A 115343-nucleotide genomic window follows, 5' to 3' on the forward strand; every position below is an offset into this window, starting at 1 on the left:
CGCGTTGAACGCCTCGGCGTCGCGGTAGAACCACGTTTCCGGCACGACCACCGCTTCGATCAACGCCTGCAATTGCTCCGGTATGCCATTCACCACAAGCCAGAACGCTTCAATGCTCGCGCGCGACTCGTCCAGACCATCGGCACCCGCTGCGCGCCACGCGGCAAACCGGTCCGAGACAGCCCGCTCGATCGCTTTCTCGCCGATAGACGTGGGGTCCAGACCCATCGTCCGTTGCAACAGCCCGGCGAACTGCATGACCCGCGCGTGCGGGAGCGGCTCGCGATGGCTTTCATTCATCGCCTGGTGGGTGTGGAACGCCTGCGCCGCCCGACGGGCCTGATCGGAAGTGGAAAGCTGCTTCATGCTTCGCTCTGCGTGAAGAGTTGCGCCTGCACGTGTTCCGGCAACAGGTGTTCAATGCGTACCCATTGAACGAGGCCCTGCGTGTCGCGTGCGAGCGGCCCGAGATAACGCGCGTTCGCCGCCTCGACACCGGCGGGCCTGAATGCGGTGCGATCGAGCGTCAGCGTGCGCGTGGCGCGCTCGAGCAAGATGCCGAGGCGCTTGTGTTCGACGCCCGTCAGGGTCTCGTGCGGGTAATGGACCAGCGCCAGGCGCGTAGACAAACGCTCGTGTGAACGCCGGCCAAGTGCAAGCGCGGCCAGGTCGATGACCGGCACCGGTAAAGATTCGTAATCCAGTACGCCCGCGATCCAGTCCGGCACGCCGGGCATCGCCTTCAGCGGCACGAGCGACAGCATGCGTTCGACCTGCGAACTGTCGATCACATAACGGTCGTTATCGAGCGTGAACTGAACGAAGAGCATGGTCTCAGCAGCCAGACGAAAAATCGGCAAGCGCGCGGGTCATCACGTCGCCACCTTGAAGCGTGACACCCCGGTGCGCAGTCCATTGGCGGTGTGCGTGAGATCGTCGATCGCTTGCGTCGACTGGCGCAGCGACTCGGCCGTCTGCTGCGCGGCTTCGGACAATTGGGCGAGCGCCTGCGTGATCTGGTCAGCGCCGGTCGCCTGCGTCTGCATGCCTTCATTGACCATCACGAAACGCGGTGCGAGCGTCTGCACCTGCTGGATGATCTGCGACAGTTGCCCGCCGACCTGCTGCACGTCCGTCATGCCGCGGCGGACTTCCTCGGAGAACTTGTCCATGCCCATCACGCCCGCCGCAACCGCCGACTGGATCTCCTTCACCATCTGTTCGATATCGAAAGTGGCGACGGCTGTCTGGTCTGCGAGACGGCGGATCTCGGTCGCCACCACCGCGAAACCGCGCCCATATTCGCCGGCCTTTTCCGCCTCGATCGCCGCATTCAGCGACAGCAGGTTGGTCTGGTCGGCGACCTTCGTAATGGTGGCCACCACCTGGTTGATATTGCTCGCGCGCTCGTTGAGGATCGCGAGCTTGCCGTTCACCGACCCGGCCGCTTCCATCACGAGCCGCATGGTGTCTTCCATCCGCGTGAGGCCCACCTGGCCGGTACCGGCCAGCAGCGCCGACTGTTCGGCCACGTTCGACACTTCGTTCATCGTGCGCACGAGGTCGCGCGACGTCGCAAAAATCTCCCGCGACGTGGCCCCGATCTCGGTCGTCGTCGCGGCGGTTTCGCTTGCGGTAGCCTGTTGTTCGCGAGCGGTAGCGGCAATTTCAGCCACCGATGTCGTGACCTGCACCGCCGACTTCTGAGCCTGTCCAACAAGACCGGTGAGCTCATCGGTCATGCGGTTGAAGCCCGCTCCCAGTGCGCCGAACTCGTCTCCGCGCTCCAGCTGAAGCCGCTGCGACAGGTCGCCGGTGCGCATGGCATCGACAACTTCAACCAGCCGCTGCATCGGCACGGCGATCGCCCTGAGCAGCAGGAACCCGGCCCATGCCGCCACCAGAATGGTCACCACAACGACCACTAGCAACGTGATCTCGGCCTGGCGGACGGAATCGCGAATGCTCTTCGACGAGGCCGTCTGCTGGTCGTTGTTGTGCTCGACAAGCGCCCGCACCACGGTCCGGCCGGTTTCCCAGACGGGCGTGAGTTGAGTATTGAAGGCCGCCGCGGCAGCCGCCTTCGACCCCGGCAAATCGGCCAGGATCTGCTCCGCGATCGGAGCATAAAGGGAACGCTGCTGCTTGAAATCGTTGAAGAGACGCCGGTCGGTGTCTTCAAACACCGTGGCCGCGTACTGGTCGAGCAGCTTGTCAAGCGATTCACGGGTTTCCGCGATGCGCTGCGTGTCGCGGCGGATCTGGTCCGGATCGTTATCGATAAAAATAAGCCGCTGGACCACCGTGTAGTTTTCGAACCACGCCGCACGGATCGTCGTTGCGAGATAGACGCCCGGCGACGAATCCTCTTCCTGACTGCGCGCATCACGGTCGATCGCACCGAGCAGGATGTATGAACAGGCGGCCATGACCAGCATCAGCGCGAGAATCACGCCGAAGCTCACAAGAATCCGATTTCGAATGGTTAACTGCTTCACGCATGAACCTTTTCAGTAGGGTTGGGCGCAAGCGCCGGCAGTGGGCGCACCGCACCCCATCTCAAAAAGGGTGCGGCGCAATTTTAAGACGGAAAACGAAACGATTTGCGGATAAATACAGGCTTTTGTCCGCCAGGCGCTAATCGAATGACGTCACCCGCCAAAGTTGTGCACAGAAATTGGGGACCACCCTGTTGACAACCTTCTGACAAACCCCGGAACGCATTGAATGGAAACGGTTTTCAGGCTCTGCTTCAAAGCGCGGGGACCAAGCGGATCGAATCGTTTCCGGCGGCGAAGTTGTGCACACAAACTGTTGAAGGCCCTGTGGACAAGCGTGAGGTTATCTTTTTAAGCCTTTGATAAATAAGCGTAGTTCCGGGTCGATCCGTTTTGAACCACGCGAGAGCGGCTGCTGACGGCACGTTGCCGCCCGCGCAACGACTGGCGAGTTATCCCCAGCAATTGTGGGCAGGCTTGTTGATAAGCCCGGGGCTCGACGCTTAAGTCACTGCACTGATGCAGCACGATTGAAACTCCGTGACTGAAAAGCGCCCTGCACACGCCGATGTTCAGGGAAGACGGAACGCCGGACGCTTCGCCCGCGCGACGGGGATCGCGCCGGTCCGGCGGATCACCTCTTGAATACGCGTGAGCAAATCGTCGGCTTTATATCGATCGTCCTGGCTCAGCCGTTCAGCAACGGTGTCGAATGCCTGGTCGATACGCAGCAGGATCGCTTGCGCCTCAGCGCGTTTCAGGCCCAGGCGCTCGCCGTACGCAATCAGCTGCCCGGGCACGGGGAAAACCTTCGACTTGTTCAGGTTCAACGCCATCCTGCCGTCGAGCAACGGATAGATGCCCGTGCAGACGACATCGTAGATGGGCGACAGCCGACGTGGCCCGGTGGGATCGGCATAGATAATGCCGATGTTCTTCATGTGCGCGTCCCCATCGCGAAGAAAACACGACAGCGCCACACGCTCGAACAGGCGGATAGATTGCGCACGGAAATCGGCGCCGGTGTAGACCTCCACCGCCCGGCCGATCATCTCGTAACTGCCGCGGTATTTGTCGTTGCCGGTCAGCACGCTCATGTCTTCGAAACCGAGCGGCGTGCCGTCGGGCGCACGATCGAAACGCGCCATCACGAACAGCAAGCCGTCATTGGAGAGCCAGAAATCCGGCACGTCGAAGCCCGCCTCGCGCGCCACCGACATGCACAGGAATTCGTTGCGGGCAATCCCCGCATAGTCATCTCCTTCAGCCTTCACGATCACCGTGGTCAGCGGCAAGGCCGCGTGGGCGTCGAGCGTTGCGACGCTGGCGGGAACCTCGGGAGCGAGCGGCACCACCGTCTTCGGCTGCACGCCGGAAATGCCCGAGCCCAGGGCATATTTGCTTACCAGCCGTTCGAACAATTGTCCCGATGGCGAGGACAGCAACTCGTCCAGCCGCTCGCCCTCGCCTTCGGGCACTGTCTGGCCGTGCAGCGCATAGGTGAGCCTGCCGATCTGGTTCCGCCCGGCGAGGAACAGCAGGAACATGTCGCTGGGGGTGCCGAACCGCGCCAGCCGTTCTTCGATGATGTACCGCAGGTAACCTTCCGGTCGATTCATTGCGAATACGTTCATCAGCGCGCCGCTGCTGTAGCTCTTGCGCCGCACAGGCATGGTCAGCGACACAGCCGCGTCCGGCTCGACCTCACCATAATTGAAGACGAACGTGCTCTCCTTCGCCAGCAAGCCGGCCATGCCCTGCGGCGTGTGGACGTCGAGCCGGCGGATTTTGTCGAAGAGCTGTTCCAGGTCGAACGGCGGCGCAGGCTTGAGCGACGACGGCGTGCTCATTCGTCCTCCCTGAAGAAGAAGTCCAGATCTTCGAAGACCACGGTGTCTTTCGGACGCAGCGTGAAGTCGTAGCCAAGCGCGTTGGCGATCCGGCAGAGCTCATGAAGGCCCACGTTCTGCCCGCCTTCCGCATTGGTGATTGTGCGCCGGGACACGCCGGCACGATCAGCCAGCGTCTGCTGACTCATGCGACGCTCGCGCCGCAGCGAGCGGAGTTCCGCTGCCACACGCTCGAAATTGCTGATGGGGTCCGTATATTTGCGCGTCATGATGCGCAATCATAGGCTACTTCTTTCATTTACGCACTATTATGCGCACTTCCGTTCGTGGAATTCTTATTCGGTTTTGCGCATTATTTTGCGCAATTTCATATATTTATGAATAAATGCGCGCCAAGATGCGCAAATTGATCTCCGAAATCAGCTTCCACGATAAAACGCCGCACTAGCCGGCGTGGGCGTCGCCGGCCGGGCCGCGCCACCCTTGCCACTACCGGACGATGCAGCCGCCGGATTCGCCACGCCCGGCTCCATATACGCGGGGGCACCCTTCCCTTTCTCCTTCTGCCCCGGCGGCGGTGCGGACGGCGCAGCACGCATGTCGGCAAGCATTTGCGTGCATGGCAGCGGCTTGTTGTTACTCGGCGCGATCAACGGGATCAGCGCGGCAAACGGGTTGAGCAGACCGAGCCCGACCGCCGCCGCGCCGCGCACCGCCAGCGCGCCGGCACTTACGCCTACATGGGGGTCCTTGAACGTCCCCTTCACGTACAGCGGCGAGCGCAGCGAGAACACCCGGAAACCCTTCGTGTGCGGATGAATGTTCAGATCCATCTCCTCGGTCTTCAGATTGACCGTGCCGTCCATGTTGATCACGGCGTCGTCGGTATCGAGGGCGAACACGCGCGATTCCAGCACACCATTGGTCGCAACAAAATCCGCTGCCGCACAGTTGATCTTGACATCGTGCTTGCCGAAGAGCTTTTCATAGACAGCGTTCGCCACGTTCAGCCCCGCCGCTTCCATGTACAACCGGCTGACCGTGCCTTCGGTGATCAGCGTCTTGACCTCGCCGTTCATGGTTCCGGCGAGTGCGGCGGGCGAATTGCCCGTCGCCGATAACGCCGCGTCCCCGTTCACTTCACCCAGCGCCGACTGCATGGTCTTGACGGTCGGCAGCAACTCCTTGAGCTTCAGATGCCGCGCCGAGGTAGAAAAGCGGCCCTGGAGCGGCTCCTTACTGCCATCGAGGTGAATATCCGACGACAGCGTCCCGCCCGCCACGCCAAATGCCAGCGGTTCAAACGACAGCACGCCATCTGTCATCACCACGTGCGCATGGAGGTCGGTGATCGGAAGCGCCGGGTCCTTGATGATCTTGCGGCCGGTGAACTTCACGTCGGCATCGATCGTCTTCCATCGATCCGTCTTGAACTCCTCGGTCGGCAGCGCCTTCGACGACGGCTGTTTTGCCGTGTCGCCGCGCTTCGCTTTGCTCGCGTTCGAGTCCGCCCCGATGATCGGTGCGAGATCGGAAAACTGCAGCAGGTTCGACACCAGTTCGCCCGACAGCTGGGGCCGCGGCTTGCTTCCCGTGAACGTCAGCGAGCCGTTCAGGTCGCTGCCGCCCACGCGCCCGGTGAAGTTCTCGTACTTGAAGACGTTGCCGTCAGCCCGGAACTGGCCGACGAGCCGCCCTTCCGTTGAATAGGGCGGTGTCGCCGGCAGTGTCACGCCGACGATCGGATACAAATGCTCCAGGCTCACGCCCTGCAGCCACAGCCTCAAGTCGAGCGCGGCGAGATGGGCCGGGTCCGTCACGGTCCCCACAAATGCAATATGCGTGTCTCCGATACGAACATCCGCCTGCACGGGAAACGGGCGCATGGCGTCCTGCAGCGCGAGCACGCTGCCCACCTTGCCGTCGCCGGACACCTCCACGCTGTTGTATTTGCCCTTCGCCGACCAGCCGATGCCATAAGACTGCACGGACGGCTTCGGTCCTTCCTTCGTGGCGATGCTGGTGTTCGCCGGGACGCTTGCCGGGTTTGGCGCGCTCGCATTCACAGCGGCAGCGGCCGACGCCGCGGATGCAGCCGACGCAGCCGCTGCCTCAGATGCCGCCGCTTCGCCGACTTGCTGGTTCAGCTTGGCCGCGCCGCTCTTGCCGACCATCTGGGCCGACGATTTCTGCGATGCCGCTTCCTGCTGCTTCATGACATCGCCGATAGGAATCACCTGGCCGAGCGTATTCACCACCACCTGCATGTCCGCTTTCGTGATCTCGTCCGCATAGGCGATATTGCCTTTGTCGAGCGCGATGTCATGCAGTTGAAGGTTCCAGGTTGACGGTCCGGTCGACTGCTTGAACTTGAACGTCCAGTTATTGCGGTTGTCCTTGAGGCGTTCCAGATCGATCGAGGGATTCACCAGGTTGATCGATGGAATCACAATGTCGTGCGCGAGCAGCGGCAGGATCTCGACCTGGAAATCGATCTCGTCCAGGGTCGCGAAATACTTCTGTTTGGTCCAGTCGGGATTCGCGACCGTGATTTTTTCCGCCGAAAAACGCGGCCATGGAACCCAGCGGCGCCAGCCGGTTTCACCAGGCGGGCGTTGCCAGCCGACCTTCAGGTCGCCGGTAATCTGGAATTGCCGCCCGATTGCCTGCGAGACTTTATCGTCGACCCAGGGACGGGCCCGGTTCCAGTCGAACGTCAGGAACACGATCACCAGCACGGCAATCATGATGATCAGAACTGCAACGATCCACGCGGCTGTTGTTCTGATTTTCCGGCCCGGCGCCATAGCAGCTCCATTAATTTTTCTTGAAAAACCGCACAGCACATCCCGTGCCCGGCGATGATACCGGTCCCGCCGTGCCCGACGCCTGAAAAGCCCGATCGTAACGCGCCCACCCCTGGTAGCTGATACCTGATCCAGGGCTTGCTTAAGCAATGGTGATTTATGATTGCGCTCCGAGATCATTCGCCGAGCATGTCTTCGCCATGTCCACGCCAGCCGACACCCCCCTGATTCGCGCGACAGCGCTCACCCGTCGCGATCCCGTGCGCGACCTGCTCCTGCTGCATCCCACCGCGTTCAGCTTGTCCGGCGGCCAGCGCGCGGTTGTCACGGGGCCGTCGGGCTCGGGCAAGAGCGTGTTCCTGCGTGCGCTTGCGCTGCTCGATCCTGTCGATGACGGTGTGATCCAGTGGCGTGGAAAAACCATCGTGCGCTCGGGTATTCCAGCGTATCGGCGCCGGGTGGCCTACATTGCGCAACGCCCGGCCATGCTCGATGGCAGCGTGGAAGACAACCTGCGCTATCCGTTTTCGCTGAAGGTTTATCGCGACGTGCGCTTTGATCGCGAGCGGGTCGTCATACTGGCCCGCCGGGCAGGCCGCCAAGCCGATTTCCTCGATAAACGCGCGAGCGAACTATCGGGCGGCGAAGCGCAAATTGCCGCGCTGATACGCGTGCTGCAGGTGGACCCCGACGTGCTGCTCCTCGATGAACCGACTGCATCGCTCGATCCGGCTTCCGCGCTGGAAATAGAAGCGCTCGTCGGTGCCTGGTTCGACGATCGACGGGGTGAACGCGCCAGCATCTGGGTGTCGCATGATCCTGCGCAGGCGCTGCGTGTGGGCGAGCGCCAGCTAGTGATGACCGCGGGGACATTGTCATGATCGGCTATCAGAACCTGAGCCTGCTCGACATTGCGATCGCGGCGGCGCTGATCGCGGTGAACGGGGTGTTGTCGGTTGCGCTGAAGCTCGACCTGGAGCGCAAGCTGGCATGGGCAGCGGTGCGCACGGTCGTGCAACTGCTCGCGATCGGGTACGTGCTCGGCTGGGTCTTCCAGTTTTCACGCTGGTACGTCGTATTGCCGTTGATGGCGTTGATGACGCTGATAGCGGGACTGTCGGCATCGAATCGCGGAAGGCGCACATACCTTGGGCAGCGGGTGGACAGCGTCGTGTCGATCTGGGTGAGTTCGTGGCTGGTGGCCGCGGTGGGACTGTTCGTCGTGATCCGGATTCATCCGTGGTACGAGCCGCAATACGCCATCCCTATTCTCGGGATGATCCTCGGCAACACGTTGACGGGCGTGTCGCTGGGCATCGAGCGGATGACGGAGGAACTGACAGCGGGACGCGGCGCGGTGGAGATGTCGCTCGCGCTCGGTGCGACGCGGTGGGAAGCCGCGCAAGGGCCTGCGCGTCAGGCCGTACGCGCAGGCATGATCCCGACATTGAACCAGATGACCGTCGTGGGACTGGTGAGTCTGCCGGGCATGATGACAGGTCAGGTGCTGGCTGGGCAATCGCCGCTGCAGGCAGTTCGGTATCAGATCGTCATCATGTTTTTTATCGCCGCGTCATCGGCCCTCGGAACGGTGGGCGCCGTGTTGCTGACCTACCGGCGGCTGTTCTCGCCGGAACACCGGTTCATGGCGTCGAAGCTGGTGGAGCGGGAAAAGCCGAAGCGCGGGTGAAAAAACCCGGACACAGCCGGCGAACTACGTGCCGCCCGGCCGCCTCGCCAAAGCGTGAATCAGCGACTCCAGGCGGGCGAAGTCGACCGGCTTGGTGAGGTGATCCAAAAACCCGGCATCGCGGCATCGGCGGATGTCTTCGTCCATGCCGTAGCCGGTGATCGCAACCGATGGTTTTCCGGGCTGCAAGCCGGTCCACGCACGGGCGACCTCGAGCCCGCTGCCGTCGGGCAGGCCGATATCGCTGACCAGCAGGTCGAAGGTTTCGCTCCCGGCCAAAGCAAGCGCCTCGGCGACCGTAGTGGCCACGCCGACCTGATGCCCGAGCACCTCCAGCACCTGCGCCATGGCCGACGACGTGTATTCGTTGTCCTCGACAAGCAGCACCTTCAGCGACCGCACGATCTCATCCGGGTCCTTTGCCGCGAGAGGCGACGTTTCGTCCTCGGCCCCTGACTTGACGAGCGGCAGCGTCAGCGTGAACCGCGCGCCTTTGTCGCGCCCATCGCTCTGGGCGGTCAGCGTCCCGCCATGCTTCAACGCAAGCGTACTGGCGATAGCCAGGCCCAGCCCCAACCCGCCGAATGCCCGGGTGATCGAATCATCCGCCTGCTCGAAAGCCGAAAAAATCCGCGGCAACGCTTCCGCGCTGATCCCGATACCGCTGTCGGTTACCGAAATCGCAATGGTCGACGCATCAGGATTCCACATCCGCACCGCGATACGCCCGCCCGCCGGCGTGAACTTCACCGCGTTTTTCATCAGGTTCCACACGATCTGCTGCAAGCGCGCGGCATCGCCGAAAACCAGCGTGGATGTAGCGCCCAAGGTTGTTTCCAGCGTCAGGCCCTTGCCGCGCAGATCGGACTCCGACATATCGAGCGCGCTCGACATCAGCGTCTCCAGCACCACATTCGCGAAGTTCAGCGACAGCTTGCCGCGCGCGATGCTGGTCAGGTCAAGCAGATCGTCGATCAAGCGCGCTTCGAGTTCCACATTGCGCCGGATCAGCTCGAGCGTCGCCTGCGCGTCGGCGGGCAGCGCGTGGCGAATTTCCAGCAAACGTACGGCGGCGACAATAGGCGTCAGCGGCGTGCGCAATTCGTGCGACAGCACCGCCAGGAAGTGATCTTTCGCCCGGTTTGCGGTCTCCGCCTGCTCCTTCGCCACGCGCAAGGCGTCGGCGGCCATGTGCTCTTCGGTGACGTCACGGATGATCTTCGAATAGCCGATCAGGTCGCCGTTATCGGCACGAATCGCCGTCGTGACGCCCGAGGCGAAAAACGAGCGTCCGTCGCGGCGCCACAGCCACCGGTCGTCGCTCGCACTGCCCTCGGCCTGGGCCGTTTCCAGTTCGCGGGCGAATACGCAGGTATCGCGATCTTCCTGGCCATAGAACACCTCGGCGGACTGCCCGACCACGTCGTGGGCCGCGAACCCGAGAATCCGTTCCGACGCCGCATTCCACGTCCGTATGCGGCCTTCCTGATCGAGCGTGATGACGGCGTAGTCCTTGAGCGCATCCACCAGCAAGCGAAAGTGCGTTTCCGTCTCGCGCAGCGCGCGTTCGACCGCAATCCGCTGCTGGCGCTCGGTGCTTTCGGTCAACGCACGCCGCACGACCGCCGGCAGCCGTTGCAAGCGCTGTTTCAGGACGTAGTCGGTGGCGCCCCGCTTGAGCATGTCGACTGCATGCTCTTCGCCCAGCACGCCGGAGACGAAGATGAACGGTGTATGCGGCACACGCTCGCGAGCGATCGCCAGCGCTTCGACGCCGGAGAACACCGGCATCACGAAGTCCGCGAGGATCACATCGAAGCTGGATGCTTCCAGCGCCGCTATGAAACCCTGCTCCGTGTAGACGATTTGCACGTCGACCTTATAGTCGGCGCGTTCCAACTGCGTCAAGGTCAGTTCCGCGTCGAGCGCGTTGTCTTCTACGAGAAGCAGATGCAAGGGCTGCATGGTCAGGGCACTCAGGCGAACCGGCGCACGCGATACTGCCGGGCGGGTCGCATCGGGCAAAACAACGAAAGGACCAGCGGGCCCAGGCCGCGAAGCCGGGCGCCGTGCAGGAGGAAGACGACAGTGTGCACCAGATTCATTCCGGCACGGACTGACGGCGAACTCGCATGGACCCGGGCGGCGGCTCGTTGAGCACAGCCCAGAACACGCCGAGATCGGCAATTGCCTGCACAAATTCATTAAATTCGACCGGCTTCACCACATAGGCGTTCACGCCAAGCGCGTAGCTGCGAATGAGATCCTGCTCCTCGCGCGACGACGTGAGCATGACAACCGGAATCGACTTGAGCGCCTCACTGGTACGGATGGTTTCCAGCACCTCCATGCCATCTATTTTCGGCAGCTTCAAGTCGAGCAGGATGACCGCCGGATTGCCTGGATTGCGTACGCTCCACTCGCCTTCGCTACGCAGGTAATCGATCGCTTCCTGGCCGTCGCGCGCCACAATCACTTCATTGGCAAGCTGACTCTTGCCGAGCGCCACGAGTGTCAGTTCGAGATCGCTGGGATCGTCTTCGACAAGCAAAATGGGTTTCAGCATAGTCCGGGATGGCGGGTTTGACGGGTTTGAAGAAGCGCGATAGCGGGATCAATCAGTCAGGCATGGCACGTTCAACTCGACGATGACGACGGTCCTGGCTTGCGCCGCATGCCGGCAGTGTTTTGGGTATTGGCGGACTCGGCCCTGAACACCTTCGGCAGCGAAAAGTGAAACGCGGCGCCCTCGCCTTCGCGGCCCTCGGCCCAGGTCCGGCCGTCATGCCGCTCGATGATGCGGCGTACGTTCGCCAGGCCAATACCGGTGCCGTCGAACTCTTCCGCGCGATGCAGCCGCTGGAACACGCCGAACAATTTGTTCACATACTTCATATTGAAACCGACACCATTGTCCCGTACGCTGACAATGTATTCATCGGCGGTCGAATTGACCGACAATTCGATTTTCGCCGATTCTCGTGTCCGCGTATATTTCACCGCATTCGAAAACAGATTGCGCAGCGCGATCTGCAGGAACGCCGGATCGCCCGTGACGCTGGGCAGTTCCGGTATAACCCATTCCACCTTTCGGCCCGCTGTCTCGGCGCCAAATTCCTGCGCGACCGATCTCACCAACTGGTTCAGGTCGACGCTCACCGGGCGCAATGCGGCACGGCCCATTTGCGAAAACGTGAGCAGGTCATCGACCAGCACGCCCGCAAAACGCGCCGACTCGAGCATGTTGTCGAGGAACCGCTTGCTGCGCTCGGACAGCTTCTCGCCTTCGCTTTCCCGCAGCAAATCCCCATACCCGGCGATATGCCGCAGCGGGGCGCGCAAGTCGTGCGAAACGGAATACGAAAACGCCTCGAGCTCCTTGTTCGCGCGACGCAGTTCATCCGCGAGTTCCGCCAGTTCTTCCGCCCGGCGCAGCACGATGTTGAGCATGCCCAGCCGGAATTCGCCCGCAATTTCCAGTTCCACCGGGTGCCATCGCAGCGACCGGTTGCGCACGGTTTCGAGCCACGGCGCGAAGTCCTTGCGCGGCGCGACACCGCCGTCCTGGCTCGACACGCGTTTGACCGGTTCGCCCGCCCACGTGATCGTGCGTGTTGTTTCGGGACGGAACCAGATGACGTAGTTGCGAAAAATCTGTGAGATCGGCACGGCCAGGATCCCGCTCGCGGTGTCCGTGTGATGCGACGCACGCGGCCACGCTTGCGACAGCGCGTCGGTCGCGTAGACACCCGACGTGCCCGACGCCAGCCACTGCGCGAGCGCGAGCACGGCCTCCTGATCCGGCGTGGAACCCACCAGCGTGGCCTTGCCGTCCACCACGATCGCGGCCCCGGTCGATCCGGCGAAACACAGCAAATCGTCAGGCGCCGACTCAAGAGCCGCAAGGTAGTCGTCCTGCTCGGCAAGCGTGCCCATGAGCTGCGACATCGTGCGTCGAAGGCTCAGCAGATAGGCCGTCTCGGCACGCTCCTCCTTCGCCTCGATCTGCAGCGACAGCAGTTGCCCCAGATGCTCGATTGCGACACGCACTTCGAACGGCACGAGACGCGCGTCGTGGTCGTGGCAGGAAATCAGGCCCCAGAGCTGCCCGTGCACGACCAGCGACACCGACATCGACGCATGCGTACCCATGTTGCGCATGTAACCGAGATGAATCGGCGAGAAGCTGCGCAGCGCGGCATACGTGAGGTCGGTCGGGCGGCCCGTCACAGGGTTCACAGGCGGCACGAGCCGCGCGGACTTCGCGTCCGCGTTGGCGACAAGCCGCACGCGCTGCTTCACGTATAACGCGCGCGCCTGCCGTGGGAGGTCGGAGGCGGGAAACAACTGGTGCAGGAACGACGTGTAGCCGTCATCGATGTGCTCCGCCAGCACCTCGCTGCGGCCCTCGTCGTCGAATTTGTAGAGCAGCACGCGGCCGAAACCGGTCATTGCGCGCACTTCGCGCACGGCAAGTTCCACGAGGCCGGTCAGGGTCGCCACGTCCTGCAGGCTGCGCGTGAAGGTACGCACGAGCGGATACATCGATGCAAACACGTCTGCTGTCGGATGCCGCGCAACTTCGAGTTCGACGATCAGGTTGCCGTCGTGCCGGTGCATCGTGATGTCGAGTTCAGGACCGTCCGTTGCCATGGCCAGCCGGCCCTGTGCGGTTTCACGCGGACTGAAGAGCGGGTTGTCGATGACGCCGACATAGAGCGGCGCTTCGTCGAGCATGGCAGTGGCAGCAGCATGAGCAATCTTTGCCGCAGCCGCCGCGCCAATCACTACGTCCACCGGCTCGCCCAGCAGTTGTTCCATCGGGATGCCCACGAGCGCCGCAATATTTTCGCTGGCCTGCAGGAGGGTGAAGGTGCTTGAGAGACACAGCAGGTAACCGTGCGGCTGGATGCTGCCCGGAATGTGGATCGGCTCGGCGTCGCACGGCACATTCGCCGCTTCCGCTGCGTCCGCCGTGGGTGCCGCGAGTGCCGTGGGTGCCGAGCTTCCCGGCGCTGCACCGGGTAGCACAGGCGTTGTTCCGCTCGCGCTTGAACGCGGCAGGTCGCCGGGATCGTTCTGTGCGCGCATGGCCGCCGTATCGGGCGACAGCGGCTCGGGCCCGCTGCTCATGCCGTTGCCCCCGAGCCTGCGCGGACGTTGCCGAGCCAGTCGTGCAACCCGTCGAACGTGGCTATTGCGGCGTCCACGGCCACATCGTACTGCCCGGGTGGCACATTCGCGCTCGCGGTCTCACGGAACGTGTTCCACATGCTGCCCGTGCGCAAGCCGTAACCTTCAAAATAAGCGTTTCCATAACCGCTTTGCAGACCGAACAATATCGCGACGTGTGGCGCTATGAATCGTCCTCCGAGTGTGGAACCCTCCATCACGTACATGGAACCGAACAAGCGGCCGATGCTGTCTATCGCAGGTAGCCGTTCAACTTTTGTCACCCTGTTCGCGTGGTCTTTATCGCCGGTCAGGAGCGCCAGGTCCGACGCCAGCAGCAACGCCTTGCGACGTCCGCCGAAGAAGTCGCGCAGAGGCGCGGGCATGGCTGCCGCCACCGCGTCCTCCCACGGCGCAACGTATCCATAAAAACCCTCGAGCAAAGCCACGTAGTCCTCACGCGGCCATTCAGCGCGCATCAGGTCCAGTGCGTTTTCCAGCCGCGTGTGGCACTCGGCGGTTTCGGTTTTCAGACGGGACAGGAGATCGTATTGCATGATCCATCCGATAGAATTTTGCCGCGGGTTTGCCGCGATGTTGATCCGGATGCCGAATGCCGGAATCCGTGCCGGACCCGGCGCACGGCGTGGCGGCAGTTCGTGGTGGCTGCGGCATGGTCCGGCATCTCATCCGGACCGGCGGGGACGTCGAGCGCTGCCGATTCGCTGTCCCGGACTTCACACCGGGTCGGCATCGATTACCGATGCACACGTCGGCACGCCCGCAAAATGGTAGAAACAACTGCAGCGGAATCGATGAACGCCTTTCTCAGCTTGCCTCGCACGCGATGCGTGCACGCTCTCCGATACCGCGCGCCCATTCTACGCAAGAGGCGCTTTGTTGACCACGGGCAGCAACCGGCGCTGTTGCATGACGGCTTGTGTGACTGACGGGCCGGCGCACGCACTGCCCTCGCGCGGCTCATCCCTGTGACGCCGGACGTTGCTGGGTATCGTCGTGGGATGTCTTGCCTTGCTGCATCATTACAATCTCGTCGTACTGATATTTCCCTTCGTTCACTTGATATCGAGCCGCTTCTTCATTGAGGCGGTGATGCGTTGCCGTGTCTTTGCGTACTGGCTCCATGGATCGGTCTTGAGTGCGTCCAGGCGTTCATGCAGATTGCCGATATTCCACTGATCGCCGCTTGTGGTGGCATCGAGTTCATCCCAGCCGATAGGTACCGACACCCCCATGCCCGGCCGCGCACGCAGCGAGAACGCGGCAACCGTGCTCGAGCCGCGGTTATTGCGTAAATAGTCGACGAATATCTTGTCCCGGCGATTCTGCTTGCCCATCTTCGCCGAGAAATACCTGGGCAGCGTGCTCGCCATATGCTGCGCCACCGCCTGCGAGAATCCCTTTACTTCGTCCCAGCCGGCCTGCGGCGTAAGTGGTACGACCACGTGCAAACCTTTGCCGCCGCTTGTCTTGCAGAACGATTCAAGGCCGAGTTCCGTCAGCAATTCACGCGTGAGACGGGCGGCCTCCTGCATCCGGTCCCAGCCGAGGCCGTCGCCCGGATCGAGATCGAAGACCATCCGGTCAGGTTTTTCGAGTCTGGCCGCGAGCGCGTTCCAGGTGTGCATCTCGATCGTGCCCATTTGTGCCGCGCCCACCAGCGCGCCGACGTTTTCTATCGTGATGAGCGCCGGGTGACCGGGGTCGATGCCCGGGTGCTGCTTGACGTTCGGAATGGTCAGCTTTTCGCTGTGCTTCTGGAAGAACAGTTCGCCGGTAATGTCCCCGGGAGCGCGCACCAGCGACACGGGCCGGTCTTTCAGATGCGGCAGCATCCATGGCGCAACGGACTCGTAGTAGAGGGCGAGATCGAGCTTCCTGGTCCCCGCCGATGGATCGATCACACGATCGGGATGACTGATCTTCACACCCGCGACAAGCTCGGTACCAGCGGGAGCGCGCTGGGCTTTTTTAGCGGCGGTCTTCATTGCAGTCTTCACGGAAGCCGGCTTGGATTTATTGGCCGGTTTCTCCGCATCGGCGGTCTTCGCCGTGGTTTTTTTCGTCGCCGCTTGCACCGCGCGAATCGCCTTCGCCGCGCTTTTGGCTGCGGTCTTCTTCGCGGGCTTCCGGTTTTTACCGTTATCTTCGTCTGTATCGTCCAACACGGCCTCCTGCGTCGATTTCGGCACTTCCCTGACAATCTCACGCGCCGGCTTGTCGTCCCTCAGGCTGACAAACGACGCCTGTCGCACGATCCGCTCCGACGTCCATTCAGCGAAATTGCACTCGGCAACGAGTTCCGGCTTGACCCAATGCACCGGCGTCCGGCTACGCTCCTTCGGCGCGCTGGCGAACGGCATTGTCTCGACTTCGCGCGCATCGAGTTGCTTCTTGACGTCGCGCAGGGTCGACGCGTCGAAGCCGCTGCCCACGCGCCCTGCGTATTGCAGTTTGCCGTGTGCGTCATATACCCCGAGCAATAACGCGCCGAACTGCCCCCGGCTGCCCGACGGTTCCGAATACCCGCCGATCACAAACTCCTGCCGGCGCCGGCATTTCAGCTTGATCCACGCGCTGCTGCGTCCCGGCGTATAACCGCTGTCGCGCCGCTTGCCGATAATCCCCTCCAGCGCCATGTCGCAAGCGCTTTTAAGCAGATCGTCGACGTTGAATTCGTTAAGCAGATCGTCGACGTTGAATTCGAAGTCCGCGGAGAAACGCAGCGCGTCGTCATCGACCGGTTCCAGCAGCGCCTTCAAGATCGCTCGCCGCTGCACCAGCGGCACGCTGCGAAGGTCGTAACCGTTGAGGTAAGGGACATCGAAGAAATAGACCGCGATGTCTTGCGGACGATTGGCGTCGAAGGCGTTCTGAAGTTTCTGGAAGTTCGGCAGGTCGTTGTCGTCAAGCACGACCGCCTCGCCGTCGAGCCACGCGGTATCCACATCAAGCCGGCCCAGCGCCTTGACCTGACGACTGAACTTGCCGGTCCAGTCGTGGCCGTTGCGCGTGAAGATCTGCGTGGATTTCTCTTTCGATGCAGCCCGGCGATCGATGCGCACCAGGATCCGATAACCATCGAATTTGATTTCGTACGACCAATCATTGCTCGATGGCGCGGTATCCACGAGGGTCGCGAGTTGGGGTTTCATGGTGGCGGGAAGCCGCGCGCGCACCGCGTCCTGGATCGCGGGATTATGGCTAAGCGTACGCAGCGATTCAGCGCTCCGGTTCGCCACAATATCCGGACGCGGCCGCTCCGGGCTCTTGCCTTGGTCTTTCACGGCCGGCCGCTTCGGCGATGGCGCGGCCTTCGTGGTCCTGCTTGTCCTGGCAGCGGTCTTCCGCTCGGTCCTTTCGCGTACTTCACCGCTCTTCGTGCGTGCGCCCAGCGAATCGCTCATCACGCTGCCGGGCTGCTTGAGCAGCACGTCGTAGTCGGCTTCGTTGCGGGCTTCGTCGTCGCGCTCCTTGATCAGCAGCCATTGCTCTTTATCGCCATTGCCGCGCATGTTGCTGCGCACGAGCGTCCAGCCGCCCCGCAACTTTTCGCCGTGCAGGACAAACTTGAGCTTGCCCTTCGCATAGGTTTCGCGGGCCTCGTCGATATTCCCTGACTGCGGCTCCCACGTCCCGCGATCCCACACGATCACGCTGCCCGCCCCGTAATTTCCCTCGGGAATATCGCCTTCGAACGAACCGTAGTCGATCGGATGATCTTCCACATGCACGGCCAGCCGTTTCACCGACGGATCGAGACTCGGCCCTTTCGGTACCGCCCACGACTTCAGCGTGCCATCGAGTTCGAGACGAAAATCGTAATGAAGACGCCGGGCATCGTGCTCCTGGATGACGAACGAAAGCGCGCTTGCCTGAGCTTTCTTCGACGCGCGCTTCGCCTTCGCCGCCGTCTGGCCGGATGGCTCGGGCGTCTGGTTGAAGCGCCTCATGCGCTGATAGGTTTCCAGTTTATCGGTCATCGGCGGATCGCTTTTCCTGCTGCGTGGGTCGTGTTTTAACGCCCGGCTCAAGGCGTCAAGACAACGTCAAGCGCGTTTGCGGCGCGTTGTCGTCTTGCGCGCGGGTTTGGCCGCCGGCTCCGCGGCTTCGGTTTCAGACGTGTCATCGTCCGTGCTATTGCTGCCTTTGGCGCCGCGTCTCGCGGGCTTGTCCTTCTTCAGACTGCGCTTCAACAACTCGGACAAGTCGAGGATCTCCGCCGACGCCTTGCGCGGCTCACCTTCTTCAATCTCCGACACCTCCTCGGTCTTTCCTGCCTTCACCTTCTTGTTGACGAGCGCCATGATGTCTTCGCGGAACGTATCGTGATAGTCGTGCGGGTTCCATGTCTCGGTCATGTCGTCTATCAAGCGCTGCGCCATCTCCAGTTCTTTCGGCGATACCCCCGCTTTCTTCGAGTTCTCATCGGGGAACTTGAACTCGTCGAACTCGCGCACTTCGTCCGCCCAGCGCAAGGTGTTGAGCGCCAGCGCCGGACCAACCGGAATCAGCGCGGCCAGATGCTGCTTGTTGTGCAGCACGACGTTTGCTATGCCCACTTTCCCCGACGCCTTCAACGCATCGCGCAGCAACGCATACACCTTCTCGCCCTTGCGATCGGGTGCGAGGTAATACGGGGTATCGAGCGAGAGAAAGGAGATTTCGGGCGCTTCGACGAACGCGAGGATATCCACGGTCTGCGTCGATTCCGGATTCGCCGAGCGAATCTCGGCGTCGCTCATCACGACGTATTTGCCCTTCTCATACTCGAAGCCCCGCACAATGTTCTCGCGCGTGACGTCCTTGCCCGTGTTCTTGTTGAATTGCTTGTAGCCGATAGGGTCCATCGAACGCTTGTCGAGCAGGTTAAAGCCGACCTTCTCCGACTGCGTCGCCGGATAAAGCTGCACGGGGACGTGGACCAGCCCGAAGCTGATCGCGCCTTTCCAGATCATGTGTGGCATGGCGAATGACCTTTGCCGGAGAGCCGCTCTGACGGCGTGACGGGATAAACGGCTAACAACGCTCAACAAACGATTAACAAACGATCAACACGCGCAGATGAGCGCGTGGCCGTTATCACGCTGCAGAAAACGTGCCAGATGGGACAAGCGCGCGCCGGCCTGGGCGGCGCGGCGGACTACCACCGCCCCGCCCTCGAACGCCGGTGCGAAACGTAAAACTCGCCGGACGAGACGCTACTTGCGGCTCGCGCTGATGGTGAGTTTGGTACCGTCGCTCAGCGTCACGTTCTTTTCGGCGCCGCCGGTGGGCATCGTGAAATGGACTAGCTGGCTGAAGAAGTTATCGGTGGGGCATTGAAGCTTCTTGCCGCTCACGGTGACGGCGGTGGCCGGTCGCGGTGCGTGGCCCTGGAAACTCAACTGGACGTCGGCGTCCCCGCTATTCGCGACCACCGCCGCGAAACGGATCTTCACCTGACGCACCGTCGTGCCGCTTGCGTTGCGGATGGAGTCGACGTCCGGGCATGCGTCCGGGACGTTCTGCGAACCGCCGGCAGGCTTGCTTTGCCACGAGAAGTCATCCGTCTGGCCCGAGCGGATCGTGCGCGTTTCCTGCGCACTGCCCCAGTTCTTCGATGCCATCTTCACCGTGTATTTGATCGGTCCGTCGTAGGCGACTTCCGACAGCACCTTGATGCTGGGCGTCGCATGAGCCGCCGGTTCAACCACGCAAGCCAGCAGCGCCATGACAGCGCTTGCGGCAATCAGACGACCTTGCGCTGACCGGCCAACCTGAACAAAACCCGAACGATCGATCATGCGAAAACCCCTCCGTGTGCAGCCGTCACGCCGGGCATACAGCAACGGCGCCGGGGTGGCCGCGCCGCGCGTGTGGCGCGAACAGTCTAGCGCGACGCGCGACGCGGGCTTCTCATGGGAAACCCGCGGCGCGCGTGCAGCTTGCAATGGATTGGCCGATCGATACGCCGGGAGAATCAGAATCCGGTCAGCACCAGCTTGCCTATCGCGCGTCCTTCTTCCAGCAGCCGGTGCGCTTCACGCAGGTTCGTGGCGTTGATCTTGCCGAGATCGCGGCCAAGCGTCGTCTTGATCGTGCCTGCGTCGATCAGTCGCGCCACTTCGGTGAGCAGTTTGTGTTGTTCGATCATGTCCGGCGTACCGAACATCGAGCGCGTGAACATGAATTCCCAATGGAACGCGGCGCTTTTTGCCTTCAGCAATTCGACGGCAATCGGCCTGCCGTTTTCAACGATCGTGCAAATGCCCCCTTGCGGTGCGATGACGGCAGCAGCGGCCGGGAAATGTTTGTCCGTGTCGTTGAAGATCAGCACGTAGTCCACTTGCTCGAAGCCTGCGTCCTTCAGTTGCTTCGGCATGTCGCCGAAATGATCGACGATATGATCCGCGCCCAGTTCGGTCGCCCACTTCGCCGATTCCGGCCGCGACGCGGTCGCGATCACCTTCAGCTTCGCCACTTTCTTGGCGAGCTGGATGCCGATCGACCCCACGCCGCCGGCGCCGCCCACGATCAAGACGGACTTGCCGGCGTCACGTCCTTCCGCCGACACCCCCAGCCGGTCGAACAGGGCTTCCCATGCGGTGATCGTGGTGAGCGGCAATGCCGCTGCATGCGAGAAATCGAGCGAGGCAGGCTTCACGCCGGCAATACGTTCATCGACCAGATGAAACTCGCTGTTCGAACCCGGCCGGGTAATACTGCCGGCATAAAAGACGGGGTCTCCCACCTTGAACAGCGTCACGTCCGGGCCGACCGCTTCGACCACGCCCGATGCGTCCCAGCCGAGGACACGCGGCGTTTCTTCGACCTTGTCCTTCGGCGCACGGACTTTCGTATCGACGGGATTCACGCCGATCGCTTCAACCTTCACCAGCAGATCACGGCCGGCCGGCGCGGGTTTGTCGATCTCCACGTCCATCAACGATTCCGGGTTCGAGATGGGCAGGTAACGAGTCAGGGCAATCGCTTTCATGAAATAGCTCCTCAAGGGGTGTCAGGCGTCGGTAGGTGTCGGATTGCAATGCATGGACCCGATGTTAAGGGCTTTCAGCTTCGCGTGAAACCGTCATAATTGCTGAAACATTTTATTGATAATCAAGAAAATGACGAAAATAGACACGCAGAGCGAATTGCCCTACAAGACGCAGCTTGACCTGCTGGATGTCGCACTGTTCGTACGGGCGGCGGCATTATCGAATCTGTCGGCGGCGGGACGGGAATTCGGGTTGTCCGCTGCCGTGGCGAGTGCCCGGCTCGCTCAACTCGAGCGGCAGCTTGGCGCGCGGCTTTTGCATCGGACGACACGGCGCATCAGTGTCACGCAGGAAGGAGAAATTTTCGTCGAGCGCGCCCGCGCCCTGCTTGACGCCGCCGATGCCGCCCGCGCCTCGGTCGGACGCGCGTTCGAACACCCCCAGGGGCGTTTGCGCGTGACCATGCCCTCGTCGCTCGGGCGTCAGCATGTCTCGCCGGTCATTCCCGAATTCCTGCGCCGGTATCCGGGCGTGAGCCTGGACTTGCGCCTGACCGACCAGATCGTCGATCTCGTCGATAAAGGCATTGATCTGGCTGTGCGTATTGGAGCATTGAAAGATTCGACGCTCGTCGCGAGAAAACTCGCCAGCAACCGGCGCGTGTTGTGCGCGTCTCCCGCGTATCTCGCTCACCACGGCACGCCGCGCCATCCAGCCGATCTCGCGCAACACGAGTGCGCCGTCCTGTCCGGCCAGCGAGACTGGGCGTTTGTCACACCGGCCGGGATCATCGATGTGCGCGTGTCCGGCCGGCTCGATACGGACAACGGCGAGGTCATTCGCGACATGTTGCTTGCCGGGATGGGTATCGGGCTGAAATCGACGTGGAGCGTGGCGCCGTTCCTGCACAGCGGCGAGCTGGTGACTGTGCTCGACAGTTACCCGCTCGCGGAAACGGTGGCGATCTGGGCGGTGTACCCGAGCCGTGCCTTCGTGCCGCCAAAAACAACGGCGTTCATCGATTTCCTGACGGAGCATTTCGGCGATCCGCCCTACTGGGATGTCGATCCGCAAAGAGTGATGCGCTGAACCATGGGTAAGTTAAGGCGTGCCCTCAACTTACCCTCACCGGCGCCTTCACAAACCCTCGAAACCGCGCCCGGGACGCTCGCACCGGCTCCCCCGCAAGCCCATGATTCGGGAACCTCGCAACAAACCTCCCAATCGCAATACGCGCCTCCAGCCGCGCCAGCGACAACCCTGCGCACTGGTGAATCCCAAAGCCAAACGCAAGATGCCGATTCGGTTCGCGAGCGATATCGAAACGGTCTGCCGCCTCGAACTGCTCCGGGTCGCGATTCGCCGCCCCTATGCACAGCGTCACCGGCGTCCCGCGCGCCACCGGTATCCCGGCAATCTGCGTATCCGCCGTCGCTATCCGGTTGCCAAGCTGGTTCGAGCTTTCGTAGCGCAAACATTCCTCGATCGTACTTTCGATCAACACCGGGTCGGCCAATAACCGCGCCCGCTGCTCCGGCCATTGCGCCAGCAGCACGATGCCGTTGCCGATCAGGTTGGTGGTTGTCTCGTGCCCCGCGTTCAGGATAAAAATGCAGTTGTGCAGCAGTTCGGCTTCGTCGAGACGCTCTCCATCGGCTTCGCATTGAATCAGCCGCGTCAGCACGTCGTGCTGCGGATCGCCAGGATGCGCGCGACGCCGCGCAACCAGCGTCACCAGATAATCGATGAAATCCGCCACCGCGCGATTACCCCGCGCTTCCTGCTCCGCGTTCAGCGCAGGTTCCAGCGCGCCGAGAATCGCCAGCGACCAGTCACGCAATGGCGCGCGTTCGTCGTGCGGCACGTCGAGCAGGTTGCCGATCACTTCAACCGGAATCGCCGAAGCGAAATCATCGATCAAATCGATCTCGCCGCGTGCCGCAGCCTGGTCGAGAAGGCCGTCGACCAGACGCACAAGACCGGGTTCCATTGCCGCGATCGCACGCGCGGTCAGCGCCCCCGCGATCAGTTTGCGCACGCGCGTGTGGCGCGGCGGATCGTTGAACACGAGGCTCGTCGTGTGATGCGCGAACAGCGGAGCATGGACGCCGTACTTCGGGCCGAATTCCACGGTCTTGTCCGAACTGAAGGTTTTCGGATCGCGATACACGGCCTGGACGTCCCGATAGCGCGTGAGAAACAGCGAGCCGTCGGGCATTGTCCTGATCGGCTCCCTCGCGCGCAACGCGTCGTAGACCGGATACGGATCGGCGTAAAACGCGGCGTCGAGCTTGCGCAGATCGAAGTCGAGCGCGCGTTCGGTCGGGGTCATGCAGGTCTCCGTCGTTTTATCGGCAACCATCATAGCGGCGTGGCGCGCACGTCCGCCATCGGTCGGGACCATTACAATGACGGGTCTCGCACTGTTCCCCACGCCATTTTTCTCGCTCCCCACCCGTCATGAACCTCGTCATCCAAAGCCTCGACCCGATCGCCGATACGCACCTGAAACCGCTCACCGCGCTCGCCCGCTCGCAACAGACCGAACGCGCGGACGCCGGCCGGGTGTTGCGTCTGCGCGGCGCCGGGCCGCTGCAGCGGCCCGATATTGACGCGTACTGCGGCGCGCATCGGCTGGATTACGCGTTCATTGACCCGGCGCTGCGCCTGAGCAATTTCGGCCTCCTCGCCATGGACATGGATTCGACGCTGATCACCATCGAGTGTATTGACGAGATCGCCGATTTTTGCGGGTTGAAGGCAGAGGTTGCGGCGATCACTGAAGCGTCCATGCGCGGCGAAATCAAGGATTTCAACGAGAGCCTGACGCAGCGTGTCGCGCTGCTGAAGGGCCTCGATGCAAGCGCGCTGGAACGGGTGTATGAGGAACGGCTGCGCTTGTCGCCGGGCGCGGAGATCATGCTCGCGGGGGCAAAGGCGGCGGGCCTGAAAACCTTGCTGGTATCCGGCGGTTTCACGTTCTTCACCGAGAAACTGAAGGCACGCCTCGGGCTTGATTTCACGCGTGCCAATACGCTTGAAATAGTCGATGGCAAACTGACCGGGAAGGTGACCGGCGAGATCGTCAATGCCGATGTCAAGGCGCGTACGCTGCGTGAAACCTGCGCGGAACTGGGTATTGATCCGCAGCGGTCCATAGCCATGGGCGACGGGTCGAACGACCTGAAGATGATGGCGGAAGCGGGGTTGTCGGTGGCGTTCCGGGCGAAGCCGGTGGTTCGCGAAGCCGCTGGCCTGGCGTTGAACTTCGTGGGACTGGACGGGTTGCTGCGGCTGTTTTGAGCGCGCGCGTATCGCGAGACGAGAGCTAAGCCAAAAACCCAGCCCTTGTCCCGATCGGCGTCTTCAGGCTTCCAATCCCGCCAGCGCCCGCTCCAGATCCGCCCGCAGATCGGCTTCATCTTCCAGACCGATATAAAACCGCACCAGCACGCCCTCATGCGGCCACACCGCAGCGGTGCGCATCGACTTGATGTCATAAGGCATCGCGAGACTGTTCGCACCGCCCCAGCTCCAGCCAATCGCGAAGTTTTCCAGCGCTTCTACGAAGGTATCGATTTGCGCCGGACTGTAGCGTTTGTCTAAGACCACTGAAAACAGCCCGCCCGCCCCCGTGAAATCGCGTTTGAAGAATTCATGGCCCGGGCAATCCGCCAGCGCCGGATGCAGCACTGCCGCAATTTCCGGCCGCGTCTTGAGCCAGTGAGCCAGCGCAAGCGCTGTCCGGTCGTGAGCCTCGAAGCGGATTTGCATGCTCGGCAAACTGCGCAGCACGAGCGAGCAGTCGTCCGAAGACACGCCAATCCCCATGCGCATCCGCGCGCTCTTCAATCGCATATGGACCGCTTTGTCGGCGGTGATCGTCGCGCCCATCAGGATGTCGCTCGCGCCGGACTGATACTTCGTCAACGCCTGTACCGAGATGTCGACGCCATGGTCGAACGGCTTGAATGCGAGACCGGCCGAATACGTGTTGTCGATAGCCGTGAGTATCTTGCGCGCCCGCGCGACCTTCGTGATCGCAGGCACGTCCTGCACTTCCATGGTGACCGAACCCGGCGCTTCGAGCCAGATCAGCTTGGTGTTCGGCCGGATCAGCGCATCGATGCCCGCGCCGATGAGCGGATCGTAATAGGTCACTTCCAGGCCGAAATCCGCCACGAGCCAGTCGGCATGTTCGCGGTTTGGCGAGTACGCGTTGTCGGGAATCATCACGTGATCGCCGGTCTTCACCAAACCGAAATACACGTTCGATATGGCCGATAACCCCGAAGGCTGCAGCAACGCGTGCTTGCCACCCTCGATCACCGCCAGCCGCTGCGCCAGCGCGAGCGACGTGGGCGTGGCGTGCAAGCCATAGCGCCATTGACTGTCGTCGCTCCAGACGAGCGCGCGCATGGTGGCGAGATTCGGAAATACCACGGTCGACGCCCGTGTAACCGGCATCGAGAACGAATCAAAACCGGGGGTGAGCTGATCCTCCGGATGAACGATGCGGGTCTGCAAGCTGCGCGCGCTGGACGAGTTGCTGGAATCGGTCATGAGTGTCCTGCTGGTTCAAGGCTTAAGAAAAAAGCGCCATCGCGTGAAGCCGATGACGCCGTGTTACATCAAACGGCGAGTTCGCGTGGGTTTGGGTGCGCTTGGGTTTTACTCGCCGATGATCACATTGCTGGTCCCGCCCAGCGCGTGGCCTGCGGCCGGCGGAGCGGGCGGAGGTGCGGGTTCCAGCGACGGCGCGGCCGATTGCGGCGCTTTCGGTACGAACGCACCCGCGCCGGATGCCGGGGCAGAAACCGCAGCCGATCCGGACCCGACCGGCTTGAGGTCGAAGGGCAGCGGATTGGAATCGTCGGCGTTCATGCGTTCGCCCGACACGCTGCCGTCAGCTGCAAACTTGCCGACCCAGTTCCCGGTGATATGCGTGCCGTCATTCGACTCTTCGATCTCGAGCGTATCGCCGTCACGGTCCCCCGCGAGCAGGATCACCGTCGACGCTCCGGCAAACCGGTATTCGCCGTGCACACCCGTGCGCTCATCCGTTTTTGCGCCGAGCTTCATCTCGATCTGCTTGTCGCCGAGCGTGCCCACATAGGTCGGAAAATGCGCGTAAGCCGGATTGGGCGTCAGCGGTTTGACCGGTGGAAGCGCGAGCGTTTCGATGGCTTCCGCCGTACCCGGCGACTGCAGGCCCAGATCGCCCGGCGTGGCCGCCGCACGCGCCGCCGACACGGCTCGGGAGCCGTCCGGCGGCATGGCTGAATTACAGCCGGCGAGCAACAGCGCTGCTGCCACCGCCGCCACTTTCATTTGCGTCATCAAATAAATTCCTGTCCTTGCGCGGCTCATACGCGTTCAAAAATGGCCGCAATGCCCTGCCCGCCGCCAATGCACATTGTCACCAGCGCGTACCTTCCGCCCACGCGCTGCAGTTCGTACAACGCCTTGACGGTGATCAACGCGCCGGTTGCGCCAATCGGATGGCCAAGCGAGATACCCGAACCGTTCGGATTGACCTTCGCCGCGTCCAGCGCCAGTTCCTTCGATACCGCGCAAGCCTGCGCCGCGAACGCTTCGTTGGCTTCGATCACATCGAGGTCGCCGACGCTCAGGCCCGTGCGCTCCAACGCCTTTCGCGTGGCCGGAATCGGACCAATGCCCATGTACTTCGGATCGACGCCCGCGTGCGCGTACGAAACCAGCCGCGCGAGCGGCTTCAGGCCACGCGATTCAGCCGCACCGCGCTCCATCAGCACGACGGCCGCGGCCGCATCGTTGATACCCGACGCATTGCCGGCAGTCACCGTCCCGTTTTCCTTGGCAAACACCGGCTTGAGCTTCGCAAAATCCTGGAGCGTCGCGTTCAGGCGAACGTGCTCGTCGGTATCGAAGACAATGTCGCCCTTCTTCGATGCTTGCGTAACGGCAAGAATCTGTTCCTTGAAATAACCCGCTTCAATAGCCCGGGCCGCGCGCCGATGCGATTCGAGCGCAAGTTCGTCCTGCATCTCGCGCGAAATGCCGTATTTGGCTGCGACGTTTTCCGCCGTGACGCCCATGTGGATCGCATCGAAGGGATCGTGCAGCGCGCCGAGCATCATGTCGACGAGACGCGCGTCGCCCATGCGCTGGCCGAAGCGCGCCGACGGCGCGAGATACGGCGCGCGGCTCATGCTTTCCGCGCCCCCGCCGATGGCGACATCGGTGTCCCCAAGCAGAATGGACTGCGCGGCCGAGACAATGGCCTGCAGGCCCGACCCGCATAAGCGGTTGACGGTCAGCGCGGGTGCGTGCTGCGCCACGCCGCCGTTCAATGCGGCGACGCGCGCCAGGTACATGTCCTTGGGTTCGGTCTGGATCACGTTACCGAAGACAACATGGCCGACATCCTCGCCCGGCACGTTCGCTCGCGACAAGGCTTCACGCACCACGCGCGCACCAAGATCCGTCGGGCTGAAGTCTTTCAGCGCACCGCCGAAATCGCCAATTGCGGTCCGCACGCCGCTGACCACCATCACTTCATGTTGCGCCATGAAAGCTCCTTCGTCTCAGTAGTTTTGCGCTCTAATAAACCCGCTGCGCCGAGCGTGAGATCAAAACCAGACGCTCAGACTTCGCCCCACAGGTCGTGGTCATCGGCGCCGGTGATTTTCACCGACACGAAATCGCCCGCCTTATAACGCTTCGACGCCTTCTTTGCCGGCTCGATATACACCACGCCGTCAATCTCCGGCGCATCCGCAGCGGTCCGGCCGACGCCGCCTTCGTTGCTCAGTTCATCGACAAGCACTTTCAGCGTCTTGCCGACCTTGCGTTTCATGCGCTCCGCCGACAGCTCTTCGGCCAGTTCCATGAAACGCGCCCGACGGTCCTCGCGCACTTCATCCGGCAGCGCGCCGTCGAGCTCATTCGCTGTCGCACCTTCAACCGGCGAATAAGCGAAGCATCCGACCCGATCCAGATCCGCGATACGAATAAAGTCGAGCAGCGTCTGGAATTGTTCTTCCGTTTCACCCGGGAAGCCTGCGATGAACGTGCTCCTGATAGTCAGGTCCGGGCACATGGCACGCCACTTCTGCACGCGTTCGAGCACTTTCTCGGCGTTCGCCGGGCGCTTCATGCGCTTGAGCACTTCAGGGTGCGCGTGCTGGAACGGCACATCCAGATACGGCAGCACGTGGCCCTTCAACGGACCTTCGGCCATCATCGGGATGACTTCGTCCACGCTCGGATACGGATACACGTAGTGCAGGCGGACCCACGCGCCGTATTGCACGGCGAGCTCGCCCAATGCGGCGACCAGATCCGTCATGCGCGTCTTCACCGGCTTGCCGTTCCAGAAACCGGTGCGATATTTCACGTCGACGCCATACGCGCTCGTGTCCTGCGAAATCACGAGCAACTCCTTGACGCCGGATTTGAACAGATTCTCGGCTTCGAGCATCACGTCCGCCACCGGGCGCGACACCAGGTCGCCGCGCATGGACGGGATGATGCAGAACGTGCACCGGTGGTTACACCCTTCCGATATCTTCAGATACGCGTAATGCCGCGGCGTCAGCTTGATACCGGCAGGCGGCACGAGATCGATGAACGGATCGTGTGGCTTGGGCAAATGCAGATGCACGTGGCTCATGACTTCGGCGGTCGCGTGCGGCCCGGTCACAGCGAGAACCTTCGGATGCACTTCCTCGATCAAACCCGTTCCGCTTGCGCTTTTCTTCGCACCGAGGCAACCGGTCACGATCACCTTGCCGTTCTCGTGCAACGCCTCACCGATGGCGTCGAGGCTTTCCTGCACGGCTTCATCGATAAAACCGCAGGTGTTGACCACGACGAGATCGGCGCCGTCGTAGGAGCCGGAGATCTCGTAACCTTCCGCGCGCAGCTGGGTGATGATCTGCTCGGAGTCAACAAGAGCTTTTGGGCACCCGAGTGAAACGAACCCTACTTTAGGGGCCGAAGGGGTCGGCACGGCGGGGGAAATGGTCTGCGACATAGGTGAGTCCGGCGTATAGCGGTGATGATGGCGACAAATGGGGACGATGCGGCAAGGCCAAGGGGACCGATGTCCATGAGGACCACAGCCCAGACAGCGTCCCGCGCACGCAACCATTTATTGTACCGCGCCCGCGAAGGCGCAGCCGGTCAAGCGGCAAGGCGTTGCCGGATCGAGCAGACCCAGGACCTCGCGCTAATGTGCCGGTATCAGGTCGTTGAAGCCGGAGCGCGCTCAATCACTTCAAGAATTTCGCGCGAATCATGCAGGCGCCGGATGGCCGCGTGCAGTTCGGCAGCTTGCGGCCAGGTCCGCTTGAGATAGCTGAGCCACATCTTGACGCGTCCGTGCTCATGACGGACTGCGACACGGACTTGCAGTTTTCTCAGGTAATCGGCGAGTTGAGCGAGCACGGCCGGCCATTCCTCGCAGGAGGGCGTCCGGTCCATCAGTCCGCGGATGCGCAAAGCCAGGAACGGATCCGAGACGGCGCCGCGCCCGATCATCACGTCCGCACAGCCGCTGACAGCCCGGCACCGCTCCCAGTCGGCCACTGTCCAGACTTCTCCGTTGGCGACGACCGGCACATCCACGGCGGCGTCGATGCGCGCAATCCATTCCCAGTGGGCCGGCGGCCGGTAGCCATGGTCACGCGTTCTGGCATGCACGACGAGGGAGGCGGCGCCGCCTTCGGCCAGCGCCGTGGCACAGTCGATCGCGAGTGAAGTATCAGAAACGCCAAGCCGCATTTTTGCTGTCACGGCGATGCCGGCAGGCACCGCTGCACGAACGGACGAAATGATCCGGTTCAGTTGTTCGGGGTGCGCCAAAAGCATCGCGCCGCCGCCGTGCCGATTGACGATTTTGGCGGGACAACCGAAGTTCAGATCGAGTCCATGCGGCGACAGGCTGGCCGCCTTGGCCGCATTCAGCGCCATCCATTCAGGATCGCTGCCGAGCAACTGGATCACCATTGGAGTGCCGGCGGCTGTACGGCCTCCGTGAAGGACTTCGGGCGTATCTCTCTCGTAGGCGCTTTGAGGAAGCTCCGAGCCCGTCACCCTGACGAATTCGGACACGCACCCGTCAAATCCGCGTGTGCTGGTCAGCACGTCACGCAATACATAGTCCGCGAGCCCTTCCATGGGCGCAAGAAACAGCCGGCTCATGCGAGAACGGCGCCTAGGCTGCTTGTGCGGATCTTCGCCCGAGCTAAACAAAGCCGACTTTATGAGCGGCGGGCGTGGTCATGTGGGGCATGTTGTGGTCCGGCGATGTGAGTGCCGGGCGGCGCTTGGACACCGGACAGGCATGAAGCTAACGAGCGCAGCGGCACACATGCTGCCGTTAGCGTCACCGCTCGAAAGCAGGACAAAAGACGCTTGAAAAGGCGAAGTATTCGCCTTGGGCGCTGCGCTGCAAACGGATATTGTAGCGTGAGCCACGTCTGCTCGAATGCCGCGCGCCCAGGACGGTGTTTTGAAGCCGCTGCCGGGTCTGTAAGGGTTGCGCTGCGCAAAACCGTGCGCTTGAGCCCTTCTTGCACGCAATTCCCGACTTATGCTCTTCGAGCAGCGCTTACTTGCTGGCTCGGAAAGGTTCTCTGATCAACACCTCGGCTGGAATATGCAAGCCTTCGTGCAAACGCCGAATCATCGCCAGGCTCAATGCCCGTTTGCCGGCCAACACCTCGTACACGCGATTTGCCTCGCCAATGTACGGCTGCATATCCGCAATCGACAGTTGCTCCTGCTCCATCCGGAACTTGATTGCTTCGATCGGATCGGGACGCTCCAGCGCAAAATGCTCATCTTCGTAGCGTCCGACGAGAACCCCGAGCAACTCCAGACGATCGCCTTCCGGCGTATTGGCTTCAGGATCAATGTCGACGAGCGCAGACACTTCCGACAACGCGGCTCGATAATCTTCCTCATTGTGTAGCAGTCGAATATCCATATCTTTACTCCGTTTCCACAGTTTCCGCGTCAACCTTGTCGTATTCAGCGTGCGTTCCGATGAACTTGATGTAGACCGCGCCGATCCTGTATGCGACCGCTACGATCAATCGGTATTCGTTGCCCTTGAGGTTGAACACCACTCGATTACAACCGACGAAGCTCGCAGAAGCATAGCGATTCTTGATGTCCTGCGTGTTCGTCCACTTGGCTTTCGCCACTTCATCGTGCCACGCCAGGGCTTGCTGTTTTGCCGCGGGATGCTTCTGACAGAACGTCAGGATGGTTCGTCTGGCGAGAATTTGCTTGCATCTTTACGTAGTCCCAATTTGGGACTACGTAAAGATGCAAGCGACCGCTACGTTACGTCAGACGCGAAGGCGTCCAGCCAACAGTAAATGCGTTGCTGCATGCACAAAGTGATGGATAAGGAAATGGAGCAATTCCAAGCGGACTTGTTGAAGTCTGTCCGCGATATGAAAGCGGGACGTGCTGGACCCACCACCAAAGTTGCAGCTACAACAGCGTCAATAGCCCGCGCGAAGGTGGGGCTTTCGCAGAGCGCATTCGCCGCTCTGCTTGGTGTATCGACGCGAACACTGCAAGACTGGGAGCAAGGTCGACGGGAACCTACTGGGGCCGCACAGACGCTGCTGCGTGTCGCGGCTCTTCATCCGGACGCATTGCGAGACCTTCAAACGATGTGATGCGGAACGACGGAGCCAAGCCGTTTAAAGCCAAGGCGCCGGCATATCAGCGTTCGTTCGTCTATCCGAACGAAACAAAACTGCCCTTCCGCCCGCTCGAATGCAGCGGCCCAACCCCGACCCGCGCGGCTTTCCAGGCCGTCGCAAGTCCGCCTCAAGCCAAACGCCGCGCCAGCCCCGCTTACTTCTTCTCCGGCGTGCTGGCCGGCGGAGTCGTGGCCGTAGTAGCCGTAGTAGCCGGCGTTGCGCCCGTGACCGGCGTCGGGAACGGGAACGTGTTGAACATCGACTTCGCCTGGGTCTGCATCTGCTCCTGCATCTGCACGAACATGTTCTTCGATTGCTCGATATAGCTCGTCATCATCCCCTGCATCATGGGCGCCTGCATGTTCATGAACTGCGACCACACTTCAGGATTGAGCGGCACCGCATTACCGTCGATCAGCCCCTTCGACTGGTCGGTGAGCTTGTGCTGGATATCGATGAACGCCTGGATATTCTTCTCCAGGTACGTACCCATCATGCCCTGCATTGCGTTGCCGTAGAAGCGGATGATCTGCGAGAGCATGGTCGATGAAAACATCGGCAAGCCGCCGCTTTCTTCTTCCAGAATGATCTGCAGCAGGATGCTGCGCGTCAGGTCCTCGGCGGACTTGGCGTCCATCACCTTGAACTCTTCCTGGTCGAGCACGAGCTGTTTGACGTCGGAAAGCGTGATATAGGTGCTGGTTTCAGTGTCGTAGAGCCGGCGATTCGGATATTTTTTTATGAGTCGTTCGGCGGATTTCTTTGTAGTGGTCATGTAACGCCTTTAAACGCAAAACTCAAACTGTGCCGACGGACTCCGCGTGATTGAAAGCGACGCAAGCCGCCGGTTCGTAGTCGGTGCCGGCGAACCGGCATCCAGTTCCAACGTCCCGCTCCGACGCGAGACGCGCGGCGCGCACAGCCTGATGGCGCGCCGCTTGAAGCCCCCTCACCCCATGTGCAGGCCGCCATTCAGCGAGAAATCGGCACCCGTCGAAAAGCCCGATTCCTCCGATGCCAGCCACGCCACGATCGAGCCGATCTCCTCCGGCCGTCCAAGCCGGCGAACCGGAATGGTCGCGACGATCTTCTCGAGCACGTCCGGGCGGATCGATTTCACCATATCTGTCCCGATGTACCCCGGCGAGATGGTATTGACGGTCACGCCCTTGGTCGCCACTTCCTGCGCCAGCGCCATCGTGAAGCCGTGAATGCCGGCCTTCGCGGTGGAATAGTTGGTCTGGCCGAACTGCCCTTTCTGACCATTCACCGATGAAATGTTGATGACGCGTCCAAAACCACGCTCGACCATCCCGTCGATCACCTGCTTCGTCACGTTGAAGAGACTCGTCAGGTTGGTATCGATAACCGCGGTCCAGTCTTCATGCGTCATCTTCCGAAACACGACGTCGCGCGTGATGCCCGCGTTGTTCACCAGGATGTCGACTTCACCGACTTCAGCCTTGACCTTGTCGAAGGCATTCTTGGTCGACTCCCAGTCGCCCACATTGCCTTCGGACGCGATGAAGTCATAACCCAGCGCCTTTTGCTCCTCGAGCCATTTAACCCGGCGCGGCGAATTCGGTCCACAGCCCGCGACGACCGTGTAGCCGTCCTTATGCAGCCGCTGGCAGATACTGGTACCAATGCCGCCCATGCCGCCCGTCACATACGCTACTCGTTTCGTCATTACTCGCTCCGTTTATCGTTATGCGCGCCTGCAGCCGGGCATGCTGCCACCACCCGTACCGCGGCGCGCGGTGCTCTCGCACACTGTCTCCCTACGGCCGCTCTACCGCGAGCGCCACGCCCATACCGCCGCCGATACACAGCGACGCCAGTCCTTTCTTCGCATCGCGTTTCTGCATTTCATGCAGCAGCGTGACGAGAATCCGGCAGCCGGACGCACCGATCGGATGACCGATCGCGATCGCCCCGCCGTTCACGTTGACCTTCGACGTGTCCCAGCCCATCTGCTGATGCACGGCCAGCGCCTGGGCTGCAAATGCTTCGTTGATTTCCATCAGGTCGAGATCCGACGCGGACCAGCCCGCGCGTTCCAGGCAGCGCTTCGATGCCGGCACCGGCCCCATGCCCATCACCTTCGGATCGACGCCCGCGTTCGCGTACGCCTTGATGCGAGCGATCGGCGTAAGGCCAAGCGCATCGGCTTTTTTCGCCGACATCACGATCACGCCCGCCGCACCGTCGTTAAGACCGGAAGCGTTTGCCGCGGTCACGGTGCCTTCCTTCGAAAACGCCGGCTTCAGGCCGGACAGCGACTCGGCTGTTACGCCATGACGCACGAATTCGTCGGTGGCAAAACGCAGCGGCTCGCCTTTGCGCTGGGGAATCTCGACGGGCACGATTTCGTCGTTGAAACGACCCGACTTCTGCGCCGCTTCCGCCTTGTTTTGCGACAGCGCGGCGAACTCGTCCTGCGCTGCGCGCGTAATGCCGTATTCCTTCGCGACGTTTTCCGCCGTGATGCCCATGTGGATCGAGTTGAACGCGTCCCACAAGCCGTCAACGATCATCGAATCGATCAGCTTCGCGTCGCCCATGCGGAAACCGTCGCGCGAGCCCGGCAGCACATGCGGCGCCGCGCTCATGTTTTCCTGGCCGCCCGCGATCACAATGTCGGCGTCGCCCGCAATAATCGCGTTGGCCGCCAGCATCACGGCCTTCAGGCCCGATCCGCACACCTTGTTGATGGTCATGCCCGGCACCGAGCTGGGCAAACCAGCCTTGATCAGCGACTGACGTGCCGGATTCTGGCCGGAGCCCGCCGTGAGAACCTGGCCGAGGATCACTTCGCTGATCTGCTCGGGCTTGAGGTTCGCACGCTCGAGTAACGCGCGAATCACGATGGCGCCCAGATCGGGCGCGGCGATCTTCGCCAGCGACCCGCCGAATTTGCCGACGGCCGTCCGTGCGGCCGATACGATCACTACGTCTGTCATTTCAGTTTCCTTTGAGAATCGAAAGTGGTAGCCCGGGTTCAGCCGGCTGATTGCCTGACCGGCTGGATGCGTGTTCGCGCTCGCCCCTTGTCCGCCTGCGCCGTCTTCAACCGGTGCAGCCGACGCTCTCAACAGCGCTGGCGTTACGTTGCTTCAGCTTTCTTCGGGTTTCTGCAACTGCAATAAAACGATAAGTAAGCAATACGTCGGATACTGTTGCCCCGTCGCGCCCGAAATGCAATCGGGTCAATCCGCATGACCTGCACTGTTACCCGTCAAACTTGCACTCAAACTGCCGTTCAACCTGTGCACGTCACGCAAAAATTTCACTGGTCCCGCTGCAGGACATAACGTCCCGGCGCCGGCTCGATCACGGGGTAATCATCCGACCCCAGGTTCGCCTTCGGCTTTACCTTCTTGCCGCCGTAACCATCGAGCCATTGTGTCCACGTAGGCCACCAGCTTCCCGGATGCTCGGTCGCGCCTTCAAACCATGTATCGGGATCTTCAGGCAGGGCTTTATCGGCGTTATCGAGAAGCCAGAAATTGCGCTTGTTCTTCGACGGTGGATTGATCACGCCCGCAATATGTCCCGATGCCCCAAGCACGAACGTCTGCGGCCCGGTCAGCAAAGGCGCGGATGCATACGCCGCCGTCCACGGCACGATGTGATCCTCGCGCGATCCATACAAAAACGTCGGCACGTCGATCAGCGATAAATCCACCTTTTCGCCGCACGTCGTCACGTCGCCCGGATTACGCAGGCGATTTTCCAGATACGTGTTGCGCAAATACCAGACGAACATCGGTCCCGGCAGATTGGTGGAATCGCTGTTCCAGTAAAGCAGGTCGAACGCCTGCGGCGTGCGGCCCTTCAGGTAGTTGTCCACCACGTAGTTCCACACCAGGTCGTTCGGGCGCAGATACGAAAACGTATTGGCGAACTCCACGCCGCGCATCAGCGCAGGCGCTTTGCCGTCCTTGCCGCCGATGGTCTGCTCGCGCATCTGCACATGCTGCTCATCGATAAATACATCGAGCACGCCCGTGTCCGAGAAGTCGAGCATGGCGGTCAGCAACGTCATGGAGGCCGCCGGATGTTCGCCACGCGCGGCCAGCACGGCAAGCGCGGTCGCAAGCAGCGTGCCGCCGATGCAAAAACCGAGCGTGTTGATCTGCTCGCGGCCGCCGATCTGCTTGACTACGTCGATAGAGGTAAGCACCCCTTCATCGATGTAATCATCCCAGGTCTTGTGCGCAATCGATGCATCCGCATTACGCCACGAGATCATGAAAACCTGATGGCCGGCGTCGAGAGCATGCGCGACCAGCGAGCCTTCCGGTTGCAGGTCGAGGATATAGAACTTGTTGATGCACGGCGGCACGATCAACAGCGGCCGCTCTCTCACGGTCGCGGTGCGCGGCGTGTACTGGATCAGTTGCAGCAGGTCGTTCTCGAACACGACCGAGCCTTGCGTGGTCGCAATGTTCTTGCCGACCACAAAGCCCGATTCATCGCTTTGCTGGATCTTGCCGCGCTGCATGTCAGCGAGCAGATTCATCATGCCCTTTTGCAAGCTTTCGCCGCGGCTTTCGATCAGCGCCTTCTGCGCATCCGGATTCAACGCGATGTAATTGCTCGGCGATGCCGCGGCCGCCCACTGTTGCACCGCGAATCTGATCCGCTCGCGGGTCTTGTGATCGCCTTCAACGGCTTCAGCGAGCTCCTGCAAATAACGCGCGTTCAGGACATACCAGGCAGCGGCGAACGCAAAACCGGGCGCGGACTGCCACGCAGCACCGCTGAATCGACGGTCTTTCAACGTCGCCAGGTCAATGCTTTGCGCACTTGCCTGCTTGATGAGTTCCATGGCCTCGCGCGAGAAACTGGACTGCAGTTCCTGCAGGCGCTCCGGCGCGATTGCCGCGGTTGGAATCTTCGGCATGGCGGGCATGGCGAACGGCAATGGGCCGCTACCTATGCCGCCCAACCCGCCGCTGCCGGCATGACTACCCGGGAACCCGGGAAAACCGGGGAAACCAGCAAGCGCGGCAAACGGATTAGCCGATGCTGATCCGGGCGATTCCGTCTGTCCCGGATTCGCCTGGGCGGCAAGCTTTTGCCACTGAGCAGGGTCGGCTACCGCACGCCAGGTGTTGAGCCATTGCTCGAACATCTTTTGAACTGCCGCGGGGTCTGTGGCGGGCATGCCGAAGGGTATACCGGACGCGCCGGACACGGCAGGCGCAGCCTGCGCAGCGGACGGACTTGTTGAACCCGGTGACGATGATGATGAAGATCTGGAAGCAGCCATATCCGCGTTTGACCTAAGCGTCCCGAGAGACTGAGTTGCTGATGCAGGCGTGACGTGGAGCCGCGTCGTCGTGATCGTCGCGCCGGGCTGCTAAACGCCCGACCGCAGTGATGTGACCTTGCTACGCCGTTCGCTTTTGTGAAACATTCTTGCTCCACGGTGCAAGGCGTGTCAATGCGTCGCCTTGATTTTGACGCAGTGCGATATTTTTTTCATCATCGTTTTCCCGATGTGACGCGCTGATGAATGTCAAGAATTGTTGCGCAACATAAAGCGCGGCCGTCACTCGGCCGTCGTGTTTTCTTGGCGTAACGGAGCGTGCACTACGGTATCGGCGAAGATCAGGTCAGCAGTGGACTTGAGCAGGATCGGCGCGGGTCTATTCTCCCAGCCAGATCATCGCGGCCATGCGCCCGGTGGTGCGGTCCCGCCGATACGAATAGAACCGGTCCGCCTCAGTCACCGTACAAAACGTGCCGCCGTGGATATTCTCCGGCGCCACGCCGGTCCCCTGGAGGCGCAAACGGGCGAGCGCATAGAGATCGGCGAGATATTTGTGTTTGTCTTCACGCTTGGCGAAAGCGGCAACGGTCGCGTCGCGCAACGCGGGGTCGGCAGTAGCGACAAACGCATCGAGTACGTCCTCGCCAACTTCGAACGCCGCCGGGCCGATAGCCGGACCGAGCCATGCGTGCAGCGTGCTGCTCCTGGCGCCGGCCAGGTGGGCCACGCGCGCGGCCGTCTTTTCCACGATTCCAGCCGCGAGGCCGCGCCAGCCTGCGTGCGCGGCGCCTACCGCGCGGCCGGCGGTATCGCAGAAAAGTACCGGCAGGCAATCCGCGATCATCACCACACACACAACGTCTGCGCGATCCGTCACCGCTGCGTCGGCTTTGACCGCTGAGCCGGCGGAACCCGCGCAGCGGTCAATCATCGCGCCCGCATCCTCGATCTGCGCGCCATGCACCTGCTCGAGCCACGCAACCGGAGCGCCAGCAAGCTCCACTACGCGTCGACGGTTTTCCATCACGGCGTCGGGCACATCGCCTGTGTGCAAACCCAGATTGAGCCCGCCACGGCCGTTCGCACCGCCATACGGCGCGGCACTGACGCCACCATTGCGGGTGGTCGCGAGCGCCTTGACTCGCGGAGAAACAGCACCGGGACCACTCGACCAGCCGAGCCAAAGGCAATCGTCACGGCGAAGCGGCGGGTAAGCGGCAAATTTGGCGGCAAAGTCAGCCTCGGATGGCGTCACCATGCGCGTCACTCCTCGTCGTCATCGTCATATTCGATCGGCTGCGACTCATCCCAGCCGCCACGCACTTCAGCGCCGCCTTCGTCTTCATCGATGAAATCCGCGTCTTCCGGATCGAGATCTGTCGCCTCATCGCGGCCCAGGCCCAGTTCCGCCGCGAGCGCTTCAATATCTTCCGGCACGTCCGCGCGCCAGCTGATCTCACGGCCCGTGGTGGGATGAATCAGCCCGAGCCGCCATGCATGCAGCGCCTGCCGGTTGAAACCATCCGGTAGCGGCTGCACCGAACGCTTGCCGCGTGCGTGACCGTAGATCGGATCGCCCAGCAACGGATGACGGATATGCGCGCAATGCACGCGGATCTGGTGCGTGCGGCCGGTGTCGAGATCGCAGTGCACCGCGGACACGGGCTGGTTGTTCCACATCGCGCGGTCGATGGTGCGGTAATGCGTGCGTGCATATTTCCCCGATGCGCTCTCCACCACCGCCATGCGCGTGCGATCGCGCGGATCGCGGCCAATCGGGGCGTCAATGGTCCCTTCGTCCGGCATCGTCCCCCATACCAGCGCAACGTAGCGGCGCTTCACCGTGCGCGCCTGCAACTGACGGGTCAGGACCGTCTGCGCTTCGAGCGTGCGTGCAACCACCATCAGCCCGGACGTCTCCTTGTCCAGCCGATGCACAATGCCCGCGCGCGGCAAGCCGGCAGCGGCATCGCCGTATCGGTACAGCAGGCCGTTGAGCAGCGTGCCGCTCCAGTTGCCTGCCGCCGGATGCACGACCATGCCCGCCGGCTTGTTGATGACCACGAGCGCATCGTCTTCATAGACGATGTCCAGCGGCACCGGCTCCGGTGTAAACGCGAGCTGTTCGGGCAGCAAATCGGGAATCAGCGTGATGGTGGCGCCCAGCGGCACGGGCTGCCGGATCTTCGCGGGAACACCGTCCACCACCACGCGTTGGGCATCGATCCAGGTCTGCAGGCGGCTGCGCGAGAATTCGGGGAATAACCGCGCCATGACCTTGTCGAGGCGCTCGCCGGCGTACTCATCAGGCACGAGGATCGTGCGCGGCGTTTCGGCGTCGGCGCGGCGCTCGTGCAGGTTGGTGGGCACGGGTTTGCCGTGAATCTCCCCTGCCGCGTCCGGCGCAGCGGCCGGTTCGGTCAAATCGTCCGGACGTGCGTCGTCGGCCGATGCGCTTGGGCTATAATCTTTGCTGCGATCTTTGGTACGACTTGTACTTGAGCGGGTCATTTAGACTGAAAGCTGGGAATTAGCCAGAAAGGCATGAGCTAGAAAATGCAAGCACTGATGCGAGCCGTGAATCAAGCTTTGAGAACCGTTTTGAACCCTGTCCGTCAACTGGTCCGGCTATCGTCGAACTCGTCTGTCAAGGTCATGGCGCTGGCTGCGAGTGCCGTTATCGTAGCGGGCTGTCATGGTTTGCCCGAGAAAACTGACGAAACAGCAACGTGGAATAACGGCAAATTATACTCGGAGGCGCAAGATGCGCTGACCGGCGGCGACTTCGGCAAATGTGCGAAGTATTTCGAGAACCTTGAAGGTCGCGATCCGTTCGGTCATTTTGCGCAACAAGCGCAGATCAATGTCGCGTACTGCAACTGGAAGGACGGTGAAACCGCTTCCGCGGACTCGGCTATCGACCGCTTCATCAAGCTGCATCCGGATCATCCTGACATTGCCTACGCGTATTACCTGAAAGGCATGATCCACTTCAACGACGACCTTGGTCTGTTCGGCCGTTTCTCCGGCCAGGACATGAGCGAGCGCGATCCGAAGTCGCTGCGCGAATCGTACGACGCGTTCAAGGTCGTGGTCGACAAATATCCACAAAGCAAGTATGCGCCGGATGCTGCGCAACGCATGCGCTACATTGTGAACGCGCTGGCTTCACACGAAGTCCACGCTGCCGACTATTACTATCGGCGTGGCGCGTATGTGGCGGCCATAAACCGTGCGCAGCTCGCCATTCGTGAATACCGGAATGCGCCTGCAACCGAAGATGCGTTGCATATCATGATGCTGTCGTACGCCAAACTGGATCAGCCGCAACTGGAAGGCGACACGAAGCGCGTGCTGGCCGCTACGTTCCCCGACAGCCCGTATGTCACCGGCAAGTCGCGTCCGGGTAAGGAAAACAAATCGTGGTGGCAGATCTGGTAAGCAGTTTTTCACGCTGACTGCTGCAACAAAAACCCGGCTTCGCTGTAATGCGGTTCAGTCGAGGTTCATTTAAAAAAGCCGCGCTCACAAGAGCGCGGCTTTTTGCGTTTCTGGCGACTCAAACATTTCCCGCTAGGCGCCCGAGCGTCCATGCGTCGAGCTGCAGGTTGATGGCAGCCTTTGAAACGCCACGCTCATTCGTCTTCTTGAGCCACCGCCGTTTCCGGATCGGAGAAGAAAGCGCGCACCACTTCCAGTTCGCGCGTGCGCTTGAACGGCGGCAGGCTTTGCCAGATACGTCGGCCATAGGGTTTATCGACGAGACGGGTGTCGCAGATCATCAGCACGCCCCGATCCGTTTCCGCGCGAATCAACCGGCCGGCGCCCTGCTTCAGCGTGATCACCGCCTGCGGCAACTGATGCACGGCGAATGGACTCAACCCCTTCTTGGTCAACGCATCCAGCCTGGCCGACAACACCGGGTCATCGGGCGGCGCGAACGGCAGTTTGTCGATAACCACCAGCGACAGCGCATCGCCACGCACATCCACGCCTTCCCAGAAGCTCTGGCTACCCACCAGGATCGCGTTGCCATAGGAACGGAAACGGTCGAGCAATTCGGTGCGGCTGGCGTCGCCCTGTACGAGCAGCGGGTAGTCCCAGCCGCGCTGCTCGATCGTGTCACGCAAACGCATTGCGATCCGGTCGACCGCACGCAACGTCGTGCACAGAAAAAACACACCGCCCTTCGATGCCTCGATAACAGGCAACGCGCCGTCGAACACAGCGTCGGTGAAATTCGGCGACGACGGCTGCGGCAAGTTACGCGGCACGTACAACAGGCCTTGCTCCGGGTAATCGAAGGGACTGGGCAGCGTCATTGAACGACGCGCGTTCAGGCCCATTTGCGCGGCGTAATGCGTGAAATCCCCCCGCACCGACAACGTCGCCGACGTAAAAATCCACGCCCGCGGCACACCGGCACGCTGCTTCGAAAAAATAGGCGCGACGGAAAGCGGCGTCTCGTGCAACTGCACCGTATGCGAGAACACTTCGATCCAACGCACCATCTCGTTCGGATCCCCTTTCGCCGTCGCCTCCGCTTCCTCTGCGACCGCCTTTTCGACGGAAATCGGCGGTGCGGTCCAGCCACCCAGCAAGCCCTGCAATTCGCGCGCACGGCGGACAAGCGCACCAAGCGACTCAGCCCGCTCAGCGTGCTCGCCAAGCGCCTTGGTGAGCGCATCCAGATGCTCTTCCAGCGTATCGAGTGCGTCGAATAGCGGATGGTCGCCGGCGAGCTGACCAAGCGACATACGCACTGAATCTTCTTTAAACGCCAGCCGCACGTCGCGCGCCGCACGTTCCAGCGCCGCGCCGAGTTTCGTCCAGTCGGAGAAATCGCGGGCGTGGCTCAAGCCTTCTGCTACCGCATCGCGGGCGAGTTCGAGAAACTGCGTGGTCGATACCGTCTCGCCGAAAAACAACGTCGCAGTCTCGGGCAACTGATGCGCTTCGTCGAAGATGATGGTGTTTGCCGTTGGCAGCAATTCGGCCATGCCGGTATCGCGCAGCATGACGTCGGCGAAGAACAAATGGTGGTTCACCACCACGATATCCGCCTGCTGCGCTTCGCGCCGCGCCTGCATCACGAAACACTCTTTGTACTGCGGGCATTCCTGACCGAGGCAGTTGTCGCGCGTGGACGTGACCATTGGCCAGACGGGCGAGTTTTCCGGCACGCTCGCGAGCTCGGCCTTGTCGCCGGTGCGCGTGATCTTGGCGAAACGGATGATTTCCTGCAGATGCGCCGTGTCCTGCCGCGTGGGCAAACGGCCGTTATCGGCGGTGCGTTGCAGGTAGTAATGACACAGGTAATTCGCGCGTCCTTTGAGCATGGCGACTGACACCGGCACCGCAAGCGCGTCGCGCACGGTGGGAATGTCACGCTGGAATAGCTGGTCCTGCAAGTGCTTCGTGCCGGTCGAGACGATCACCTTGCCGCCCCACAGCATGGCCGGCACGAGGTAGGCGAAGGTCTTGCCGGTGCCCGTGCCCGCTTCCACGATCAGCGTGTTCTCGCCGCCATCGATTCCCGTCGATGCCGTCGCCACGCCGAGTTCGTCCGCACCCTCTTCATGAACGACCGGCGCATCCGATGGCCCGAGCTTGCGCGCGGGACGGCGTTGCGTGTCGAACATCGCGGGTTCGGGCATGGCGCGCCCGGACGCCTCCATGGCAGCCGCAACAGCGCGCGCCATGTCGACCTGGGAGGCACGCGAGCGATAACCGTCGATTTGCCGCGCCAACAGACCCTCGGCGGCAAAAATCGCGTCGAGTTCAGTGCGGCGCTTCGGTGCGAGCGTGAGCGAAAGCGTCGTGTCGACGACACCCGCCTTCGCGGCCGGCTTCAGCACGGATTCCGCGTTCTCTGTGAGGGCATTGTCAGGCGAATTCAAAGGGGCGTTCCTGCTCGTGTTCCGGCTTATGACGGGTGTCGGTCGCCAGGCTTGTCCTTGCCGGCTGGGCGCCAAGGGAGGCTGACGTGAATTTCTTCCGGGCCACGCGTATGTTACGTCCGCGTCACGTGCGCATCACGTGTTTGAGCGCGTGTCCGGTTCCAACTGCAATTGCAGCAGGATGATCGTGTCCTTGACCTTGAGTTTGCGCTTCTTCAGGCGCCTGATCTCGAAGTCGTTGATGCCGGGAACCTCAGCCATCTTGCCGATAAGACTGTTCAGGCCGTGGTGCTCCGCTTCCAGTTGCCCGATACGTTCGCGGATCGTGCCTGTGTCGACTGCTGCTGCAGGATATGCATGCATACTCGTCTCCCCTGGTCGCGGCGAGCCGCTTCACGTCACTGGCGGCGTCGCCCGAGGTTGCTGTCCGGTCCCGGCTTACTTCGGTTGCTGCTGTTGCTGTTGTTGCTGCTTGAGTTGTTCCTGGTGCGCCTGGTCAGCGGCTTCCTGCTGCGCACGCTGTTGCTGCTTGACGGCTGCTTCCTTCTGCCGGGACTGAACTTCCGTCTGGTGCTCGGCAGCGTCACGTTGCTTGGCCGCAAAGCGTTCCGCCTTGTCCTCGCGGTCCTTTGCGTCCTGCACGCCACGCGCTGCGGCGTCGGCAAGTTTCTTCTGGTAATCCGCCTGCTTGCGGTCGTAATCGGCCTGGTTCGCCGCGCGCTGCGGCGCTTCCGCCGTCCGCTGCGCCTCCGACAATGCGTTCTGGCGCTGCTTCTCGGCGAACGATTCTTCACTCGCCTTCTCGTTCGCCGCGCGCTGCGGTGCTTCGGACGCGTACTGCGCGCTCTTGATCGCGGCTTGCTGGTCCCGCTGCTGTGCGTGCTGCAGACGTTGTTCGTCGTCGAGCGCCAGCTGCTCCTTGCGAATCTGCGCGCCTACTTCGCGCTTGGCGTCGCGCGCCTTGTCCAGGCAGTGATTCACGAAGAAAGTGCTGTAGCAATCGTGCTGCTTGACCGCATAGAGATAGTTATTCTCCGCGGTGCGAACATCCAGTGCCTTCTGACGCGTGGTGAAATCGTTTGCATCGGCAGTAGCTTGCACTGCGCTCGCACCGGTCACACCGCTGGCACCGACCGCACCCGCCACCTGGCTTGCCGGGACGCCCGATGCCGTTTGCGCGGCATTGCCTTGCGCGCCTGCTTCGTCGAGCGGCGTTTGCACAACCGACGTGCCCGGGTTCATGGGCTTCGGTGTCTGCGCCATGGCGGTCGTGCCGGCACTCGCACAGGCCAGCGCGAACAATATTGCCGCGACGGACCGGGCGAGCGGGAAAACCTGCCGCGACACTTCAGGCGGCAGAACAGGCAGCAGAACGGCCGGCCGCACGATGGCGGCAACATCGCCTCCCGATACGGCGGCCGGACCGGTCGAGGCGAACGAATCGACTGGAGCAGTCGGCAAAGCGGGCGAAAGGCGGGAAGTCGGCAACGTGATAGCCAGCGTGATAGACAAGGAGACGGACAAGGTAGTGAAAAAGCAGCCTCTACAATCCTGAAATTCTATCACCGCGCGCCGGAGCCCTCCGGCATTTATGGCAAAATGCCCCGCTTCACCAACCCGGCAAACGTGTTCGCGCGGCTTAACGTGAAATGCGCGGCACGAAAAGCCCTTGATGAGCCAGCAGGCTGACGCAGACCCCCATGACGGAAACCGTAGCACTCAAGATTGTCCAGCGCATTGCCACCGAGTTGAATGTGCAGCCGCGGCAGGTCGCCGCCACGGTGCAACTTCTCGATGAAGGCTCCACAGTTCCATTCATCGCCCGATATAGAAAGGAAGTGACGGGCAATCTCGACGACACGCAATTGCGCAATCTCGAGGAACGGCTCATCTATCTTCGCGAGCTGGAAGACCGGCGCGCAACGATTGTCCAGAGCATCGACGAACAGGGCAAGCTCACGCCCGAGCTGCGCGCGGCCATTGAAGGCGCCGACAGCAAGCAGGTGCTCGAAGATCTGTATCTTCCCTACAAACCGAAGCGCCGCACGCGCGCGCAGATTGCCCGCGAAGCCGGCCTGCAACCGCTTGCGGATGCTCTCCTCGCCGACCCGACACTCGATCCGCAGACAGAAGCGGCGCGTTACGTGGACGCAGAAAAAGGTGTCGCCGACATCAAGGCCGCGCTCGATGGCGCCCGCGACATTCTCTCGGAGCAGTTCGGCGAAACGGCGGAAATTCTCGGTAAGGTCCGCGATTACCTGTTCAAGCAAGGCAGCGTGATTTCGACCGTCGTCGAAGGGAAAGAAACCGAAGAGGGCGAGAAATTCCGCGACTACTACGACTATTCGGAAACCATCCGCACCGTCCCGTCGCACCGGGCGCTTGCGCTATTTCGCGGACGCAACGCCGGCGTATTGATGGTCAAGCTGGGCCTGGGCGAGGAGCTCGACGCGCAAGTGCCGCATCCGGGCGAAGCGCTGATCGCGCGTCACGTGGGCATCGCGAATCAGGGCCGGCCGGCCGATAAATGGCTCTCCGACGTGTGCCGCTGGTGCTGGCGCGTGAAGGTGCAGCCGAACATCGAAAATGATCTGCTGACGAATTTGCGCGAGGAAGCCGAAGCCGAGGCTATTCGCGTGTTTGCACGCAACCTGAAGGACCTTTTGCTCGCCGCTCCGGCAGGTCCGAAAGCCGTAATCGGTCTCGATCCCGGTATGCGTACCGGCGTGAAGGTGGCCGTGGTCGATCGCACCGGCAAGCTGCTCGCCACCGACGTGATCTATCCGCACGAACCCCGTCGCGACTGGGACGGCTCGCTCGCCAAGCTCGCGCGGATCGCCGCGCAGACGCAGGCTGAGCTGATCAGTATCGGCAACGGCACGGCCTCGCGCGAGACCGACAAGCTCGCGAGCGAACTGATCGCGAAACATCCGGAACTGAAGCTGCAGAAGATCGTCGTGTCCGAAGCGGGCGCATCGATTTATTCGGCATCCGAACTGGCATCGAAGGAATTTCCTGACCTCGACGTCACGCTACGCGGCGCGGTGTCGATTGCCCGCCGGCTGCAGGATCCGCTCGCGGAACTCGTCAAGATCGATCCGAAAGCGATCGGCGTCGGCCAGTATCAGCACGACGTCAATCAACGCGACCTCGCCCGCTCGCTCGACGCTGTTGTCGAGGACTGCGTGAACGCGGTCGGCGTGGACGCCAATACCGCGTCGGTTGCGCTGCTTGCGCGCGTGTCGGGATTGAACGCCACGCTGGCGCGCAACATCGTCGATTTCCGCGATGCCAACGGCCCGTTTGCATCGCGTGATCAATTGAAGAAAGTGCCCCGTCTCGGCGATAAAACCTTCGAGCAAGCCGCCGGATTCCTGCGCATCAACAATGGCTCAAATCCGCTCGACCGCTCGTCGGTGCACCCGGAGGCGTATCCGGTCGTTGAACGGATACTGGCCAGGATCAAGAAGCACGCCGCCGACGTAATGGGCAAGCGCGAAGCCCTGGCGGGCTTGTCGCCGGCAGAATTCGTCGACGAGCGGTTCGGTCTGCCGACGGTGCGCGACATCCTCGCGGAGCTGGAAAAACCGGGCCGCGATCCGCGTCCTGAATTCAAGACGGCCACATTCCGCGACGGTGTCGAGAAACTCTCCGATCTCACGCCGGGCATGATCCTGGAAGGCGTGGTCACGAACGTGGCCGCGTTTGGTGCATTCGTTGATATCGGCGTGCATCAGGATGGATTGGTGCATGTATCGGCGATGTCGACGAAATTCATCAAGGACCCGCACGAGGTGGTGAAAGCCGGTCAGGTGGTGAAGGTGAAAGTGCTGGAGACCGACGTGAAGCGCCAGCGGATTGCGCTGACCATGCGTCTGGACGATGACTTCGCCGCCGACGGCGCGCCAGCGCAGCAACAGCAACGCGGCACGCAAGACCGCCGTAGTGGCGCGGGCGGCGGAGGCAGCGCCCGCGATATCCGGGGCAATAGCGGCGGTAATAGCGGCGGCAAACGCGAACCGGAAGCGGCCAGCGCGATGGCGGCGGCGTTTGCCAAGCTGAAAAAATAAACGAGCGATACGGCTCGATAGAAACGAAAACGGCCCGTCAGTTCACGCGACGGGCCGTTTTCTATTTGGCTACCTTAACAAGTGTGTGCCGGTCTGAGACACACGGCCATCAAATCTCGATCTTCGTCCCTAGCTCGACCACCCGATTCGCGGGAATACTGAAGAAGTCAGTCGGCTTCGCAGCATTCTGATGCATCCACGCAAACACCCGTTCGCGCCACACCGACATACCCGGCAACTGCGTCGGCACGACCGTTTCTCGTGCCATAAAAAATGACGTATCCATGATTTCAAACGTCATGTCGTGCGTACGGCCAATGTCGACCAACACCGCCTTCACGTCGGGCGTTTCATTAAAACCGTACTGCGCCTTCACGAGAAAGAGCCCGCCGCCCGCGTCCTTCACTTCCACGCGCGTGGCGTCGTCGACATACGGCACATCGCGCGTGATGAAATTCAGGAAGATGGTCCGTTCATGCAGGACCTTGTTGTGCTTCAGGTTGTGCAACAAGCTGACAGGCACAAGCGTGTCGTTACCGGTCAGGTAGATTGCAGTACCCGACACCCGATGCGGCGGATGCGCGAGCAGTCCCTGCAGGAACGGCATCAACGGAATACCATCGGCGGCGGTCCGCTCCTTCACGATCATGCGGCCCTTGAACCACGTCATCAGCAGGAAAAACAGCACGCCGCCAATACCCAGCGGCAGCCAGCCGCCCTGCTCGATCTTCAGAAGGCTGGCGCCGAAGAAGCCGACATCGACGATAAAAAATACGCTGATGATCGCGCCCACCAGAAACTTGTTCCAGCCCCACAGCTTGGTCATCACGACCGACGCGAGAATGGTGGTGACGAGCATGGTCGCGGTGACGGCAAGCCCGTAGGCGGCCGCGAGATTCTCGGAGCTTTTGAAGCCGATCACGATGCACAGGATGACGAACAACAGCATCCAGTTCACGACCGGAATATAGATCTGCCCGATCGCCAGATCCGACGTATGCAGGATCTTCATGCGTGGCACGTAGCCGAGCTGGATTGCCTGGCTCGTCAGCGAATACGCCCCTGAGATGACGGCCTGGGATGCGATCACTGTAGCTACCGTCGACAGGATCACCAGGGGCAAGAGAGCCCATTGCGGCGCCAGGAGAAAGAACGGACTTTCGGCGGCTTCCGGCGAGTGCATCAGCAACGCACCCTGGCCGAAATAATTGAGCACCAGCGACGGCATGACGAGGCCATACCACGCGTAGCGAATTGGCTTGGCGCCGAAGTGCCCCATATCGGCATACAGCGCTTCTGCGCCGGTCAGCACCAGCACAACCGACCCGAGCACGATATACGCCTGCAGCACGTGGGCCGCCATGAACGAAAAGGCGTAATACGGATTCAACGCTATCAGCACGCGCGGCACTTGCACGATGTGATACACGCCAAGCACGGCCAGCGTCAGGAACCACAGCCCCATGATCGGGCCGAAGAGCTTGCCGACCACCGACGTACCACGACGCTGGATCCAGAACAGCATCACTAGGATGACAATGGTGATCGGGATCACCCATTCGGCAAGCGCCGGAGAAACGATCTCCAGCCCTTCCACCGCCGAGATCACCGACATGGCCGGTGTAATTACGGCGTCGCCGTAGAACATGCATGCGCCGAAAATGCCGAGCATCATCAGCACGCCGCTTGCGCGTCCCGACCCCTTCAACGTGCGTAACGCAAGTGTCATCAACGCGAGTACGCCGCCTTCACCGTTGTTGTCGGCGCGCATCACGAAGAGCACGTATTTGATGGAAACCACGATCATGATCGCCCAGAACAACAGAGAGATGACTCCGAGGATGGAAGCGTCGGTCAGCTCAATACCGTGCGATTTGCTGAAGCCCTCTTTCATTGCGTACAGCGGGCTGGTGCCGATATCGCCGAACACTACGCCGATTGCGGCAAGCGCCAGGGCAGGTAGCGGCTGTTTGCGCTCGTGCGCGTGAGTCGTATTGTTCATAAACGCGGGAAGCCGTCCGAAGCGGAAAAAAACGAACGCCATTCTAACGTTGCGGGCGGCGCCCGACCGGCCTGTTGCGATACCGCGACGACCGGAGCGAAGCGGCAGTTTAGCATTGCGGTAAGGCCCCGAAGGTGCAGGGGCGACGCTTTCCGGCGCTCACCCGGCAATGGGCAAAAAAATACCGTTCGATTGCACCGGATAGGCAAATCGAACGGTATTTTGTTTCAGTTTCGTTGTGCTACGTGAGCGCTAAATGAACGTTACGTGAACGCTGTGTGACCCGCGGGATGACCCGCTGTGTGACCATTTGCCGCCTGCACGGCTTGAACACGCCCGGGACTTGAATCAGCCTCGCTCGTCCTGGACACCGCGCTTGATCCACGCACCGAGGTTATGCGGGCGGACCGTGTCCCACTCTTCGAATGGTTGATGAATCCACGGATTCGTTTCGAGAAACTGCACATAATAATCAGGCTTCACTTTGGAACAGCCCTTGTACCAAAGCACGGCGGAGCGCACAGCCGTGACCGCCGGATAGCGGTCTTTCAGATGCTGCTGCACACGCGAAAGCGTCACGCCGGAGTCAACCAGGTCATCTACAAGCAGCACGTTGCCGGACAGCTCGCCGCGCGTCATGGTGATGTATTGCCCGATATCGAGCGCGCCCTGCTCCGTGCCGGCCGCCTCACGGTATGAGCTCGTTGCCAGGATGGCGAGCGGCAGGTCATAGATGCGGGAAAGCTGGTCACCGACCCGCAGGCCGCCACGTGCGAGGCACAGGATATTGTCGAACTTCCAGCCCGAGTCATGCACGCCGAGCGCGAGCAGTTCGATCAGCCGGTGATATTCATCCCAGCCGACCCACAGATTCCGGTCGTCGTTGCGCGGATCTTTCATCGCGATCATGGTGAAACTCTTTTCAATATGTACAGCTATGTACGTCTGTTGAATATGCAAAAGTGGCCGCTGATTCGCGGCCACTTCGGTCGTTGCTACACGTCCAGGCTACTTAAACCTTGAACGGATGACGCAGCAGGATGGTTTCGTCGCGGTCCGGACCGGTCGACACCATGTCGATAGGCACGCCCGCCACTTCCTGGATCCGCGAGAGATAGTCACGCGCATTGGCCGGCAAGCTGTCCCATTGCGTGATGCCAATGGTGCTTTCCTTCCAGCCGCCGAACGTCTCGTACACCGGCTCGCAACGCGCGACTTCCGACGCACCGCGCGGCAGGATGTCGACATCCTTGCCGTCGAGCTTGTAGCCCACGCAAAGCTTCACTTCGTCCAGACCGTCGAGCACGTCGAGCTTCGTCATGCACAAGCCCGAGATACCGTTGATCTGGATCGAGCGGCGCAGCGCGGCGGCATCAAGCCAGCCGGTGCGGCGCGGACGGCCGGTCACCGAACCGAATTCCTTGCCGACGGTCGCAAGCGTCAGGCCAACCTGCTCCTGGCGATTCACGTTGTCCGCGTCATACAGTTCGCTCGGGAACGGGCCTGCGCCCACGCGCGTGCAATACGCTTTCGTAATGCCAAGGATGTAGTTGAGCTTTTGCGGACCCACGCCCGCGCCAGCCGTTGCCGCGCCCGCCACGCAATTGCTCGACGTGACATACGGGTACGTGCCGTGATCGATGTCGAGCAGCGTGCCTTGCGCACCTTCGAACAGCAGGTTGCGGCCAGCGTGGTTTTCGTCGTAGAGACGGCGTGAAACGTCGGTCACCATGGGCGCGAGGCGCTCGGCGTAGCCGAACATGGTATCGAGCGTTTCCTGGTAATCCACCGCAGCGGCGCCCAGATAACCGGTCAGTACGAAATTGTGGAAATCGAGAGTTTCGCGCAGGCGCTCGGCAAATACGGCCTGGTCGTACAGGTCCTGCACGCGCAAACCGCGACGGCCGACCTTGTCTTCATACGCCGGGCCAATGCCGCGTCCGGTCGTGCCGATCTTCGCCGCGCCGCGCCGCGCTTCGCGCGCCTGGTCAATAGCGATGTGATACGGAAGAATCAGGTTGGCGGCTTCGGAGATGAAAAGACGCTTCTGGACATCGACACCCACCGACTCCAGCTCGCCGATTTCCTTGAAGAGCGCTTCCGGCGACAACACGACGCCGTTGCCGATGTAACAGGCGGTGCCGGCGCGCATGATGCCCGAGGGAATCAGTCGAAGGATGGTTTTCTTGCCGCCGATAATCAGCGTATGGCCGGCATTATGGCCGCCCTGGAAGCGCACGACGCCTTGGGCGTGGTCCGTCAACCAGTCGACGATCTTGCCCTTGCCCTCATCACCCCACTGGGTGCCGACCACGACGACGTTGCGCCCCGGGTTCACATTCACTGCGCTGGCAGACATGTCAATTTGATAGCTGGTTAAAAAAGCATTTTACCTATGTTCGCGGAAGGTTCCGAGTTTTTCCCGGTATTTGCGAACGCGTATTGATTTTGAATCAATCGGATCCGGCAAAAGTTTTGTCTGCGGTTTGCCGCTGTGTGCCCCTAAAAGGCGCTCCGGTAAACCGCAAAACCGCTAGGAACGGGCCTCTACAACCCACTTTCCGTCGCGCTCGACCAGCACGCGGTCGAACGCGAACTCGTCGAGATCATGGTCGTGCCCCGGCAACGCCTGGATCACCACTTCGCCCGCATCGCGCAATTGCGCAACCGCCGCGAGCAGCGGTTCGTCATGCTTCCATGGCGCGAGGACCGCGCTGCCGCGGGCATCGATGGGAGAAATACGGGCGACTTCGCGCAGATCCAGCGAAAAACCCGTCGCCGGGCGCGCACGGCCGTAGGCCTGGCCAACGTCGTCGTAACGGCCGCCACGCGCCACCGCGTTCGGGACGCCGTCAACGTACGCCGAGAACATCACACCGCTGTGGTACGCGTAACCTCGGAGATCGGCGAGATCAATCATCAGTTCCGCACCATTCGCCTGGGCCGCGAGGAACGCGAGGTCGTCCAGTGCGCGGCCGATCACCGGAAGATTCGGCAGCCGGGCCCGCGCTTCGTCGAGCACGGAAGCGTCGCCATACAGCGACGGCAACGCGCGCAACGCGTCCCGGGTCACATCGCCGAGCTTGGCCGTGAGTTCGTTCAGGCGTGGCACGTCCTTCGCCCCGAGCGCGTCGAACAGCGCTTCACCGAGCGCGGCCGCAGCCGGTTCCAGGTCCAGCAATGCCGACAAAACACCCGCGTGACACAGGTCGAGGCGCACTTTATCGAGACCGCTCAGGCGCAGCGAATCCAGCATCAGTTGCTGGATCTCGAGATCCGCTTCCAGTCCGGCATGCCCGTAAATTTCCGCGCCGATCTGGATCTGCTCGCGCGTAGCGTGCAAACCGCGCGGACGGGTATGCAACACGTTGCCCGCGTAGCAAAGGCGCGTCACGCCCTGCCGATTCAGCAGATGCGCGTCGATACGAGAAACCTGCGGCGTAATGTCCGCGCGCAGGCCGAGCGTGCGGCCGGACAGTTGGTCGACGAGCTTGAAGGTGCGCAGGTTCAGGTCGCTGCCGCCGCTGGTGAGCAGCGACTCGAGATACTCGAGCATGGGCGGCATCACGAGTTCGTAGCCATACGAACGAAAGCGGTCGAGCAGCCGACGGCGCAATTCTTCAATCTTGCGAGCCTCGGACGGCAAGACGTCGGCGATATTCTCGGGAAGTAACCAGGTGGACATCAGTGCGTTTCCTACGGAGCGTTTGAGCGCGGCGGTGATAATTGCCGCGGGTCAGCATAAGCTTTGAATCCATGGGCGACCAGGTGCTGCGGGTCAACCCGCATTGAATTTACCGGCCGCGAATCATAGTGCAACAAACGTGTTGCAAGAGTCGTGTTGCGAGCATCACGTCGCAGGCATCACGTCGCAGGCATCACGTCGCGATAATCAGCAGGATCACGCCGAGCACCATGGCGATCAGGCCACCAATACGAATCTGGTGCGGCGGCCGCTGTGCGATCCGGCGGAACGTGTCGCGCCAGGAGTTAGGGAAGACGAACGGAAACATCCCCTCAATAATCAGCATCAACGCAATCGCGAGCAGTAACGATGCAGCCATATCCATTCGATTGAAGGCGTCGCGGCTCGCGCCGCGACGCTTGGGACTCAGCGCTTATGCGCGAGCGCCGGGGTGGTGGCATCGGTTCCGCTCGGCGCAGCACCATTCGGGCTGCGCATGAAGCGGAAGAAATCGCTGCTCGGATCGACAACCATCACGTCACCAGCATTGAAGGTCTTTTTATACGCTTCGAGGCTTTGATAGAACTGGTAGAACTGCGGATCGACGCCGTATGCATCGGCAGCAATGGACGCAGCCCGGCCGTCGCCCTCACCCTTGATGGTCTGCGCTTCCTTGTAGGCATCGGCGAGAATGGCTTCCTGCTGGCGCTCCGCGCTCGCCTTCAGCGCATCGGCATCAGCCGTTCCCTTCGCGCGTTCCTGGGCCGCCGCTTGCTGGCGCGCCGCGATCATGCGTTTGTAGACCGAGTCGGCCACCGCCGGCGGAAAGTCGATGCGCGTCAGTTGCAAATCGACAAGCTCCACGCCGAACGCCGCTGCCGGCTGTTCGATTTCCTTCTGCGCTTCGCTCGCAATAGCCTGCTGCTCACCCAGCACGTCCGTCAGCGAACGCTTCGTGAACGACGACGTCAACGCTGTGCGCGTGAGCGCGGCGAGCCGCTCCTGAGCCGTCTGCGTGTTCTTCTCGTTGCTTTCGAACAGCTTCAGCGGATCGGCCACCCGATACTTGATGACCGTATTCACGATCACCTCGTTCTTGTCCGACGTATTGAAGCGGTCCGAGCCTGCTTCGTCGAGCGTGAGCGTACGCGTGTCGATCAGCGTCAGTGTCTGGAACGGCGGCGGCAGCTTGAAATGGAGGCCGGGCGTGACCAGCGTGGGCGTACCGCCGCCATGCGCGGAGACCACGCCGGCGTGACGTTCGTCGACCACGAACATCATGGACGAGCCGATGAACAGCACGGCGACCACAGCAACTACGAGCGCAATAATTCGATTCATGTTCGCGCTCCTCATTGCGTGTCGTCTTCGCGCGAACGCGAACGGAACGCATCGCGCGAGCGCAATGGGTCATCCGACGACTGCGAGGCTGCGCCCGACGCGGCAGCGGATGCTGCTGCGCTGGCGGAAGTGGCGGACTGGGCAGTCACGGCCGAAGCCGCCGACGCGCTTTCGGCGCGTGCATCCTGCGTGATGGAGCCACCGACAGAGCCACCGGCAGTCCCGCCAATCACGCCGGCAGGCGCGGCGCCGACCGGTTGATTCGCACCCGAAGGCGCCGTCCCCGCTGCGGCACCCGACGCGCCCGGAGGCACTGTCCCTGCAGCGGCTGCGTTCGCGTTCTGGCGGTTTGCGTCGACGAGCTTGTCGAGCGGCAAATACACCACGTTGTTCGAACTCTTGCTGTCGACGAACACCTTCGTCGCACGCGAATAGATCTGCTGCATTGTGTCCAGATACATGCGTTGACGAATCACTGCCGGCGCCTTCGAATATTCTGCGTAGACCTGCTTGAAGCGCTCGGCATTGCCTTGCGCCTGCGAAACGACCCGGTTGCTATAGCCCTTCGCTTCATCGATCATGCGCGCGGCGTCAGTCTTCGCGCGCGGCAACAGCTGATCGGCATAGGCTTTCGCAGTGTCGACCGCGCGCTCGTTGTCCTGGCGCACCTTCGCGGCATCTTCAAACGCCGGCTGAACCTGCGCCGGCACCTGCACGCTCTGGATAGTCACGCCCGTGACCTGCAAACCGGTCTTGTACAAATCGAGCGATGCCTGGATGGTGTCGACGAGCTTCGCGCGCAATGCTTCGCGGTCCTTGAAAAGCAGGTCGTCGGTACTGTGTGTACCGGCAATCTCGCGAATGGCAGCCTGCGCCGATTCCGTCACGTTCTGATCGGGATCGACATTGCGGAAGAGGTAGTCGGTCGCCGACTTGATCTGGTACTGCACGGCAAAGCGCACGTCGACGATATCCGCGTCGTGCGTGAGCAGCGACGCGTCACGCACATTAGCCTGGGTCACACTGTTGTTGCGGCCGACTTCGACCGAACGGATCTGCGACGTATTGACGATCTCATGGGACTCGAACGGATACGGAAGACGCCAGTGGATGCCCGCGTCGGCCGTCTCTTCATACTTTCCGAAGCGCGACACAACGCCCACATTGCCGTCCTGTACGACGAATACGCCGCTGCCCAGATAGATCGCGATCAATACGCCGACAACAATGCCCATGCCGATCCTGGCGCCGCGGCCGTTGTCCGTGCGCGGACCGCCGCCTGCGGGTTTCTTGCCGAACAAGCCCGCAAGCTTCTTGTTGAAGTCGCGCCACATTTCGTCGAGATCCGGCGGGCCTTCACCATCCTTGTCCTTCGATGGGCGCTTTTGTTCCTGCGGACGCTTTTGCTCCTGGCTTTTGCCGTCGCCATTGCCGTCGCCCCGCCCCCAGCGCGGATCGTTGATCGAAAAGACGGCATGCGAAAGCTGCCGGTTACTCCGCTCGTTGTAGTCGTTCACTCGGTGATTCACCATTAGACAGCCGGGTCAATGCAAATCGGAACAGATCAGTGCCCGTGCTCGGGGACCTTGCGGTCGTCACTTTCCTCGGCTGACCGGTGATCTTCCGGTAGCGTGGTTCCGTCGTCGGATGTGCTATCCATGGACTCCGGCACGATTGTGCCGTCCGGAAGTTCCGTGTACTCGTTGTTATCTTTGGGTTCGGAAGCCGCAAATTCGGCGATGGCCGCGCGCAGCGCGTCAAGTCCCTGACCGGTTCGCGCGCTTAAAAAGACGCGCAAAATATTACCATACTCATCCCTTTCAACCGCGTCCCCACGGGCCGCCAACTCAGGCACCGCGTCGATCTTGTTGAAAACGAGAATCTGCGGAATGCCGTCGGCGCCAATACTGCTCAGCACCTTGTTCACCTCGTCGATCTGGTCGAGCCGCACCATGCTCGATGCATCCACCACGTGCAACAGCAAGTCAGCCTGAACGGTTTCTTCAAGCGTCGCACGAAAAGCCGCGACCAATTGGTGAGGCAGGTCGCGAATGAACCCGACCGTATCCGACACCACGGCCTGACCCGCTTCCTCGCTGAGATAAACCCGGCGGGAGGTGGTATCGAGCGTGGCGAACAACTGGTCTGCCGCGTACGCCTGCGCCTTCGTCAACGCATTGAACAACGTCGACTTGCCCGCGTTCGTATAACCGACGAGCGACACCGACGTAGTCCGGTTGCGCTCGCGCTGCCGGCGCTGCGTGCCATGCTGGCGCCGCAACTTCATCAAGCGCGCCTTCAGCGCCTTGATTCGCTCGCCGATCAACCGGCGGTCAGTTTCAAGCTGCGTTTCACCCGGGCCGCGCAAGCCAATACCGCCCTTCTGCCGTTCAAGGTGAGTCCATGCGCGAATCAAGCGCGTGGAGAGGTATTGGAGCTGTGCGAGCTCGACCTGCAGCTTCCCTTCATGACTGCGGGCACGCTGCGCGAAAATGTCGAGGATAAGGCTGGTCCGGTCGATCACACGCCGGTCGAGCACCGTTTCCAGATTGCGCTGCTGCGCGGGCGCGAGGGCGTGATTAAAAATGACAAGTTCCACGTCGTTGGCTTCGCACGCGAGGCGCAGCTCTTCGACTTTGCCGCTGCCGACGAACATCTTGGCATCGGGGCTGGAACGGCGACCGGTCAGGGTGACGGCGGGATGGGCACCCGCACTTTGTGCGAGCAGACTGAGTTCTTCGAGACTGGCATCGAAATCGATTTTTCCGAAGTCGACACCGACAAGCGCTGCGTTGATCAAATTAATGTTTTCATTTTGAAGCGACCGGTGAATTAGCATGTTCATTCATGCGCTTACACCGGACGCAACGAGGTTTAGGGCGTCTCTGCATCCGGGTGGAAATTCACCGGACGCGCCGGCACGACCGTCGAAATGGCGTGCTTATAGACCATCTGGGTAACCGTATTCCGGAGCAACACGACGTACTGGTCGAATGATTCAATATTGCCTTGCAGCTTGATACCGTTGACCAGGTAGATCGACACTGGCACATGCTCTTTTCGCAGTGCGTTCAAAAACGGGTCTTGTAACAATTGCCCTTTGTTGCTCATAGCAAACTCCGTATTATTTTTGCAGGTTGACGTGATTGCGACGAAGAAAAAGAGATCCGCCGTCAATCGCTACACTATAGCCGATTTTCATTTTCGCACCAGCGCGCCACGACCGCCTGAAACCCGGCGAAACGCTTGGTGCACGCGGGGTTCAGCCTTTGTCCGCGTAAGGGTTCGCGCTTGAACGGAACTCTATGCGCAATGGAGTCCCTACCAGCCCGAAAGTTTCCCTGAAGCGCCCTTCGAGGTAACGTTTATAGGTGTCGGTGATCGCATCGAGGGCATTTCCGTGCACGACGATGATCGGCGGATTCTGTCCGCCCTGGTGCGCATAACGCAGCTTCGGACGAATCGGTCCGCGACGCCGCGGCTGCTGAAATTCAACCGCGTCAATCAGCGCGCGCGTAAGCTTTGGCGTGGGCAACTTGGCCATGGCGGCGGCGTAGGCGTCATCCACTGACTTCATCAACTGGCTGATGCCCGTCTTTTCCAGCGCCGACACGTAATGGAATTTAGCAAAGTCCAGAAACTTGAGCTTGCGTGTCAGATCGGCCTTGGTGCGCTCGCGCACATGCGAGTCCAGTCCATCCCATTTATTGACCCCTACCACCAGCGCCCGTCCCTGCTCGACCACGAAGCCCGCGATATGCGCGTCCTGGTCCGAGATGTCCTGCTGCGCATCGAGCAGCAGGATCACCACGTTAGCGTCGGAAATAGACTGTAACGTCTTCACCACCGAAAACTTCTCCACGGCCTCGAACACCTTGCCGCGGCGGCGCAATCCCGCCGTATCGATCAATGTGTATTTGCGGCCGCTTCGCTCGAAATCAATATAGATGGAATCGCGCGTGGTACCCGGCATATCGAACGCGATCACGCGCTCCTCGCCGACCAACGCATTGATCAGCGTCGACTTGCCCACATTCGGACGTCCCACGATGGCGATTTTCACGCCACGCGCCGCCTTTTCCTCCGGGTCCTCTTCCGGCTGGCCGGCATACGCTATCTCGAGCGCGTCACCGATCATTTCCGTCACGCCGTCGCCGTGCGCCGCGGAAATGGCGCGCGGGTCGCCCAAGCCTAGTTCGTAGAAATCGGCAGCCACCGCGCTGTACTTCATGCCCTCGGCCTTGTTGACCACGAGGAACAGCGGCCGGCCCGTCTTGCGCAGGTAGTCCGCGATCGCCTTGTCCTGCGGCGCAAGTCCATTTCGACCGTCCGTGATGAAGACGACCACGTCGGCCTCTTCCACCGCCTGGCGGGTCTGGCGAGCCATTTCGTGCAGGATGCCGTCTTTCGCGACCGGCTCGAAACCACCGGTGTCGACCACCAGGTAGGGACGATCGCCGACCCGGCCTTCGCCATAGTGACGGTCCCGGGTAAGGCCGGGCAAGTCGGCGACGAGTGCGTCGCGCGAGCGCGTCAGGCGGTTGAAAAGCGTCGATTTCCCCACATTGGGGCGCCCCACGAGGGCAATTACGGGTTTCATCAGATGGTGTTCACAGTTGAACGCAAGGCGGATGAATCCGGCCCGGCGCGCGCCGGATAAAAGTCCGGAAACGGCGAGCCGCGAGTGTGCGTGGCCCGGCGATGTGTCGAAAATTAGCACGGTTCCAGCGGAGCGACCGCGGCGTGCAGCGATGTTCCACGTTCATGGCGTTTGAAGCGCAGCGCTCCGGCAAACGACATGATCGCGAGCAACGTCACCCGAAGGTGTGGACCCGCTTGCACAATCCTGCTGCCGGAATCCCGATGCCTGGTGTTGCCTGTTGTTACTTGTACCGTTGCCTGACCTGCTTATATGCTGCTTGTGCGCTTATTTGCCGCACGATGATCCTTCACGCGCGGCCTTGATGAATCGATTCTATTCGCACGGCGCGGACTCAAAAAACAAAAAAGCCCGAAAAAACACGAACGGCCGGCAAAACCGGCATGCTCGTCAGAACGTTAGATCAACTCAAACCTTCACATCAGCGCGGACGGAAACCGTACAGGCCGCCGTCGTGCGTCTGGATAACCAGGGTATCGCCTGCCAGCACCGGAGCCGCCGTGATCGCGCTGCCATCGGTCTTGGCCCGGCCGACAAATTCGCCATTTGCCGTGGAAAGGAAATGCACGTAACCCTGGTAGTCGCCGAGTACGACCGCGCGGCCCAGGATAAACGGCACGCTGACCATGCGATTCTTCAGCTTGTCGTTCTTCCAGAGCGGCGCACCGTCGATTCCGCTGAACGCGTTGACGATCGACCAGTCGTCACCGGCGGCGACCATTTCATTGTCTTGTGCCAGACCGCTGTCGCTCGAGAACGACTTTTCCCATTGCGGACGGCCCGAATTCGCGTCGAAACACCCAATGCGTCCCTGGAAGGTCACCGCGCATGTCTCCGATCCCACCAGCGTAGGTGCGCCGGTGACGTCGTTGATGCGCTCGACTTCAGTCACGCCCTTCGGGAATGACACCGGCGCCTGCCAGTAGGCGTCGCCAGTCTGCAGATTGATTGCTGCGAAGGTACCGCCCGGGAAGCCCGCCAGGACCGCCTGGGACGCGGCAAACGTCATGCCGGCAGCCACACGCAGGTTGAGCGGTACGGCGCGCGCCTGGAAGATCCACTTCTGTTCGCCGGTTTGCGCGTTGAACGCGATGACCTTGCCGTCGATCGTCCGGACGATGACCACGTCATTGCCGACCAGCGGCGGCGAGATGATTTCTCCCGGCGCTACTGCTGTCCAGAGTTGCTTGCCGTCCGGTCCGAGCACGTAGACGTTGCCTTTCAGGCCACCGACCGCAGTCAGGTTGCCGTCACTGCCCACGCCGGCCGACAGATCGTCTTTAAGCTTGATGCGCCATACGTCCTGACCCGTCTTGGCGTCGATCTTCGCCACCGTGCCATTGGTGCCTGCCGCGTACACGAAGTCGCCGACTGCCACCGGCGAGAACAGGTAACGCCCGGCCTTGCCGACGCTCGCCTTCCACGCCTGCTCTACAGTTAGAACCGGCTTGATGTCTACAAGCGGAGTCGGTACGCGGCGCTCGTCCTTGGTGGCGCAGGCGGTGAGCATAACCGTCATCGCGCAAGCGAGCGGGAGAGCGTAGCGTTTCAGAAAGGTCATCGGTGGACGCAACATGAATAAGTGAAATCGGTTGATCGGTGTGCGGCGTGGTGCTCGCCAGATTAAATTCACCGCTGCAAACCGGTGACTTTAACCTAGTGAGCAACGCGCCTGCATAAGGACGAGGTCGGCTGACAGATCCTGAGGGGCCAGCGGTCGGCGCTAGCCGCCGAGTGCGTCCAGCTTGAACTGGACCAGTTGACGGGCGGACGTGTCGGACTTTGGCAGCGTGTCGAGCGCAACCTTGTAAGCCGCACGCGCGTCATCGCGTTTGCCTTCGGCCGCCAGCAGGTCACCGCGGCGATCCGACACCACGCCTTTGAACGCGTCGAGCGGTGCATCGTCGAGCACCTTCAGGCCCGCGTCATAGGCTTTTTCGTCGAGCAGCAACAAAGACAGCCGCAGTTTCGCGATCTGTTTGTATTCAGCGTCTTTCGCGTGATCAGCGGCCCATTGCAGTTGCGCTTTAGCCCCTGCACTGTCCCCGTTGGTGTACAGCGATTTGGCAGCGGCCAATGCCGTCATCTGCGCGTAAGCGGTGCCGCCGAACTTGTTTTCCATGTCCGTGGACACGCGCGTGACCAGCGCCTTGTCACTCGATGCCACCGCTTGCTGCACCTGGTCGTAGAGCACGGCGGCTTCCGCAGCCTGCTTCCGTTGCCAGAAATTCCAGCCATTCCAGGCCGCTGCAGCGACAAGCACCGCCAGCACGATCCAGGTCGTGGAGTTGCCCCATCGGGCCCACCAGGCTTTCAGGTTTTCTAGTGACTCTTGTTCTTCGTGATAGCTCATGCCCTGCTTATTCCTTGACTGCTTTTGTGTTCGCGCGCAACGCTGCGCGCCTTTGTTTCAGGCCGCCGCGCGGCTTTCGCGCACGTGGCGCCGCCCGACAATGAGCCGGACAATCAGTCGGCGCCGTCGTCGGCGGTTGCCACCATCGCATTGATTAGAAATTCGGTCAAGTCTTCCACCGGCACCGTGGCCTGCTCGTTCTTTTGACCTGTCGACTCAACCGATGCACTGCGCAGCGGCTTCACGCCCACCATGCCCTGGGCCAATTCGTTCTCGCCCAGCACCACGGCAAAAGCCGCGCCGCTTGCATCGGCCTTTTTCATCTGCGACTTGAAGCTCGCCGGCGTGCCGTCAGGGCTGCAATGCAAAATGACGTCCAGGCCGGTATCGCGCAGACGCTCGGCGATGACAAACGCCTGCTCCGCCGCCGCCTCACCCTGGTGAACGACGTAGATGTCGGTTCCTTCCGGCGCCGGCACCAGATCTTCTTCTTTCAGCAGTTCAAGAATGCGCTCGACACCCATTGCCCAGCCGCATGCCGCCGTCGCCTTGCCGCCCAGTTGCTCGATCAGCGGATCGTAGCGGCCACCGCCGGCCACTGTACCCTGCGCACCCAGCTTGTCGGTCACCCATTCGAATACGGTGAGGTTGTAGTAATCGAGGCCACGAACGAGACGCGGATTGATCTTGAACGGAATGTTGTTCGCCTTCAGCAAACGCTGAACACCGTCGAAGTGCGCGAGCGATTCAGGCCCGAGGAAATCGACGAGCTTCGGCGCGTTCTGCGCAATCTCCTGCATGGCGGGATTCTTGGTATCCAGCACGCGCAACGGATTGGTGTAGAGACGGCGCTTCGATTCTTCGTCGAGGACGTCAACATGCTGCTCGAGATACGCGATCAATTCCTTGCGATGCGCCGCCCGCTCTTCCGGCTGGCCGAGCGAGTTGAGCTCAAGCCGGATGCCCGACAGACCGAGGTCGTCCCACAGCCGCTGGCACATCATGATGATCTCGGCGTCGGTATCCGGACCGGCAAACCCGAGCGCTTCCACGCCGACCTGGTAGAACTGCCGGTAGCGTCCTCGCTGCGGGCGTTCGTGACGGAACATGGGACCGATGTACCACAGCCGCTTGGGGCCGTCGTAAAGCAAATTGTGTTCGATCGACGCACGCACCACGGCAGCCGTATTCTCCGGGCGCAGCGTGAGGTGCTCGCCGTTGAGCGCGTCGGTGAAACTGTACATTTCCTTCTCGACGATATCCGTCACTTCCCCAATACCGCGCGTGAACAACTGCGTGGGCTCCACGATGGGCGTGCGGATCTGCTGATAGCCGTATGCGCGCAGCATCGACTTGACGGTGCTTTCGAAGAATTCCCACAACGCGGCATCCTGCGGGAGGATGTCGTTCATGCCCTTCACGCCGCTCAGTTTCTCGAGCTTTTTCTTCTGTTCAGTCATCTGTCTTTAAAGTGTTTCTGCCTGCGCGGTTTCGCGCTTGCCGTAAGTGCGCGTCACGTAATCGCTGACGATTTGCTGGAAATCCTGGGCGATATGCTCGCCGCGCAGCGTCTTGACCTTCACGCCGTCGATAAACACCGGCGCCGCCGGATTCTCGCCCGACCCCGGCAAGCTGATGCCGATGTTCGCCTGCTTCGATTCACCCGGCCCGTTCACGATGCAACCCATCACCGCGACGTGCATTTTCTCGACGCCCGGGAATTGATCGCGCCACACGGGCATTTCATTGCGCAGATACGTCTGGATCTGCGACGCCAATTCCTGGAACAATGTGCTGGTGGTGCGTCCGCAACCCGGGCACGCGATCACCATTGGCGTGAACGAGCGCAGGCCCATGGTCTGCAGGATTTCCTGGCCGACAATCACTTCGCCGGTCCGCGCACCGCCCGGTTCCGGGGTGAGCGAAATGCGGATGGTGTCGCCGATTCCTTCCTGCAACAGCACCGACAACGCCGCCGTCGACGCCACGATGCCCTTCGATCCCATGCCCGCTTCGGTCAGGCCGAGGTGCAGCGCGAAGCTGCACCGCTTGGCCAGTTCGCGATACACCGCGATCAGGTCCTGCACGCCGCTGACCTTGCACGACAGGATGATCTTGTCGCGCCCGAGGCCGAGTTCGACCGCGCGTTCCGCCGACCCGATCGCCGATTGAATCAGCGCTTCGTACATCACGCTTTGCGCTTCCCACGGCGTGGAGCGGGCCGCATTCTCGTCCATCATCCGCGCGAGCAGATCCTGGTCGAGGCTGCCCCAGTTCACGCCGATCCGCACCGGCTTGTCGTAGCGTGCAGCCGCTTCGATCATCTGGGCGAACTGCGTGTCGCGTTTGGCTCCTGCGCCAACGTTGCCCGGATTGATCCGGTATTTCGACAGCGCCTCGGCGCAAGCCGGATAGTCGCGCAGCAGCGTATGACCGTTGTAATGAAAGTCGCCGACCAGCGGCACGGTCACGCCCATCCGGTCGAGCTGCTCGCGTACCGCGGGAACCGCCGCCGCTGCTTCAGGCGTGTTCACCGTGATCCGCACCAGTTCCGAACCGGCTTGCGCCAATTCCTTGACCTGGATGGCAGTGCCGATGGCGTCGGCGGTATCGGTGTTCGTCATTGACTGGACGCGCACGGGTGCATCGCCGCCAATTGTGACGAGCTGGCCGCCCCAGCGTACGTCCACGGCGTGCGACGCCCGCCGTTTCCACGATCCGCCGAAGACTGGCTCCGACGAACAAATCTTGCTTTCAATAAGGGGTTGTTGAGCTTCGGATTGCATCGAAAGACCCTTTGCGCCGCCGGCTATCACACGGTGACGCGTATCTGGACATGAATGAGACTCGAGGACATAAAACGGCGCCGCCACTTTTGCGACGCCTTGATGAAATCTTCGCACAACTCCGTGTCAGGGCTGAGAAGCGGCATCAAGACCCCTCCAGCGGTGTGGCGTATGGCTTTCGAGCCCGCTTCCAAAACCGGCACGGGCTCAACCACGCACCAATACGCAGCGCCTGGCGATCAGGGCAGCGAGAAACGGGCGACGTTGCCCTTCGCAGGACCGAATTTGGCTGGATCGACGGGTTGTCCGTCGAATGTCAACGCATCGAGACCCGCCCGATTTCCAACCGTGATCTTGAACGGCGCGTCGCCAGCCACTCGCTGCACGCTGCCGGCCTTGACCAGGCCTGAAAACACTTCCTTACCGTCCTTCTGGCGTACGCTGAACCAGCTATCCTTCGCCACCTTCAATTCAAGTTCATTCGCGCCCGCTCCGACTGAAGCAGTGGCCGATGCCGTAACAGCCGCATCAGCCGACGGCGCGGCTTTCACTGCATTCGCCAACGGCGCGCTCGCGCTTTGCGCGCGCGCGGCTGCGCCTTGAACGGCCGTAATAGTGGACGACGACGCTGGAAGCGCATTCGTACCTAGCGGGCTCGGCATTGGCTGCGCGCCTGGCTGTGTTTCAGCCTGTGCACCGGCGGCGGAAGCTTCAGTAGCAGCGTCGCCCGATGCGACCGAACCCGTGTTGGCCGTCGCCTCCTCAGTGGCCGCCACCGATGAACCCGCACTTGTGTCGCCGCTCGTTGCCTGGGTTGCGCCGTTGGCGCTGGCCTTCAGCCGGGCAAACCACGCCGCCGAATCCCCGCCGGTGTGCCACATTGCAAGTGCGATCACAGCAACGACAACCGCAGCGACACCCCATAACCACGACCGCCGCTTCGGTGAACCGCCGAGCGGGACCGAAACTCGACCGCGCGGCAAACCCGCGCCGGACGATGCCGGCAACGACAAATTCTGCTCAACCGGACCATTCGCGTGACGCAGCGCGGCCGTAAAGGGAGCGGGATCGGCCCCCATGATTTTCGCGTAGCTGCGCACAATGCCTGTCGCGAAGTTCCGGTCAGGAAACAGGCTGAGATCGCCGCTTTCAAGCGCACGCAATTTCTGCGGCGACACCTTCAGCCGCGCGGATACGTCATCCAGGGACCAGTTTTTCGCTTCGCGAAGCTGCGTAAGACGCACACCGACTGCGGCCACCGAATCAAGACTCACTGCCTGCTGGATGCCGCCCGGCGCGGTACTGGCGGCACTCACGGTTTTTTCGGGCTGACTTCCGGGCAAAGCGCCGGCCTGACTGCCTGATTGGTCACCTTTATGAGCGCCGAAAGGCGTCGGGTGCTGCGGCTCACTCATCCCAATTTCCTCGCATCGATTCTTTTTTGTCGCTGTTCAGCTTCGTTGCTGACCGTAGCGCCACCGCAGCCATAGCCGAGTCGGCGTTGCAGACGGCTTTATAACAAAATGCACGGCATTGTGTGCTGCCTTCTAGCACTCATTGCCGGATTTTCCGGTCTTTACGCGAATGAGGCGCCGCAGATCTGCAGCGCACGCATCCCGCTCCAGGCTTAGACAGCGCGAACCTCGATGACCTTCGCCGTCTTGCCCATGCGCTGGGCAAGACGCGTACGGTCCTGAACGGTGCCAGCCAACTGCCCGCATGCCGCGTCAATGTCGTCGCCGCGCGTCTTGCGCACCGTTGTCACAACACCAGCGTCCATCAGCACCTGGGCGAACCGCTTGATCTGTTCGTTGCTCGAGCGCGTCAAACCGGACTCGGGGAACGGATTGAACGGGATCAGGTTGAATTTGCACGGCACGTCACGCGTGAGCGCAACCAGTTCGCGCGCGTGAGCTTCGGTGTCGTTCACGCCGTCGAGCATGCAATATTCGAATGTGATGAAATCGCGCGGCGCGACCTTCAGGTAACGCTGGCACGCCGCCATCAATTCCCGCAGCGGATATTTCTTGTTGAGCGGCACGAGCATGTCGCGAAGCGAATCGATTGGCGCATGCAGCGACACGGCAAGCGCGACCGGCAGGTCGGCGCCGAGGCGGTCCATCATGGGCACGACGCCCGAAGTGGACAACGTCACGCGGCGGCGCGACAGCCCGTACGCGTTGTCGTCAAGCATCAGTCGCATGGCTGGCACGACGGCGTCGTAGTTGAGCAGGGGTTCGCCCATGCCCATCATCACGACGTTGGTCACCACGCGGTCGGCCTTGCCGTTATTCGGCACACTGTCACTGCCACCTTTCGATGCACGCAGTGCAAATTCGGCCATGCGCAACTGGCCGATGATCTCGCCCGTGCTCAGATTGCGGGAAAAGCCCTGTTTGCCCGTAGAGCAAAAACGGCAATTCACCGCGCAGCCCGCTTGCGACGAAACGCACAGCGTGCCGCGATTTTCTTCTGGAATGTAGACGGTCTCGACCGCGTTGCTGTTACCCACGTCGATCAGCCACTTCCGCGTGCCGTCGGTAGATACGTGATCGCGGACGATGGCGGGCATGTCCAGGCTGGCCCGCCCTTTCAATTTTTCACGCAGCGATTTCGCCAGGTCCGTCATGCCGTCGAAGTCGTCGACACCGAACTGGTGAATCCAGCGTTGCAATTGCTTGGCGCGAAACGGCTTTTCGCCCAGGCTGTCGCAATAAGCGACGAGCCCGGCGGCATCGAGGTCCAGAAGGTTGACTGTTGCAGCTGTCATTTCGATTCTGCCATTTCCTTGCTGAGCGAAGACTGGAACACGTTCTGAGCCGCGTTCCAGCTATTTCGCGCCAATTCCTGCGATAAAGCTACTCCCGAATCAACGCGAATAGACGTTCACTTCGGGGAAGAAGAAAGCGATTTCCTGACGGGCAGTTTCAGCCGCGTCCGAACCGTGTACCGCGTTAGCGTCGATGCTGTCGGCGAAATCCGCCCGAATCGTGCCCTTGTCCGCCTTCTTCGGGTCGGTTGCGCCCATCAGGTCACGATTCGTCAGGATGGCGTTCTCGCCTTCCAGCGCCTGGATCATCACGGGACCCGAGATCATGAATTCGACCAGGTCCTTGAAGAACGGGCGTGCAGCGTGAACCGCGTAGAACTTTTCCGCGTCAGCGCGCGACAGGTGGACCATGCGAGCCGCGATGATCTTGAGGCCAGCTTGCTCAAAACGGCTGTAGATCTGGCCGATCACATTCTTTGCCACTGCATCCGGTTTAATAATCGACAGGGTGCGCTCGATCGCCATGAAAAACTCCAAAAAATGAACGGGTTACGAATATAAATGAATCGACAATTGTAGCACGAAGCGATGTATGATTGCGATTGAAACCTTACGACTTCGTAAGCATCAAAGCTTACGTGAAACGTAGTTCGGAATTGCAGTACGCGCAGTGCGGATCACAGTGTGGGTATGAAACGCGCGGTAATTTTAGCGGTCTTATTACTGCACAGCAGCATTGTTGATTTCGGCGCAAGATAGGCTCATATGTCGTGTTGGAAGGCCCGTCGGGCCGAAGCGTACAATGCAGCCAAGCAGCCAAAGGTTTCGCGGCAAATCGTCCAACGAAGCCGCCTGACCGATAAAAGCCGTGTTTGCTCGCGGCAGTGTCGGCGTTTTACGGCAAATTGAGCCGGTGTTTTTGACCCAGATGGCTTTACACAAGTTTAGGCAAGGAGAAACCATGAACGAATCCCCTTACAGTTTTGGCCGCAGCGGTAGCGTCACGTCGACCGAAACCCGCAACCGCGTGCTACGGAACACGTACTGGCTGCTCGCGCTGTCCATGGTCCCAACCGTGTTGGGCGCGTGGGTCGGTGTAGCAACGGGCTTCTCCCTGTTCGCGGCCACCAGCCCCGCCATGAGTTTCATCGCGTTCATGGCCATTGCATTCGGCTTCATGTTCGCAATCGAACGCACCAAGAACAGCAGCCTCGGCGTATTCGTGCTGCTAGGCTTCACGTTCTTCATGGGCCTGATGCTGTCGCGTTTGCTGAGCTTCATTCTCGGTTACACGAACGGGCCGCAGCTCATCATGATGGCGTTTGGTGGCACTGGTGTGATCTTCGCCGCCATGGCGACCATTGCAACCGTCAGCAAGCGTGATTTTTCGGGCCTCGGCAAGTGGCTCTTCATGGGCGTGCTGGTGCTGCTGCTGGCTGCGTTTGCGAACGTCTTCCTGCACCTGCCGGCCTTGATGCTGACAGTGTCGGTGCTGGCCATCGTGATCTTCTCGGCGTACATGCTGTTCGACGTCCAGCGCGTGGTGAATGGCGGCGAAACGAATTACATTAGCGCTGCACTTGCGATCTATCTGGACCTGTACAACGTGTTCACGAACCTGTTGATGCTGCTCGGCATCTTCGGCGGCAACCGGAACTGATTGCACGTCGGTCTGGCGTTACTCGTAAAAAAACCGGCCCTTCAAGGGCCGGTTTTTTTATGTCCGCAGTGCGCGGGGATTCAGTCGCGCTCGAACAGCGCAATCGATTCGACGTGCGATGTATGCGGAAACATGTTTACCACGCCCGCTCCCTTCATCCGGTAACCGGCCTCGCGCCCGAGCACGCCCGCGTCACGGGCGAGTGATGCCGGATTGCAGGAGACGTACACAATCCGCTTGGGCAACACCCCCTCGCCGCTCCGCGCAATCTCCCCCAGCGCCTTCGACACCGCCAACGCCCCCTCGCGAGGCGGGTCAATGAGAATTTTGTCGAAGGGACCCAGCGCACGAAAATCGTCCGCGGTGATCTCGAAGAGGTTTCGGCACTCGAACGACGTATGCTCATGGACGCCATTTACCCTGGCATTTTCCAGCGCGCGTTCGGTCAGGCCCGCACTACCCTCGATGCCCACGACCTCGCGCGCCATCCGCGCAAGCGGCAGCGTGAAATTACCGATACCGCAAAAGAGATCCAGCACCCGATCCGTGCGCTGCGCGCCCAGTAGCCGCAAAGCCCGGCTAACGAGCACCCGGTTGATCTGATGATTGACCTGGGTGAAATCGGTTGGTTTGAACGGCATTCGGATACTGAATTCAGGCAGCGTATAAGCCAATTCCTCCCCGAGGGGATAAAACGGATAAGCCGTCTCCGGCCCTTTCGGCTGCAGCCAGAATTGCACGTCATGGGTGTCGGCAAAAGTACGCAGCAACGCCTCATCCGCTTGCGTCAACGGCTCGAGAATACGCAGCACGAGCGCGATTATCTCGGCGCCCACGGCCACCTCGATCTGCGGCAGGCGGTCGCGAATGGACAGGTCGCGTACGAGGAGCCGCAGCGGCATCAACAGTGCAGATACTTTCGGGTGCAGGACTTCGCACGTTTCCATATCGGCGACAAAACTGCTCTTTTTCTCGTGGAATCCCACCAGCGCGCCGCCCTTTCCCGCGATCAGCCGCACAGCCAGCCGCGCCCGATACCGGTAGCCCCACGACGGCCCGTGAATAGGCCGGTAGATCGTTTCCGCGTGAAGCTTGCCGATATGCTGAAGGTTGTCCTCAAGCACGCGTTGCTTGACGGCAATCTGCGCCCTCACGTCGAGGTGCTGCATGGAACAGCCGCCGCACTTGCCGAAATAAGGGCATTTGGGCCGCGTGCGCATCACACTTTCACGCAGGATTTTCACGAGAAGCGCCTGCTCAAATGCGGCCTTCTTGCGAAAGCTCGCATACAACACACGTTCGCCCGGCAACGCGCCTTCCACGAAAATGACCTTGCCGTCCGAGCCGTCCTCGGTCGTCGCGCGGCCAACGCCTTGGGCATCCATGTCGATCGATTTGATTTCGATCTCGAGCGGCGCGGCCAAAGGGTCCAGAGGAACGATACGAGCCGGTGGACTGCGTCGATTACGCGATTTTTTTCGAGCGTGAGACACCTGCGGACTTCCTGGCTAATGTGAAAAATTGAAGAATCGGGAAGCGGGAAACAAAACGAAAAGCGCGGCGAAGGCCCCGAAAACGGGCAGCAAAGGCGAGATTGTAGACGATGCCGGGAGAAGCCCGGCCCAATGCTCAGCTGTCGAACGCGGCCAGATATTCGGCCCAATGTGACGCTGGTTCAAGCGCGAGTGCATTCTTTACGAAGCTGATCTCGTCGGCATACTCTTCAGCGGAAAACCCGCCTCGCATCAATTGAAAACGGCAGTACATCAGGTACGTGTTAACCACGTCCGTCTCGCAATAGTTGCGGATTTCTTCTATGCGCCCTTCCGAGTAGGCCTGCCAGACCATTCCGCCATCCATGCCGAGCTTGCCTGGAAAACCGCAGAGCTTGGCGAGCGCATCGAGCGGCGCGTTCGCGCGCGCCTGGTACATCGCGAGCACGTCCATCAGGTCGGTGTGGCGCGCGTGATAACGGCTGATGTAGTTGTTGTAGCGAAACTCGCGATCGTCGTTGCCCAGGTCCCAATAGCGGGACGCCGTCACGCCGTGCACCAGCGCCCGGTAGTGCAGCACGGGCAGATCAAAACCGCCGCCGTTCCATGAAACGAGTTGCGGCGTATATTTTTCGATCACGCGAAAAAACGACTGGATCAGTACCGCCTCGGAATCCGTCGTCGTGCCGAGCGAGCGCACGCGAAAACCGGTGTTATCGCGGAACACGCACGAAACGGCGGCAATCCGCTGCAGATGATGCGGCAGGAAATCGTTGCCCACCTTTTCGCGGCGGGCGGCGAATGCATGCTCCGCGACCTCGATGTCGGTCAGCGTGGCGGGAAGATTGTCGAGACGGCGAATACCGTCGACATCGGGAATCGTCTCGATGTCGAATACGAGAATGGGTGTCATTGTTTTTTTAAGGACAACGTTGCAAGGGCGGCGCCTCGCCTAGAGCACGGCGTCTTTCCGCACACCGTTCGATGCGAAGAACCGCTTGAGCCGGACCAGCGCTTCCTGCTGGATCTGGCGCACACGCTCGCGCGTCAGGCCCATTTCGTCCGCGAGTTCTTCGAGCGTGGCCGGTTCAATGTGGTTCAGGCCGAAACGACGCTCGATAACGTGCCGGTGTTTGTCGGACAGGCGGGAAAGCCACAGCTTCGTCAGTGTTTCCAGTTCGCGATGCTGAACTTCGGAATCAGGTGACTGGCTGGCGTCGTCGGAGAGCAGATCAAGCAGGCTGCTCGCCGGATCGAGATCCAGCGGTGCATCAAGTGACGCCGTGTGTTCGTTGAGCGCGAGGATGTCCGTGACTTCCTCGGGCGTTTTGCCGGTGAGATGCGCTATGTCGTCAATACTCGCATCGCGCCGGTCGGGCGCAATAGCCGCCGTCGAATTCGCCGAGCTTTTTTCGAGATGGCGTTTCGCGCGCAACACCTGATTGAGTTCGCGAATTACGTGCACAGGCAAGCGCACCGTGCGCGCCTGGTTCATGATCGCGCGCTCGATGCTCTGCCGGATCCACCACGTGGCATACGTCGAAAACCGGAAACCGCGTGTTGGATCGAATTTTTCGATAGCGTGCATCAAGCCGAGATTGCCCTCCTCGATCAGATCGAGCAGCGGCACGCCACGATTCAGATAACCCTTCGCGATACTGACGACAAGGCGCAAGTTGCGCTCGATCATCACCTGGCGTGCCTCGAATTCGCCGGCTTTCGCCAGCCGCGAATAACGCTGCTCCTCCTCGACGGTCAGCAGCGGCTTCACGCTGATGCGGTTCAGGTAATGCTGGATTGTGTCAGCCGTGAGTTCGGCCTGCAAAATGGACTTGAAGTCGTCGACGTCGGGTATGGAATCAGCCGCACCCTCGGCGGCATCCTTGCCGCTCGCACCACTGTCTTCGTCTACATCAAGCTCGGCGTCGGCCGTTTCACTTTCAGCCTCGTCTGCATGGCTCGAAGCGCCGTCTTCCACCGTTGTCTGCGTGGGTCGGCTGATTGTCTCAGTCTCGGCTTGCGGCGGGCGGCGCTTCGATTTAGGCATGATGGTTTCGCTTATTGCGGCGGCAAATACTTCAGAGGGTCGACAGGTTTGCCCTGCCGGCGAACTTCGAAATGCAACATCACGCGGTCCGAATCGCTGTTGCCCATCTCGGCGATCTTCTGCCCTTTTGTCACCGCGTCTCCCTCTTTTACCATCAAAGCACTGTTATGTGCGTACGCGGTAAGAAAAGTTGCGTCGTGCTTGATGATGATGAGATTGCCGTATCCGGGTAGACCGTTGCCGGAGTAGACGACCCGTCCATCGGCGGCCGCATTGACCGGATCTCCGGCTGCGCCGCCAATGTTCAAGCCTTTGTTTTTCGCGTCGTCGAACGTGCCGAGAATCGGTCCGCGCGCCGGCCAGATGAATGCCAACGGTGCAGCCGGAACCGCGGCCGCACCGTTGTCGACGCCCGCGCCCGGCGGCTGCGTCATGGCCAGTCCTGGCGCCGCTGTGCCCGGCATTGCCCCCATACCGGACGACGTGCCGTAATTCGGCGCAGGCGGCACGCCGCCATTCGTGCCCGGTGCAGCCGAAGGATTCGCGCCGTACGTGTTATTCAGCGGCTGGGCTTGCACCCCGCCGCCGCCAATCGGAGCGGTAGAAACGCCCGGTGTGGCCGCCGCGAGATTGGCGCCCGGGGGTGCCACGCGCAGTAACTGGTCGACTTCGATCTGGTTCGGGTTCGTCATGTTGTTCCACGACGCAATATCCCGATAATTCTGGCCGTTTTCCAGTGCGATCCGGTATAGGGTGTCACCCGGCTTCACCCGGTAGTAACCCGGTGGCGGCGGACCCGGCGGCAACACGGCTCCATCCTGAGCGGCTTGCGTACCGATTGCGGATCCGGTCCGGTCCACGACAGGCGCCTGGTCCATACGGGTCGCGCAGGCGGCCAGCGCACACAGCGCCACCACGCATACACCGCGCTGAACCGCCATCAGACCGGGGTTCGCGCTCACTTCTCGTTTAGCACGCAACATACTCATCGGTGTCAAATCACTCCGGATTTTAAGGGTACAAAGAAAACCCGATCGAGCTGCGACTCGCGCCATTGAGTGGGCGAAACGCGCTCGACGAGCGTCAGTATCTGCGCTTGCGCCGTCTGGGACCCGACGGGCGCAACAAGTCTGCCGCCTACAGCGAGTTGATCGAGCAACGCCTGCGGAACGTCGAGTCCGGCACAAGCAATCACAATGGCATCAAACGGCGCGACCGCCGGCAGTCCGAGACGGCCATCGCCGTAATGCAGGCGGATGTTCGGCACGCGTAACGGCCGCAGGTTCAGCTTTGCTCGTTCGGATAACGGCCGGATACGTTCGATGGAATACACGTCGGTTGCCACCTGCGACAGCACGGCCGCCTGATACCCGCAGCCCGTGCCGATTTCCAGCACATTCTTGAGCGTACGTCCGGCCGCGACCAGCTCGATCATCCGCGCGACCACCGATGGCTTCGAGATGGTCTGATGATGACCGATCGGCAGAGCAGCGTCCTCATAAGCCTGCGCGGCAAGACCGGGATCGACGAACATGTGGCGCGGCACCGCGGCCATGGCGGCAAGCACGCGAGCGTCCGTAATGCCATTCGCCCGCAGCCGTTCGACCATGCGCTCACGCACTCGTTCCGATGTCAGCGCGTGCGTGCTTGGCTGCCCCGCCCGGGACGCAGTCTTTCGGAGGGCGTTCGGCCTGACCTCGGGCTGCGGCGCCGGTGACTTTGCCGGTTGTGACTTCGCATCCGGCTTCAAATGTGTCTTTAACTTTGGCTGAAGATCGCGCGTTTCGCTCGGACGCACGCCCGAACGCAGCGCGCCGGGCTGATGATGCGCGACGACCGTGGAAGGTTTCGACGCAGCATGCAATCTTGCAGACGAGCGATGCCGATCGCCCGTTGCTGCAGCCGGACTTCCCGCCACGCCGCGCGCCGCCGTGTTACCCGCGAGCGCAATTGACTCAGGTTTCGCCGCCTTGCTCGCGTTGATGCCGGAATGCGTGCCGTTAGCCGGTTTTACTGCCTTGCCGCCCGCAGGTTTCGGAGCGGCCGCAGCGGCCTTGTGCGTAGCTGACGCAGGTTTCAAGCCACCGCCGCCCGAAATGGCCTTCAATGCTGGTTTCAAGCCCGGCTTCGCTCCCGCATCGGGACGCGCAGTCGCCTTGCGCGGCTCGCGCACCAGATCGGCGAGCGCCAGCGGAAAGCGTTTCGCGCGGTCGTCCGTCATGAACTGCGGCTCCGCGCCTCGGCCCACTCGCGCGTGGCGGGCAGCAGCTTGGTGTGAGTCAGATCGAGTTGCAGCGGCGTGATGGAGATATGCCCGTTCGCCACTGCGTGGAAATCCGTGCCTTCGCTTGCATCGAGCGCGTCACCGGACGGCCCGATCCACCAGATCGGATTGCCGCGCGGATCGATTTGCCGAATGACCGGCTGCGATGGATGACGCTTGCCGAGCCGTGTAATCCGCCACTCGCCCATCTCGTCATACGGCAGACTCGGAATGTTCACATTAAGCAGCGGATGGCCGGGCATGGGGTGCGCGAGATAATGCGCAACGATGTCCGCGGCCACCCGCGCTGCGTCTTCCAGATGCAGCCAGTCACGCCCGACCAGCGAAAACGCGATGGCCGGCACGCCGAACATGAACCCTTCCGAGGCGGCAGCGACAGTGCCGGAATACAGCGTGTCCTCGCCCATGTTCTGGCCGTTGTTGATACCCGATACCACCAGGTCCGGCTGCTCGGCCAGCATGCCCGTCAGTGCGATGTGCACCGAGTCCGTTGGCGTGCCGTTCACATAGTTGAAACCATTCGCCGCCGTGTGGATGATGAGCGGGCGCGACAGCGTCAGCGAGTTCGAAGCGCCGCTGCAGTTTTGCTCGGGCGCCATCACCGTCACTTCTCCAAGCGGCTGCATAGCCGCATGCAGCACGTTGAGGCCACGCGCCAGATAACCGTCGTCGTTACTGAGTAGGATTCGCATCCGACGATTGTAACCGAGGAAGGAAGGCCCGCGGACCGCCCTCGGGGCACTTGGCCTGACGGCCTGCTACGGCGCGTGGCAGTGGATGATTTGCATGCGTTTTATAGACCTTCCGGCCAACGTGGCAGAGGCAGACGCACACTCGCGCAGCCCTGATCTACACTCCCAGATCACGATAATTTCACCCGGAGACACCATGCGCGCCATTCGATGCACCCAGTACGGACCACCGGAGTCCCTTGTCCTGGAAACGCTGCCCGATCTCCAGCCCGGCGCCGGCCAGGTGGTGATCGACGTCCGAGCCGCCAGCGTGAATTTCCCTGATGTGCTCGTGATCCAGAACAAGTACCAGATGAAACCCGAATTGCCGTTCACGCCTGGCTCCGAATTCGCCGGCGTGGTGCGGACCGTGGGTCCGGACGTCAAGCGGTTGAAGATCGGCATGCGGGTTGCCGCGTACACGGCGCAAGGCGCGTTCGCCGAGCAGGCGCTGGCAAGCGAGGCAGCATGTATGCCATTGCCCGAGGACATCGACTTCGCCAGCGCCGCCGCCATTACGCTTGCGTACGGCACGTCGCACCACGCCGTGGTCGACCGGGGTGCGCTGAAGGCCGGAGAAACCATGCTCGTGCTGGGCGCGGCGGGCGGCGTAGGGTTGGCAGCCGTGGAAATTGGCAAGGCGCTCGGGGCCCGTGTGATTGCCGCGGCATCGAGTCCGGAAAAGCTCGCGTTATGCCTGGAACATGGCGCGGACGCCATCATTGACTACACGAGTGAAAACCTGCGCGAACGGATCAAGGCGCTGACCGACGGGAACGGGCCCGACGTCATCTACGACCCGGTCGGCGGCGAATACGCGGAACCGGCTTTTCGTAGCATCGGGTGGCGCGGCCGGTATCTTGTGGTCGGGTTTGCGAATGGCGAAATTCCAAAGCTGCCGCTCAACCTCGCGCTGCTGAAAGGCGCGAGTATGGTCGGCGTGTTCTGGGGGCAGCATATCCAGCGCGAACCCGATCTGGCGAGCGCCGCGTTGCAGCAGATTTTCGGCTGGATCAAGGACGGCCGGGTACGGCCACACGTCACGAAGCGCTACGCTCTTGAAGAGACCGCCGCGGCATTGAACGACATGGCGAGCCGGCGCGTGTCCGGGAAAATCGTAATCGAACCTTGATAGGCTGTAAGGCGGTAAAGGACGGCTGCGGACGAACAATGCTTCTCAAGCTTCCAGCCGCCCTTCGCATCTTTTCGATATCGCCGGTGCCCGGCTGCCATTTCATCTGGCGGCGCCCAACGAACATCACGCAATCCCGCCAGGCGCCAGAGTGCCGGCGAGCACGGTGTCGATATCGAAGGTAGATTCAGCTTGCAGGATCAGGTGGCTGCCCCCGCGCGCCGAGTTCCATATTTGGCGGATTGCCAAGGCGCACAGGATTAAATCGCGTTGTTTGCGTGCAGCCGCGCAATCTCATCAACGTCATAGCCGAGCGATTGCAGGACTTCATCGGTGTGTTCACCAAGTTGCGGGCCAAGCCAGCGTGTCTCGCCGGGCGTCTCCGACAACTTTGGCGTAACGTTCGGCAGCGCGATCTCCCGGCCGTCCTGCCAGGGAAAATGCTGGATCATCTGCCGCGCGATGTATTGCGGATCGGTGAACATATCGGCGACGCTGTAAATGCGGCCTGCAGGCACATCCGCGACGTTCAGGACGGCGAGCGCTTCGTCTATAGAGCGGGTGCAAAGCCACACGCGGATTGCGTCGTCGATTTCCCGGGTGCGCGGCACGCGTCCGTCATTCGATGCCAGCGTGGGATCGTTAGCCAGGTCTTCACGGTCGATAGCGAGCATCAGCCGTTTGAAGATCGGATCGCTGTTGCCGCCAATCACGATGCTGCCGTCGCGGCACGGATACGTATTCGACGGCACAATGCCCGGCAGCGACGCCCCCGTGCGCTCTCGCACCATTCCGTACACGCCATATTCGGGAACGACGCTTTCCATCATGTTGAAAACGGCTTCGTACAGTGCGACATCGACTATTTGTCCCTTGCCGCCATTCGCTTGCCGATGGTGCAGCGCCATCAACGCGCCGATCACACCATGCAGTGCGGCAATGGAGTCGCCGATGGAAATGCCGATGCGCGGCGGCGGCAAGTCCGGATAACCGGTTATGTGACGCAATCCGCCCATCGATTCGGCGATAGCGCCGAATCCCGGCCGGTCACGATACGGCCCGGTCTGCCCGTAGCCCGACAGACGCACCATCACAAGGCCGGGGTTCTCGGCGGATAGCACTTCATAGCCAAGCCCGAGTTTCTCGAGCAAGCCCGGCCGGAAATTCTCGACGACAATATCAGCCTGCTTCGCCAGCCGCCGTACGATTTCCTTGCCTTCGGGAGACTTGAGATTAACCGTTACCGACTTTTTATTGCGTGCCTGGACGGCCCACCATAGCGATGTTCCGCCCACTTCCGGATAGAGCTTGCGCCATTTGCGCAGCGGATCGCCGCCGTTCGGATCTTCGATCTTGATCACGTCGGCGCCGAACTCGCCCATGAAGCGCGCGGCGAACGGCCCGGCGATCAGCGTACCGAGTTCGAGCACCTTGACGCCGGCGAGCGGTCCCGTAGAAACGCTCATGCTGTCTCCTTCGTTAGGGTTTTCACAGCGGCCTGAATTAGCTTGATGGGCTGAAACGCCGGACAGCCTTTACAGCGGAATATCGAGCGCCTTGAAGCGCGGCGAACCGTCTGCGAGCGTGCCGTTGAACAATTCCGCCGGACGCACCCACAGGCCATGATCGTGCGGCCAGAGATGTTCATAGACGATCATCGACTCTTCGGTCTCTGAATGCCGCGCCACACCGATCACGCGATATAAACCGCCCTTGTAATGCCGGTGCGTGGCGAGCGCCAATGCTTCTGCTTCGGTCATGTCATTGCCTTGTTGCGGTGTAACTGATGACTACACTGAGCGCCGGTCGAGCATTGCGCGCGCGATCGTGCCGGCATCGACGTATTCGAGTTCGCCGCCTACCGGCACGCCGCGCGCGAGGCGGGTGACCTTCAGGCCCTTCGACTTGAGCGTCTGCGCGAGGTAGTGCGCGGTCGCCTCGCCCTCGTTTGTGAAGTTCGTGGCGAGCACGATTTCCTTTACGAGCCCGTCGGTGGCGCGCTGGATCAGGCGATCGAAATGGATCTCTTTCGGTCCGATACCGTCTAGCGGACTCAACCGTCCCATCAGCACGAAATACAGTCCGCGATACGTCAAGGTCTGTTCGAGCATGATCTGGTCGGCAGGCGTTTCGACCACGCAGAGCAGTTCAGGATCGCGTTCAGAGTCGCTGCAGACTTCACAGATCGCCGCCTCGGTGAACGTGTTGCACTTCTCGCAGTGTTGCAGATGCTCGGTCGCAAACATCAGGGAGCGGCCGAGCTTTTCGGCGCCAGGCCGGTCATGCTGCATCAGGTGATAGGCCATGCGCTGCGCCGACTTGGGACCCACGCCCGGCAGCGCGCGCAGCGCTTCGACGAGCGCCGACAAGGCGGAAGGTTGTTTCATGCGCTTGGGGACCCTATGCTCTGAGGGTTGAGGTGTTTAGAACGGCAGCTTGAAACCCGGCGGCATAGGCATGCCGGCCGTCATGCCGCTCATCTTTTCTTGCGTGGTGGCTTCGGCTTTGCGCACGGCGTCGTTGAACGCAGCGGCGACGAGGTCTTCCAGCATGTCCTTGTCGTCGGCAAGCAGGCTCGGGTCGATCGACACGCGGCGGACATCGTTCTTGCACGTCATGGTCACCTTCACGAGACCGGCGCCGGATTGTCCTTCCACTTCGACCAGGGCGAGTTCGTCCTGCATCTTCTTCATGTTGTCCTGCATCTGCTGAGCTTGCTTCATCAAGCCGGCTAGTTGGTTCTTCATCATGGTCGGGCTCCTTGCTGGAAACGGGGTAAAGAGAATGAATGCGTGCCGCGCGGTTCGGAATCAGCTCGGGGCCGCGCTGGCTGTGAAGGGGTGATGGTTGTGCCTTGCGTGCTTTAGGTACTTTACAGCGGTGTTTCGGTGTTCGTTCGAGCCGTCGGATTGAGGAGGGTTCCTCGCCTTCTTCCTCGCCTTCGTGCAAATCTCAGTTCGTCGATGCCGCGTTCTGGCCGCCGCCCTGCGCGTTACCCGATGCGATCGGCTTGATCGAACCCTGCACGATACTCGCGCCAAAATCGCGGATCAGCGACTGCACGAACGGGTTCTGCGTAATCTCCTGCTCCGCCTCCTGCTGGCGCTGCGCGCGAGCGGCGGTATCGACTGCAGCGGCCGTGCGGCGCGCCGGGCCAACACTCACGTTCACGTCGATCGGCCGGCCGAGCTTATCGGTTAACGCGGCCTTCAGCTTCGCGACCTGTGCGCTTTCGGCGTATTGCGGGACCGGCACCGCAAGGGTGATGGATGTGTCGTCGCACGCGGTCAGTTCGCTGTTGAACGCCAGTTGGTAAGCGATCCCCTTCAGCGGTAAATCCACGGCCAGCGTTGGCCAGTCACCGCTCACGCCAATGGCGTCGAGCGGAACGGCGGGCGGCAGCGGGCGTGCATCGACTTTGGGCGCTGGCTTGGCAGCAGATGCATCGTTAAAACGCAGGTCGTCGGGACCGCTGTCGAACGCGGGCATAAAACCGTCGTCAGGCGGCATGAAATAACCATCGTCCGACGACACCGGTTGATAGTCGTCCAGCGGCATTTCTTCCCACGGAGGGGTTGCGCCGCTGATGCTCTTGCCCGGGCCGGCGCCGCTCTGGGATCCCGCATTTGCGTTAGTGCCGTTCGCATCCTGCCGCGCTCCGCTGAGCCGCGAGTCGCCTGCTGCGGGCGCGACGCTTCTATCGGGCGAAGCAGCGGGTCTGCGTGGCACCGGAACCTGTACGGTGGGTGCCGCCTTCGGGGCGACGGGTTTGCGCACGGGTTCTGGGGCACGTGCCACGCGATCCGACGATACCCGCATGCCTGCACTGCGCAACACATCGAGCGCAGCGCTAGCACCGCCCGCTCCACGAGGCGAGGTCATTTTTTCAGCTGACTGCGTGGTCTGGTTTTCTGCCCGGTTTTCCGCCCTACCGGCAGCCGCGCGATCGACAAGTTCTTGGGCTGCAGCAGCAAGCGATGCCGGGTTGGAATCGGCTTCGAACTCAGGCGCAGCCGATACCTCATCCGGAGATGCACCGGTGCGGTCCCCTGACGAAGGCGTGGCGGGGGAGAGCAGCGGATCTGAAGGATCGACAGGTGGCGCGATGACTTCGGGCGCGCCTGGCCCAGCAGAAATGGCCGTCGAAGCGCTTTGTGCATCCGCCGCGCCAGCTTCCGCACCCTCCGGCTTGCCGCTCGGCGTTTCAACCTTCCCTTCGGCTGTATCTTTTGGGGCGTTGTCACCGGCCAGGGAGACGGCAGGGGTATCGATAACCGCAGCCGTTTGATCGGGCTCCGCCATCACGCGAGTCTTCGCAGCCGGCTTCGGCTCAACAGCAACGCTTTGCACCGCGCTGTCAGCACCGCTCGCGGCGTGACCCTCATGCGAGGCCACGGCCGATACCGCCGCCGACGCAGAATCGCTACCATTCGCAGCCGCGCTGCGCTCGGACACGGCACCTTGCGACTGTGGCGCTTTTGCGCGATCCGAACCCGGTGCGGTGACTTGCGTCGAAGCGGCATCGGCTGCGCGATTCGCCACTGGCTTCGCGGTTCCCGCGGCCGCGATATCCGACCCGCCCGACCCGCCGGCCGCGACACCGCTCGGCGCCGATTCGCGCGTGCCGGTACTCGACGCGCCCATCACCGCCGCTCTTACCCGAGCGCTGCCCCCGCCTCCTCCGCCCGGTCCACCGGCGGGTTCGAACGCAAGCATGCGCAACAAGGTCATGGTGAAACCGGCGTATTCATCGGGCGCAAGGCCCATCTCGCCGCGCCCGATCGTCGCGATCTGATAGAACAGTTGCACGTGCTCGGCGCTGAGCAAGTCGGCGAAACGGCGGATATCGGTTGCCTCCGGCCATTCGTCCAGCACCGAAGCCGGTGCAAATTGCGCCCACGCGATCCGGTGCAACAAGCCGGCCAAATCCTGCAGCGCCGTGGAAAACGACAAACTGCGCAACGCCATCTCGTCCGCGATACCAAGCACACCCTGCCCGTCGCCGGCCGCGAGGGTATCCAGCAAACGGATCAGATAACTTTGGTCGAGCGCGCCGAGCATGCCGCGCACGGCTTCCTCAGTCACCTGGTTCGCCGAATACGCGATGGCCTGGTCGGTGAGCGAGAGCGCGTCGCGCATGCTGCCGTCAGCGGCACGCGACAACAGCCGCAACGCCTGCTGCTCGAAAGGAATCTGCTCTTCACCAAGCACATGTTCCAGATGCCCGACGATCTGCCCTGCCGGCATCTGCTTCAAATTGAACTGCAGGCAGCGCGACAGCACGGTGACCGGAATCTTCTGGGGATCGGTGGTAGCCAGTATGAACTTGACGTGTGCAGGCGGCTCTTCCAGCGTCTTCAACATGGCGTTGAACGCGTGGTTCGTGAGCATGTGCACTTCGTCGATCATGTAGACCTTGAAACGCGCGTCGACCGGGGCATACACCGCGCGTTCCAGCAGCGCGGCCATTTCGTCCACGCCACGGTTACTGGCCGCGTCCATCTCCACATAATCGACAAACCGTCCCTCGTCGATCTCCTTGCACGCCCGGCATACGCCGCAAGGCGTGGATGTCACGCCTGTCTCGCAGTTGAGCGCCTTGGCGAAGATCCGCGACAGCGTTGTCTTGCCGACACCGCGCGTGCCGGTGAACAAATACGCATGGTGCAGACGGCCGCCGTCGAGCGCGTGCGTGAGCGCGCGTACCACGTGCTCCTGGCCAACGAGCGAAGCGAAAGATTTGGGCCGCCACTTGCGTGCGAGAACTTGATAGGTCATGCCGAAATTGTATCAGCAACGTCAAGAGGCAAAAGCGTTTCCCCCGCCGCGCACGCCGATGGAAGCGGCGCGCCGGAACCTGCCCCGCGCACAGGCAAGATGGGTTCTCCAGGAGCGAAAAACGCGGGAGGTGCGCGCATGAAACACGCGAACGTTAACAGGACTCCATGAGAACGCCATGAACCCGGAAAACACAAGAGGTTGGAAACGAGGGACAAAACGATGGCGCGCTTGCAATGCGGCCTGGGGAAACTACGGGGGTATGACGAAAGGCTGGAAACAACCGGACAAACACAAAGAAGAAAATACTAGAAAGAAAAAGCGAAGGTGACGAGCCCGACCCTCGGCACTGGTAGAAAACGGCTGTGGCTGCTTCGTTCCCGACCTGACCAGGTTGACCGCGCCACCATGCGAGGAGGCCCGTCACAGACAATCATATCAGAGAAGGATCGCCACGCCCACTACCCAAGCTGAGCGCTATTGCAATTCAGGCACGCAATCGCAATATTCATGGCGTGGACCGGCAGCGTTTGCGCATGCCCGCTATATGAATACGCCGCAATGTCGCACGCTGGAGGTTCGTCCAGACGGGGCCTATCGGTACCCGGCAACAGATAGCAAAGTAAGCTAAGATGACAATTTGAAGCACCGGTTAAATACCGTGTGAAGGGCAGAACGCGGCTTTTCCGGCAACGGTACGCGCCCATCCAAGCGAGCGGCTCTACACCCCGCAGCGCGGCGAACTATTTCCTGTTTTGGTGTATCGTGGCGAGCATTCAAACGCGGGCCTCGAATTCATAGAGGTATTCACATAATGAGCGAATCGATCAAACATATCAGCGACGCATCCTTTGACCAGGACGTCACGAAATCGGATAAACCCGTCCTGCTCGATTTCTGGGCGGAATGGTGCGGTCCCTGCAAGATGATTGCTCCGATCCTCGACGAAGTGGCCAAGGACTACGGCGACCGCCTGCAGATCGCGAAGATCAATGTGGACGAGCATCAATCGACACCGGTCAAGTTCGGCGTGCGCGGTATCCCCACACTGATCCTGTTCAAGAATGGTGCAGTCGCCGCGCAGAAGGTCGGCGCATTGTCCAAGTCGCAACTGACCGCGTTCCTGGACAGCAACCTGTGATTTGAAGTTGTAGCGTGAGGCTGTTGCTGAAGCCGGAAAACCCGCAACGGTATTTCCGGCTCATGGAACAGTTGCCTTTCAGCGGCACGACCGGTGTCCGAGTTTGACCCGGTCGTATACAGGCGTCATCGGATCGCACGGAAGCGCCGCATGGAATCGCACCAGGCAATACAAGTAAAGTTGGCAAAAGCAATTAGCAGCATGTGAAGCAGCACGTGAGATTCCGGTAAAATGTTGTGAGACCACAACATGAACGAACGACACTGCCGCCACGGCCACCCGAGGCCCTGTCGGCATGTGCTATGCTAGAATCCTAAGAGTTCAAGACGTTTCGTAAGACGGCAAGACGTTTAGGTCCTTGAGCGTTCAGCTCACTTCTCCTCCCAAATTCTCTGTTGTACCTCTTCTCCCTGGCGGGAAATCCGTATGCATTTATCCGAGCTCAAGTCTCAGCACGTCTCCGCATTGATCGAAATGGCCAATGGCCTGGAGATCGAAAACGCCAATCGACTGCGCAAGCAGGAATTGATGTTCGCGATTCTTAAAAAACGCGCCAAGACCGGCGACACGATTTTCGGCGACGGCACGCTCGAAGTATTACCGGACGGCTTCGGCTTCCTCCGGTCTCCCGAGACCTCGTATCTCGCCAGCACAGACGACATCTACATCAGTCCGTCGCAGATTCGCCGCTTCAATCTGCATACCGGCGACACCATTGAAGGCGAAGTGCGTACGCCAAAAGACGGCGAGCGTTACTTTGCTCTCGTCAAGGTGGACAAGGTCAACGGCCAGGCGCCGGAAGCCTCGAAGCACAAGATCATGTTCGAGAACCTGACGCCTCTGCATCCGAACAAGCCGATGCCGCTCGAGCGCGAAATGCGCGGAGAAGAGAACGTGACGGGCCGGATCATCGACATGATCTCGCCTATCGGCAAGGGTCAGCGCGGGTTGCTGGTGGCATCGCCGAAATCAGGCAAGACCGTGATGCTGCAGCACATCGCGCATGCCATCAAATCGAACCACCCCGACATCGTGCTGTTCGTGCTGCTGATCGACGAACGGCCGGAAGAAGTGACGGAAATGCAGCGCTCGGTGGTCGGCGAAGTGATCGCCTCCACCTTCGACGAACCCGCCGCGCGCCACGTGCAAGTCGCCGAAATGGTGATCGAAAAGGCCAAGCGTCTGGTCGAAATGAAGCACGACGTCGTGATTCTGCTGGACTCCATCACGCGTCTGGCACGCGCCTACAACACGGTTGTGCCGGCCTCGGGCAAGGTGCTCACCGGCGGTGTGGATGCAAACGCGCTGCAACGACCGAAGCGCTTCTTCGGCGCGGCTCGTAACATTGAGGAAGGCGGATCGCTGACCATCATTGGCACCGCGCTGATCGAAACCGGCAGCCGGATGGACGACGTGATCTACGAAGAGTTCAAGGGCACCGGCAACATGGAAGTGCACCTGGAACGCCGCCTTGCAGAAAAGCGCGTGTATCCGTCGATCAACCTGAACAAGTCCGGCACGCGTCGCGAAGAATTGCTCATCAAGCCTGACCTGCTGCAAAAAGTCTGGGTACTGCGCAAGTTCATTCACGACATGGACGAAGTCGAGTCCATGGAATTCCTGCTCGACAAGATTCGCCAGACCAAGAACAACGCTGAATTCTTCGACCTGATGCGCCGCGGCGGTAGCTGATCCAACATAGTTAATCCAACGCGCTGGTTCGAAACATGAAAGCCGCCCGCCTTTGCGGGCGGCTTTTTTTCGTCTGCCGAAACGACCAGCGTGATTGGTAACGTGTACGTTCACGTTCATGTTGATTTATAATTTCGGGACATCATCATCCGCCGATAAAACCATTGGCCAGCGCCATGTCCAGCGAACTGCTCACCGTACGCGACGCCGCAGAACGACTCGGCGTCACCCCCCGCACGCTGAAATACTACGAAGAACGCGGTCTTGTTATGCCAAGCCGGAGCGAGGGGCGGTATCGGCTCTATGACGAAAACGATCTGGAGCGCTTCGGGCGGATCTTGCGGCTGCGATCACTGGGATTTTCGCTGCACGGCGTTATCGAAATGCTCAAGCGGCCGCTCGAGAAAACCGCCGCGGGCCAGAACCGCTACTCGCCGGAATCGCTGGCGGACATCCGCCAAGGCCTGCAGCAGCAGCTTGACGCCATTGATACTCGCATTGAGTCCGTGCGCCGCGAGCTGAAAGAAGCGCAAGCCGTGCGCGCCGAACTGCGTCTCGACCTGGACTACGTGGAAGCGCGGCTCGCCGGTCAGCCTGCCGACGCGCTGCTCGAACAAAGATCCAAAGCAAGCGCCAAGGCCGGGAGCAAGAAGTAATGAGTGCGCGGGCGCCGGTGTTCACCGTCGAGCGATTGCGCGGCGATTTTTTCCCGTGGGTGCTCGCGCTCGTGACCGGGCTGGATTACTTCGACAACGCCATCTTTTCGTTTTTCGCCAGCTACATTGCCGGCGGCATCAATGCATCGCCGGATGAACTCGTGTGGTCGTCGAGTGCGTACGCGGTCGCCGCCGTGCTCGGCATTTTGCAGCAGCAATGGTGGGTGGACCGTCTCGGGCACCGGCGTTATGTCGCCGGCTGCATGCTGCTTTACGCATGCGGCGCGACGATGTCGGCGCTCACCGAAACCTCGCTGCAACTGATGTTCACGCGCGGTCTGCAAGGCTACTTCATCGGTCCGATGATGGGCGCATGCCGGATCCTGATCCAGGTCAGCTTTACGCCGCAAAAACGCGCCGGCGCGACGCGAGCGTTCCTGATCCTGATTGTGGGCAGCAGCGCGGTTGCGCCCTTGCTTGGCGGCTGGCTGGTATCGCATTTCGACTGGCGAGCATTGTTTGCCTGCACCGCGCCCGCAGGACTCGCATTTGCCGTGCTGGCAATGCTCGCGCTGCCTGATTCTGGCAATGTGGTGCGGGAAGAAAGCAGTGCGACGAGTTTCTGGCCCTATCTGTTGTTCGCGTTTGCCCAGGGAGCACTGCAGATCGTGATGCAGCAAGTGCGCTTCGTGCACTTCAGCACGTCGCCCGCGCTCGTGCTGCTGACCGTCGCGGGTATGAGCGCCCTCTCCTGGTTCGCATGGCATCAATGGCATCACCCCGCACCGCTCGTGCGCCTTCACGCGCTGCGCGAGCGCTCGTTCCAGGTCGGTCTCCTGCTCTATATGTTCTATTACTTCGAGTCGACAGGATTCAGTTACCTGATCTCACGATTCCTTGAACAGGGTCTCGGCTATCCGGTCGAAAACACGGGCCGGCTGGTTGGCATTACGTCGCTGATATCGGGTTCCGCGCTGTTCCTGTACTTCAGATATACGAAGTACGTGAAGCGCAAGAAATGGATCATCGTGCCGGGTTTCGCGATTGCGGCGCTGGTCGGGTGGCTGATGACACGCATGTCGCCGGGCGTGGCCCAAAGCGACCTGATCCTGCCAATGCTGCTGCGGGGCCTGTTGCTGCTGTTCATCGTGCTGCCAGTGGCAAACCTGACGTTCAAGATTTTCGAGATAGAGGAGTTTACGCACGGCTACCGGCTGAAGAATATCGTGCGGCAGTTGACGCTCTCGTTTGCCACGGCGGCCGTGATCATTGTCGAGCAGCATCGGGAAGCGCTGCATCAGTCGCGCCTCGCCGAAGCCGTGAATCCGTACAATCCGGAGTTTCAGAACGCCGCGAATGCGCTGACGAATGGCTTCGCGGCAGCGGGCCATTCAGCCGTCGATGCGCATGCGCTCGCTATAGCAACCATCGCTCGCACGGTCGCGCAACAAGCAAGTTTCCTGGCTTCGCTCGACGGCTTTTATTTCCTGATGGGCGTGGCGATTTGCGGCGGTGCGTTCGCCCTCTGGCAAAAACAGATCGATTGAGTTCGAGAGAACGTCGAGAGAACGAGGCAGACCTCATGGCCAATTTCCTGACCCGGCTGATCAGCGGAAATCGTCGTGAACGCGCGCTGCGCAAGCACGCCATCGACGACACGCTCTGGCAAAACACACTCGATCGCCTGCCGTTTTTCGGCTACCTGAACGACGACGGACGCGCCCGCCTGCGCGAATGCACTACGCTTTTTATCGCGGAAAAGGAGTTTTCTACCGCTCACGACCTGACGCTCACGGACGCGATGATCGTCGCCATCGCGGCGCAGGCCTGCCTGCCCGTGCTGAATCTGAGCCTGGACTTGTACCGCGGCTGGGTCGGCGTGATCGTGTATCCGGGCGAATTCGTGATCCGCAAGACCGTGGAGGACGAAGCCGGCGTGGTGCACGAGATCGAGCACGATGCGAGCGGCGAAGCGTGGGAAGGCGGGCCGGTTGTGTTGTCGTGGGAAGACGCGCAGATGACCGACGGCGAGGACGCCTACAACGTCGTCATCCACGAATTTGCGCACAAGATCGACATGCTGAACGGCGAGGCGGACGGCCATCCGCCGCTCTTTCGCCGCTGGCACGCGCCGCTCGATTCCAACGCGTGGAACGACGTTTTCGATCACGCCTACGACCATTTCTGCGCTCAGGTCGATGCCGTTCCGCCGCGCCGCTGGGGCCGGTTTGAGCGCGAATCGCTGATCGACCCCTACGCCGCCGACCATCCGTCGGAGTTTTTCGCGGTCTGCAGCGAGGCGCTGTTCGTGCAACCGGTGGCGTTCGAGCGGGAATATCCGGAGTTGTATCGCTTGCTCGCGCGGTATTACCGACAGGACCCCGCGGGCGTGGGAGCGCCGGGGGTACCGAACTCACCCGGGCAGGAATGAACTCCGCAAGTCGCGTCCAGGCACCCTGAAAACATGCCAAACGGCTGATTTTCTGGCATAATCGCCGTTTTTCGACCTCGGGCAAGTGGCTCGCGCTCGCAGGATCGGCTTACAGATCAATTCAAGCACGCGCAAAACCCGCAACCCGGGTGGGCTGGCTACCAACAGATACCAAGGAAAGACCATGAAAGAAGGCATTCACCCGAATTACCGCGAAGTGCTGTTCGTCGACATGTCGAATGACTTCAAGTTCATCACACGCTCGACCATCAACACGCGCGAAACCGGCGAGTTCGAAGGCAAGACGTACCCGCTGGCAAAGATCGAAGTGTCGTCGGAATCGCATCCGTTCTACACCGGTCAGCAAAAGATCATGGACACGGCCGGCCGCGTCGAGAAGTTCAACAAGAAGTTCGCAGCATTTTCGGCAAAGAAGTAATTAACCGGGAAGGCCGCCAAGGCTGGAATCGAAAAAGGCAGCGAAAGCTGCCTTTTTTTCGTCTGTGTCCCATGTTTCGAGGCGTCGCGAAGCCAATCAGGCGTACACCGGGCGAACTCTTCCGGTCAAACAGCCACGCCGAGAAGCACCGCAATGACGCGCGCGACGCCGCCCGTCTACAATGCCGGATTCGGTAAAAATCGCACGATCTGTCAAGGCACGAGATTCGCGTGCCTTGCAAGACCCACGCGCCGCCGCATTGCTCCATCAGTTTTGTTCCCTCGCCCAAACGCATGCGAAATGTCGTCCGTCTGACCGCCTCCGCCACCAGCGCCCTGCCGCGCTGGCTGCTGCTCGCCATTTGTATCATCTACGCTTCGTTTGGACTGTTCGGCCGCGACCCGTGGAAAAACGAGGACGCAACGGGCTTCGGCGTGATGTGGACGATGGCCAACGGCGGCGTGAAGGACTGGCTGCTGCCCAATCTGGTGGGCAAGGCGCTCACCTCGGACGGCCCATTCGTGTACTGGTTCGGCGCGGGTTTCATCCGCTTGCTGAGCCCGTGGGTCGATGCAAGCAATGCGTCGCGTGTGGTAACCGGATTGTTGTTTTGTATCGCCTGCGCGTTTGTCTGGTATACGGCCTATCTGCTCGGCCGGCGCGACGAAGCGCAACCGTTCAAATACGCATTTGGCGGCGAGCCCGAACCGCGCGACTACGGCCGCACCCTCGCCGACGGCGCGCTGCTGATCCTGCTCGCCTGTTTTGGCCTGGCCATACGCGGCCATGAAACCACACCCCAGCTTGCCCAGTTCGCCGGTACCGCCATGTTGCTCTACGGCCTGGTGCGGAGCTGCGACAAACCGATCCAGGGTGCGCTCATCTGGGGTGCGGCAATCGGTTTCGTGGGTTTGTCGAGCACGCCGGTGCTGGTGCTCGCGCTACTGATCTGCACGCTGGCAATGACCGTGATCGTGCGGGAAGTACGGTCGTATCATCTGCTCGTGCTCGGCGTGCCCGTTGCGGCGGTCATGATCGGCGCGTGGGTATGGCCAGTATTGCACGTCTACCCTGACGACGGCGAATGGTGGCTGCGTCAATGGTGGAGTAACAGTTTCGACGCTTTCTCCGGCTCGCCTATCCAGGCCCTCTCTTACGCCTTCAGGAATCTGCCGCTCTTCACCTGGCCGGCGTGGCCGCTCGCCATCTGGACCTATGTGAGCTGGAGCGGCCTGCGGCGCTCGCCGCATGTGGCGGTGCCGATATCGGTGATCGGGCCACTGCTCGTGCTGGTGATCCTGCAAAGTCATCAGTCGAACCGCCTTTTCATGCTGTTGCTGCCGCCGCTGTCCATACTCGCCACGTTCGCGCTGCCCACGCTCAAGCGCGGGGCGATCAACGCCATCGACTGGTTCGCGATGTTGAGTTTCACGCTGCTCGCCACGTTCGTCTGGCTGGTGTGGAGCGCGGGCCTGTTTGGGTTCCCCGCGCCGCTCGCCCGTAATCTCGCGCGTCTGGCGCCCGGTTTCCAGCCCGAATTCAAGGTCATGTCGTTCGTCTGCGCAGTCGCCGTGACGCTGTGCTGGTTCTCGCTCGCGCGCTGGCGTCTTGCGCGTCATCCGAAGGTGTTGTGGCGCAGCGTGGTGTTGTCGAGTGCCGGCACCACGCTGATGTGGGTGCTGCTGATGACGCTGTGGCTGCCGGTGGTGAACTACAGCCGGACGTATCGCGATGTGGCGGAGCAGATCGCCGATCACCTGCCGCCTGACTACACCTGTATTTCCCCGGTGCGTCTGGGCGATGCCCAGATTGCGACCTTCGCGTATTTCGGCGGCATGCATTTCGCCTTCGATGAAGACTGCGACGTGATCCTGCGCCAGGACACGCAGGACTACGGCGAGCCGTCGTCAATCTCGCCGTTCGAGTGGAAGCTGGTGTGGGAAGGCCGGCGCGTGGCCGACCGGGACGAGCGGTTCCGGCTGTATGTACGCATCGAACGGCCGGTGGCGCCGGTCAAGCGGCTGCGGCCCAAGTCACTGCATCGCGGCGACTGACCATGTGGCCTGATGTCCGCAAGATCGTGGCCCTGGCGTGGCCGGTACTGATCGGCCAGTTGGCGATCATCGCGTTCGGCGTGATCGATACGGCCATGGTCGGCCGTTTTTCCGCCACGGATCTCGCGGCGCTCGGCCTCGGTTCGTCGATCTACATCTCCGTCTATATCGGCTTGACGGGCATCCTGACGGCATTGCAGCCTATCGCCGGACAGTTGTTCGGGGCGCGGCGCGAAGCCGAGATTGGCGAGGAAGTCCGGCAGGCGCTATGGCTGGCGGCGGTGTTGTCGGTGATTGGCTTTGTCTGCCTGTACTTCCCGCAGCCTCTCCTGAGCATCGCCGATGCGCCTCCTGCCCTGCACGACCGCACCCTCGCGTATTTGCGCATCCTGTCGCTTGGACTGCCCGCGAGTCTCGCGTTTCGTGTCTATAGCTCGCTCACGAACGCGGTCGGCAAACCGCGCCTCGTCATGTTCCTGCAAGTCGGCGCGCTGATGCTGAAGATCCCGCTCAACCTGTGGTTCATCTTCGGCGGGTTTGGCGTGCCGGCGCTCGGTGGTCCGGGCTGCGCCATCGCCAGCACGATGATCAACTGGCTGATAGCCATTGTCGGAATAACGGTGCTAGTGCGTGTCGAGTTCTTCCGGCCGTTCGGCGTGTTCTCGCGATTTTGCTGGCCTGTCTGGCGCCGTCAGAAAGCACTGCTCAAACTCGGCGTTCCGATGGGGCTGTCCTACCTGATTGAAGTGACGTCATACACGTTCATGGCGCTGTTCATTTCGCATTTCGGCACGACGACGCTCGCCGGGCACCAGATCACCGGCAACATTGGCGCGGTGCTCTACATGACGCCGCTGTCCATTGGCGTGGCGTCCGCCACGCTGGTCTCGCAAGCACTCGGCGCAGAACGTTTCGATGCCGCCCGGTCGCTCGCCCGCCACGGCATTGCGTTGTCGTGCGGTATTGCGTGCGTGTACGGCGCCGCGCTGTTTGCACTGCGCCCGTACTTGCTTCAGGCGTACACGCCCGACAGCCAGGTGATCGCGGCAGCCATGCCGTTGCTGGCCATTGTCGTGTTCTATCATTTCTTCGATGCCCTCCAGATCACTACCGCGTTCGTGCTGCGCGCCTACAAGGTGGCGGTCGTGCCCACGGTGATCTACGCGGTCGCGCTGTGGGGCATTGGCCTGGGCGGCGGATATCTGCTCGGGTTCGACGTAGGCGGTTATGCGCCCGCGTGGCTGCAAGGCGCACGCGGGTTCTGGGTAGCGAACTCGGTGAGCCTCGGCGTGGCCGGGATAGGACTGTTCCTCTACTGGCGGCGCATCAGCACGCGGGATATTCCGGACGACCGCGTCCGCGCCGGGGCGGAGCCGGTTTAGATTCGACCGTTACAACCGCGCATTCGATGCAATCGGTTTGCAACACGTTGTCAAATGATGAAAAGAGTTAGCAAGCATGACGTAACACTCCGGTAGAATCGCCAGCGTTTTGGCCATCCTGGAGCGAGTGCGATGATGCGCGTCACAAAAGAACAACGCTGGCCGCTGGCGGCGCTCGCCGCCGTCTCCTTGCTCACCATTGGCTTGGCAGGCGCCACACACCGCGCCGACGCGGCCCGCACGCTGAGCGTGTCGCCGCAAGGCAAGGTCACGCAGGTCCGCGAGGTGGTCGTCAAATTCGACGAAGCCATGATCGCGTTCGGCGACCCCGCGGCCAAGGCTCCCGCCCAGGTCCACTGCAGCGGCGGAGCATCAACAGGTTCCGGCCACTGGATCGACGATAAAACCTGGGCCTTCGATTTCACCCAAGACCTCACGCCCGGTATGCGCTGCTCGGTCGCGCTGGTCGACGGACTCAAGTCCACCGCGGGCAACGCGCTCACCGGTCCACGGCAGTTCGGCTTCGAAACCGGTGGCCCGTTTGTCACGCGGGTCATGCCCGATGGCGGCGAGATAGAAGAAAACCAGATCTTCGTCCTGCGCCTGAACGGCCCCGCGACAGAAGCATCCGCGTTGCAAAACATCTGGTGCGAATCGAATGGATTGGGCAACCGGATTCCCGTGAAGACAGTCGACGCCACCTCTCGCACCGCCCTCCTCAAACACTTCCGCCTCGAAAAAGATAGCGCACGCGTGCTCACGCTCGCCTGTCAGCAAACCCTGCCGTCCGCGACCAAGATGCAACTCGTGTACGGCGTGGGCGTCGCCGGCCCGGGCGGCCTCGCGAACGACGTCGAGAAGCGCTTCGACTTCGATGTCCGCGAACCCTTCACCGCCAGCTTCTCGTGCGAACGCGAAAACGCCAAAGCGCCCTGCACGCCGTTGCGCCCGCTGCGCATCCGCTTCAGCTCTCCCGTGCCGCGTGCGGACGCCCAAAAGATCACGTTGCACGGACCGGGCGGCACAACGGCGCCGCAATTTGATCCCGATGAAAAGGACAACGACATCACGACCGTCCAGTTCGCGGCGCCCTTGCCCGAACACGCGGATTTATCGATAGAACTGCCGGCGGGACTCAAGGATTCAAGCGGCCGCCCGCTCTCGAACGCGGACCTTTTTCCGCTGAAGACATCGACGGCGCCCATGCCGCCGCTCGCCAAGTTTTCATCGTCGACATTCGGGATCATCGAGCGTTTCGCCGAGCCGAACATGCCCGCCATGTTGCCCGTCACGCTGCGCCATGTGGAAGCCGACCTGAAGGTGAACGGGCTCAATGCGGGCTCATCTAGCGTGACGAAACTGCGCGTCGATGCGGATACCGATATCCGTCGATGGATGAAAACCGTCGATCGTTTCGATGGCTTCTCCATGTCCGTCTCGCAGATCAAGGAGGAAATGCCGCAGGCGCTAAGCAACGGCATCAAACCGGTCTACGCGCCGGGCAGCACGGCCAAAGATCCTCAGATCGATATTCGTTCGCTGTCCCTGCTTGCGAAGCAACCGGGCGTTGAAACCCTGAGCGTGCCGCAAGCCGATCCGAAGGCGCTGCGCCCTTTTGAAGTGGTCGGCATTCCGCTGCCGAAACCGGGTTTTTACGTGGTCGAACTGGCGTCGCCGGCGCTGGGTGCATCGTTGCTCGGCAAACAGCAGGACATGTATGTGCGCACTGCCGTACTTGTCACCAACCTTGGCGTGCACTTCAAGCAGGGCCGCGAAAACAGCATTGTCTGGGTGACTGCCCTCGATAGCGGCAAACCCGTGCCGAACGCGCAAGTGCGCGTGACGGATTGCAACGGCGAACAGCTCGCCGCCGCGAAAACCGATGCGCATGGCATTGCCACGATCGGCAAACCGCTGGCGTCGGTAAGCACTTGCGATGAAAACAGCCTCGACTACTCGGGCTTCTTCGTCTCCGCACGCGTCGATGATCCGAAGACTGGCCCGGACATGGCGTTCGTGCGTTCGGACTGGAATCGCGGGATTGAATCGTGGCGCTTCAATGTGCCTACCGACATGAGCCGCGATCAAACCACACGCGCCACGACCGTGTTCGACCGGACGCTGCTGCGCGCGGGCGAAACGGTATCGATGAAACACTTGATGCGCGAGGAGACGCTCACTGGTTTTGCGTTCCCCTCGCATCTGCCATTGCGCGTGACGATCCGTCATGAGGGCAGCGGCCAGACCTATCATCTGCCGCTCAAATGGGCGGCCGACCGGAGCGCGGATTCAACCTTCCCGATTCCGGCCGCCGCGAAGCTCGGCGAATACAGCGTGACGCTCGATGACGGCTCGACGAACTCGGACGACGATAGCGATAACAGCGGTGGCGATCAGAATTCTGCCGGGCACATGAGCATCGAAACAGGCAATTTCCGCGTGGAGGAATTCCGCCTGCCGGTGTTCAAGGGATCAATCGGTATTCGCGATCAAAAGACCGGCGCGCTGGTGGCCGCGACAACTGCGCCGCTGGCGGTGCAGATTGAATATGTGTCTGGTGGACCGGCATCGAACCTGCCGGTGCAGGTGTCTGCATTGATGAAAGACACGTCACCCTCTTTTGCTTCGCAGTTCGAATCGTTCAGCTTCGCGCCGTACAAGAAGCCCACCGATGACGGCGCCAGCGCGCCCGCAACCGAGGGGGACGATGACAACAGCAACGCGCAGGAAGATACGTCCACAGCCAAGCTCATCGCCGATAAAACCGCGCTTACGCTCGATCGCAACGGCGCAGGAACCCTCACGCTAAAATCGCTGCCCATAGTGGAAGCGCCGAAACAACTGGCGCTGGAGGCGACCTTCGCGGACCCCAACGGCGAGATCCAGACGCTGCGCGGCAACGCCACGCTCTGGCCCGCGGCGGTTGCCGCCGGCATCAAGGCGGGCGACTGGGTATCGGTTGGCAATGCGGTGCCGGTGCAGGCGCTCGCCGTCGACTTGCAAGGCAAGCCGCGAGCAGGTGTGGCGCTGGAAATCCGTGGCGTTGCGCGCACCATGACGAGCTCCCGCAAACGGATGGTCGGCGGTTTCTACGCATACGACAACCACACGGAGACCAAGGACCTCGGCACGCTATGCAGCGGCAAGAGCGACGATCACGGCCTGCTTTCCTGCGATGCAAAACTCAAGGAGGCAGGCAATGTCGACCTGATCGCCATCGCCAAGGACGGGGATGGCCGTGTAGCAAACGCGACCACCTCGATCTGGGTCACGCGCGAAGATCAGCTCTGGTTCGGCGGCGAAAACACCGACCGGATCGACGTGCTGCCTGAAAAGACAAGCTATGAACCCGGTGAAACCGCCCGCTTCCAGGTGCGCATGCCGTTCCGCTTCGCGACCGCGCTGGTGGCGGTGGAGCGCGAGGGGATCGTGGAAACGAAGGTCGTGGAACTGGACGGCAAGAACCCGACCATCGAATTGAAAGTGCAGGACACGTGGGGGCCGAACGTGTACGTCTCCGTGCTCGCGATACGCGGGCGGATTCACGAAGTACCGTGGTATTCGTTCTTCACGTGGGGCTGGAAAGCGCCACTCGATTGGGTGCACGCGTTCTGGTACGAAGGGCGGCAGTATGAAGCGCCTACCGCGCTGGTCGATTTGTCGAAGCCTGCGTTCCGTTACGGGCTAGGCGAGATCAAGGTGGGAACAGCGGCGCACAAGCTTGGCGTGACGGTAACGCCGGATGCGAATACGTATGCCGTGCGCTCGAAGGCGCATGTGAAAGTCCGCGTGACGCTGCCGGGCGGCAAGCCTGCTCCGGCTGGCACGCAGATCGCGCTCGCCGCTGTGGATGAAGCCCTGCTCGAACTGATGCCGAATCAAAGCTGGAACGTGCTCGACGCCATGCTGCAGCGGCGCGCGTATGGCGTGGAGACATCGACGGCGCAAATGGAGATCATCGGACGCCGTCACTTCGGGCGCAAAGCCGTGCCGGCGGGCGGTGGCGGCGGACACAGCGCGACCCGCGAACTGTTCGACACGCTCTTGCTGTGGAACCCACGCGTGACGCTCGATGCTAACGGCGAAGCAACAGTCGACGTGCCGCTCAACGACGCGTTGACGAGCTTCCGTATTGTCGCGATCGGAGCCGTGGGCGCGGGTCAATTCGGCACCGGCAGTGCATCGATACGCAGCACGCAGGACCTGCAGTTGATCTCGGGCCTGCCGCCGCTCGTGCGCGTGGGTGACCAGTTCCGCGCGCTGTTCACGCTGCGCAATACGACCGCACGCACGATGCAGGTCGTCGTCACGCCGCAGGTTCCTTCGCTCGATCTCCCCGCGCAGAACGTGACGCTGGCGCCGGATTCATCGCAGGAAATCATGTGGGACGTGAAGACGCCGGATGCTGTTGGCATGGCTGCAACGGGCGCGTTGAACTGGGTAGTGAGCGCCGCGGAACAAGGCGGCCCGAAGGCCGCAGACGCCGTCAAACTCACGCAGCGCGTGGTGGCTGCGATTCCCGTGACCGTGCAGCAAGCAACGATCACCCAGGTCGACGGCACGTTCGCGTTGCCCATAGCGCCGCCGGAGACCGCGGTGGCATCGGCTGATGGACAGATTCGCGGCGGCATTGCCGTGACGTTGCAGCCCAAACTCGCCAATGGCCTGCCGGGTGTGCGACGCTGGTTCGAGCGTTATCCGTATAGCTGCCTCGAGCAGCAAACGTCACGTGCGCTGGGTCTCGACGACCTCACGCAATGGCAGACGGTGATCGCGCGGATGCCGTCGTATCTGGACAGCGACGGGCTCGCCAACTACTTCCCGCCCTCAGACGATTCAAGGCCTTACGGCAGTCCGGCGTTGTCGGCCTATCTGCTCGCCGTCAGCGATGAAGCGTCAAAAGCCGATCCCCGCTTCGCGCTGCCCGACGACCTGCGCGACAAGCTCGCGGCTGCGTTGACGAACTTCGTGGAAGGCAAGATCGAGCGGAAGTTCTGGTCGCCGCGCCAGGACCTGGACTTCGTGAAACTCTCCGCGATTGAAGCATTGTCGCGGTACGGGCTGGCCGCGCCGCGCATGCTCGGTTCGATCACGATCGCGCCGAATCAATGGCCGACGTCCGCCCTGCTCGACTACTACTCGATCCTTTCGCGTGTCGACGGCATTGCGCAACGCGACGACCAGCGCGCTCAGGTGGAGCAGATCCTGCGGGCACGCCTGACGTATTCGGGCACGCGCCTGACCTTCTCCACCGCCGCCGACGACGATCTCTACTGGCTCATGACCGGCACCGAATCGAATGCGGCACGCACGGCATTGATCTTCGCCGATAACCCCGCGTGGAAAGACGAGATGCCGCGCCTGATCGGCGGTTTGCTCGCGTTGCAGACGAACGGCGCATGGCAGACCACGACGTCGAACCTGTGGGGCAAGCTCGCGGTGCAGCGCTTTTCCCGCGTGTTCGAAAACACGCCGGTAAGCGGCCAGACGCGCGTGGCGCTTGGTGCGACGGAGAAAGCCGTAGCGTGGAACGCGCCCGCCTCGCCTGCGAATCCGCGCAGCGTTACGCTGCCTTGGGCCTCCGGTACGCTCAACCTGACGCGGGAAGGCAGCGGCAAACCGTGGGCGACCATCGAGAGCCTCGCGGCGGTCGCGTTGAAAGCGCCGTTCGCGGCGGGGTATCGGATCACGAAAACCATCACGCCGATCGATCCGGCAGTCAAAGGCACGCTCTCGCGTGGTGACATCGTGCGTGTGCATCTCGACATCGACGCCCAAAGCGATATGACATGGGTGGTCATCAACGATCCGATCCCGGCCGGCGCAACGATCCTCGGCTCGGGCCTCGGCCGCGATTCGGAAGTGGCTACCGAGGGTGAAAAGAGCCCGCAAGGTGCGTGGCCGGCGTTTGTCGAGCGTGGTTTTGACGGCTATCGCGCGTATTACGACTATCTGCCGAAGGGGAAATTGCAGGTGGAGTACACGGTCCGGCTGAACAGCGCCGGGACATTTGGGCTGCCGCCCACGCGTGTGGAGGCGCTCTATGCACCCTCGGTGTTCGGCGCGATTCCAAACGCAGCGATGGTCGTTGCACCCCTGGCCGCCGCCAAGTAACGCAATGAAACGCGCCGCCCTCGCCCTGATCGGTTGCGTGCTTGCAAGCTCGGCTTACGCACTGCCGAGCTTCGACGAAGTACGCGCGAGTTGGCGCAGTTCCGACTGGGTGCTGCTCGCCCGCGATGGTGAACCGCTGCAGCGCACGCGTATCGACACAACCGAACGGCGCGGCGACTGGGTCGCGTTGCAGGATGTGTCGCCGGCATTGCGCGAGGCAATTGTCGTGTCGGAGGACAAGCGGTTTTACGAGCACAGCGGCGTGGATTGGCGCGGCGCGGCGGCGGCGGCCTGGGCGAACCTGTGGAACACGCGTACGCGCGGAGCGTCGACGGTGACCATGCAACTGACCGGCCTGATCGATGAAGATCACCGGCCGGGACGCCGTTCAATAGGCGAGAAAGCGACCCAGACGGTCGGCGCGTTGTGGCTCGATCATGCCTGGCGCAAGGACCAGATTCTCGAGGCCTATCTCAATCTCGTGCCGTTTCGCGGCGAGATCGTGGGTTTGTCGGCGTTGTCGCAGACCTTGTTCGGCAAACTTCCGTCCGGGCTGAACGAGCGCGAAGCCGCGCTCACGGCCGCACTGGTGCGTGCGCCGAATGCGAATTATGCGAAGGTATCGGCGCGGGCGTGCGGGATTTTGCGGGACATGAGCCGGGCGCGGCCATCGAATATGGACCCTTGCGCGAACCTCGACAGCTACGTGCAATTGACGCTCACGCGCACCGCGTCCGCCTCGCCGCGGTCCCTGGATTACGACGCGCTCGCCCCGCACTTTGCGCGCCGTGTGGCTGGCGAAGTGCATCCGGCAGCGGGCGCGCGCGTCCGGTCGACGCTCGACGCCTCACTGCAACGCTTCGCTCGCGATTCCCTCGCTCGCACCTTGGTCGAACTCAACTCGCGTGCTCATCAGCGCAATGTGCACGACGGCGCTGCGATCGTCATCGACAACCGCAGCGGCGAGATTCTGGCGTGGGTCGGCTCGGCGGGAGGATTGTCGAACGCACCGGAGGTTGATGCAGTCGTCGCGCTGCGCCAGGCCGGCTCGACGCTGAAGCCGTTCCTGTACGCTCAGGCTATCGACGAAAAGCGCCTCACGCCCGCGTCTTTACTCGACGACGCCCCGCTCGATCTTGCCACCGGCGGCGGGTTGTATATCCCGCAAAACTACGATCACGATTTCAAGGGCTGGGTAAGCATGCGCACGGCGCTGGGGTCGTCGCTGAATGTGCCGGCCGTACGCACGCTGGTGATGGTCACGCCGCACCGGTTCGCGAAAACACTGGTCTCGCTCGGTCTTCCGCTCACACAAGCCGGTGATTACTACGGCTTCAGCCTCGCGCTCGGCAGCGCCGACGTGACGCTGGCGACACTCACGAACGCTTACCGGACGCTCGCAAACGGCGGTCTCACCGGGCCAATGTCCGACCTGCCGGCTCGTGCTCCGACGCCTCCCGGCACACGCGTTTTCAGCCCGCAAGCCAGCTTTATCGTGACGAACATCCTCGCCGATAACAACGCGCGCACGCGCACCTTCGGCTTCGACAGCGTGCTTGCCACGCGCTTTTTCAGCGCTGTGAAAACCGGCACGAGCAAGGACATGCGCGACAACTGGGCAGTCGGCTACACGTCCCGTTATACGGTGGGCGTGTGGGTCGGCAACGCGGATGGCGCGCCCATGTGGGATGTCTCCGGCGTCACGGGCGCCGCGCCCGTATGGGCCGCGCTGGTCAACTACCTGCACCGGCGCACGCCCAGCCGGCCGCCGGTCGTGCCGCCGGGCGTGGTGCGCGCGAATATCGTTTATCAAAACGACATCGAACCGGCGCGCGACGACTGGTTCCTGAGCGGCACGCAAATGTCGCGGATCGCGTTGTCGGCGAATGCGGAAGGCGCGGCCGTACGCAACGGCACCGCCCGGATCGCCTCTCCCACCGACGGCACTATTTTCGCACTCGATCCCGACATTCCGGCCACACGCCAGCGGGTCTGGTTCGAGAGCGCGCAAGGTGCGCCAGCGGGCAGTGTGTGGCGGCTGGACGGCAAAGCGGCCGGACCTTCCGCCCAAATGGCACGAATGGCGTGGCTGCCGTGGCCCGGGCATCATACGCTGGAACTGGTCGACCGCCAGGGCGTGGTGGTCGATTCCGTGAAATTCGAAGTACGCGGCGCGTTTGCCAAAATCAAGGCAAAAGGTTGATAGGACTCAAAGCAGGAATCAAAGCAGGAATCAAAGCGAGAATCAAATCCGCGATAGCGTCCATTCCGCCAAGCCTATATCCGGAGAACGTTAAATCTGATCTGATCCGCCCCATCCGCCATGAGTCTGGTGATAATCGCTAAATGAAATCGAAACCGGACAGCGGATTGGGTGCAACCGGCAAAATAATAGCCGGCATTGTTGTAAAAAATAATCCCGTCCACGCCAGACGAATGTCGCTGCCATTATCCTGACCCGCATTTTGTCCTATGCTTGTTGGGCTTTCTGGCCAGGCTTCCAGTAAGGCCGACATCGATTCCTCCTTTTGTTTTTCAACCTGGAGCACTTGTCATGCTTAAGAAGCTGTTGATGCTGTTTCTGGCCCTTGCGTTGTCGATGGGTGTCGCGTTTGCGGCCGTCGACGTGAATACGGCGGACCAAACCTCGCTTGAAGGCGTAAAGGGGCTTGGGCCGGTGAAGTCGAAGGCGATCATCGACGAACGGACGAAGAATGGCCCGTTCAAGGACGCCGACGATCTCGCCAACCGCGTGAAAGGCCTCGGCACGAAGTCCGTGACGAACCTGGAGCAGGCCGGGCTGACCATTGGCGGTTCGTCAGCGCCGCCGACCGGTACGAAGGAAAAGACACCGGCGGCCACCAGCGCCGGGGCAGCGGCTCCCGCAAAATCGACAGTGAAGCCGTCCACGGCCGCGACCGCCGCCACGTCGCCGGCCGCAACCACGGCCACAACACCCGCGGTGACGCCGGCAACAACGGCAGACGCGGCTTCCACGACCAAGGGCAAGAAGGGCAAAAAAGCCAAGGCCAGCGCAGCAGCCAGCTCGAGCACGGCCACAACAACAACGGCGACGGCCGATGCTGCCTCGGGCGCGAGCGGCGCCAAGGCGTCTAAGAAGTCCAAGAAAAAGAAAGCCGCGAGCGACGCGGCGGCAAACTGAGGACGGCGACGCATTTCGGCACTGGATCCCGAGCGTGGAACGGCCATCAACGCGCAGCTCGGATTCAGGATTCAGGCCAGCGAGGTCGCCTTGCAGCAGAAACACTCTGGCCGTTCCTTAACGGACGGCACGTTTTCCGCCCGGCAGAGGCCAACCAGCATGACGCCGGACGGCATTTAACCAGCATCGTTTTCAAGTGAGACAGCCATGAGCCTACTCGATACCCTCGCCTCCTCCTTCGGCAATTCGCCTCAAGGCGGCGGCGCACAGTCCGGCCTGATCGCCGCGGCGATGGAGTTCGTCAACAATCAGCCCGGCGGCCTGAACGGCTTGATTCAGCGTTTTCATGAAAACGGCGCGGGCGACATCGTCTCGTCCTGGGTCGGCAACGGCGAAAACAAGCCGATCAGCCCGGACACCGTGACCAACGTGCTCGGCTCTGACGCGGTCAGCCAGATCGCACAGAAAGCCGGTCTGTCCGGCGACCAGGTGTCGGGCATGTTGGCTACGGTGCTGCCGCATCTCGTGAACCACGCAACGCCGGACGGCCAGGTGCCGGCGAACGGCCAGCTGGACGTGGGCAGCCTGCTGGGTTCGCTCGGTGGTCTCGGCGGTCTGGCGGGCCTGTTCGGCAAGGGCGAAGAACCGAAGGCCTAAGGGTTCCCGGCCTGGTCTCCTGTATTAAAAAAGGGGCAACGGATCACTCCGTTGCCCCTTTTTGCTGCGAAGAACAACGCCCGGCCTGCTTCGTCGGGCGCCGTCAATGCACCTCTTAATGCACGACGCGATCGAACACCAGCTCGCCATCCCGCATATCGACGGGGATCACGTCCTTCGGTCCGAACTTGCCGGCCAGGATCAGCTTCGCGACCGGGTTCTCGATCTGCTGCTGGATCGCGCGCTTTAACGGCCGTGCGCCGAACACCGGGTCGTAACCCACCTTGCCGATATGTTCCAGCGCGGCCTCCGACACGTCGAGTTGCATCTCCAACTTCGCGAGCCGATCATGCAGCCGCTGCAACTGGATCTTCGCGATCGACTGGATGTTGTTCCGGTCGAGCGAATGGAACACCACGACGTCGTCAATCCGGTTCAGGAACTCCGGCCGGAAGTGCAGCTTGACCTCTTCCCAGACGGCCTCCTTCACTGCTTCGTGCGGCTCTCCGACCATCGACTGGATCACGTGCGAGCCAAGATTCGACGTCATCACGATCACCGTGTTCTTGAAGTCCACGGTGCGGCCCTGCCCGTCGGTCATGCGGCCGTCGTCGAGCACCTGCAGCAGCACGTTGAACACATCCGGATGCGCCTTCTCGATTTCATCGAGCAGGATCACGCTGTAGGGCTTGCGACGCACCAGTTCGGTCAGGTAACCGCCTTCCTCATAACCGACATAACCCGGCGGCGCACCGATCAGCCGCGCGACGCTGTGCTTCTCCATGAACTCGCTCATGTCGATACGGATCAGGTGATCCTCCGAATCGAACAGGAACGCGGCGAGCGCCTTGCACAACTCGGTCTTGCCCACACCCGTCGGCCCAAGGAACAGGAACGAACCGTACGGACGGTTCGGGTCCGACAACCCGGCGCGCGAGCGGCGAATAGCATCGGCGACCGCACCGATCGCTTCATCCTGACCCACCACGCGGTCGTGCAGCTTGCCTTCGATCTGCAACAGCTTCTCGCGCTCGCCCTGCATCATCCGCGACACGGGAATGCCGGTGGACCGCGACACCACTTCCGCGATTTCCTCGGCGCCCACTTGCGTGCGCAGCAAGCGCGGCCGCGTAGGATTGCTTTGTTCCGCGGTCTCGGCCTGCGTGACCTGCTTCAGTTGCGTCTCGAGTTCGGGCAGCTTGCCGTACTGCAATTCGGCGACCTTCTCGAGCTTGCCTTCACGCTGCAGACGCACGATGTCCGCGCGCACCTTCTCGATCTCTTCCTTCAGCGTCGCACTGCCCTGCACGGCGGCTTTCTCCGCCATCCAGATTTCCTCGAGATCGGAATACTCGCGATCCAGCCGCTCGATTTCCTCCTCGATCAACTGCAGGCGCTTCTGCGATGCCTCGTCCTTTTCCTTCTTGACGGCTTCGCGCTCGATCTTCAACTGGATCAACCGGCGATCGAGCCGGTCCATCTCTTCGGGCTTCGAATCAATTTCCATCTTGATCTTGGACGCAGCTTCGTCGATCAGGTCGATGGCCTTATCGGGGAGAAAACGGTCCGTGATATAGCGATGCGACAATTCCGCCGCCGCGACAATAGCCGGATCGGTGATTTCCACGCCGTGATGCAGTTCGTACTTTTCCTGCAGGCCGCGCAGGATCGCGATGGTCGCTTCCACCGACGGTTCGTCGACCAGCACCTTCTGGAACCGGCGTTCGAGCGCCGCGTCCTTTTCGATGTATTTCCGGTACTCGTCGAGCGTCGTTGCGCCGATGCAATGCAGCTCGCCGCGCGAAAGCGCCGGCTTCAGCATGTTGCCCGCGTCCATGGCGCCTTCGGCTTTGCCGGCACCCACCATGGTGTGGATTTCATCGATGAAAACGATGGTCTGGCCTTCGTCCTTGGCAATATCGCTGAGCACGGATTTGAGCCGCTCCTCGAATTCTCCGCGATACTTGGCACCGGCCAGCAACGCGGCCATGTCGAGCGACAGCACGCGCTTGCTCTTCAGCGATTCCGGCACTTCGCCGTTCACGATCCGCTGCGCGAGACCTTCCACAATCGCGGTCTTGCCCACGCCCGGCTCACCAATCAGCACCGGATTGTTCTTCGTGCGGCGTTGCAGGATCTGGATTGAGCGACGGATTTCGTCGTCACGGCCAATCACCGGGTCGAGCTTGCCGGCGCGCGCGCGCTCGGTCAGGTCGACCGTGTATTTCTTCAGCGCGCCGCGCTGGCTTTCGGCGTCCTGGCTATTCACCTGGGCACCGCCGCGAACCGAATTGATCGCGGCTTCGAGCGCCTTGCGCGTCAAACCATGCTGCTTGGCGATACGGCCGGCTTCGCCTTTGTCATCGGCGATGGCGAGCAGGTACATCTCGCTTGCGATGAATGTGTCGTTGAGTTTTTGCGCCTCTTTGTCGGCGCTGTTCAGCAAGCCGGCGAGGTCGCGGCTGACCTGGACGTTGCCGTCCGTGCCCTGGACTTGCGGCAGACGCGCCATGGCGTCCTTGAGCGCGGCTTGCAGCGCCTGGACCTGCACGCCAGCCTGCGACAGCAGCGAGCGCGCCGACCCGTCCTGCTGCGCGATCAGCGCGGAAAGCAGGTGAACCGGTTCTATGTATTGGTTGTCATTGCCGACGGCGAGACTTTGCGCGTCGGCCAGTGCTTCCTGGAACTTCGTAGTTAGCTTGTCGATTCTCATATTGAGACCTCCAAATCGGGATGTGTTCAAAATGAGGCGCGATCCGGCACTTTCAAGCGTTCAGCGACCCAAAAACCGCACTTTTCTGCGAAATGACGCTCGAACAAGGATTGACGCGCTTGATACCGTCGAGCGGTTCGTGATGCGCAAAAACAGCCGGCCGGAAGCACTTGGGCATGTTGGCGAACGGTTGGCGTCCGGTTGGCGTCCGTCGCGCGCAGGCGTCGCAGGGTCATTGTGAACGGATCGCGGCGGCGGGGATTGACCTGCATCGAAGAACTGACGCTGGCGGCGCTGGCGACGTTGGATACCGACGCGCATCAATCAGGCCAGGCAGATCGGGCAGCTCCGTCAGCTATGTCCGGCGATTCGATTTATGCCTGCCGCTGCCGGCATGAATCGCACGATACCGAGCACGCCCGCCAGTTCGTCGGCCGGCGACGCGAGGTCCCCGACGGTGTGCTGGTCGAGTTCCGCGAGGAACGCATCGCGCGCGGCGGCGAATACGCCCCGCAGCCGGCAGTGGGACTGGATCACGCAATGCCGGTGGGCCTCGTTTTCATCGGCGAAACAACCGACTATCGAAAAATCGTTCTCCGTCTTGCGCACCACCTCGCCGATGGTCAGCAACGGCGTACGCGGATCGAGCCTCAGGCCGCCGTTACGGCCGCGCACGGTTTCCACCCAGCCCAACTCCCCAAGCCGCTGCACCACCTTCATCAGATGGTTCTTGGAGATCCCGTAGGCGTCGGAAATCTCCTGGATGGTCGACAGCCCCTCGGGCCGGACGGCCAGATAGAGCATGACGCGCAACGAATAGTCGGTGTAATCGGTCAGTCGCATGAGTGGGTCGCGTAGTTCGCGTAATCAGTCGCATGAGCCGATCGCCTGGTCACGTCGGTCCGGTGCTTGGTAAAAGCTTCAATCGCACGGATACAAAGTACGGCCGCAGACGGCGCAGATCGCCAGGTACACGCTCGACCTGAGCCAGATCCGTGTATGTCCGGCCCGACCCGTATGCCCAATTGCCGGCCAACACCGGCTACCGCTGCGGCAAGCGGCCGCTTGGCGCAGCCCTGCTTCCCGATTAAAACGTCGATTATCATGAGAAGCAGTCCGCCAGATGTCAATAAAACGTCATTTGGCACACTACTGGCCCTATTAACGACAGCCCATTTAATTGCGCTGGTTTTATAGGCACTGGCCTGCAATAGATTCGTTGTTTCTTCCGTTTCCGTCAAATGCCCAGCCTACGGGGCATTTTACTAATATCCGGCCGGTTGACGCCCCGTTTTGGCCATCTCGTTTAGCGATTTAACATTTAGCGGCCACGATCTGCGTTTTGCCAGCGAGACTGAATACCCCACTGAGCCGTGTCATCGAATCCCGGAAATCCGTCATCCCCTAATCCCATGACCCAACCCCTGATTGAGCCTTCAAGCAAGCCGAACACACCGTCGACGCCATTCGTCCGCGCCGCGGAACCCGACGAAGCCAATATCCGGGAGCTGGTCGAGGCATTCTACCGGCGTGTCGACGACGACCTGCTGCTCGGCCCGATCTTCGCCCGCGAACTCGCCGGCCGCTGGGATGCGCATCTGGCGAAGATGACAACGTTCTGGTCGAGCCTCGTGCTCGGCACGAAGGGATATAGGGGCAACGTTCAAGAGGCGCACCGGCCTCTCGGCGATATCGAACCCCAGCACTTCGCCCGCTGGCTCACGCTTTTCCTCGATACCGTCAACACCCGTTACGAGCCCGCCGCGGCCGTGCAGTTCATGGAGCCGGCGCTGCGTATTGCGCAAAGCCTGCAACTGAGCAAATTCGGCTGGGACTATGCGATTCCTGACGCGCAACGCGCTTTGATGGCGTCGCTCAAACGCCTGCGCACGGGGAGCAGCGAGAATGAATCCGCTATGGAGACGGAGTTGCCCGACCGGAGCCACGGCCAGCCATTTTCGGTCAGGCTGTCGGGCGCGGAAGCCACCGATCTGCGCGACGAATCCAGTAACCGCTCAGGCAACCAATCAAGCGACGCATGAGCCACGCATAAGCGGACGTTCCCGGGCCCGCCTGCAACCCGCCCGAGCTTGAGCGCCGCTTCTATTACTTTCCCGGCTCCGGGTCCCACCGCGCGAGCGCGGCGTCGTCGGATTCACGGGCGTCGACCCATTTCTCGCCGTGTTCGGTCTTTTCCTTCTTCCAGAACGGCGCCTGCGTCTTCAGGTAATCCATCACGAACGCACACGATTCGAACGCCTGCGCCCGGTGCATGGCGGTTGTCACAACCAGCACGATCTGGTCGAGCGGCAAAAGCTTTCCCACGCGATGCACGATCAGCACGTCCGAACCCGGCCAACGTTCCCGCGCCTGCGCCGCGATTGCCTCCAGGGCCTTTTCGGTCATGCCAGGATAATGTTCCAGCTCCATTGCCTGGACGGTTTGGCCCTCGTTCAGGTCCCGCACCGTGCCGACAAAACACGCCACAGCGCCCACCTTGGGATTGTCGGCGCGTAGAGCGGCAACTTCCGTGCTGATATCGAAATCGGCTTCCTGCACGCGGACTCGGGTCATTTCAGCCCCCCGTGACGGGCGGGAAAAACGCGACTTCGCAGCCTTCCGTGATGCGTCGCGCCGGGTCTGTCATTTCGTGGTTGCACGCCATGCGCAACGAGCGGCCCTCGGCGAGGGTTTCCGCCCATGCCCCGCCGCGCATGCGCAACCACGCCCTTACGTCGCCGACGCTGGATACGCCGTCCGGCACGTCCACGCTCTCGTTCGCCACGCCGAGCGCTTCGCGCACACCCGCAAAAAATCTCAATTCGACTTTCATGATTGCCTTCAACGCATCAGTTCTGAAAACGGGATGAAACGCACGGTCTCGCCGGCCTGGATGGCGTGATCCGGCGGGTTATCGATCAGACCGTCGCCCCAGACCGTGGACGTCAACACAGCCGAGCTTTGATTCCCGAACACGTCGAGCCCACCCGCTTCGTTCACGCGGGCGCGCAGGAATTCGTTGCGCCGGTCGCCCTTTTTCTGCGTGAAATCGGCGCGCATGGCATACACGCGCGGCTCGACTGCCTCCACGCCCGCCAACCGCAGGATGAAGGGACGCACGAACAGAAGGAACGTGCAGAAGCTGGACACCGGATTTCCCGGCAATCCGATAAAAAACGCCTCGCTGCCGTTTGGCTCCGCCGCCTCGCGCCGCACCGCGCCGAATGCGAGCGGCTTGCCGGGTTTCATCGCGATCTGCCACATGGAAATACGCCCTTCCGCTTCCACGGCCGGCTTCACGTGATCCTCCTCGCCGACCGATACACCGCCGCACGTGAGGATCAGGTCGTGCTCGCGCGCCGCGCTCCGGAGGGTTTCGCGGGTTGCGTCCAGCCGGTCAGGCACGATACCGAGGTCCGTCACGTCGCAACCGAGCTTGGCGAGCAACGCACACAGCGTGAAACGGTTCGAGTTGTAGATCGCGCCGGGGCGCAACGGCTCACCGGGCATGGTCAGTTCGTCACCGGTAAAAAACACCGCTACGCGCACTTTGCGCACTACTTCAAACGCAGCGCTTCCCACCGATGCCGCGAGCCCCAGCGCCTGCGGCGTAAGCCGCGCGCCGGCGGGCAGAATCACCGAGCCGCGACGGATATCGGCACCTTGCTGCGTGATCCATTCGCCCTCTGCCGGCACGTGCGAGAAGGTCGCACCGGCGTTGTCGGCGCGAACCATTTCCTGCATCACGATAGTGTCCGCGCCCGGCGGCACGGTGGCGCCGGTGAAGATCCGCGCGACCGTGCCGGCGGCCAGCGGCTCGGCCGTCTGGCCGGCCGGCACGCGCTGCGACACAGGTAGCGTCACAGTGTTCGATTCCGACGCCCCGGCTAGATCTTCAGCTCGCACCGCGTACCCGTCCATGGAGCTGGTGCGCATGGGCGGTACGTCGAGCGGCGACACGACCGCCGCGGCCAGCACGCGCCCGAGCGCATCGAAGGTATTAACCGCTTGTGTGCCGTCCACCCGGCGCGCTGCCGCCAGCAAAGTGGCGAGTGCGTCGGCGGTCGACAGCATTGGAGGGCGTGAAGCGGCGGGCGTGGTGGACATCGTCGGGGGATTTGTGTTGGCCGTGAAATGTGAAATGGTCAGCGCTGAAAAGCGCGGCAACCGAAGCACTTATTGTAGCGAGAACCGGGGCAGCGAGAACCGGGGAGCGAGAACCGGGGGAGCGAGAACCAGGGTAGCAAGAATCGCCGGCCAGGCGGCCGCCCGGCGACGCCTGATCCGGGCTTATCGGCCATCCGGACAAGTGCAGGACAAACATGCCCCCCGGACGTGCACCGCAACCGTGCACCCTGGCTTCGCGACCTCTTTTTCGCGTGGCGTCCGCGCTGCCGCTCGCCCCAAGCTCGGTGATACACTCGCACGACACTTTCAGACTTCTCCCCTATGAAATTCTGTTCCGTCTGCGGCCACGAGGTCAGCCTGAGCATTCCGCCCGGCGACAACCGACAGCGCTACGTTTGCGGTAATTGCGGCACGGTGCATTATCAGAATCCGCGCAACGTGGTCGGGACCGTGCCCGTCTGGGACGACAAGGTGCTGCTGTGCCGGCGCGCAATCGAACCGCGCTACGGCTACTGGACCCTGCCGGCGGGTTTCATGGAGATGGACGAAACCACCAGCGAAGGTGCCGCGCGCGAAACGCTCGAGGAAGCCGGCGCGCGCGTCGAAATCCAGAGCCTGTTCACGCTGCTGAACGTGCCGCACGTGCATCAGGTGCACCTCTTCTACCTTGCCAGGCTGCTGGATCTCGACATCGATGCAGGCGAGGAAAGTCTCGAAGTGAAGCTCTTCGACGAGAGCGACATCCCCTGGGACGAAATCGCCTTCCCGACGGTCGGGCAGACGCTGCGCTTCTTTTTCGCCGACCGCGCTGCCGGCAACTACGCGCTGCATACCGGCGACATCTTCCGCTCACTGCGCGAAGGCTGAGCGCCCCTCCGAATCATGGTTCCGTGGCTCGCCTCCGACGATCCGTTCCCCCCTGTCGAGCGCGCGCTCGGCGAGGCAAGCGGCGCGCCCGGATTGCTCGCCGCCAGCGCGGAATTGCAAGGCAGCCGTCTTGTGGATGCATATCAGCGCGGCATTTTTCCGTGGTATTCCGACGGCCAGCCGGTGCTCTGGTGGAGTCCCGACCCGCGCATGGTGCTGATACCCGACGAATTCAAAGTCTCTGATTCGCTGCGTAAAACGCTGCGGCGCGTGTTGCGCGAGGCATCGTGGGAGATTCGCGTGGACGATGATTTCGCCGCCGTGATGCGGGCGTGCGCCCAGACGCCGCGGGAAGGTCAGCGCGGCACATGGATCACGGCGGATATTGTGGAAGCGTATTCGTCGCTGCATCGCGAAGGCCGCGCGCACAGCATTGAAACCTGGTTCGAGGGCAAGCGCGTGGGCGGTCTTTATGGCGTCTCGTTCGGGCGCATGTTCTTCGGCGAATCGATGTTCGCGCACCGCACCGACGCCTCGAAAATTGCGCTCGCGGCGCTCATCGGACACTTGCGCCACCATAAAATAGAGATGATAGACTGCCAGCAGAATACGTCGCACCTGGCGTCGCTGGGCGGCCGGGAGATCTCCCGCAAGGTATTTGTGAGACATCTGCGCGGGGCGGTCGGTCAGCCGCCGATCCCCTGGCAGTTCGACAAATACGCGCTGCTGGAGACACTTCGGCCACCGCTGCTGCCGCCTGAATGAGCGAGGCCGGTTCGGGCGAAGAACGCCAGCCAACGCAGCGCATGAAGCGCAGCCGGGGACCGGTGTTTCCACCTTTGATATTCTCGAATAAATCCAGCACCATCGAACGTGATGTATAGCAGGCAAGATAGCGACACGACCGAGGTTTTCCGCCCTCCATCGAACCGCTGCGGCACGGTTGGGGTGGTGAGCAAGATAGACGCTTAGAACGAGAGCTGCCAACGTGACTCACCCCAATGAGCTGCCGCTTTCTCCGCTTTCGGCGTTGCAATTTTATGCAACGGCGCCGTATCCGTGCAGCTATCTGGACGGGCGCATCGCGCGCTCCCAGGTGGCCACTCCCAGCCACCTGATCAACTCAGACGTCTACACCGAACTCGTCAAGGCAGGTTTCCGGCGCTCCGGGGTCTTCACCTATCGCCCGTATTGCGATGGCTGCCGCGCGTGCGTGCCGGTGCGCGTGCCTATCGACCGTTTCACGCCGAACCGCACCCAGCGGCGCGTCTGGAAACAGCATGGCGATCTGGTTGCGAGCGTGGCCCCGCTCCACTACGACGAGGAGCATTACGCGCTGTATATGCGCTACCAGTCGGCGCGGCACGCGGGCGGCGGCATGGATCGCGACAGCCGCGACCAGTATGAGCAATTCCTGCTGCAAAGCCGGATCAACTCGCGCCTGGTTGAATTCCGCGAGCCCGCACGGCCCATACCCGCCGGCAATCCCGGGGAGCCCGGAGCGAACCCCATTGGCAGTCTTGCCGAAGACTCCCCCGCGCCCGGGACCTTGCGCATGATCAGCATGATCGACATCCTCGGCGACGGGCTTTCGTCGGTTTACACATTTTTCGAGCCCGGCCTGCCGCACACCAGTTTCGGCACTTACAACATCCTCTGGCAGATCGAGCAGGCGCGCAGCCTGGATTTGCCTCACGTCTATCTCGGTTACTGGATTCGTGAGAGCGACAAAATGGCGTACAAGGCGAATTTCCGGCCGCTGGAGGGCTTGATCGACGGCCGTTGGGACTTGCTCGACCCCACCACCATGCACTCCGCCGGAACGCCTCCCATGCCCGGCAAGATGCCCCCGGACAGACCACGGCGCTAGGGCCGCGCCAGCTCTGTAACGGCCTTTTTTGCAGTCGTTTTCATCCGTGTGTCACTGCTTTTCGGTACGGCTTCGCAAAGCCGTTAAAATGGCGCGTCTCAATTTACGCCGCTCCGGCCTTTCCTCCTCGTGTTCAGCTCTCTCTACCCGCTCGCCCGCGCGCAACTTTTTCGCATGGATGCGGAAGACGCCCATCACCTGACGCTGCGCATGCTCGGCGCCGCCGGCCGCACCGGCCTGTCCGGCATGCTCGCCGAGCGCGCCTCCGATTCGCCGCGCACCGTCATGGGCCTGAGCTTTCGCAACCCGGTCGGGCTCGCAGCGGGGCTGGACAAAGACGGGGCATGTATTGACGGGCTGGCGTCGCTCGGGTTTGGATTCATCGAAGTGGGGACGGTCACGCCACGCGCACAGCCCGGCAATCCGCGCCCGCGCATGTTTCGCCTGCCCGATGCACAGGCGCTGATCAACCGGCTTGGGTTCAACAACCGCGGGGTCGATCAGTTCGTCGAGAACGTGAAGGCGGCGCGGTATCGCGGCGTACTGGGGTTGAACATTGGCAAGAATGCTGATACCCCCATAGACCGCGCTGCTGAAGATTATTTGTACTGCCTCGAGCGGGTGTACCCGTTCGCAAGCTATGTGACGATCAACATCTCGTCGCCGAATACGAAAAACCTGCGCCAGTTGCAAGGCGCCGGCGAACTCGACGCGCTGCTCGGCGCGCTGAAGGACAAGCAACAACGGCTCTCCGACATGCACGGCAAGCTCGTGCCCCTCGCGCTGAAGATCGCCCCTGATCTCGACGACGAGCAGGTCAAGGAGATTGCCGCCACCTTGCTGCGTCACAAGATTGATGGTGTGATTGCGACCAACACCACGCTGTCGCGCACGGCTGTAACGGGCATGAAACACGGCGATGAAGCCGGCGGGCTGTCGGGCAAGCCGGTGTTCGAAGCGTCGAATGCGGTGATCCGCAAGTTGCGCGCGGAGCTGGGCAGCGAGGTGCCGATCATCGGCGTGGGCGGCATCATGTCGGGCGAGGACGCGCGTGAGAAACTCGCGGCGGGCGCATCGCTCGTGCAGATCTACACCGGCCTGATCTATCGAGGCCCGGCGCTCGTGACAGAATGCGTCGAAGCGCTGGCGCGGACGAGCGCCGCTGCATGACCGGGCCTTTCCGGGTCTTCCCTTTTCACCACGCTTGGCTCATATCCACATGAGCAAACGATCTGAAGACGGCACTGCGTTTTAGCTATCATCGCCGCACTTCAGATCATTGATAAAAACCAGGACAAAGGCAAATAACTCATGAAACTATCTCTCTTCAAGAAAGTGCTCGTGGCAAGCTTGATCGGCGCATCGCTCTCGGCTGTTGCCCACGCTGAAGACCTTCTGGATTCGGTCAAGCAACGCGGCACGTTGCGCATTGGCCTGGAAGGCACGTTCCCCCCGTTCAACTCGAAGACACCGCAAGGTGAGCTCGTCGGCTTCGACGTGGATATCGCCAAGGCGGTTGCAGCGAAGCTCGGCGTGAAGCCCGAGTTCGTGACGACCGAATGGAGCGGGATCATTGCGGGCTTGCAGGCAGACAAGTTCGATGTGATCGTGAATCAGGTCGGCATTACCGATGCCCGCAAGCAAACGCTCGATTTCTCGCCGGCCTATACCTATTCGAATGCGCAACTGATTCAGCGCAAGGACGACACGCGGGACTTCAAGACGCTTGAAGACCTGAAGGGCAAGAAGCTTGGCGTGGGTCTCGGCACGAACTACATGGACATGGCGAAGGCCGTTCCGGGTATCGACGTAAAGACGTATCCGGGTGCGCCCGAGTACTTGCGTGATCTGGCGTCAAACCGTCTGGACGCTGCGTTGAACGACCGCCTGATGCTTGCGTACCTGATGAAGAATTCGCAGTTGCCGCTGCGCACGGGCGCGAATGTGGGCCCGGGCAATCCGTCGGGGATTCCGTTCAAGAAGGGCAATCCGAAGTTCGAGAAAGCCATTGATGACGCGATGACCCAACTCGAAGCTGATGGCACGTTCACGAAGATTTCGGACAAGTGGTTCGGTATCGACGTAACGAAGCCGGCGAAGTAAGCCTGCACAGTCAATCCGGACCCTCAAGCGTTCGGCATCGGGGCGGCTTCTTAAGGATGCCGCCCTTTGCATTTGATGCCCGCCTCCGACGTTACGCCTACTTTATTCCTTCATGTCCACGACATCCCTGCTCGTTCAATCCATACCGGCCCTTGCACAAGGCGCTGTCCTGACGATCAAGTTCGCGGTCTATTCGATGTTCTTCGGCCTGATCGCGGGCACCGTACTCGCGATGATGGGCATCAGCCGAAGCCGCACGCTGGTCGGCATAGCGCGCGCTTATGTGAGCGTGATGCGCGGCACGCCGCTGCTGGTGCAGATTTTCGTGATCTATTATGGGTTGCCGAGCCTGGGTATTTCGCTTGATCCGACGCCGGCGGGGGTGATCGCCTTGTCGGCGAATGTGGCGGCTTATCTTTCCGAAAGCATGCGCGGCGCCATTCTCGGGATTCAGAGCGGGCAGTGGCTGGCGGCTTATAGCCTGGGCTTGTCGAGAATGCAGACGCTGCGGTATGTGATTGGTCCGCAAGCGCTGCGGATTGCCGTGCCCAGCCTGTCGAATAGCCTGATCAGTTTGATCAAGGATACGTCGCTGGTGTCGGTGATCACGGTTACCGAATTGCTACGGAGTGCGCAGGAAGTGATTGCCGCTACGTATCAGCCATTGCCGTTGTATCTCGCTGCCGCCGTCGTGTATTGGGTGCTGTGCAGCGTGCTGGAGTTCGTGCAACGGCTGTTTGAACGCCGGTTGGCGTTGCCGGGGAGGCATTGAGAAAGGGGCTTCGTGCCCGGCAAGCCGGTGCGCCCTTAACTCAAGACCTGTCCGCCGGCGCGGCCGCCGCATCCTCGTCCAGCCTTGCCCCAAACCTGTCCAGCCGCGGCATATGATGCCGGTCCGGATCCAGCGAATACGCTACCCGTGTAGCCCGTCCCATCAACTCATTGCGTGGGAAAAACCCAAAATACCGCGAGTCCGCGCTGTCATCGCGGTTATCTCCGAGCATCAGGTACTCGCCCTTGGGCACGGTCACCGGCCCAAACGAGCGCCGCGGACTGGGCGCCAGCACGGACAAGCGCACCACATGCGTAACGTGCCCAAGCTTCTCGTCCAGATACTCGCCAGGCGAAGACGCATCGCCCTCCACTCCCGTGATATCCACCGGCTGATAACCCGCCCGCTTGCCGTTGATATAAAGCACGTTGTCACGCATGGCAACTACATCGCCGGGAAGCCCGATCAAACGCTTGACGATCAGCTCATGTGCCGCCGACGAGTCCACCGTCACGATATCGCCACGCTGCGGATCATGCAGATGCGCAATCGCAATGTGCGTGAACGGAACACGCAGGTCGTACGCCATCTTGTCGACGACGATCCTGTCGCCCTCGCGAATGGTCGGCAGCATGGAGCCGCTTGGCACCACATTCCAGTCGGCGATGGCGCTGCGGAACAGCGCCATCAGCACCAGGAACGCAATCAGGTTCCGATTTTCGCGCCAGAGTCGGGGTAACAGTCGCATGGTGTGGAATGCCGGCGTATGAGGACGACGCAGCTTAACGTCGAAAGCTGAAATGAAGCTTAAATCAACTCGCCAGGCCGGCCCGGGCTTGTTCGGTTTCCTTATTCGGCTTCGAAAGGGAACCGCACGCCAAGGTCGCGGCGAGCGGCATCGGTGATGGAAATCATCTGCATGGATACGGCATGCCGCATGATCGGGCTCTCGATGGCGCCATCGCGCAGCAGCTCGCAAAAGTGCGCAGTCTCGTAGTTCAGGCCACCGCCCTCGAACGACGCATCCAGTTCCACGGTCCGGCCATCCACGTAGCGGACGGTCGCGCGCGCGGGGTTCCACCAGTTCTCGTGAATCGTCACCGTGCCGCCGGTCGCGGCAAGCAACGCATCGCCCTTGCCTTGCAGATCCAACCCGCAAAACAACTGCGCGACGCCGCGTTCATGGCGCACGTTCAAGCTCGCGAAGGTGTCCACGCCCGTCTGCCCGATGCGCCCGAAGGTCTGCACCTCCAGCGGCTCACCCAGCCAGTCCACCGCGAGAAACGCTTCGTAGATACCAATATCGAGCAACGCGCCGCCGCCCATTTCCATGGAGTACGAGGGATGCGAAAGAGGCACATTCGCGATCGAACAGCCCGCGCGAACGAGGCCGATTTCACCAATGGGATCGGCAGCAAGATGATCGCGCAAGCGCCGGTAGAGCGGATAGAACGGCGGTTT

At 61.6% G+C, this 115343-nt stretch carries 96 protein-coding genes and 1 other RNA gene (2 of these 97 cut by a window edge); 29 read left to right on the forward strand and 68 right to left on the reverse strand.

Features of this window, described 5'->3' with window-relative positions; translation table 11 throughout:
- The 6 genes from AWB69_RS07475 to AWB69_RS07500 form a co-directional block, all read right to left on the reverse strand.
- Positions 1-366 carry the 5' end (the start) of a CheR family methyltransferase gene (locus tag AWB69_RS07475; protein ID WP_231937016.1) on the reverse strand. The gene continues 1218 nt to the left of window position 1, outside the view, so 366 of the gene's 1584 nt are visible here — the first part of the coding sequence; its start codon is at positions 364-366; its stop codon lies beyond the left edge, outside the window.
- The gene (locus tag AWB69_RS07480; RefSeq protein WP_331712661.1) at positions 363-860 is read right to left on the reverse strand and encodes a chemotaxis protein CheW; all 498 of its coding nucleotides are present in this window, start codon (positions 858-860) and stop codon (positions 363-365) included. Before AWB69_RS07480 ends, AWB69_RS07475 begins: the two co-directional genes overlap by 4 nt.
- 12 nt (positions 861-872) lie before the next feature.
- On the reverse strand, positions 873-2498 hold the full coding sequence (locus AWB69_RS07485) for a methyl-accepting chemotaxis protein (RefSeq protein ID WP_062083843.1): 1626 nt from the start codon (positions 2496-2498) through the stop codon (positions 873-875).
- A gap of 572 nt (positions 2499-3070) precedes the next feature.
- Positions 3071-4348, reverse strand: coding sequence for a type II toxin-antitoxin system HipA family toxin (locus tag AWB69_RS07490; protein ID WP_062083852.1), 1278 nt, complete (start codon positions 4346-4348; stop codon positions 3071-3073).
- Positions 4345-4617, reverse strand: coding sequence for a helix-turn-helix domain-containing protein (locus tag AWB69_RS07495; RefSeq protein ID WP_062083854.1), 273 nt, complete (start codon positions 4615-4617; stop codon positions 4345-4347). Before AWB69_RS07495 ends, AWB69_RS07490 begins: the two co-directional genes overlap by 4 nt.
- 150 nt (positions 4618-4767) lie before the next feature.
- Complete coding sequence (locus tag AWB69_RS07500; protein WP_062083856.1) at positions 4768-7155, reverse strand: AsmA family protein; 2388 nt, start codon at positions 7153-7155, stop codon at positions 4768-4770.
- A 200-nt stretch (positions 7156-7355) separates the two neighbouring features.
- Between AWB69_RS07500 and AWB69_RS07505 the strand changes: the two genes are divergently transcribed.
- Both AWB69_RS07505 and AWB69_RS07510 read left to right on the forward strand, forming a co-directional pair.
- On the forward strand, positions 7356-8036 hold the full coding sequence (locus AWB69_RS07505) for an ABC transporter ATP-binding protein (protein WP_062084074.1): 681 nt from the start codon (positions 7356-7358) through the stop codon (positions 8034-8036).
- Complete coding sequence (locus tag AWB69_RS07510) at positions 8036-8845, forward strand: ABC transporter permease (RefSeq protein WP_156528774.1); 810 nt, start codon at positions 8036-8038, stop codon at positions 8843-8845. The genes AWB69_RS07505 and AWB69_RS07510 overlap by 1 nt, the downstream gene beginning before the upstream one ends.
- Before the next feature lie 24 nt (positions 8846-8869).
- Here AWB69_RS07510 and AWB69_RS07515 read toward each other — a convergent pair whose 3' ends face one another.
- From AWB69_RS07515 to AWB69_RS07530, 4 genes are all read right to left on the reverse strand, one after another.
- On the reverse strand, positions 8870-10810 hold the full coding sequence (locus AWB69_RS07515; RefSeq protein WP_062083861.1) for a hybrid sensor histidine kinase/response regulator: 1941 nt from the start codon (positions 10808-10810) through the stop codon (positions 8870-8872).
- A 136-nt stretch (positions 10811-10946) separates the two neighbouring features.
- Positions 10947-11411: a response regulator gene (locus AWB69_RS07520; protein ID WP_062083863.1), complete on the reverse strand. Its 465-nt coding sequence runs from the start codon at positions 11409-11411 to the stop codon at positions 10947-10949.
- 71 nt (positions 11412-11482) lie between these two features.
- Positions 11483-13978: an ATP-binding protein gene (locus tag AWB69_RS07525; protein WP_062083865.1), complete on the reverse strand. Its 2496-nt coding sequence runs from the start codon at positions 13976-13978 to the stop codon at positions 11483-11485.
- Positions 13975-14574: a biliverdin-producing heme oxygenase gene (locus AWB69_RS07530; protein WP_062083867.1), complete on the reverse strand. Its 600-nt coding sequence runs from the start codon at positions 14572-14574 to the stop codon at positions 13975-13977. The genes AWB69_RS07525 and AWB69_RS07530 overlap by 4 nt, the downstream gene beginning before the upstream one ends.
- Between AWB69_RS07530 and AWB69_RS07535 the strand changes: the two genes are divergently transcribed.
- The gene (locus AWB69_RS07535; protein ID WP_062083870.1) at positions 14573-14812 is read left to right on the forward strand and encodes a hypothetical protein; all 240 of its coding nucleotides are present in this window, start codon (positions 14573-14575) and stop codon (positions 14810-14812) included. The two genes, AWB69_RS07530 and AWB69_RS07535, sit on opposite strands and share 2 nt — an antisense overlap.
- Positions 14813-15093: 281 nt before the next feature.
- Here AWB69_RS07535 and ligD read toward each other — a convergent pair whose 3' ends face one another.
- The 4 genes from ligD to AWB69_RS07555 form a co-directional block, all read right to left on the reverse strand.
- Positions 15094-18021, reverse strand: a complete 2928-nt coding sequence (gene ligD / locus AWB69_RS07540; RefSeq protein WP_062083872.1) for a DNA ligase D — start codon at positions 18019-18021, stop codon at positions 15094-15096.
- 66 nt (positions 18022-18087) lie between these two features.
- Positions 18088-19005: a non-homologous end joining protein Ku gene (gene ku / locus AWB69_RS07545; RefSeq protein ID WP_062083875.1), complete on the reverse strand. Its 918-nt coding sequence runs from the start codon at positions 19003-19005 to the stop codon at positions 18088-18090.
- Between the two features lie 234 nt (positions 19006-19239).
- On the reverse strand, positions 19240-19824 hold the full coding sequence (locus AWB69_RS07550; protein ID WP_062083877.1) for a DUF6013 family protein: 585 nt from the start codon (positions 19822-19824) through the stop codon (positions 19240-19242).
- Between the two features lie 176 nt (positions 19825-20000).
- A complete protein-coding gene (locus AWB69_RS07555) occupies positions 20001-21017 on the reverse strand; it encodes a zinc-binding alcohol dehydrogenase family protein (RefSeq protein WP_062083880.1) in 1017 nt (338 codons plus the stop codon).
- Positions 21018-21147: 130 nt separating this feature from the next.
- Here AWB69_RS07555 and AWB69_RS07560 point away from each other — a divergent pair, with 130 nt between their 5' ends.
- Positions 21148-22107 (forward strand): LysR family transcriptional regulator, encoded by a 960-nt coding sequence (locus AWB69_RS07560; protein ID WP_062083883.1) that lies wholly within the window; start codon positions 21148-21150, stop codon positions 22105-22107.
- A gap of 25 nt (positions 22108-22132) precedes the next feature.
- Here the strand turns inward: AWB69_RS07560 and AWB69_RS07565 are convergent, their stop codons facing one another.
- Complete coding sequence (locus AWB69_RS07565) at positions 22133-23350, reverse strand: cytochrome P450 (RefSeq protein WP_062084076.1); 1218 nt, start codon at positions 23348-23350, stop codon at positions 22133-22135.
- Positions 23351-23478: 128 nt separating this feature from the next.
- On the opposite strand from AWB69_RS07565, the gene serB reads away from it, so the two are divergent.
- Positions 23479-24321 (forward strand): phosphoserine phosphatase SerB, encoded by an 843-nt coding sequence (serB, locus tag AWB69_RS07570; RefSeq protein WP_062083885.1) that lies wholly within the window; start codon positions 23479-23481, stop codon positions 24319-24321.
- A 63-nt stretch (positions 24322-24384) separates the two neighbouring features.
- Here serB and AWB69_RS07575 read toward each other — a convergent pair whose 3' ends face one another.
- The 7 genes from AWB69_RS07575 to AWB69_RS07605 all read right to left on the reverse strand — a co-directional run bounded on the left by AWB69_RS07575 (position 24385) and on the right by AWB69_RS07605 (position 31295).
- Positions 24385-25581, reverse strand: a complete 1197-nt coding sequence (locus AWB69_RS07575; protein WP_062083887.1) for a cystathionine beta-lyase — start codon at positions 25579-25581, stop codon at positions 24385-24387.
- Between the two features lie 108 nt (positions 25582-25689).
- The gene (locus AWB69_RS07580; RefSeq protein WP_231937021.1) at positions 25690-26367 is read right to left on the reverse strand and encodes a hypothetical protein; all 678 of its coding nucleotides are present in this window, start codon (positions 26365-26367) and stop codon (positions 25690-25692) included.
- A gap of 17 nt (positions 26368-26384) precedes the next feature.
- A complete protein-coding gene (gene bktB, locus AWB69_RS07585) occupies positions 26385-27572 on the reverse strand; it encodes a beta-ketothiolase BktB (RefSeq protein ID WP_062083890.1) in 1188 nt (395 codons plus the stop codon).
- A 74-nt stretch (positions 27573-27646) separates the two neighbouring features.
- On the reverse strand, positions 27647-29038 hold the full coding sequence (rimO, locus tag AWB69_RS07590; protein WP_062083892.1) for a 30S ribosomal protein S12 methylthiotransferase RimO: 1392 nt from the start codon (positions 29036-29038) through the stop codon (positions 27647-27649).
- A 209-nt stretch (positions 29039-29247) separates the two neighbouring features.
- Positions 29248-30207 carry a tRNA dihydrouridine synthase gene (locus AWB69_RS07595; protein WP_062083895.1) on the reverse strand — a complete coding sequence of 320 codons (960 nt, stop codon included), beginning with the start codon at positions 30205-30207 and terminating at the stop codon, positions 29248-29250.
- Positions 30208-30616: 409 nt separating this feature from the next.
- A complete protein-coding gene (locus AWB69_RS07600; protein ID WP_062083897.1) occupies positions 30617-30994 on the reverse strand; it encodes a helix-turn-helix domain-containing protein in 378 nt (125 codons plus the stop codon).
- Positions 30995-30998: 4 nt separating this feature from the next.
- On the reverse strand, positions 30999-31295 hold the full coding sequence (locus AWB69_RS07605) for a type II toxin-antitoxin system HigB family toxin (protein WP_062083899.1): 297 nt from the start codon (positions 31293-31295) through the stop codon (positions 30999-31001).
- A gap of 120 nt (positions 31296-31415) precedes the next feature.
- Between AWB69_RS07605 and AWB69_RS07610 the strand changes: the two genes are divergently transcribed.
- Positions 31416-31700, forward strand: a complete 285-nt coding sequence (locus AWB69_RS07610; RefSeq protein WP_062084079.1) for a helix-turn-helix domain-containing protein — start codon at positions 31416-31418, stop codon at positions 31698-31700.
- A 181-nt stretch (positions 31701-31881) separates the two neighbouring features.
- Here the strand turns inward: AWB69_RS07610 and phaR are convergent, their stop codons facing one another.
- The 6 genes from phaR to AWB69_RS07640 form a co-directional block, all read right to left on the reverse strand.
- Positions 31882-32502 (reverse strand): polyhydroxyalkanoate synthesis repressor PhaR, encoded by a 621-nt coding sequence (gene phaR / locus AWB69_RS07615; protein WP_062083901.1) that lies wholly within the window; start codon positions 32500-32502, stop codon positions 31882-31884.
- A gap of 174 nt (positions 32503-32676) precedes the next feature.
- On the reverse strand, positions 32677-33417 hold the full coding sequence (locus AWB69_RS07620) for a 3-ketoacyl-ACP reductase (RefSeq protein WP_047897600.1): 741 nt from the start codon (positions 33415-33417) through the stop codon (positions 32677-32679).
- A gap of 91 nt (positions 33418-33508) precedes the next feature.
- Positions 33509-34690, reverse strand: a complete 1182-nt coding sequence (locus tag AWB69_RS07625; RefSeq protein WP_062083903.1) for an acetyl-CoA C-acetyltransferase — start codon at positions 34688-34690, stop codon at positions 33509-33511.
- A 326-nt stretch (positions 34691-35016) separates the two neighbouring features.
- The gene (phaC, locus tag AWB69_RS07630) at positions 35017-37005 is read right to left on the reverse strand and encodes a class I poly(R)-hydroxyalkanoic acid synthase (RefSeq protein ID WP_062083906.1); all 1989 of its coding nucleotides are present in this window, start codon (positions 37003-37005) and stop codon (positions 35017-35019) included.
- A 379-nt stretch (positions 37006-37384) separates the two neighbouring features.
- Complete coding sequence (gene pgeF, locus AWB69_RS07635; RefSeq protein ID WP_082913301.1) at positions 37385-38266, reverse strand: peptidoglycan editing factor PgeF; 882 nt, start codon at positions 38264-38266, stop codon at positions 37385-37387.
- Positions 38267-38271: 5 nt separating this feature from the next.
- A complete protein-coding gene (locus AWB69_RS07640; RefSeq protein ID WP_062083908.1) occupies positions 38272-39519 on the reverse strand; it encodes an RluA family pseudouridine synthase in 1248 nt (415 codons plus the stop codon).
- 144 nt (positions 39520-39663) lie between these two features.
- Here AWB69_RS07640 and AWB69_RS07645 point away from each other — a divergent pair, with 144 nt between their 5' ends.
- Positions 39664-40449: an outer membrane protein assembly factor BamD gene (locus tag AWB69_RS07645; RefSeq protein WP_231937022.1), complete on the forward strand. Its 786-nt coding sequence runs from the start codon at positions 39664-39666 to the stop codon at positions 40447-40449.
- A gap of 194 nt (positions 40450-40643) precedes the next feature.
- On the opposite strand, the gene AWB69_RS07650 is transcribed toward AWB69_RS07645, so the two are convergent.
- The 3 genes from AWB69_RS07650 to AWB69_RS07660 all read right to left on the reverse strand — a co-directional run bounded on the left by AWB69_RS07650 (position 40644) and on the right by AWB69_RS07660 (position 44396).
- A complete protein-coding gene (locus AWB69_RS07650) occupies positions 40644-42866 on the reverse strand; it encodes an ATP-dependent DNA helicase (protein WP_407923022.1) in 2223 nt (740 codons plus the stop codon).
- A 177-nt stretch (positions 42867-43043) separates the two neighbouring features.
- Positions 43044-43271 (reverse strand): DUF465 domain-containing protein, encoded by a 228-nt coding sequence (locus tag AWB69_RS07655; RefSeq protein WP_062083911.1) that lies wholly within the window; start codon positions 43269-43271, stop codon positions 43044-43046.
- 75 nt (positions 43272-43346) lie between these two features.
- Positions 43347-44396 (reverse strand): colicin transporter, encoded by a 1050-nt coding sequence (locus tag AWB69_RS07660; protein ID WP_331712662.1) that lies wholly within the window; start codon positions 44394-44396, stop codon positions 43347-43349.
- A 212-nt stretch (positions 44397-44608) separates the two neighbouring features.
- Between AWB69_RS07660 and AWB69_RS07665 the strand changes: the two genes are divergently transcribed.
- On the forward strand, positions 44609-46978 hold the full coding sequence (locus tag AWB69_RS07665; RefSeq protein ID WP_062083914.1) for a Tex family protein: 2370 nt from the start codon (positions 44609-44611) through the stop codon (positions 46976-46978).
- A 109-nt stretch (positions 46979-47087) separates the two neighbouring features.
- On the opposite strand, the gene AWB69_RS07670 is transcribed toward AWB69_RS07665, so the two are convergent.
- The 17 genes from AWB69_RS07670 to ndk all read right to left on the reverse strand — a co-directional run bounded on the left by AWB69_RS07670 (position 47088) and on the right by ndk (position 67100).
- The gene (locus AWB69_RS07670; protein WP_062084087.1) at positions 47088-48980 is read right to left on the reverse strand and encodes a potassium transporter Kup; all 1893 of its coding nucleotides are present in this window, start codon (positions 48978-48980) and stop codon (positions 47088-47090) included.
- Between the two features lie 348 nt (positions 48981-49328).
- Positions 49329-49889, reverse strand: coding sequence for a phosphoribosyltransferase (locus AWB69_RS07675; RefSeq protein ID WP_062083916.1), 561 nt, complete (start codon positions 49887-49889; stop codon positions 49329-49331).
- 103 nt (positions 49890-49992) lie between these two features.
- Positions 49993-51339, reverse strand: coding sequence for an adenylosuccinate synthase (locus AWB69_RS07680; RefSeq protein WP_062083918.1), 1347 nt, complete (start codon positions 51337-51339; stop codon positions 49993-49995).
- Between the two features lie 174 nt (positions 51340-51513).
- Positions 51514-52665, reverse strand: a complete 1152-nt coding sequence (locus tag AWB69_RS07685) for an ATP phosphoribosyltransferase regulatory subunit (protein ID WP_062083920.1) — start codon at positions 52663-52665, stop codon at positions 51514-51516.
- A 193-nt stretch (positions 52666-52858) separates the two neighbouring features.
- Entirely contained in the window at positions 52859-53050 is a 192-nt protein-coding gene (locus AWB69_RS07690) for a DUF2065 domain-containing protein (RefSeq protein ID WP_031356417.1), read from the reverse strand.
- Positions 53051-53091: 41 nt separating this feature from the next.
- Positions 53092-54006 (reverse strand): protease modulator HflC, encoded by a 915-nt coding sequence (gene hflC, locus AWB69_RS07695; RefSeq protein WP_062083923.1) that lies wholly within the window; start codon positions 54004-54006, stop codon positions 53092-53094.
- An 11-nt stretch (positions 54007-54017) separates the two neighbouring features.
- On the reverse strand, positions 54018-55523 hold the full coding sequence (gene hflK, locus AWB69_RS07700) for an FtsH protease activity modulator HflK (protein ID WP_062084090.1): 1506 nt from the start codon (positions 55521-55523) through the stop codon (positions 54018-54020).
- Positions 55524-55570: 47 nt separating this feature from the next.
- Positions 55571-56845, reverse strand: coding sequence for a GTPase HflX (gene hflX, locus AWB69_RS07705; protein ID WP_062083925.1), 1275 nt, complete (start codon positions 56843-56845; stop codon positions 55571-55573).
- Positions 56846-56880: 35 nt separating this feature from the next.
- Positions 56881-57117: an RNA chaperone Hfq gene (gene hfq / locus AWB69_RS07710; protein WP_031356421.1), complete on the reverse strand. Its 237-nt coding sequence runs from the start codon at positions 57115-57117 to the stop codon at positions 56881-56883.
- 151 nt (positions 57118-57268) lie between these two features.
- Positions 57269-58606 (reverse strand): ribosome biogenesis GTPase Der, encoded by a 1338-nt coding sequence (der, locus tag AWB69_RS07715; protein WP_062084092.1) that lies wholly within the window; start codon positions 58604-58606, stop codon positions 57269-57271.
- Between the two features lie 481 nt (positions 58607-59087).
- Positions 59088-60227, reverse strand: coding sequence for an outer membrane protein assembly factor BamB (gene bamB, locus AWB69_RS07720; protein WP_062083928.1), 1140 nt, complete (start codon positions 60225-60227; stop codon positions 59088-59090).
- Positions 60228-60389: 162 nt separating this feature from the next.
- The gene (locus AWB69_RS07725; RefSeq protein WP_062083931.1) at positions 60390-61019 is read right to left on the reverse strand and encodes a tetratricopeptide repeat protein; all 630 of its coding nucleotides are present in this window, start codon (positions 61017-61019) and stop codon (positions 60390-60392) included.
- A 113-nt stretch (positions 61020-61132) separates the two neighbouring features.
- Positions 61133-62479 carry a histidine--tRNA ligase gene (gene hisS / locus AWB69_RS07730; RefSeq protein WP_062083933.1) on the reverse strand — a complete coding sequence of 449 codons (1347 nt, stop codon included), beginning with the start codon at positions 62477-62479 and terminating at the stop codon, positions 61133-61135.
- Between the two features lie 6 nt (positions 62480-62485).
- Complete coding sequence (ispG, locus tag AWB69_RS07735) at positions 62486-63805, reverse strand: flavodoxin-dependent (E)-4-hydroxy-3-methylbut-2-enyl-diphosphate synthase (RefSeq protein ID WP_062084094.1); 1320 nt, start codon at positions 63803-63805, stop codon at positions 62486-62488.
- A gap of 239 nt (positions 63806-64044) precedes the next feature.
- On the reverse strand, positions 64045-65220 hold the full coding sequence (locus AWB69_RS07740) for a RodZ domain-containing protein (protein WP_062083935.1): 1176 nt from the start codon (positions 65218-65220) through the stop codon (positions 64045-64047).
- Between the two features lie 212 nt (positions 65221-65432).
- Positions 65433-66575 carry a 23S rRNA (adenine(2503)-C(2))-methyltransferase RlmN gene (gene rlmN, locus AWB69_RS07745; protein ID WP_062083937.1) on the reverse strand — a complete coding sequence of 381 codons (1143 nt, stop codon included), beginning with the start codon at positions 66573-66575 and terminating at the stop codon, positions 65433-65435.
- A 99-nt stretch (positions 66576-66674) separates the two neighbouring features.
- Positions 66675-67100, reverse strand: a complete 426-nt coding sequence (ndk, locus tag AWB69_RS07750) for a nucleoside-diphosphate kinase (RefSeq protein WP_047897645.1) — start codon at positions 67098-67100, stop codon at positions 66675-66677.
- A 436-nt stretch (positions 67101-67536) separates the two neighbouring features.
- On the opposite strand from ndk, the gene AWB69_RS07755 reads away from it, so the two are divergent.
- On the forward strand, positions 67537-68235 hold the full coding sequence (locus AWB69_RS07755; protein ID WP_062083939.1) for a Bax inhibitor-1/YccA family protein: 699 nt from the start codon (positions 67537-67539) through the stop codon (positions 68233-68235).
- An 80-nt stretch (positions 68236-68315) separates the two neighbouring features.
- On the opposite strand, the gene rlmD is transcribed toward AWB69_RS07755, so the two are convergent.
- From rlmD to surE, 6 genes are all read right to left on the reverse strand, one after another.
- Complete coding sequence (gene rlmD, locus AWB69_RS07760; protein ID WP_062084096.1) at positions 68316-69677, reverse strand: 23S rRNA (uracil(1939)-C(5))-methyltransferase RlmD; 1362 nt, start codon at positions 69675-69677, stop codon at positions 68316-68318.
- A gap of 187 nt (positions 69678-69864) precedes the next feature.
- Positions 69865-70641: a 3'-5' exonuclease gene (locus tag AWB69_RS07765; protein WP_062083941.1), complete on the reverse strand. Its 777-nt coding sequence runs from the start codon at positions 70639-70641 to the stop codon at positions 69865-69867.
- 39 nt (positions 70642-70680) lie between these two features.
- Positions 70681-71775, reverse strand: a complete 1095-nt coding sequence (rpoS, locus tag AWB69_RS07770) for an RNA polymerase sigma factor RpoS (protein ID WP_062083943.1) — start codon at positions 71773-71775, stop codon at positions 70681-70683.
- Between the two features lie 11 nt (positions 71776-71786).
- Positions 71787-72764, reverse strand: a complete 978-nt coding sequence (locus AWB69_RS07775; RefSeq protein ID WP_062083945.1) for a peptidoglycan DD-metalloendopeptidase family protein — start codon at positions 72762-72764, stop codon at positions 71787-71789.
- A gap of 5 nt (positions 72765-72769) precedes the next feature.
- On the reverse strand, positions 72770-73996 hold the full coding sequence (locus AWB69_RS07780; RefSeq protein ID WP_062083947.1) for a protein-L-isoaspartate(D-aspartate) O-methyltransferase: 1227 nt from the start codon (positions 73994-73996) through the stop codon (positions 72770-72772).
- Positions 73993-74751 carry a 5'/3'-nucleotidase SurE gene (gene surE, locus AWB69_RS07785; RefSeq protein WP_062083949.1) on the reverse strand — a complete coding sequence of 253 codons (759 nt, stop codon included), beginning with the start codon at positions 74749-74751 and terminating at the stop codon, positions 73993-73995. Before surE ends, AWB69_RS07780 begins: the two co-directional genes overlap by 4 nt.
- 196 nt (positions 74752-74947) lie before the next feature.
- On the opposite strand from surE, the gene AWB69_RS07790 reads away from it, so the two are divergent.
- Positions 74948-75922, forward strand: a complete 975-nt coding sequence (locus AWB69_RS07790) for an NADPH:quinone oxidoreductase family protein (protein WP_062083952.1) — start codon at positions 74948-74950, stop codon at positions 75920-75922.
- Positions 75923-76182: 260 nt separating this feature from the next.
- Here AWB69_RS07790 and AWB69_RS07795 read toward each other — a convergent pair whose 3' ends face one another.
- The 6 genes from AWB69_RS07795 to ffs all read right to left on the reverse strand — a co-directional run bounded on the left by AWB69_RS07795 (position 76183) and on the right by ffs (position 82125).
- Positions 76183-77388, reverse strand: coding sequence for a CaiB/BaiF CoA transferase family protein (locus AWB69_RS07795; RefSeq protein WP_062083955.1), 1206 nt, complete (start codon positions 77386-77388; stop codon positions 76183-76185).
- A 69-nt stretch (positions 77389-77457) separates the two neighbouring features.
- Positions 77458-77682, reverse strand: coding sequence for a DUF1653 domain-containing protein (locus AWB69_RS07800; protein ID WP_062083957.1), 225 nt, complete (start codon positions 77680-77682; stop codon positions 77458-77460).
- 30 nt (positions 77683-77712) lie between these two features.
- Positions 77713-78309: a recombination mediator RecR gene (gene recR, locus AWB69_RS07805; RefSeq protein ID WP_047897654.1), complete on the reverse strand. Its 597-nt coding sequence runs from the start codon at positions 78307-78309 to the stop codon at positions 77713-77715.
- A gap of 36 nt (positions 78310-78345) precedes the next feature.
- On the reverse strand, positions 78346-78672 hold the full coding sequence (locus AWB69_RS07810; RefSeq protein ID WP_031356441.1) for a YbaB/EbfC family nucleoid-associated protein: 327 nt from the start codon (positions 78670-78672) through the stop codon (positions 78346-78348).
- A gap of 202 nt (positions 78673-78874) precedes the next feature.
- A complete protein-coding gene (locus AWB69_RS07815; protein ID WP_062083960.1) occupies positions 78875-81700 on the reverse strand; it encodes a DNA polymerase III subunit gamma/tau in 2826 nt (941 codons plus the stop codon).
- 326 nt (positions 81701-82026) lie between these two features.
- Positions 82027-82125: signal recognition particle sRNA small type (ffs, locus tag AWB69_RS07820), an RNA gene on the reverse strand.
- Positions 82126-82514: 389 nt separating this feature from the next.
- Here ffs and trxA point away from each other — a divergent pair.
- The 10 genes from trxA to pbpC all read left to right on the forward strand — a co-directional run bounded on the left by trxA (position 82515) and on the right by pbpC (position 99812).
- Positions 82515-82841, forward strand: coding sequence for a thioredoxin TrxA (gene trxA, locus AWB69_RS07825; RefSeq protein WP_031356443.1), 327 nt, complete (start codon positions 82515-82517; stop codon positions 82839-82841).
- 426 nt (positions 82842-83267) lie between these two features.
- Positions 83268-84533: a transcription termination factor Rho gene (rho, locus tag AWB69_RS07830; protein WP_031356444.1), complete on the forward strand. Its 1266-nt coding sequence runs from the start codon at positions 83268-83270 to the stop codon at positions 84531-84533.
- 164 nt (positions 84534-84697) lie between these two features.
- Positions 84698-85189, forward strand: a complete 492-nt coding sequence (locus tag AWB69_RS07835) for a MerR family transcriptional regulator (protein WP_197500194.1) — start codon at positions 84698-84700, stop codon at positions 85187-85189.
- Positions 85189-86736: an MFS transporter gene (locus AWB69_RS07840; RefSeq protein WP_062083964.1), complete on the forward strand. Its 1548-nt coding sequence runs from the start codon at positions 85189-85191 to the stop codon at positions 86734-86736. The genes AWB69_RS07835 and AWB69_RS07840 overlap by 1 nt, the downstream gene beginning before the upstream one ends.
- Before the next feature lie 35 nt (positions 86737-86771).
- Positions 86772-87620, forward strand: a complete 849-nt coding sequence (locus tag AWB69_RS07845) for a M90 family metallopeptidase (RefSeq protein WP_062083967.1) — start codon at positions 86772-86774, stop codon at positions 87618-87620.
- A 184-nt stretch (positions 87621-87804) separates the two neighbouring features.
- Complete coding sequence (locus AWB69_RS07850; protein WP_050380378.1) at positions 87805-88059, forward strand: type B 50S ribosomal protein L31; 255 nt, start codon at positions 87805-87807, stop codon at positions 88057-88059.
- A gap of 293 nt (positions 88060-88352) precedes the next feature.
- The gene (locus tag AWB69_RS07855) at positions 88353-90113 is read left to right on the forward strand and encodes an ArnT family glycosyltransferase (protein ID WP_062083969.1); all 1761 of its coding nucleotides are present in this window, start codon (positions 88353-88355) and stop codon (positions 90111-90113) included.
- 2 nt (positions 90114-90115) lie between these two features.
- The gene (locus tag AWB69_RS07860; RefSeq protein ID WP_062083971.1) at positions 90116-91495 is read left to right on the forward strand and encodes an MATE family efflux transporter; all 1380 of its coding nucleotides are present in this window, start codon (positions 90116-90118) and stop codon (positions 91493-91495) included.
- Positions 91496-91627: 132 nt separating this feature from the next.
- On the forward strand, positions 91628-97609 hold the full coding sequence (locus tag AWB69_RS07865) for an Ig-like domain-containing alpha-2-macroglobulin family protein (RefSeq protein ID WP_062083973.1): 5982 nt from the start codon (positions 91628-91630) through the stop codon (positions 97607-97609).
- Positions 97610-97613: 4 nt separating this feature from the next.
- The gene (pbpC, locus tag AWB69_RS07870; RefSeq protein WP_062083975.1) at positions 97614-99812 is read left to right on the forward strand and encodes a penicillin-binding protein 1C; all 2199 of its coding nucleotides are present in this window, start codon (positions 97614-97616) and stop codon (positions 99810-99812) included.
- 139 nt (positions 99813-99951) lie between these two features.
- Here the strand turns inward: pbpC and AWB69_RS47525 are convergent, their stop codons facing one another.
- Complete coding sequence (locus AWB69_RS47525) at positions 99952-100125, reverse strand: hypothetical protein (protein ID WP_156528771.1); 174 nt, start codon at positions 100123-100125, stop codon at positions 99952-99954.
- A 38-nt stretch (positions 100126-100163) separates the two neighbouring features.
- Between AWB69_RS47525 and AWB69_RS07875 the strand changes: the two genes are divergently transcribed.
- Together AWB69_RS07875 and AWB69_RS07880 are read left to right on the forward strand one after the other, a co-directional pair.
- The gene (locus tag AWB69_RS07875; protein WP_062083977.1) at positions 100164-100772 is read left to right on the forward strand and encodes a ComEA family DNA-binding protein; all 609 of its coding nucleotides are present in this window, start codon (positions 100164-100166) and stop codon (positions 100770-100772) included.
- Positions 100773-100979: 207 nt separating this feature from the next.
- Entirely contained in the window at positions 100980-101429 is a 450-nt protein-coding gene (locus AWB69_RS07880; protein WP_062083979.1) for a YidB family protein, read from the forward strand.
- A gap of 115 nt (positions 101430-101544) precedes the next feature.
- On the opposite strand, the gene clpB is transcribed toward AWB69_RS07880, so the two are convergent.
- Together clpB and AWB69_RS07890 are read right to left on the reverse strand one after the other, a co-directional pair.
- A complete protein-coding gene (clpB, locus tag AWB69_RS07885; protein ID WP_062083987.1) occupies positions 101545-104142 on the reverse strand; it encodes an ATP-dependent chaperone ClpB in 2598 nt (865 codons plus the stop codon).
- 351 nt (positions 104143-104493) lie between these two features.
- On the reverse strand, positions 104494-104985 hold the full coding sequence (locus tag AWB69_RS07890) for an Rrf2 family transcriptional regulator (protein ID WP_062083989.1): 492 nt from the start codon (positions 104983-104985) through the stop codon (positions 104494-104496).
- 569 nt (positions 104986-105554) lie between these two features.
- Between AWB69_RS07890 and AWB69_RS07895 the strand changes: the two genes are divergently transcribed.
- Positions 105555-106184 carry a group III truncated hemoglobin gene (locus AWB69_RS07895; protein ID WP_062083991.1) on the forward strand — a complete coding sequence of 210 codons (630 nt, stop codon included), beginning with the start codon at positions 105555-105557 and terminating at the stop codon, positions 106182-106184.
- Positions 106185-106248: 64 nt separating this feature from the next.
- On the opposite strand, the gene moaE is transcribed toward AWB69_RS07895, so the two are convergent.
- Genes moaE through AWB69_RS07910 form a run of 3 tightly spaced genes read right to left on the reverse strand, consistent with a single transcriptional unit; the run spans position 106249 to position 108249 of the window.
- Positions 106249-106716 carry a molybdopterin synthase catalytic subunit MoaE gene (gene moaE, locus AWB69_RS07900; RefSeq protein WP_062083994.1) on the reverse strand — a complete coding sequence of 156 codons (468 nt, stop codon included), beginning with the start codon at positions 106714-106716 and terminating at the stop codon, positions 106249-106251.
- A 1-nt stretch (position 106717) separates the two neighbouring features.
- The gene (gene moaD, locus AWB69_RS07905; protein WP_062083996.1) at positions 106718-106975 is read right to left on the reverse strand and encodes a molybdopterin converting factor subunit 1; all 258 of its coding nucleotides are present in this window, start codon (positions 106973-106975) and stop codon (positions 106718-106720) included.
- Positions 106976-106983: 8 nt separating this feature from the next.
- Positions 106984-108249 carry a molybdopterin molybdotransferase MoeA gene (locus tag AWB69_RS07910; protein WP_231937017.1) on the reverse strand — a complete coding sequence of 422 codons (1266 nt, stop codon included), beginning with the start codon at positions 108247-108249 and terminating at the stop codon, positions 106984-106986.
- 342 nt (positions 108250-108591) lie between these two features.
- Here AWB69_RS07910 and AWB69_RS07915 point away from each other — a divergent pair, with 342 nt between their 5' ends.
- The 6 genes from AWB69_RS07915 (at position 108592) to AWB69_RS07940 (ending at position 113882) form a co-directional block, all read left to right on the forward strand.
- Positions 108592-109137, forward strand: a complete 546-nt coding sequence (locus tag AWB69_RS07915) for an NUDIX hydrolase (RefSeq protein ID WP_062084001.1) — start codon at positions 108592-108594, stop codon at positions 109135-109137.
- A gap of 15 nt (positions 109138-109152) precedes the next feature.
- The gene (gene aat / locus AWB69_RS07920; protein ID WP_062084003.1) at positions 109153-109902 is read left to right on the forward strand and encodes a leucyl/phenylalanyl-tRNA--protein transferase; all 750 of its coding nucleotides are present in this window, start codon (positions 109153-109155) and stop codon (positions 109900-109902) included.
- Between the two features lie 223 nt (positions 109903-110125).
- Positions 110126-111007 (forward strand): arginyltransferase, encoded by an 882-nt coding sequence (locus tag AWB69_RS07925; RefSeq protein ID WP_062084005.1) that lies wholly within the window; start codon positions 110126-110128, stop codon positions 111005-111007.
- 129 nt (positions 111008-111136) lie between these two features.
- The gene (locus AWB69_RS07930; RefSeq protein ID WP_062084007.1) at positions 111137-112177 is read left to right on the forward strand and encodes a quinone-dependent dihydroorotate dehydrogenase; all 1041 of its coding nucleotides are present in this window, start codon (positions 111137-111139) and stop codon (positions 112175-112177) included.
- A gap of 141 nt (positions 112178-112318) precedes the next feature.
- Positions 112319-113110, forward strand: coding sequence for a cystine ABC transporter substrate-binding protein (locus AWB69_RS07935; RefSeq protein WP_062084009.1), 792 nt, complete (start codon positions 112319-112321; stop codon positions 113108-113110).
- A 112-nt stretch (positions 113111-113222) separates the two neighbouring features.
- The gene (locus AWB69_RS07940) at positions 113223-113882 is read left to right on the forward strand and encodes an amino acid ABC transporter permease (RefSeq protein WP_062084011.1); all 660 of its coding nucleotides are present in this window, start codon (positions 113223-113225) and stop codon (positions 113880-113882) included.
- A 40-nt stretch (positions 113883-113922) separates the two neighbouring features.
- Here AWB69_RS07940 and lepB read toward each other — a convergent pair whose 3' ends face one another.
- Entirely contained in the window at positions 113923-114630 is a 708-nt protein-coding gene (gene lepB, locus AWB69_RS07945) for a signal peptidase I (protein ID WP_062084013.1), read from the reverse strand.
- Positions 114631-114731: 101 nt separating this feature from the next.
- Positions 114732-115343, reverse strand: the 3' portion of a protein-coding gene (locus AWB69_RS07950; protein ID WP_062084015.1) for a Gfo/Idh/MocA family protein. Its footprint extends 369 nt past the window's final position; the window shows 612 of its 981 coding nt (coding positions 370-981); its start codon lies beyond the right edge, outside the window; the stop codon is at positions 114732-114734.

This window comes from Caballeronia udeis, from assembly GCF_001544555.2.
Lineage (GTDB): Bacteria > Pseudomonadota > Gammaproteobacteria > Burkholderiales > Burkholderiaceae > Caballeronia > Caballeronia udeis.

Bases quoted from the DNA above. Each gene is read 5' to 3' on its own strand.
- AWB69_RS07670 (WP_062084087.1), bottom strand. From the start codon at position 48,980: ATGAACAATACGACTCACGCGCACGAGCGCAAACAGCCGCTACCTGCC.
- AWB69_RS07685 (WP_062083920.1), bottom strand. From the start codon at position 52,665: ATGTCCACCTGGTTACTTCCCGAGAATATCGCCGACGTCTTGCCGTCC.
- AWB69_RS47525 (WP_156528771.1), bottom strand. From the start codon at position 100,125: ATGTCGGCCTTACTGGAAGCCTGGCCAGAAAGCCCAACAAGCATAGGA.
- hflC (WP_062083923.1), bottom strand. From the start codon at position 54,006: ATGAATCGAATTATTGCGCTCGTAGTTGCTGTGGTCGCCGTGCTGTTC.
- AWB69_RS07765 (WP_062083941.1), bottom strand. From the start codon at position 70,641: ATGACACCCATTCTCGTATTCGACATCGAGACGATTCCCGATGTCGAC.
- AWB69_RS07755 (WP_062083939.1), top strand. From the start codon at position 67,537: ATGAACGAATCCCCTTACAGTTTTGGCCGCAGCGGTAGCGTCACGTCG.
- AWB69_RS07575 (WP_062083887.1), bottom strand. From the start codon at position 25,581: ATGACCGATTCCAGCAACTCGTCCAGCGCGCGCAGCTTGCAGACCCGC.
- AWB69_RS07595 (WP_062083895.1), bottom strand. From the start codon at position 30,207: ATGAGCCGGCTGTTTCTTGCGCCCATGGAAGGGCTCGCGGACTATGTA.
- moaE (WP_062083994.1), bottom strand. From the start codon at position 106,716: ATGACCCGAGTCCGCGTGCAGGAAGCCGATTTCGATATCAGCACGGAA.
- AWB69_RS07895 (WP_062083991.1), top strand. From the start codon at position 105,555: ATGACCCAACCCCTGATTGAGCCTTCAAGCAAGCCGAACACACCGTCG.
- serB (WP_062083885.1), top strand. From the start codon at position 23,479: ATGAACCTCGTCATCCAAAGCCTCGACCCGATCGCCGATACGCACCTG.
- clpB (WP_062083987.1), bottom strand. From the start codon at position 104,142: ATGAGAATCGACAAGCTAACTACGAAGTTCCAGGAAGCACTGGCCGAC.
- rimO (WP_062083892.1), bottom strand. From the start codon at position 29,038: ATGTCGCAGACCATTTCCCCCGCCGTGCCGACCCCTTCGGCCCCTAAA.
- AWB69_RS07515 (WP_062083861.1), bottom strand. From the start codon at position 10,810: ATGCAGCCCTTGCATCTGCTTCTCGTAGAAGACAACGCGCTCGACGCG.
- AWB69_RS07555 (WP_062083880.1), bottom strand. From the start codon at position 21,017: ATGAAAGCGATTGCCCTGACTCGTTACCTGCCCATCTCGAACCCGGAA.
- recR (WP_047897654.1), bottom strand. From the start codon at position 78,309: ATGAAACAACCTTCCGCCTTGTCGGCGCTCGTCGAAGCGCTGCGCGCG.
- AWB69_RS07940 (WP_062084011.1), top strand. From the start codon at position 113,223: ATGTCCACGACATCCCTGCTCGTTCAATCCATACCGGCCCTTGCACAA.
- AWB69_RS07865 (WP_062083973.1), top strand. From the start codon at position 91,628: ATGATGCGCGTCACAAAAGAACAACGCTGGCCGCTGGCGGCGCTCGCC.
- AWB69_RS07500 (WP_062083856.1), bottom strand. From the start codon at position 7,155: ATGGCGCCGGGCCGGAAAATCAGAACAACAGCCGCGTGGATCGTTGCA.
- rpoS (WP_062083943.1), bottom strand. From the start codon at position 71,775: ATGCCTAAATCGAAGCGCCGCCCGCCGCAAGCCGAGACTGAGACAATC.
- surE (WP_062083949.1), bottom strand. From the start codon at position 74,751: ATGCGAATCCTACTCAGTAACGACGACGGTTATCTGGCGCGTGGCCTC.
- bamB (WP_062083928.1), bottom strand. From the start codon at position 60,227: ATGACCTTTCTGAAACGCTACGCTCTCCCGCTCGCTTGCGCGATGACG.
- AWB69_RS07505 (WP_062084074.1), top strand. From the start codon at position 7,356: ATGTCCACGCCAGCCGACACCCCCCTGATTCGCGCGACAGCGCTCACC.
- pbpC (WP_062083975.1), top strand. From the start codon at position 97,614: ATGAAACGCGCCGCCCTCGCCCTGATCGGTTGCGTGCTTGCAAGCTCG.
- pgeF (WP_082913301.1), bottom strand. From the start codon at position 38,266: ATGGTGACGCCATCCGAGGCTGACTTTGCCGCCAAATTTGCCGCTTAC.
- AWB69_RS07690 (WP_031356417.1), bottom strand. From the start codon at position 53,050: ATGGATATGGCTGCATCGTTACTGCTCGCGATTGCGTTGATGCTGATT.
- AWB69_RS07875 (WP_062083977.1), top strand. From the start codon at position 100,164: ATGCTTAAGAAGCTGTTGATGCTGTTTCTGGCCCTTGCGTTGTCGATG.
- AWB69_RS07620 (WP_047897600.1), bottom strand. From the start codon at position 33,417: ATGACGAAACGAGTAGCGTATGTGACGGGCGGCATGGGCGGCATTGGT.
- AWB69_RS07520 (WP_062083863.1), bottom strand. From the start codon at position 11,411: ATGCTGAAACCCATTTTGCTTGTCGAAGACGATCCCAGCGATCTCGAA.
- phaR (WP_062083901.1), bottom strand. From the start codon at position 32,502: ATGACCACTACAAAGAAATCCGCCGAACGACTCATAAAAAAATATCCG.
- phaC (WP_062083906.1), bottom strand. From the start codon at position 37,005: ATGGCTGCTTCCAGATCTTCATCATCATCGTCACCGGGTTCAACAAGT.
- aat (WP_062084003.1), top strand. From the start codon at position 109,153: ATGGTTCCGTGGCTCGCCTCCGACGATCCGTTCCCCCCTGTCGAGCGC.
- AWB69_RS07665 (WP_062083914.1), top strand. From the start codon at position 44,609: ATGACGGAAACCGTAGCACTCAAGATTGTCCAGCGCATTGCCACCGAG.
- rho (WP_031356444.1), top strand. From the start codon at position 83,268: ATGCATTTATCCGAGCTCAAGTCTCAGCACGTCTCCGCATTGATCGAA.
- hflX (WP_062083925.1), bottom strand. From the start codon at position 56,845: ATGCTAATTCACCGGTCGCTTCAAAATGAAAACATTAATTTGATCAAC.
- AWB69_RS07915 (WP_062084001.1), top strand. From the start codon at position 108,592: ATGAAATTCTGTTCCGTCTGCGGCCACGAGGTCAGCCTGAGCATTCCG.
- hfq (WP_031356421.1), bottom strand. From the start codon at position 57,117: ATGAGCAACAAAGGGCAATTGTTACAAGACCCGTTTTTGAACGCACTG.
- AWB69_RS07780 (WP_062083947.1), bottom strand. From the start codon at position 73,996: ATGACGGACGACCGCGCGAAACGCTTTCCGCTGGCGCTCGCCGATCTG.
- AWB69_RS07810 (WP_031356441.1), bottom strand. From the start codon at position 78,672: ATGATGAAGAACCAACTAGCCGGCTTGATGAAGCAAGCTCAGCAGATG.
- AWB69_RS07800 (WP_062083957.1), bottom strand. From the start codon at position 77,682: ATGACCGAAGCAGAAGCATTGGCGCTCGCCACGCACCGGCATTACAAG.
- AWB69_RS07490 (WP_062083852.1), bottom strand. From the start codon at position 4,348: ATGAGCACGCCGTCGTCGCTCAAGCCTGCGCCGCCGTTCGACCTGGAA.
- der (WP_062084092.1), bottom strand. From the start codon at position 58,606: ATGAAACCCGTAATTGCCCTCGTGGGGCGCCCCAATGTGGGGAAATCG.
- AWB69_RS07840 (WP_062083964.1), top strand. From the start codon at position 85,189: ATGAGTGCGCGGGCGCCGGTGTTCACCGTCGAGCGATTGCGCGGCGAT.
- AWB69_RS07640 (WP_062083908.1), bottom strand. From the start codon at position 39,519: ATGACCCGCTCAAGTACAAGTCGTACCAAAGATCGCAGCAAAGATTAT.
- bktB (WP_062083890.1), bottom strand. From the start codon at position 27,572: ATGGCGCAACATGAAGTGATGGTGGTCAGCGGCGTGCGGACCGCAATT.
- AWB69_RS07740 (WP_062083935.1), bottom strand. From the start codon at position 65,220: ATGAGTGAGCCGCAGCACCCGACGCCTTTCGGCGCTCATAAAGGTGAC.
- AWB69_RS07625 (WP_062083903.1), bottom strand. From the start codon at position 34,690: ATGACAGACGTAGTGATCGTATCGGCCGCACGGACGGCCGTCGGCAAA.
- AWB69_RS07495 (WP_062083854.1), bottom strand. From the start codon at position 4,617: ATGACGCGCAAATATACGGACCCCATCAGCAATTTCGAGCGTGTGGCA.
- AWB69_RS07565 (WP_062084076.1), bottom strand. From the start codon at position 23,350: ATGACCCCGACCGAACGCGCGCTCGACTTCGATCTGCGCAAGCTCGAC.
- AWB69_RS07655 (WP_062083911.1), bottom strand. From the start codon at position 43,271: ATGCATGCATATCCTGCAGCAGCAGTCGACACAGGCACGATCCGCGAA.
- lepB (WP_062084013.1), bottom strand. From the start codon at position 114,630: ATGCGACTGTTACCCCGACTCTGGCGCGAAAATCGGAACCTGATTGCG.
- AWB69_RS07600 (WP_062083897.1), bottom strand. From the start codon at position 30,994: ATGGATATTCGACTGCTACACAATGAGGAAGATTATCGAGCCGCGTTG.
- ligD (WP_062083872.1), bottom strand. From the start codon at position 18,021: ATGACCGATAAACTGGAAACCTATCAGCGCATGAGGCGCTTCAACCAG.
- AWB69_RS07855 (WP_062083969.1), top strand. From the start codon at position 88,353: ATGCGAAATGTCGTCCGTCTGACCGCCTCCGCCACCAGCGCCCTGCCG.
- AWB69_RS07850 (WP_050380378.1), top strand. From the start codon at position 87,805: ATGAAAGAAGGCATTCACCCGAATTACCGCGAAGTGCTGTTCGTCGAC.
- rlmN (WP_062083937.1), bottom strand. From the start codon at position 66,575: ATGACAGCTGCAACAGTCAACCTTCTGGACCTCGATGCCGCCGGGCTC.
- AWB69_RS07645 (WP_231937022.1), top strand. From the start codon at position 39,664: ATGGCGCTGGCTGCGAGTGCCGTTATCGTAGCGGGCTGTCATGGTTTG.
- AWB69_RS07550 (WP_062083877.1), bottom strand. From the start codon at position 19,824: ATGATCGATCGTTCGGGTTTTGTTCAGGTTGGCCGGTCAGCGCAAGGT.
- AWB69_RS07530 (WP_062083867.1), bottom strand. From the start codon at position 14,574: ATGCAATACGATCTCCTGTCCCGTCTGAAAACCGAAACCGCCGAGTGC.
- AWB69_RS07675 (WP_062083916.1), bottom strand. From the start codon at position 49,889: ATGATCGCGATGAAAGATCCGCGCAACGACGACCGGAATCTGTGGGTC.
- trxA (WP_031356443.1), top strand. From the start codon at position 82,515: ATGAGCGAATCGATCAAACATATCAGCGACGCATCCTTTGACCAGGAC.
- ndk (WP_047897645.1), bottom strand. From the start codon at position 67,100: ATGGCGATCGAGCGCACCCTGTCGATTATTAAACCGGATGCAGTGGCA.
- ku (WP_062083875.1), bottom strand. From the start codon at position 19,005: ATGCCACACATGATCTGGAAAGGCGCGATCAGCTTCGGGCTGGTCCAC.
- AWB69_RS07860 (WP_062083971.1), top strand. From the start codon at position 90,116: ATGTGGCCTGATGTCCGCAAGATCGTGGCCCTGGCGTGGCCGGTACTG.
- AWB69_RS07525 (WP_062083865.1), bottom strand. From the start codon at position 13,978: ATGAGCAGCGGGCCCGAGCCGCTGTCGCCCGATACGGCGGCCATGCGC.
- AWB69_RS07535 (WP_062083870.1), top strand. From the start codon at position 14,573: ATGATCCATCCGATAGAATTTTGCCGCGGGTTTGCCGCGATGTTGATC.
- AWB69_RS07560 (WP_062083883.1), top strand. From the start codon at position 21,148: ATGACGAAAATAGACACGCAGAGCGAATTGCCCTACAAGACGCAGCTT.
- AWB69_RS07890 (WP_062083989.1), bottom strand. From the start codon at position 104,985: ATGCGACTGACCGATTACACCGACTATTCGTTGCGCGTCATGCTCTAT.
- AWB69_RS07775 (WP_062083945.1), bottom strand. From the start codon at position 72,764: ATGAGTATGTTGCGTGCTAAACGAGAAGTGAGCGCGAACCCCGGTCTG.
- hisS (WP_062083933.1), bottom strand. From the start codon at position 62,479: ATGACTGAACAGAAGAAAAAGCTCGAGAAACTGAGCGGCGTGAAGGGC.
- AWB69_RS07845 (WP_062083967.1), top strand. From the start codon at position 86,772: ATGGCCAATTTCCTGACCCGGCTGATCAGCGGAAATCGTCGTGAACGC.
- AWB69_RS07790 (WP_062083952.1), top strand. From the start codon at position 74,948: ATGCGCGCCATTCGATGCACCCAGTACGGACCACCGGAGTCCCTTGTC.
- ispG (WP_062084094.1), bottom strand. From the start codon at position 63,805: ATGCAATCCGAAGCTCAACAACCCCTTATTGAAAGCAAGATTTGTTCG.
- AWB69_RS07680 (WP_062083918.1), bottom strand. From the start codon at position 51,339: ATGTCTGCCAGCGCAGTGAATGTGAACCCGGGGCGCAACGTCGTCGTG.
- AWB69_RS07815 (WP_062083960.1), bottom strand. From the start codon at position 81,700: ATGACCTATCAAGTTCTCGCACGCAAGTGGCGGCCCAAATCTTTCGCT.
- AWB69_RS07610 (WP_062084079.1), top strand. From the start codon at position 31,416: ATGGATAAGGAAATGGAGCAATTCCAAGCGGACTTGTTGAAGTCTGTC.
- AWB69_RS07725 (WP_062083931.1), bottom strand. From the start codon at position 61,019: ATGAGCTATCACGAAGAACAAGAGTCACTAGAAAACCTGAAAGCCTGG.
- AWB69_RS07795 (WP_062083955.1), bottom strand. From the start codon at position 77,388: ATGAGCGTTTCTACGGGACCGCTCGCCGGCGTCAAGGTGCTCGAACTC.
- AWB69_RS07935 (WP_062084009.1), top strand. From the start codon at position 112,319: ATGAAACTATCTCTCTTCAAGAAAGTGCTCGTGGCAAGCTTGATCGGC.
- AWB69_RS07910 (WP_231937017.1), bottom strand. From the start codon at position 108,249: ATGTCCACCACGCCCGCCGCTTCACGCCCTCCAATGCTGTCGACCGCC.
- AWB69_RS07880 (WP_062083979.1), top strand. From the start codon at position 100,980: ATGAGCCTACTCGATACCCTCGCCTCCTCCTTCGGCAATTCGCCTCAA.
- moaD (WP_062083996.1), bottom strand. From the start codon at position 106,975: ATGAAAGTCGAATTGAGATTTTTTGCGGGTGTGCGCGAAGCGCTCGGC.